This is a genomic window from Streptomyces sp. DG2A-72, from assembly GCF_030499575.1.
In the GTDB taxonomy this organism is placed as follows: Bacteria; Actinomycetota; Actinomycetes; order Streptomycetales; family Streptomycetaceae; genus Streptomyces.
Window position 1 is genome coordinate 3,721,909 of record NZ_JASTLC010000001.1, and the last position, 114,588, is coordinate 3,836,496.

The 114,588-nt window shown below is 68.8% G+C and carries 97 protein-coding genes, 2 tRNA genes and 9 pseudogenes (2 of these 108 cut by a window edge); 47 read left to right on the forward strand and 61 right to left on the reverse strand.

Translation table 11 applies throughout. The annotated features are described in order from the left end of the window. A protein-coding gene (locus QQY66_RS17560) for an amidase (RefSeq protein ID WP_301981302.1) crosses the window boundary here: on the forward strand, nt 1-1,010 show its 3' portion. 385 nt of this gene lie to the left of the window's left edge; 1,010 of the gene's 1,395 nt are visible here — the last part of the coding sequence; its start codon lies off the left edge, out of view; the stop codon is at nt 1,008-1,010. Nucleotides 1,011-1,101: 91 nt separating this feature from the next. On the opposite strand, the gene QQY66_RS17565 is transcribed toward QQY66_RS17560, so the two are convergent. The 5 genes and pseudogenes from QQY66_RS17565 to QQY66_RS17585 form a co-directional block, all read right to left on the reverse strand. Continuing rightward, on the reverse strand, nt 1,102-1,317 hold the full coding sequence (locus QQY66_RS17565) for a hypothetical protein (protein ID WP_301981304.1): 216 nt from the start codon (nt 1,315-1,317) through the stop codon (nt 1,102-1,104). Further along, nucleotides 1,314-1,898, reverse strand: a complete 585-nt coding sequence (locus tag QQY66_RS17570; protein WP_367667083.1) for a winged helix-turn-helix domain-containing protein — start codon at nt 1,896-1,898, stop codon at nt 1,314-1,316. The genes QQY66_RS17565 and QQY66_RS17570 overlap by 4 nt, the downstream gene beginning before the upstream one ends. A 237-nt stretch (nt 1,899-2,135) precedes the next feature. Then, on the reverse strand, nt 2,136-2,483 hold the full coding sequence (locus QQY66_RS17575; protein WP_301981305.1) for a hypothetical protein: 348 nt from the start codon (nt 2,481-2,483) through the stop codon (nt 2,136-2,138). Nucleotides 2,484-2,550: 67 nt separating this feature from the next. Next, nucleotides 2,551-3,397: pseudogene (locus QQY66_RS17580) on the reverse strand (helix-turn-helix domain-containing protein). A gap of 203 nt (nt 3,398-3,600) precedes the next feature. Continuing rightward, complete coding sequence (locus QQY66_RS17585) at nt 3,601-4,074, reverse strand: ATP-binding protein (protein ID WP_301981306.1); 474 nt, start codon at nt 4,072-4,074, stop codon at nt 3,601-3,603. Nucleotides 4,075-4,229: 155 nt separating this feature from the next. Here QQY66_RS17585 and QQY66_RS17590 point away from each other — a divergent pair, with 155 nt between their 5' ends. Both QQY66_RS17590 and QQY66_RS17595 read left to right on the forward strand, forming a co-directional pair. Next, the gene (locus tag QQY66_RS17590) at nt 4,230-5,105 is read left to right on the forward strand and encodes a helix-turn-helix transcriptional regulator (RefSeq protein WP_301981307.1); all 876 of its coding nucleotides are present in this window, start codon (nt 4,230-4,232) and stop codon (nt 5,103-5,105) included. Continuing rightward, complete coding sequence (locus tag QQY66_RS17595; protein WP_301981308.1) at nt 5,102-5,305, forward strand: DUF397 domain-containing protein; 204 nt, start codon at nt 5,102-5,104, stop codon at nt 5,303-5,305. Before QQY66_RS17590 ends, QQY66_RS17595 begins: the two co-directional genes overlap by 4 nt. Nucleotides 5,306-5,310: 5 nt before the next feature. On the opposite strand, the gene QQY66_RS17600 is transcribed toward QQY66_RS17595, so the two are convergent. Beyond that, complete coding sequence (locus QQY66_RS17600) at nt 5,311-5,805, reverse strand: DUF3830 family protein (protein ID WP_301981309.1); 495 nt, start codon at nt 5,803-5,805, stop codon at nt 5,311-5,313. A 96-nt stretch (nt 5,806-5,901) separates the two neighbouring features. Here QQY66_RS17600 and ehuB point away from each other — a divergent pair, with 96 nt between their 5' ends. The 6 genes from ehuB to QQY66_RS17630 all read left to right on the forward strand — a co-directional run bounded on the left by ehuB (nt 5,902) and on the right by QQY66_RS17630 (nt 10,063). Next, the gene (gene ehuB, locus QQY66_RS17605; protein WP_301981310.1) at nt 5,902-6,807 is read left to right on the forward strand and encodes an ectoine/hydroxyectoine ABC transporter substrate-binding protein EhuB; all 906 of its coding nucleotides are present in this window, start codon (nt 5,902-5,904) and stop codon (nt 6,805-6,807) included. Then, nucleotides 6,804-7,505, forward strand: coding sequence for an ectoine/hydroxyectoine ABC transporter permease subunit EhuC (gene ehuC, locus QQY66_RS17610; RefSeq protein ID WP_301981311.1), 702 nt, complete (start codon nt 6,804-6,806; stop codon nt 7,503-7,505). The genes ehuB and ehuC overlap by 4 nt, the downstream gene beginning before the upstream one ends. Further along, nucleotides 7,502-8,152, forward strand: a complete 651-nt coding sequence (gene ehuD, locus QQY66_RS17615; RefSeq protein ID WP_301981312.1) for an ectoine/hydroxyectoine ABC transporter permease subunit EhuD — start codon at nt 7,502-7,504, stop codon at nt 8,150-8,152. Before ehuC ends, ehuD begins: the two co-directional genes overlap by 4 nt. Next, on the forward strand, nt 8,142-8,924 hold the full coding sequence (gene ehuA / locus QQY66_RS17620; RefSeq protein ID WP_301981313.1) for an ectoine/hydroxyectoine ABC transporter ATP-binding protein EhuA: 783 nt from the start codon (nt 8,142-8,144) through the stop codon (nt 8,922-8,924). The genes ehuD and ehuA overlap by 11 nt, the downstream gene beginning before the upstream one ends. 207 nt (nt 8,925-9,131) lie before the next feature. Beyond that, nucleotides 9,132-9,890, forward strand: a complete 759-nt coding sequence (locus tag QQY66_RS17625) for an IclR family transcriptional regulator (RefSeq protein WP_301981314.1) — start codon at nt 9,132-9,134, stop codon at nt 9,888-9,890. Nucleotides 9,891-9,989: 99 nt separating this feature from the next. Then, nucleotides 9,990-10,063 (forward strand) — tRNA-Lys (locus QQY66_RS17630). Nucleotides 10,064-10,256: 193 nt separating this feature from the next. Here the strand turns inward: QQY66_RS17630 and QQY66_RS17635 are convergent. From QQY66_RS17635 to QQY66_RS17655, 5 genes are all read right to left on the reverse strand, one after another. After that, nucleotides 10,257-11,930 (reverse strand): long-chain-fatty-acid--CoA ligase, encoded by a 1,674-nt coding sequence (locus QQY66_RS17635; RefSeq protein WP_301981315.1) that lies wholly within the window; start codon nt 11,928-11,930, stop codon nt 10,257-10,259. Nucleotides 11,931-11,956: 26 nt separating this feature from the next. After that, nucleotides 11,957-12,436 (reverse strand): DUF3592 domain-containing protein, encoded by a 480-nt coding sequence (locus tag QQY66_RS17640; RefSeq protein WP_301981316.1) that lies wholly within the window; start codon nt 12,434-12,436, stop codon nt 11,957-11,959. A gap of 103 nt (nt 12,437-12,539) precedes the next feature. Continuing rightward, nucleotides 12,540-13,145: a lytic polysaccharide monooxygenase gene (locus tag QQY66_RS17645; RefSeq protein ID WP_301981317.1), complete on the reverse strand. Its 606-nt coding sequence runs from the start codon at nt 13,143-13,145 to the stop codon at nt 12,540-12,542. Between the two features lie 126 nt (nt 13,146-13,271). Continuing rightward, nucleotides 13,272-14,393, reverse strand: coding sequence for an SPFH domain-containing protein (locus QQY66_RS17650; RefSeq protein WP_301981319.1), 1,122 nt, complete (start codon nt 14,391-14,393; stop codon nt 13,272-13,274). Between the two features lie 75 nt (nt 14,394-14,468). Then, a complete protein-coding gene (locus tag QQY66_RS17655) occupies nt 14,469-15,779 on the reverse strand; it encodes a peptidoglycan-binding protein (RefSeq protein ID WP_301981320.1) in 1,311 nt (436 codons plus the stop codon). A gap of 187 nt (nt 15,780-15,966) precedes the next feature. On the opposite strand from QQY66_RS17655, the gene QQY66_RS17660 reads away from it, so the two are divergent. The 3 genes from QQY66_RS17660 (at nt 15,967) to QQY66_RS17670 (ending at nt 20,417) form a co-directional block, all read left to right on the forward strand. Beyond that, nucleotides 15,967-16,040: transfer RNA gene (locus QQY66_RS17660), tRNA-Lys, on the forward strand. A 448-nt stretch (nt 16,041-16,488) separates the two neighbouring features. Then, nucleotides 16,489-18,483 (forward strand): glycosyltransferase family 2 protein, encoded by a 1,995-nt coding sequence (locus QQY66_RS17665; protein WP_301981321.1) that lies wholly within the window; start codon nt 16,489-16,491, stop codon nt 18,481-18,483. Then, nucleotides 18,480-20,417, forward strand: coding sequence for a kelch motif-containing protein (locus tag QQY66_RS17670; RefSeq protein ID WP_301981322.1), 1,938 nt, complete (start codon nt 18,480-18,482; stop codon nt 20,415-20,417). The genes QQY66_RS17665 and QQY66_RS17670 overlap by 4 nt, the downstream gene beginning before the upstream one ends. Before the next feature lie 54 nt (nt 20,418-20,471). Here QQY66_RS17670 and QQY66_RS17675 read toward each other — a convergent pair whose 3' ends face one another. From QQY66_RS17675 to QQY66_RS17735, 13 genes are all read right to left on the reverse strand, one after another. Beyond that, complete coding sequence (locus QQY66_RS17675) at nt 20,472-21,515, reverse strand: glycoside hydrolase family 6 protein (protein ID WP_301981323.1); 1,044 nt, start codon at nt 21,513-21,515, stop codon at nt 20,472-20,474. Nucleotides 21,516-21,979: 464 nt separating this feature from the next. Next, nucleotides 21,980-22,639: a class F sortase gene (locus tag QQY66_RS17680; protein ID WP_301981324.1), complete on the reverse strand. Its 660-nt coding sequence runs from the start codon at nt 22,637-22,639 to the stop codon at nt 21,980-21,982. 5 nt (nt 22,640-22,644) lie between these two features. Next, nucleotides 22,645-23,277 (reverse strand): hypothetical protein, encoded by a 633-nt coding sequence (locus QQY66_RS17685; RefSeq protein WP_301987366.1) that lies wholly within the window; start codon nt 23,275-23,277, stop codon nt 22,645-22,647. Between the two features lie 103 nt (nt 23,278-23,380). Then, nucleotides 23,381-24,160 (reverse strand): HAD-IIA family hydrolase, encoded by a 780-nt coding sequence (locus tag QQY66_RS17690; protein WP_301981325.1) that lies wholly within the window; start codon nt 24,158-24,160, stop codon nt 23,381-23,383. 138 nt (nt 24,161-24,298) lie between these two features. Beyond that, nucleotides 24,299-25,333, reverse strand: coding sequence for a 2-aminoethylphosphonate ABC transporter substrate-binding protein (locus QQY66_RS17695; RefSeq protein WP_301981326.1), 1,035 nt, complete (start codon nt 25,331-25,333; stop codon nt 24,299-24,301). 42 nt (nt 25,334-25,375) lie between these two features. Beyond that, nucleotides 25,376-26,173, reverse strand: coding sequence for an ABC transporter permease (locus QQY66_RS17700; RefSeq protein WP_301981327.1), 798 nt, complete (start codon nt 26,171-26,173; stop codon nt 25,376-25,378). Continuing rightward, nucleotides 26,160-26,921: a 2-aminoethylphosphonate ABC transporter permease subunit gene (locus tag QQY66_RS17705; protein WP_301981328.1), complete on the reverse strand. Its 762-nt coding sequence runs from the start codon at nt 26,919-26,921 to the stop codon at nt 26,160-26,162. Before QQY66_RS17705 ends, QQY66_RS17700 begins: the two co-directional genes overlap by 14 nt. Then, a complete protein-coding gene (locus QQY66_RS17710; RefSeq protein ID WP_301981329.1) occupies nt 26,911-27,969 on the reverse strand; it encodes an ABC transporter ATP-binding protein in 1,059 nt (352 codons plus the stop codon). The genes QQY66_RS17705 and QQY66_RS17710 overlap by 11 nt, the downstream gene beginning before the upstream one ends. Further along, nucleotides 27,966-28,640 carry a phosphonatase-like hydrolase gene (locus QQY66_RS17715; protein WP_301981330.1) on the reverse strand — a complete coding sequence of 225 codons (675 nt, stop codon included), beginning with the start codon at nt 28,638-28,640 and terminating at the stop codon, nt 27,966-27,968. The genes QQY66_RS17710 and QQY66_RS17715 overlap by 4 nt, the downstream gene beginning before the upstream one ends. After that, nucleotides 28,634-29,758, reverse strand: coding sequence for a TIGR03364 family FAD-dependent oxidoreductase (locus tag QQY66_RS17720; protein ID WP_301981331.1), 1,125 nt, complete (start codon nt 29,756-29,758; stop codon nt 28,634-28,636). Before QQY66_RS17720 ends, QQY66_RS17715 begins: the two co-directional genes overlap by 7 nt. Nucleotides 29,759-29,890: 132 nt before the next feature. Next, nucleotides 29,891-30,646: a GntR family transcriptional regulator gene (locus QQY66_RS17725; RefSeq protein ID WP_301981332.1), complete on the reverse strand. Its 756-nt coding sequence runs from the start codon at nt 30,644-30,646 to the stop codon at nt 29,891-29,893. Nucleotides 30,647-30,677: 31 nt separating this feature from the next. Further along, a complete protein-coding gene (locus tag QQY66_RS17730) occupies nt 30,678-31,415 on the reverse strand; it encodes a hypothetical protein (RefSeq protein ID WP_301981333.1) in 738 nt (245 codons plus the stop codon). 401 nt (nt 31,416-31,816) lie between these two features. Beyond that, nucleotides 31,817-32,947 (reverse strand): ROK family transcriptional regulator, encoded by a 1,131-nt coding sequence (locus QQY66_RS17735; RefSeq protein ID WP_301981334.1) that lies wholly within the window; start codon nt 32,945-32,947, stop codon nt 31,817-31,819. Nucleotides 32,948-32,995: 48 nt separating this feature from the next. Here QQY66_RS17735 and QQY66_RS17740 point away from each other — a divergent pair, with 48 nt between their 5' ends. Further along, nucleotides 32,996-34,069, forward strand: a complete 1,074-nt coding sequence (locus tag QQY66_RS17740; protein ID WP_301981335.1) for a Gfo/Idh/MocA family oxidoreductase — start codon at nt 32,996-32,998, stop codon at nt 34,067-34,069. After that, on the forward strand, nt 34,066-34,572 hold the full coding sequence (locus QQY66_RS17745) for a heme-degrading domain-containing protein (protein WP_301981336.1): 507 nt from the start codon (nt 34,066-34,068) through the stop codon (nt 34,570-34,572). The genes QQY66_RS17740 and QQY66_RS17745 overlap by 4 nt, the downstream gene beginning before the upstream one ends. A gap of 84 nt (nt 34,573-34,656) precedes the next feature. Here the strand turns inward: QQY66_RS17745 and QQY66_RS17750 are convergent, their stop codons facing one another. Next, a complete protein-coding gene (locus tag QQY66_RS17750) occupies nt 34,657-35,514 on the reverse strand; it encodes a fumarylacetoacetate hydrolase family protein (RefSeq protein ID WP_301981337.1) in 858 nt (285 codons plus the stop codon). A 200-nt stretch (nt 35,515-35,714) separates the two neighbouring features. Here QQY66_RS17750 and QQY66_RS17755 point away from each other — a divergent pair, with 200 nt between their 5' ends. Further along, on the forward strand, nt 35,715-36,500 hold the full coding sequence (locus QQY66_RS17755; RefSeq protein WP_301981338.1) for an SAM-dependent methyltransferase: 786 nt from the start codon (nt 35,715-35,717) through the stop codon (nt 36,498-36,500). Between the two features lie 19 nt (nt 36,501-36,519). On the opposite strand, the gene QQY66_RS17760 is transcribed toward QQY66_RS17755, so the two are convergent. Next, the gene (locus QQY66_RS17760) at nt 36,520-37,233 is read right to left on the reverse strand and encodes a YidC/Oxa1 family membrane protein insertase (RefSeq protein ID WP_301981339.1); all 714 of its coding nucleotides are present in this window, start codon (nt 37,231-37,233) and stop codon (nt 36,520-36,522) included. A 96-nt stretch (nt 37,234-37,329) separates the two neighbouring features. Next, nucleotides 37,330-37,644 carry a DUF6412 domain-containing protein gene (locus QQY66_RS17765; protein WP_301981340.1) on the reverse strand — a complete coding sequence of 105 codons (315 nt, stop codon included), beginning with the start codon at nt 37,642-37,644 and terminating at the stop codon, nt 37,330-37,332. 217 nt (nt 37,645-37,861) lie between these two features. Here QQY66_RS17765 and QQY66_RS17770 point away from each other — a divergent pair, with 217 nt between their 5' ends. Further along, entirely contained in the window at nt 37,862-38,701 is an 840-nt protein-coding gene (locus QQY66_RS17770) for an alpha/beta fold hydrolase (RefSeq protein WP_301981341.1), read from the forward strand. Nucleotides 38,702-38,791: 90 nt separating this feature from the next. Here the strand turns inward: QQY66_RS17770 and QQY66_RS17775 are convergent, their stop codons facing one another. Further along, complete coding sequence (locus QQY66_RS17775; RefSeq protein WP_301987368.1) at nt 38,792-39,559, reverse strand: class E sortase; 768 nt, start codon at nt 39,557-39,559, stop codon at nt 38,792-38,794. Between the two features lie 230 nt (nt 39,560-39,789). On the opposite strand from QQY66_RS17775, the gene QQY66_RS17780 reads away from it, so the two are divergent. Then, nucleotides 39,790-41,262, forward strand: a complete 1,473-nt coding sequence (locus tag QQY66_RS17780; protein WP_301981342.1) for a beta-1,6-galactanase — start codon at nt 39,790-39,792, stop codon at nt 41,260-41,262. Nucleotides 41,263-43,049: 1,787 nt separating this feature from the next. After that, the gene (locus QQY66_RS17785) at nt 43,050-44,057 is read left to right on the forward strand and encodes an SEC-C domain-containing protein (RefSeq protein WP_301981343.1); all 1,008 of its coding nucleotides are present in this window, start codon (nt 43,050-43,052) and stop codon (nt 44,055-44,057) included. Between the two features lie 1,098 nt (nt 44,058-45,155). On the opposite strand, the gene QQY66_RS17790 is transcribed toward QQY66_RS17785, so the two are convergent. Next, nucleotides 45,156-46,628, reverse strand: a complete 1,473-nt coding sequence (locus QQY66_RS17790; protein ID WP_301981344.1) for a DHA2 family efflux MFS transporter permease subunit — start codon at nt 46,626-46,628, stop codon at nt 45,156-45,158. Nucleotides 46,629-46,640: 12 nt separating this feature from the next. Then, on the reverse strand, nt 46,641-47,333 hold the full coding sequence (locus tag QQY66_RS17795) for an NADPH-dependent FMN reductase (protein ID WP_301981345.1): 693 nt from the start codon (nt 47,331-47,333) through the stop codon (nt 46,641-46,643). On the opposite strand from QQY66_RS17795, the gene QQY66_RS17800 reads away from it, so the two are divergent. The 5 genes and pseudogenes from QQY66_RS17800 to QQY66_RS17820 all read left to right on the forward strand — a co-directional run bounded on the left by QQY66_RS17800 (nt 47,320) and on the right by QQY66_RS17820 (nt 51,578). Continuing rightward, nucleotides 47,320-47,733 (forward strand): MerR family DNA-binding transcriptional regulator, encoded by a 414-nt coding sequence (locus QQY66_RS17800; protein WP_301981346.1) that lies wholly within the window; start codon nt 47,320-47,322, stop codon nt 47,731-47,733. The genes QQY66_RS17795 and QQY66_RS17800 overlap by 14 nt on opposite strands. A gap of 174 nt (nt 47,734-47,907) precedes the next feature. Then, nucleotides 47,908-48,617: pseudogene (locus QQY66_RS17805) on the forward strand (transposase family protein). A 244-nt stretch (nt 48,618-48,861) separates the two neighbouring features. After that, on the forward strand, nt 48,862-49,245 hold the full coding sequence (locus tag QQY66_RS17810) for a very short patch repair endonuclease (RefSeq protein ID WP_301987370.1): 384 nt from the start codon (nt 48,862-48,864) through the stop codon (nt 49,243-49,245). A 104-nt stretch (nt 49,246-49,349) separates the two neighbouring features. Next, complete coding sequence (locus QQY66_RS17815; RefSeq protein WP_301987372.1) at nt 49,350-50,339, forward strand: DNA cytosine methyltransferase; 990 nt, start codon at nt 49,350-49,352, stop codon at nt 50,337-50,339. Between the two features lie 78 nt (nt 50,340-50,417). Then, a complete protein-coding gene (locus QQY66_RS17820; RefSeq protein WP_301981347.1) occupies nt 50,418-51,578 on the forward strand; it encodes a DNA cytosine methyltransferase in 1,161 nt (386 codons plus the stop codon). Here the strand turns inward: QQY66_RS17820 and QQY66_RS17825 are convergent. Genes QQY66_RS17825 through QQY66_RS17835 form a run of 3 tightly spaced genes read right to left on the reverse strand, consistent with a single transcriptional unit; the run spans nt 51,575 to nt 55,568 of the window. Next, nucleotides 51,575-52,465, reverse strand: coding sequence for a DUF6339 family protein (locus QQY66_RS17825; RefSeq protein ID WP_301981348.1), 891 nt, complete (start codon nt 52,463-52,465; stop codon nt 51,575-51,577). The genes QQY66_RS17820 and QQY66_RS17825 overlap by 4 nt on opposite strands. A gap of 2 nt (nt 52,466-52,467) precedes the next feature. Next, nucleotides 52,468-53,451 (reverse strand): hypothetical protein, encoded by a 984-nt coding sequence (locus QQY66_RS17830; protein WP_301981349.1) that lies wholly within the window; start codon nt 53,449-53,451, stop codon nt 52,468-52,470. Further along, nucleotides 53,448-55,568, reverse strand: a complete 2,121-nt coding sequence (locus QQY66_RS17835; protein WP_301981350.1) for a helix-turn-helix transcriptional regulator — start codon at nt 55,566-55,568, stop codon at nt 53,448-53,450. The genes QQY66_RS17830 and QQY66_RS17835 overlap by 4 nt, the downstream gene beginning before the upstream one ends. A gap of 971 nt (nt 55,569-56,539) precedes the next feature. Here QQY66_RS17835 and QQY66_RS17840 point away from each other — a divergent pair. The 4 genes from QQY66_RS17840 to drmB are packed head-to-tail and all read left to right on the forward strand — an operon-like array spanning nt 56,540 to nt 68,272. Beyond that, on the forward strand, nt 56,540-61,282 hold the full coding sequence (locus tag QQY66_RS17840; RefSeq protein ID WP_301981351.1) for a DEAD/DEAH box helicase: 4,743 nt from the start codon (nt 56,540-56,542) through the stop codon (nt 61,280-61,282). Next, a complete protein-coding gene (locus tag QQY66_RS17845; protein WP_301981352.1) occupies nt 61,279-63,189 on the forward strand; it encodes a UvrD-helicase domain-containing protein in 1,911 nt (636 codons plus the stop codon). Before QQY66_RS17840 ends, QQY66_RS17845 begins: the two co-directional genes overlap by 4 nt. Next, nucleotides 63,186-66,440: a helicase-related protein gene (locus tag QQY66_RS17850; RefSeq protein WP_301981353.1), complete on the forward strand. Its 3,255-nt coding sequence runs from the start codon at nt 63,186-63,188 to the stop codon at nt 66,438-66,440. Before QQY66_RS17845 ends, QQY66_RS17850 begins: the two co-directional genes overlap by 4 nt. Beyond that, entirely contained in the window at nt 66,437-68,272 is a 1,836-nt protein-coding gene (gene drmB / locus QQY66_RS17855) for a DUF1998 domain-containing protein (protein WP_301981354.1), read from the forward strand. Before QQY66_RS17850 ends, drmB begins: the two co-directional genes overlap by 4 nt. Nucleotides 68,273-68,299: 27 nt before the next feature. Here drmB and QQY66_RS17860 read toward each other — a convergent pair. Continuing rightward, nucleotides 68,300-68,917, reverse strand: a pseudogene (locus tag QQY66_RS17860) (ATP-binding protein); the annotation flags it as partial. A gap of 233 nt (nt 68,918-69,150) precedes the next feature. On the opposite strand from QQY66_RS17860, the gene QQY66_RS17865 reads away from it, so the two are divergent. From QQY66_RS17865 to QQY66_RS17880, 4 genes and pseudogenes are all read left to right on the forward strand, one after another. Then, nucleotides 69,151-69,999 carry a helix-turn-helix transcriptional regulator gene (locus QQY66_RS17865; protein ID WP_301987374.1) on the forward strand — a complete coding sequence of 283 codons (849 nt, stop codon included), beginning with the start codon at nt 69,151-69,153 and terminating at the stop codon, nt 69,997-69,999. 32 nt (nt 70,000-70,031) lie between these two features. After that, the gene (locus QQY66_RS17870; protein WP_301987376.1) at nt 70,032-70,208 is read left to right on the forward strand and encodes a DUF397 domain-containing protein; all 177 of its coding nucleotides are present in this window, start codon (nt 70,032-70,034) and stop codon (nt 70,206-70,208) included. Nucleotides 70,209-70,655: 447 nt separating this feature from the next. Further along, nucleotides 70,656-71,741, forward strand: a pseudogene (locus tag QQY66_RS50410) (ATP-binding protein); the annotation flags it as partial. Nucleotides 71,742-71,796: 55 nt separating this feature from the next. Further along, nucleotides 71,797-74,025 (forward strand): WD40 repeat domain-containing protein, encoded by a 2,229-nt coding sequence (locus QQY66_RS17880; protein WP_301981356.1) that lies wholly within the window; start codon nt 71,797-71,799, stop codon nt 74,023-74,025. Here the strand turns inward: QQY66_RS17880 and QQY66_RS17885 are convergent, their stop codons facing one another. The 3 genes from QQY66_RS17885 to QQY66_RS17895 all read right to left on the reverse strand — a co-directional run bounded on the left by QQY66_RS17885 (nt 74,026) and on the right by QQY66_RS17895 (nt 76,323). Next, nucleotides 74,026-74,325, reverse strand: coding sequence for an NIPSNAP family protein (locus tag QQY66_RS17885; RefSeq protein WP_301981357.1), 300 nt, complete (start codon nt 74,323-74,325; stop codon nt 74,026-74,028). 152 nt (nt 74,326-74,477) lie between these two features. After that, nucleotides 74,478-75,050, reverse strand: coding sequence for a GNAT family N-acetyltransferase (locus tag QQY66_RS17890; protein ID WP_301981358.1), 573 nt, complete (start codon nt 75,048-75,050; stop codon nt 74,478-74,480). Between the two features lies 1 nt (nt 75,051). Beyond that, entirely contained in the window at nt 75,052-76,323 is a 1,272-nt protein-coding gene (locus QQY66_RS17895) for a hypothetical protein (RefSeq protein WP_301981359.1), read from the reverse strand. 171 nt (nt 76,324-76,494) lie between these two features. Here QQY66_RS17895 and QQY66_RS17900 point away from each other — a divergent pair, with 171 nt between their 5' ends. The 3 genes from QQY66_RS17900 to QQY66_RS17910 all read left to right on the forward strand — a co-directional run bounded on the left by QQY66_RS17900 (nt 76,495) and on the right by QQY66_RS17910 (nt 77,883). Then, nucleotides 76,495-76,992, forward strand: coding sequence for a hypothetical protein (locus tag QQY66_RS17900; RefSeq protein ID WP_301981360.1), 498 nt, complete (start codon nt 76,495-76,497; stop codon nt 76,990-76,992). 89 nt (nt 76,993-77,081) lie between these two features. Beyond that, a complete protein-coding gene (locus QQY66_RS17905; protein WP_301981361.1) occupies nt 77,082-77,306 on the forward strand; it encodes a DUF397 domain-containing protein in 225 nt (74 codons plus the stop codon). 109 nt (nt 77,307-77,415) lie between these two features. Beyond that, nucleotides 77,416-77,883, forward strand: coding sequence for a hypothetical protein (locus tag QQY66_RS17910; RefSeq protein ID WP_301981362.1), 468 nt, complete (start codon nt 77,416-77,418; stop codon nt 77,881-77,883). Nucleotides 77,884-78,067: 184 nt separating this feature from the next. Here QQY66_RS17910 and QQY66_RS17915 read toward each other — a convergent pair whose 3' ends face one another. Beyond that, nucleotides 78,068-78,538: a hypothetical protein gene (locus tag QQY66_RS17915; RefSeq protein WP_301981363.1), complete on the reverse strand. Its 471-nt coding sequence runs from the start codon at nt 78,536-78,538 to the stop codon at nt 78,068-78,070. A 186-nt stretch (nt 78,539-78,724) separates the two neighbouring features. Here QQY66_RS17915 and QQY66_RS17920 point away from each other — a divergent pair, with 186 nt between their 5' ends. Then, nucleotides 78,725-79,069, forward strand: coding sequence for a class I SAM-dependent methyltransferase (locus QQY66_RS17920; protein ID WP_301981364.1), 345 nt, complete (start codon nt 78,725-78,727; stop codon nt 79,067-79,069). Here the strand turns inward: QQY66_RS17920 and QQY66_RS17925 are convergent. Then, the gene (locus tag QQY66_RS17925) at nt 79,062-79,658 is read right to left on the reverse strand and encodes a transketolase (RefSeq protein ID WP_301981365.1); all 597 of its coding nucleotides are present in this window, start codon (nt 79,656-79,658) and stop codon (nt 79,062-79,064) included. The two genes, QQY66_RS17920 and QQY66_RS17925, sit on opposite strands and share 8 nt — an antisense overlap. Before the next feature lie 396 nt (nt 79,659-80,054). On the opposite strand from QQY66_RS17925, the gene QQY66_RS17930 reads away from it, so the two are divergent. The 4 genes from QQY66_RS17930 to QQY66_RS17945 all read left to right on the forward strand — a co-directional run bounded on the left by QQY66_RS17930 (nt 80,055) and on the right by QQY66_RS17945 (nt 84,337). Next, nucleotides 80,055-80,384: a helix-turn-helix domain-containing protein gene (locus QQY66_RS17930; protein WP_301981366.1), complete on the forward strand. Its 330-nt coding sequence runs from the start codon at nt 80,055-80,057 to the stop codon at nt 80,382-80,384. Nucleotides 80,385-80,652: 268 nt separating this feature from the next. Further along, nucleotides 80,653-81,432, forward strand: coding sequence for an isopentenyl transferase family protein (locus tag QQY66_RS17935; protein ID WP_301981367.1), 780 nt, complete (start codon nt 80,653-80,655; stop codon nt 81,430-81,432). Next, the gene (locus tag QQY66_RS17940; RefSeq protein WP_301981368.1) at nt 81,429-82,775 is read left to right on the forward strand and encodes an FAD-binding protein; all 1,347 of its coding nucleotides are present in this window, start codon (nt 81,429-81,431) and stop codon (nt 82,773-82,775) included. Before QQY66_RS17935 ends, QQY66_RS17940 begins: the two co-directional genes overlap by 4 nt. Next, nucleotides 82,772-84,337: a TIGR00730 family Rossman fold protein gene (locus QQY66_RS17945; RefSeq protein WP_301981369.1), complete on the forward strand. Its 1,566-nt coding sequence runs from the start codon at nt 82,772-82,774 to the stop codon at nt 84,335-84,337. The genes QQY66_RS17940 and QQY66_RS17945 overlap by 4 nt, the downstream gene beginning before the upstream one ends. A 152-nt stretch (nt 84,338-84,489) precedes the next feature. Here QQY66_RS17945 and QQY66_RS17950 read toward each other — a convergent pair whose 3' ends face one another. From QQY66_RS17950 to QQY66_RS17960, 3 genes are all read right to left on the reverse strand, one after another. Continuing rightward, nucleotides 84,490-84,984 carry a hypothetical protein gene (locus tag QQY66_RS17950; RefSeq protein ID WP_301981370.1) on the reverse strand — a complete coding sequence of 165 codons (495 nt, stop codon included), beginning with the start codon at nt 84,982-84,984 and terminating at the stop codon, nt 84,490-84,492. A gap of 99 nt (nt 84,985-85,083) precedes the next feature. Further along, on the reverse strand, nt 85,084-85,518 hold the full coding sequence (locus tag QQY66_RS17955; RefSeq protein WP_301981371.1) for a VOC family protein: 435 nt from the start codon (nt 85,516-85,518) through the stop codon (nt 85,084-85,086). Between the two features lie 42 nt (nt 85,519-85,560). Then, nucleotides 85,561-86,133, reverse strand: a complete 573-nt coding sequence (locus QQY66_RS17960) for a dihydrofolate reductase family protein (RefSeq protein ID WP_301981372.1) — start codon at nt 86,131-86,133, stop codon at nt 85,561-85,563. 320 nt (nt 86,134-86,453) lie between these two features. On the opposite strand from QQY66_RS17960, the gene QQY66_RS17965 reads away from it, so the two are divergent. The 3 genes from QQY66_RS17965 to QQY66_RS17975 are packed head-to-tail and all read left to right on the forward strand — an operon-like array spanning nt 86,454 to nt 92,863. Next, entirely contained in the window at nt 86,454-91,010 is a 4,557-nt protein-coding gene (locus QQY66_RS17965) for a CHAT domain-containing protein (RefSeq protein ID WP_301981373.1), read from the forward strand. A gap of 47 nt (nt 91,011-91,057) precedes the next feature. Continuing rightward, on the forward strand, nt 91,058-91,831 hold the full coding sequence (locus tag QQY66_RS17970; protein ID WP_301981374.1) for a hypothetical protein: 774 nt from the start codon (nt 91,058-91,060) through the stop codon (nt 91,829-91,831). A gap of 51 nt (nt 91,832-91,882) precedes the next feature. After that, nucleotides 91,883-92,863 carry a tetratricopeptide repeat protein gene (locus tag QQY66_RS17975; RefSeq protein WP_301981375.1) on the forward strand — a complete coding sequence of 327 codons (981 nt, stop codon included), beginning with the start codon at nt 91,883-91,885 and terminating at the stop codon, nt 92,861-92,863. Nucleotides 92,864-93,186: 323 nt separating this feature from the next. On the opposite strand, the pseudogene QQY66_RS17980 reads toward QQY66_RS17975, so the two are convergent. The 3 genes and pseudogenes from QQY66_RS17980 to QQY66_RS17990 form a co-directional block, all read right to left on the reverse strand. Further along, nucleotides 93,187-94,353: pseudogene (locus QQY66_RS17980) on the reverse strand (acyltransferase family protein); the annotation flags it as partial. Between the two features lie 232 nt (nt 94,354-94,585). Beyond that, nucleotides 94,586-94,840 carry a hypothetical protein gene (locus QQY66_RS17985; protein WP_301981376.1) on the reverse strand — a complete coding sequence of 85 codons (255 nt, stop codon included), beginning with the start codon at nt 94,838-94,840 and terminating at the stop codon, nt 94,586-94,588. Between the two features lie 201 nt (nt 94,841-95,041). Then, complete coding sequence (locus tag QQY66_RS17990) at nt 95,042-96,148, reverse strand: DUF4037 domain-containing protein (protein ID WP_301981377.1); 1,107 nt, start codon at nt 96,146-96,148, stop codon at nt 95,042-95,044. 128 nt (nt 96,149-96,276) lie between these two features. Between QQY66_RS17990 and QQY66_RS17995 the strand changes: the two genes are divergently transcribed. Further along, nucleotides 96,277-98,133, forward strand: a complete 1,857-nt coding sequence (locus tag QQY66_RS17995; RefSeq protein WP_301981378.1) for a leucine-rich repeat domain-containing protein — start codon at nt 96,277-96,279, stop codon at nt 98,131-98,133. A 6-nt stretch (nt 98,134-98,139) separates the two neighbouring features. Here the strand turns inward: QQY66_RS17995 and QQY66_RS18000 are convergent, their stop codons facing one another. Beyond that, nucleotides 98,140-98,460, reverse strand: a complete 321-nt coding sequence (locus tag QQY66_RS18000; protein WP_301981379.1) for an SCO4225 family membrane protein — start codon at nt 98,458-98,460, stop codon at nt 98,140-98,142. Between the two features lie 562 nt (nt 98,461-99,022). On the opposite strand from QQY66_RS18000, the gene QQY66_RS18005 reads away from it, so the two are divergent. After that, nucleotides 99,023-99,448 carry a hypothetical protein gene (locus QQY66_RS18005; protein WP_301981380.1) on the forward strand — a complete coding sequence of 142 codons (426 nt, stop codon included), beginning with the start codon at nt 99,023-99,025 and terminating at the stop codon, nt 99,446-99,448. Between the two features lie 18 nt (nt 99,449-99,466). Here QQY66_RS18005 and QQY66_RS18010 read toward each other — a convergent pair whose 3' ends face one another. The 7 genes and pseudogenes from QQY66_RS18010 to QQY66_RS18040 form a co-directional block, all read right to left on the reverse strand. After that, nucleotides 99,467-99,892 carry a hypothetical protein gene (locus QQY66_RS18010; protein WP_301981381.1) on the reverse strand — a complete coding sequence of 142 codons (426 nt, stop codon included), beginning with the start codon at nt 99,890-99,892 and terminating at the stop codon, nt 99,467-99,469. A 157-nt stretch (nt 99,893-100,049) separates the two neighbouring features. Further along, nucleotides 100,050-100,730, reverse strand: a pseudogene (locus QQY66_RS18015) (pectate lyase); the annotation flags it as partial. Nucleotides 100,731-100,943: 213 nt separating this feature from the next. Then, nucleotides 100,944-101,528, reverse strand: a pseudogene (locus QQY66_RS18020) (RICIN domain-containing protein); the annotation flags it as partial. Between the two features lie 180 nt (nt 101,529-101,708). After that, complete coding sequence (locus tag QQY66_RS18025) at nt 101,709-102,506, reverse strand: inositol monophosphatase family protein (RefSeq protein ID WP_301981382.1); 798 nt, start codon at nt 102,504-102,506, stop codon at nt 101,709-101,711. Nucleotides 102,507-102,523: 17 nt separating this feature from the next. Beyond that, nucleotides 102,524-103,312, reverse strand: a complete 789-nt coding sequence (locus tag QQY66_RS18030; RefSeq protein WP_301981383.1) for an alpha/beta fold hydrolase — start codon at nt 103,310-103,312, stop codon at nt 102,524-102,526. A gap of 33 nt (nt 103,313-103,345) precedes the next feature. Further along, nucleotides 103,346-103,849: a DUF2267 domain-containing protein gene (locus tag QQY66_RS18035; RefSeq protein WP_301981384.1), complete on the reverse strand. Its 504-nt coding sequence runs from the start codon at nt 103,847-103,849 to the stop codon at nt 103,346-103,348. 30 nt (nt 103,850-103,879) lie between these two features. Then, on the reverse strand, nt 103,880-104,197 hold the full coding sequence (locus tag QQY66_RS18040) for an Hsp20/alpha crystallin family protein (protein WP_301987377.1): 318 nt from the start codon (nt 104,195-104,197) through the stop codon (nt 103,880-103,882). A gap of 161 nt (nt 104,198-104,358) precedes the next feature. On the opposite strand from QQY66_RS18040, the gene QQY66_RS18045 reads away from it, so the two are divergent. After that, nucleotides 104,359-104,661, forward strand: a complete 303-nt coding sequence (locus tag QQY66_RS18045) for a hypothetical protein (RefSeq protein WP_301981385.1) — start codon at nt 104,359-104,361, stop codon at nt 104,659-104,661. Between the two features lie 530 nt (nt 104,662-105,191). Here the strand turns inward: QQY66_RS18045 and QQY66_RS18050 are convergent. Both QQY66_RS18050 and QQY66_RS18055 read right to left on the reverse strand, forming a co-directional pair. After that, entirely contained in the window at nt 105,192-105,635 is a 444-nt protein-coding gene (locus QQY66_RS18050; protein ID WP_301981386.1) for a hypothetical protein, read from the reverse strand. A 91-nt stretch (nt 105,636-105,726) separates the two neighbouring features. Continuing rightward, complete coding sequence (locus tag QQY66_RS18055) at nt 105,727-106,092, reverse strand: VOC family protein (protein ID WP_301981387.1); 366 nt, start codon at nt 106,090-106,092, stop codon at nt 105,727-105,729. Between the two features lie 127 nt (nt 106,093-106,219). Here QQY66_RS18055 and QQY66_RS18060 point away from each other — a divergent pair, with 127 nt between their 5' ends. Continuing rightward, nucleotides 106,220-107,659 (forward strand): alginate lyase family protein, encoded by a 1,440-nt coding sequence (locus QQY66_RS18060; RefSeq protein WP_367667084.1) that lies wholly within the window; start codon nt 106,220-106,222, stop codon nt 107,657-107,659. Nucleotides 107,660-108,053: 394 nt separating this feature from the next. On the opposite strand, the gene QQY66_RS18065 is transcribed toward QQY66_RS18060, so the two are convergent. Both QQY66_RS18065 and QQY66_RS18070 read right to left on the reverse strand, forming a co-directional pair. Continuing rightward, the gene (locus tag QQY66_RS18065; protein WP_301981389.1) at nt 108,054-108,542 is read right to left on the reverse strand and encodes a hypothetical protein; all 489 of its coding nucleotides are present in this window, start codon (nt 108,540-108,542) and stop codon (nt 108,054-108,056) included. 197 nt (nt 108,543-108,739) lie between these two features. Next, nucleotides 108,740-110,116, reverse strand: coding sequence for a DUF445 domain-containing protein (locus tag QQY66_RS18070; RefSeq protein ID WP_301981390.1), 1,377 nt, complete (start codon nt 110,114-110,116; stop codon nt 108,740-108,742). Nucleotides 110,117-110,343: 227 nt separating this feature from the next. Here QQY66_RS18070 and QQY66_RS18075 point away from each other — a divergent pair, with 227 nt between their 5' ends. Next, nucleotides 110,344-111,681, forward strand: a complete 1,338-nt coding sequence (locus QQY66_RS18075) for an SGNH/GDSL hydrolase family protein (protein ID WP_301981391.1) — start codon at nt 110,344-110,346, stop codon at nt 111,679-111,681. A 164-nt stretch (nt 111,682-111,845) separates the two neighbouring features. Here QQY66_RS18075 and QQY66_RS18080 read toward each other — a convergent pair whose 3' ends face one another. The 4 genes and pseudogenes from QQY66_RS18080 to QQY66_RS18095 form a co-directional block, all read right to left on the reverse strand. Further along, the gene (locus QQY66_RS18080; protein WP_301981392.1) at nt 111,846-112,670 is read right to left on the reverse strand and encodes a DUF1707 domain-containing protein; all 825 of its coding nucleotides are present in this window, start codon (nt 112,668-112,670) and stop codon (nt 111,846-111,848) included. A gap of 33 nt (nt 112,671-112,703) precedes the next feature. Next, nucleotides 112,704-113,668 (reverse strand): annotated as a pseudogene (locus QQY66_RS18085) (ATP-binding cassette domain-containing protein). 5 nt (nt 113,669-113,673) lie between these two features. Then, nucleotides 113,674-114,437: pseudogene (locus QQY66_RS18090) on the reverse strand (ABC transporter permease). Between the two features lie 73 nt (nt 114,438-114,510). Beyond that, nucleotides 114,511-114,588 carry the 3' portion of an ABC-2 family transporter protein gene (locus QQY66_RS18095; protein ID WP_301981393.1) on the reverse strand. The gene runs 729 nt beyond the window's last position, so the window shows 78 of its 807 coding nt (coding positions 730-807); its start codon lies beyond the right edge, outside the window; the stop codon is at nt 114,511-114,513.

The window sequence follows — 114,588 nt, forward strand, 5'->3', positions numbered from 1 at the left end:
TCGGCTGGAAGGGCGTCACGGACTCACCCCTGTCCGGGGTGACCCGCAATCCGCACGACACCTCACGCACCGCGGGCGGTTCGAGCGGCGGAAGCGCAGCTGCCGTGGCGCTGGGCGCGGGGCCGTTGTCCCTCGGCACGGACGGCGGCGGCAGTGTCCGTATCCCGGCCGCCTTCTGCGGGATCTTCGCGCTGAAGCCGACGTACGGGCGGGTGGCGCTGTATCCGGCGAGCGCCTTCGGGACGCTGGCGCACGTCGGGCCGATGACGCGGGACGCGGCGGACGCGGCGCTGCTGATGGACGTGATCGGCGGTCCTGACGCCCGGGACTGGTCCGCGCTCGCACCGACGGCCTCCTTCGTCCAGGCCCTCGCGGGCGGCGTCCGCGGGCTGCGGGTCGCGTATTCGCCCGTGCTGGGCGGTCAGGTGGCGGTCCGTCCCGCGGTCGCCGCGGCCGTACGGCGGGCCGTGGAACGCCTGGCCGGGCTCGGCGCATACGTCGAGGAGACCGACCCCGACTTCACCGACCCGGTGGACGCCTTCCACACCCTGTGGTTCAGCGGCGCGGCCCGGGTGACCCAGCACTTCGGGCCGCACCAGCGGGAGTTGCTCGATCCGGGACTCCGGGAGATCTGCGCGCTCGGCTCCCGCTACAGCGCGCTGGACTATCTGGCCGCGGTCGACGTCCGCATGGAACTCGGGCGCCGGATGGGGCAGTTCCACGAGTCGTACGACCTGCTGGTCACGCCGACCCTGCCGATCACCGCGTTCGAGGCGGGCGCCGAGGTACCGAAGGGGTCGGGGCACCGGCGGTGGACGGGGTGGACGCCGTTCACCTACCCGTTCAACATGACCCAGCAGCCGGCGGCGACGGTGCCGGTGGGGACGGACGCGGAGGGGCTGCCGATCGGGATGCAGATCGTGGGGGCGCGGCACCGGGACGATGTGGTGCTGCGGGCGGCGCATGCGTTGTATGAGGCCGAGGCGGGCGGGAGTGGTACCCACCTCTGAGCGCAGAACGTGTGTCGGGCGGTCCGAGTCTTCCCCATCGTTGATGGGGGCGGGAGTTTTGCGGGCGGGCGTGTAGTGGGAGTTGGGACCGTCAGCCCTTTGCCGGGCGCGGCAACGTCGGCGGGCGTACGAGCCGCAGGCCGACCTCGATCAGCAGCCACCCGAGGCGGGCCCTGGCAGGCATGACGCTCTGGTCCGAACGGTCGGAGCCGACGGTCCGGCGCAGCTCCCAGGCGCGGGCCTGTGCACGCGGATCGGCGGCGCGAGCGGCGTGGATGTAGTGGTGGATGTCCGGGTGGTGGTTCATGACGCCGTCTCTCCCCGGCGGATGCGGAACGCGATGCGCAGCACGTTCACCGGTTCCGCCCCGGCCGGGCGCTGTGCAGGGTCGTCGATCCGCGCGCCGTAGGACTCCAGCAGCGCCGAGAACCGCTCCCCCAACTCGGCGAGTTCGGCCGCGGTCAGGTAGACGATGTCGTCGCCGAACTGCTCCGCCTCGCGCCACTCGCGCGGTAGCAGCCGCCGGCTCTCGATCGCATGCGTCATCAGCTCGAAGTACCGCTCTGCCACGGCCGCACTGAGAGCCTCCGCCGCCTCGCTGTCGACGTGCCGCCAGTCGGTGTAGCGGGCCGTGGCCCGCCAGGGCTTCTCCCGACCCTGGCCGCCCTCGGCTTCCTCAACCAGGCCGTACTTGGCGAGCATGCGCAGGTGGTAAGAGCAACTGGCGACGGACTCGCCGGTGAGTTCCGCGGCGCGGGTCGCCGTGAACGGGCCCTCGACCCGTAGCAGCCCGACCAGCTTCATCCGGGTCGGATGGGCGTAGGCACGCAGGGCACGGGGATCGTCGAGGTGGACGGAGCGCTTCGGCTGGTTCAGAAGCCCGGGTATGTGATCTGGACGACGTAGACCCGCTCGCTGCGCACGACGACCTGATACATGAACCAGCCGCCGGAGACGATGATGTGGCCCCCCTCGGGTCGAGGCCCTCATGGGCTCGGCCGTGGACATGAAGAGCCTCAGCTGCCCTGACCAGTTCGTCGGCCGCGTGCTCGACAGCGGCCAGGAAGGCTGACGGAAGGGAACGGGCGGCCTCTTCGGCTCCGAAGGTGTACTCCCATTTCCAACTCACTCGCGAACTGCCTTCATCGCCTCGTCCACAACGGCGCTCAGCTCGCGAAGTGCTTCCCAGGCGATGGCCGGATCCTCGTGTTCCAGATTGCTCTGCGCCTGGGCGTAGCGAGTGGACAGGTCCGGCCGACGGGCGATCTCGATCTCCTTGGCCCAGATCAGGACCCAGCTCTGGACAGGGCTCAGAGACTGCCACTCGACTGCCTTGGCGAAGGCCTCGTCCTTCATGGCCTGCATCTCGTCCAGGCGCCCTGGAGCAATGACGGCAAGGGCTGCACGCAGGGCATCAGGAGTCAGCTCGGGACGAGGGATCAGTTCGTTTCCGTGGTCGGCCTGAGTGCTCATGGTGTCCTCCGGAGGGTGCCCCGGCCAGAGTATCCGCCCGGCGGGCGGGGAACAGGACGGAACGGGCTCAGGCGGCAGTGGCAAGGGGAGTGCGGCAGTCACGGCAGAGTCCTTGGGTGGGTGAGCGGAAGGCGCGGTCGCAGCCGTCGCAGGTCTGGAGCGGGTGGCGGACGGTCGGCGGTGGCGCGAACGGGGTGGTGAGGGCAGTTGTGTGGTGAGGCGGTGGGCCAGGAGGGGGCGGCCGGGCGACACAAGGGTTCGGGTGGCAGGTCGGTGGTCAGGGCGTGGCGTACGGCGGTGGGGGTGACGTCGCGTTCCAGCCAGGCGGCGACGCCGGGGGCGAGGTGAGCGGTGTCGCAGGCCGAGAGGAGGAGGCGGGGGTCGTGGCGGCGGAGGTCGGAGAGGAGGTCGACGGCCGTCTGGACGAGGGTGGGGGCTGGGCAGGACGGCTGCGGTACGGCGGGGAGGGGCTTGCGGGGTGCGCGTGCTCGCTTCTCCGGGGACGCGGGCGTCGGCCGTACGGGACCGTGGTCGGTACGGCGGTGGCCGGGCTGGTTGCACGAGACTGTGCGGGTGACGATCCGACCGCCGGGGATGCGTTCACGTTCGCGGCGCAGGTAGCCGTGAGCCTCCAGCTCACGCAGGGCGGCGGCGATACGGGTCGCGCCTTCGGGGAAGCGGGCGGCGAGGGTCTTGATGTCGACACGGGCGCCTGCGGGGAGGGACTGGACGTAGACGGCCAGGCCGATCGCGAGACCTGACAGCTCCGGGTGCTGGGCGAGGTGGTTGCCGATCACCGTGAAGCGGGTGGTGTGGCGGGTGTTGTCGTGGACCAAGCCGCCGCCGGTTCGGGTGTTGTTGGCGGCAAGGCGGGACTGGGCGTGCGAGGGCACGCTAGGGTCTTGCGTATCCATCAGGAAGGTCCGATCTTCCTCGGTGGTCAGGCCCTCGCACTGGGATTGCCGTCCCGGCGGGGGCCGTCGCATGTCTGCGGTTGTGTTGCGCCGAGCGTAAGGCAGGCAACGGCTCCCGAATCCAGCCGAGTTGGTGATGTTCACCCGCTTGGGTGAGTTTGCTTCGTGGGCCGGAGGGAGGGGTGGGGTTTGGTCGGGTTCTTTCACCCTCGTGGTTCTTGGGAAAGGCCGCCCGTGGCACCGGAGCACGGGTTCCTGCAGTCCGGTGGGAGGGCGACTTCGGCCCACACGGTCTTGCGCGGGGGCGGTCCCGGTGCGCAGCCCCAGCGGTCGGCGAGCGCGTCCACGAGGAGCAGTCCACGCCCTGACTCGGCCTCGGGAGCGGGAAGTTGGGTGCATGGCATGCGGTCACCACGTGTATCCGTGACCTCGATGCGGAGGGTGTCGCCCACGACGTAGAGCAGGAGTCGGAAGTCGCGGCCCTGGACCCGACCGTGGGTTGCCGCGTTGGTCGCGAGTTCGGCCACGATCTGGCGTGCCGGGTCCAACGGCAGGCCCCAGGCGCGCAGTTGCTCGGTGGCGAGCAGGCGGGCGAGGCGGGCCCCGCGTGGCGTGGAGGACAACTGCACGCTGAAGTTACGGACGGGAGTGGCGGGTTCGGCGGTTTCCTGGATCACGTCACCCAGAGTGGCCGCGCATGCATACCGTGAACAGTGACGATGCCGATGCGTACGGTGACTGTCCAGATGTTGTCCGGTCGTGTCCGGGCTGTCGAGAGCGACCGTACGGGTAGGGAGCGTCGCGGCACGGTCGTACGGCGGAGGGGTGCGGGATGTCGGTGGAAGCTGAAGCAGGACGGCTCAAGACCGAGGCGGACGAGCCGGGTTGGGAGGTGGACCCGGACGACGAGTGGGGAGTTGCGGTCATCGCGACCGTCGGGCGGCAGTTGAAGCTGCGGCGGGAAGCCGTGGGAATGCGGGCCGCCGACTTCGGGACGGCGGTCGGGTACGGCGAGGACATGGTCTACAAGATCGAGGCCGGGAAGCGGATTCCCCGGCAGGAGTACCTGAACGAGGCCGACGAGGTGTTGCAGGCGGGTGGGCTCATCGCTGCGACGTGGGAGGACGTCAAGAAGGTCCGGTACCCGAAGAAGGTTCGGGAGCTGGGGGACCTGGAGGCCAAGGCGGTCGAGCTTCAGCTCTACGATCCCCTCAACATCCACGGCTTGCTGCAGACACCGGAGTACGCACGCGGGCTTCTCCTGATGCGGCGCCCCGCGTACACCGAGGACGAGGTGGAGCGGTTCATCGCCGCGCGCGTGGCCCGCAAGGCCGTCTTCGAGCGGGATCCCGCGCCTGAACTCAGCTTCGTCCTGGAGGAGTGGACGCTTCGTCGTCCGCTCGGCGGAAGGGCGGTGTTGCGTCGCCAGCTCGAACATCTGCTGGAGACGGGGCAGTTGCGGAACGTCGAGCTTCAGGTGATGCCGATGGATCGCGAGGAGCATGCCGGGGTGGACGGCAGGATCGAGGTGCTGAAGTTCGCGGACGGCTCGGCGGTGGGACGCTCACCGGTGGTGGCCAACGGCCGACCGCTGTCCGAACCCAGGCAGCTCCGTATCCTTGAACTGCGCTATGGCATCATCCGGGCTCAGGCGCTCACGCCACGTGAGTCGATGGCCTTCATCGAGCAACTGCTGGGGGAAACATGATCCGCAACACCTCGGCCGGGGACGCCTCCGAGCTGGCGTGGTTCAAGAGCAGCTACAGCAGCGGCAGCGAAGGCGACTCCTGCGTCGAGATCGCCATCACCCCCGCCACCATCCACGTCCGTGACTCCAAGCACACCGAAGGCCCCCGCCTCGGGCTCACCCCCGAGGCCTGGAAGAACTTCGTGTCGTACGTGTCGTAGACGCCTCACAGCCTCCGGAAGGCCAGCGTCTCCCCCGCCGCCCCCGTCCGCCACAGGTCGTTGCAGCCCTCCGCCATCTCCGTGAGGCCCTCGACCACCTGCCCCCACACGATCCCCGGCACCCACCCCACGTCTCCGTTGAGCAGCAGGTTGTTGCGCTCATAGAAGAGGGCGAGGTCCACCAGCGTCGTCCCGGCGCGGACCTCGCGGTCGTAGCCGTACGCCTTCGTGCCCAGTTCCGCTCCCGCGAAGGAGAAATAGCAGAGATCGCCGGGAATGGGGGTGACTGTCGGGTTTTCCAGGGGCGGTTCCGATGGAGCGAAGGGCGGGAAAAGGGCGTAGATCTCGTTGCGTGCGTATTTCGCGTGGTAGACGTCGCCGGAAAGCGGCAGGGAATCCCAGACGGCGGCGCAGGTGATCGGTGCCCGGTCGTCGAGCAGCCGGGCCTGGCAGGTGATTCCGCGCTTGACCAGCGATACCTCGATGTAGCGATCAGCCATGCAGTCCATGGTGCCCCGCCGGTCAAGAGGGCGTGGCCAGGAACGGGGCTCAAATCGGCCCGCATAACTCGCATGAGGTCGGGTAGCCGCGCCGCCATGGCTCCATCACTGGAACATGGCTCATATATATCCGGGCCCACGCGCCGGTCGCTGCTCGCGGGGGTGGCGGCGGTCGGCGCGCTGGGCGCCGCGGGCTGCTCACGCGTGGCCGCGGTCTCGTCCACGGAGGGCGGTGATCTGCTCGACCGGCTGAAGGCGCAGGGTGTCGTACGGCTCGGGATCGCGGGCGAGATCCCCTTCGGATACATCGACACGAACGGCGAACTCACCGGTGAGGCACCGGAGTTGGCGAAAGTGATCTTCAAACGGCTCGGCGTGGACCGCGTGCAGGCCGTGCCGACGGAGTTCGGGTCGCTCATTCCGGGGCTGAAGGTGCAGCAGTTCGACGTCGTGGCGGCGGGGATGTACGTCAATCCCGAGCGCTGCGCGGAGGTGATCTTCGCCGATCCGGACTACCAGATGCTCGATGCCTTCATCGTGCGCAAGGGGAATCCGAAAGGCCTGCACACCTACAAGGACGTCGTCGAGAAGAAGGCGAAGTTCGCGACCGGAACCGGTTACGCGGAGATCCAGTACGCCGTCGAGGCGGGGTACAAGGAGAGCGACATCATGATCGTCCAGGATCAGGTCGCCGGGCTGAACGCGGTGGAGGCGGGGCGCGTCGACGTCTTCGCCGGGACCGCGCTCACCACCCGTGAGGTGGTGAAGAAGTCCGCCAAGGCCGAGGCGACCGCGCCGTTCAAGCCACTCGTCGGCGGGAAGCCGCATGTCGACGGGGGCGCCTTCGCGTTCCGCCCGACGGAGACGAACCTCCGCGACGCCTTCAATGTGGAACTGCGGAAGCTCAAGAAGAGCGGAGAGCTGCTCCGCATCCTCCGGCCCTTCGGCTTCACCAAGGCCGAGATGACCGACCTCACCGCGAAGGAGCTGTGCGGCGGATGACCTCGGGACTGTGGGAACTGGTACTCAAGGGCCTCTGGGTCACGATCCAGCTGCTCGTCTTCAGCGCGCTGCTCGCGACGGCCGTGTCGTTCATCGTCGGCACCGCCCGCGTCCACCGGCTGCGGGTCGTCCGCTTCCTCGCGGGCTTCTACACCGAGGTGTTCCGCGGGACCTCGGCGCTCGTCATGATCTTCTGGGTGTACTTCGTGCTGCCGCCCGCCTTCGGCTGGCAGCTGGTGCCGATGTGGGCGGGCACGCTGGCGCTCGGACTGACCTATGGGGCGTACGGCTCCGAGATCGTGCGCGGCGCGCTGGCCGCCGTCGACCCGGCGCAGAAGGAGGGCGGGATCGCGCTCAGCTTCACGCCCTGGCAGCGGATGCGGCTGATCCTGCTGCCGCAGGCGGTGCCGGAGATGATCCCGCCGTTCTCCAATCTGCTGATCGAGCTGCTCAAGGGCACCGCGCTGGTGTCGATCATGGGCATGGGCGATCTGGCGTTCAGCGGCAGCCTGGTGCGGCTCGCCCTGCAGGAGAGCGCGGAGATCTACACGTACATCCTGCTGATCTACTTCGTGATCGCCTTCCTGCTGACGCGTGTGATGCGCGGACTGGAGAAGAAGTTGAAGGCCGGGGTCGGCAAGAAGCCGGAGAAGAAGGTGTCCGCGGTGCGCGTGCCTGAGGGGAGTGGTGTCGCGTGAACTGGGACTGGGGAGCGGTCGCCGACTTCATGCCGCACTTCTGGGACGGCCTGCTGGTCACCCTGCAGGCGCTGGTACTCGGCTCGCTGATCTCGTTCGCGCTGGGCCTGGTGTGGGCGCTGCTGATGCGCGTGCCCACGCGCTGGGTGACCTGGCCCGTCGGGGTCGTCACGGAGTTCGTACGCAACACCCCGCTGCTGGTGCAGCTGTTCTTCCTCTTCTACGTCCTGCCCGAGTGGAACATCACCTTCTCCGCGCTGACCACCGGCGTCTTCGCGATCGGCCTGCACTACTCGACGTACACGATGCAGGTCTACCGGGCCGGTATCGAAGCGGTGCCCGTCGGCCAGTGGGAGGCGGCGACCGCGCTGAACCTGCCGCTCAGGCGGACGTGGACCGTGGTGATCCTGCCGCAGGCGATCCGCCGGGTCGTGCCGGCGCTCGGCAACTACGTGATCGCGATGCTGAAGGACACGCCGATGCTGATGGCCATCACCGTGCTGGACATGATGGGCGAGGCACGGCTGTTCTCCCAGCAGACCTTCCGCTTCACCGAGCCGCTGACCGTGATCGGCGTGGCCTTCATCCTCATCTCCTATCTCGCCTCCGTCCTGCTGCGCACCCTGGAGCGACGCCTTGTCCGTTGACACCGAAAAGAACCCGACCGACGTGCCCGCCTCCTCGTCCGAGCTGATCCGCCTGGAGAACGTGTCCAAGCGGTTCGGCGAGAACACGGTCCTCGACCATCTCGACTTCTCCGTGAGCGCGGGCAAGCACGTCACCCTGATCGGCCCGTCCGGCTCCGGCAAGACCACGATCCTGCGGCTGCTGATGACGCTGACCAAGCCCGACGAGGGCACCATCACCGTGGACGGGGAGCAGCTGTTCCCCGCGCCGGAGAAGCAGATCCGCGAGGTCCGCAAGAAGATCGGGATGGTCTTCCAGCAGTTCAACCTGTTCCCGAACATGACGGCCCTCAGGAACATCACCGAGGCCCCGGTCACCGTGCTCGGCATGGCCAAGGACGAGGCGGAGGAGCGGGCGCGCGGGCTGCTGGACCTGGTGGGGCTCAGCGACAAGTGCGACGCGCACCCCTCCCAGCTCTCCGGCGGCCAGCAGCAGCGCGTCGCGATCGCGCGGGCGCTGGCGATGCGGCCGCAGGTGCTGCTGCTCGACGAGGTGACGTCCGCGCTCGACCCGGAGCTGGTCGCCGGTGTCCTCGACGTCCTCCGGGACATCGCCCGTTCCACGGACATCACGATGCTCTGTGTGACCCACGAGATGAACTTCGCCCGGGACATCTCGGACCAGGTCCTGATGTTCGATTCCGGCCGGGTCATCGAGGCCGGGCCGCCGGAGAAAATCTTCAGCGACCCGGAGCAGGACCGAACGCGGGAGTTCCTCAGCGCGGTGCTGTGATTACAGGAGGTGAAGGCGGGCGGGTACCGGAGCGCAAACGGGGAGCTCTTGCCTATGGCATATGCCAGGGTGTCAGTCCCCCTGCTGAGAGGGCCGGAATCTCGTCAACAACCGCTCACTACAAGCCTCTTGCCGGTTATCGTGGAGAGGATCCGCTGACCGGATTGCGGCCCAAGAGCGAGCCAAGAGCGAGCGCAGGGGGAAACCGTGGCGCTGATGAACGAGCCGACCGCGCCGTACCACTCGGCCCAGGACGCCCTGCGCGTCCTGGAGACGGTGGCGCGGCACTCCGCCGGAGTCACCGACGCCGAGCTCGCCCGGCACACCGGCCTCGGCGCCGAGCGGCTGACCGCGCTGCTGCGGATGCTGCGCCGTGAGGGGTACGTCGAGCAGGGCGCCGACGACGCCTATGTCACCGGCGCCGCCCTCACCCGCCTCACCTCCACCCACGGCCGCGAGGAGGCCCTGCGCGAGAAGCTCCAGGGCGCCCTCGACCGGCTGCGCGACTCGGTGGGCGCCGCCGTCTACATCAGCCGGTACGTCGACGGCGAGATCAACGTCACGCAGTACGCCGACGGCCCCACCACCCCCGCGGTCAACGAGTGGGTGGACTTCCGCTACTCCGCCCACGCCACCGCGATCGGCAAGAGCCTGCTCGGCCAGCTCGACCACAACGGCCGCCGGGACCATCTCTCCCGGCACAAGATGGCCCGGCTCACCTCGCGCACCATCACCAGCGACAAGCTGCTGCTCTCCCGCCTGGAGGCCCAGCCGCCGACCGTGCCCCACCTCGACCTCCAGGAGTACGCGATCGGCACGGTCTGCGCCGCCGTCCCGATCACGGCCGGCGCCTCGGTGGGCTGCCTCGCCCTCTCCCTCCCGGTCGAGCACGCGCACCGGCTCAAGCAGGCGGCCGACGCGCTGAACCGCAATGCCGCCCCGGTGCTGCTCTCGCTGGCCATCTGAGCGTCACCCGGCATTGGTCAGGAGCACCCCTGAGGACCGGGTAATATTTTCTGTGCCGCCGCCGCGCGAAGCACATAACGCGTGGTCGGCGAGGGTCATGCGCCGCTAGCTCAGTTGGTTAGAGCAGCTGACTCTTAATCAGCGGGTCCGGGGTTCGAGTCCCTGGCGGCGCACAAACGCAGGCCTCTCGCACAGCGGGGGGCCTGCGGCCTCTGCTGGGGGTCCGGGGGCACGCGGCGGAGCCGCTGATGTCACAGCCCCCGGGAGATGCAGCATCAGCGAGTCCGGGGTTCGAGTCCCTGGCGGCGCACGATGTCGATGGCGAGGAGTGTTCGCGGAAAGCGCGAACCGGCCTCGCCATCGTCGTTACTGCGCGGCTGCCCCGCGCGTTGTGGGGGCTCCGCCACCCACACCCCCTGAAGCTGGGCCTCTCGTGGGAGCGAGGGGCCCTTCTTCGATGTCCGCGTGCGTCAGCCTCCGGTACATGTCCTCCCCCGCCGGCCGCCACCACACGGGATCGGCGCAGCGGACCCCCTCCTTCCGCAGCTGCGCCCGGTGGATCTTGTTCGTCGCCGTGACCGGCATCCGCTCCACCACCCGCACGAACCGGGGCGCCATCTTGGTCCCGAGGTCGGGCTGAGCTGCCAAAAAGCGCACGAAGCCGTCAGGCTCGAAGGCCCCGGAGACCGCCGCCATCACCTGGTCCCCGGTCACCGGATCCGGCACCGCGTACACGGCGACGGCATCGGCACCCTCGTACCGGGCCAGGATGTTCTCGATCATCGCGGCGGCGAGATTCTCGCTGTCGACGCGGATCCGGTCGTCCGCGCGCCCGGCGAAGTACAGGAACCCGTCGGCGTCCCGGCAGAAGAGGTCACCGGTCCAGTACGCGCCGTCCCGCAGCCGTGCCGCGTCCGCCTCCGGGTTGCGCCAGTAGCCCTCGAAGGGATTCGGCCCCCGGTTCACCAGCTCGCCGAGCGCCTCCTCCCCGTTGAGCAGCCGCCCCGTGGAGTCGAAGAGAGCCGCCGGGCACTCCTGTCCCGTCTCCGGATCGAGTACGACCAGCCCGGGCGTCGCGGGCCCGACCGCCCCCGCCGGCGTCCCCGGCGTCCACTGCACCGCCGCCCCGCCCTCCGACGACCCGTATCCCTCCACCAGCCGCACCCCGAACCGCCGCTCGAACGCCGCCGCGTCCACCGCCCCCGCCTCCGTGCCGAAGCCGAGCCGCAGCGGATTGTCGCGGTCGTCGGTCCGTTCCTCGGTGGCGAGGATGTACTGCACGGCCCGCCCGACGTACGTGAAGTACGTCGCCCCGTATCGCCGTACGTCCGTCAGGAACCCCGACGCCGAGAACCGCCGCCGCAGCGCCACCCCCGCCCCGGCCGCCAGCGCGGGCGCCCAGTCGGCGATCACCGCGTTGCCGTGGAACATCGGCATGCAGATGTAGTGCACGTCGTCCCGGCCCACCCCGAAGTGGCCGGCGAGGGAGTGCCCGGCGGCGGCAAGGCGGCCCTGTGTGCAGAGGGCGGCCTTGGGGGCGCCGGTCGAGCCGGAGGTGAAGTACAGCAGGAGACGGTGGGACGGGGTGGCCCGGGTGGCGTCCGGGCGGGCGTCGGCGTAGGGCGCGAGCAGGTCGTCGTACTCCTGGGTGTCGGTGGACAGCAGGCGTACGCCGGGCAGGTCGAGGCCGGTGAGGAGCGGGAGGCGGGTGCGGTCGGTGAGGACGATCCGGCAGTCGGTGTGCAGGATGTCGCGGGCGAGTTCGGGGCCGCGGCGGGTGGGGTTGATCCCGGCGACGGCCGCGCCGGCGAGGGCGGCGGCGCCCAACCACAGCGGGTATTCCGGGGTGTTGTCGAGCAGCACCCCGATGTGCGGCTCGGCGCCCGGCGGCAGCAGATCGGCCAGCAGCGCGGCACGGGCCGCTGCTCCGGCCGCCATCTCGTGGTGGGTGAGCGTCCGTTCCTCGCACCACAGCCCCGGGCGGTGGTCGCCCCACCGCGCGGCGACGAGTTCCGCGACCGTGCGTGCACTGGATTCCATGGGCACGTACGGTAATTGACGTACCGTCAGATGTGGAGCCCCAGGAGAGCCCCAGGGACCTGGAACCCGAAGCCGTCCAGCACCGAGAAGAGCGTGTGGGCGATGAGCATGAACGCGATGCAGAAGGCGATGAAGACGCCGAGGAACAGCAGCGCACAGCCCGAGCCCGCCGCGAGCACTCCGGGAGACGGGGCGTGGGCCGTGGCGCGCTCGGGGCGTTCCGCCAGGTAGTGCACGGTGACGATGTCACCTTCCACGGTCATCGCCGGTCCGTACGCCTCCTCGAACCGGATGTAACGCCCGTCGTGCGTGGTGAACTCGTAGACGTGGTGCTGCGTCGTGGAGTCATTGCTCGTCGTCGTGAACGCTCGCAGACACCGCGCCTCGGCCGTGAGCCCGTTGTTCCAGGCGTTGCGGATGTCGCGGGCGCGCCGCATCAGCCTCGTCGCGGCGTAGCCCGCAAGGCCGATCATGAACAACGGTATGACGTAGAACAGCGCTTCCATGAGGTCCCCCGAGGTCAGGTACGGCTTCCCGCACGCCGGAACGGTCTTGATCGGCGTGCGGGAAACCTACCCGCGGGGGGTGGCGCACGGACTCAAGGGATGCTCAGAACCTGACGTCGGAGCAGGCGTAGAACGCGTTGCCCGTGTCCGCGATGGTCCACACGGCGAGGATGACGTGGTGACCGCTCAGGCCGGAGGGCAGCGTGCCGCTGTGGGAGAGGGTCTGCGGCGGGCGCTGGCCGTTGTAGGGGACGGTGAAGAACGGGGTGAGGTTGAGGTCCGAGCGGGCCAGGTTGTGGTTCTGGTTCCAGCCCGGCTTGGTGACGTAGTACTTGAAGTCGGTCGTGGCGTGCATGGCGGTGAACTGCCAGCGGAACGTGTAGCTCTGACCGCCCGTCACCTTGGTGGTCGGCCAGTTGGCGCCTGACGGCGTCTTCGCTGCGCTGAGCTGGGCGAACTGGCCCTGGCCCGCGTTGCATATCTGCCCGTCCGCCGGGCCGGACGCCGGGAAGCCCTTCGGGCCCTCGACGCTCTGCGGCTCCCACTGGATGGAGCCGCAGTTGGTGACGGTGCCGTTCTGGCAGAGCTTCTGCCTGCTGATGGGGAGGTCGGTGTAGCCGTGGCCGCTGGCGCCGCCGGAGGAGAGCACAAGGGCTCCGGTCGTGGCGAGGCCCACGGCGACGGCGGACAACGTGGTCTTGGTGCGCATGCTGCCGCTCCTGGAGAACGTGGGGGAAGTTCAGTGAGCTTGCAGGTCTAGACCAAGTTTCAGATTATTGCGGCTACTTGGCTGTGTCCATATCAAAGACGTGTCCATACCAATCGAGGAACTCATTCAGGGTCCTGCTTCTCCGCGCCCCGAACAGAACGCCACCGTCAAGTCCTTGACGAGCACCTTGCGTTCGTAGTCGTCGAGCTCCACCAGCCCCCGCATGGTCAGCCGCGTCACCGTGTCCTCCACCGAGTCCACGACCGACGTCAGCACGCTCGCCCGGTGCTGGGCGTCCAGCGCGGCGATCCGGCGGCGGTGCATGGCGGCGGCGACTTCGGGGGCGTACTCGACACGCACCGGCCGCACCGAGAACACCTCAAGGCCGACCGGCGTCGCGTCCGCCGCGACCAGCCGGGTCAGCGCGTCGGTGGCCACGTCCATCGACGGCCGCACGCCGCCCGGCATCTCCACCGGCACCCGGGCGAGCGCCGCCTCCACGCACTCGCGCAGATAGGTCTCGTGGTCCTCGACGCCCAGCGTGGCCCGCGCGGTGTCGCGCACCCGCCACACCACGAGGACGACGACCCGCAGCGCGACCCCGCTGCCCTCGGCCGCGGGCATCGGCTCGCTGCGCCAGTGCCGCAGCCGTACGTCGACCCGGCGGCGCAGCAGCAGCGGGTTGACCCACATCAGGCCGGTCCGCCGCACGGTCCCCCGGTAGCGCCCGAACAGCCCGAGCACCCACGCTCGCCCGGTCCGCCCCCGGGCCAGCCCGCCGAACCCGAACAGACCCAAGGAAACGGCGCCGGCGTACGCCGCCCACTGCACGGGCCCGAGCCCGGCCCCGCCGGTCACCGGCAGACCCAGCTCGGCAACGACTGGGGCCGGCAACGCGCCCGCCCACCAAGAGGTGAGGAGAGTTCCGGCCACCCCGGTCCCCCCGGCGAGCACTCCCACCACACCGGGCAGCACCCGTGCCGGGCGCTCGGCCAGGGCGGGATCCACCTCCGGCACCGGGCGGGCCTTCGCCGGGACAGGGCGGCGCAGCCGCGGCTGCTCTCCCGTCCCGTGACGACGGCCGACGACGGCGGGCTTGAGGGGGACGGAGACCGGGTTGGGGTCGTCGCGGAACAGCAGATGGACGGGGATCTCGGTGGTCGCCTCGTTCTGGATCAGCCGGGCGGGCCGGGGCGCACTCTCTGCCGGGCCGTCGGACTCGGGCGTGTGGGAAGTGGTCGTGGTCATCGGGTGCCTCCAGCCTCCGCGCCAGATGCGTCAGATGCGTCAGATGCTCAGAACGGTGGGATGCGCGGCCTCGCGTCACGCGAACAGCCGCCGCCAGGTCTCCGGCCCCGGATAGCCGTCGGCCGCGCCGCCCCGCCAGCCCTGGGAGCGCTGGAAGGCCTCGACGCCGCGCCGGTCCGCCTCGCTCCAGCGCGGACCCGGACCGGTCGTGTAGTGGTTGCCGAACCCCTTCTTCACCAGCTGCCGGCGGAGCTGTGTGACGTACTCGTTGTCCGCGCCCGGACGGAACATCGCCCGCCCCGGATAGCCGGGCACCCCGTGCGAGGCGGGGGCGGCCGGTGCGGCAGCCCCCGTGGTGATGTCCTTGCCCTCGCCGGCGACCAGCAGCGTCCAGGTCCGCGGCCCGGGCAGCCCGTCCGCGTCGTCGCCGGTCCAGCCCTGGGCGCGCTGGAAGGCCTGGGTCGCCCTGCGGTCGGCGTCCGTCCAGCGGGGGCCCGGACCCGAGGCGTAGAACTGGCCGGCGCCGCGAGCGACGAGCATCCGGCCCAGCTCGGCGACGTACTTGTTGTTGGCGCCGGGACCGAAGTAGGCCGCTCCCGGGTACGGCTGCGCGGCGGGCGCGCTCGACTTCGCGCCCGCCGCGCCCGCCGCGCCCGCCGTGCCTGCCGCGAGCCCCTTGTAGCGGTAGGCGAGATAGCGGTCGGAGTGGGTCCAGTAGGCGTAGGGGGTGGCCTGCTTGCGGGCGTGCGGGCGGGTGGACTCGTAGGCGATGTAGGAGGTGTGCGTGTAGTCGGTCCAGCCGCCGAAGATGACGACGTGTGAGCCGTTCTGCGGGTTCTCCGGATTGTGGAACAGCAGAATGTCGCCGGGCAGCAGATCGTCCTTGGACACCCGCACCCCGTACTGGCCGAGGCTGCCCGTCCATTCGTTTCCGGGCAGCTTCCAGGCCATCGAGACGAAGCCCGAGCAGTCCTGCCGGTATCCGTCGGACCAGAACCGGCTCATGTTGTACGGCACCTTCGCCTCGACCCATTTCTTGGCCCGCCTGATGATCTCCGCCCGGGTGGTCGTGGGCACCTTGGTCCCGGGCGCGGGCTTGGTCGGCAGGCCGGCCGGACCGTGCAGCGGGGCCTGGCCGCCCTGTGGGCTCGCGGGCTCGTCATCTGGGGGGATGTCCGGCCGCTGGGCTGCGTGCGGGGCGGCGAGCGCCGGTGCCGCCTGCCCTGCGGCGAGCGCCGCGGCGGCGACGACCAGCACCCGCCGGGCCGCCGGGTGACAGCTTCCGTGGCCGGTCGCGGAATGCGGCAGGACCCGCCGCCAGTGAACACATCCCGGGCAGTCGCAGTCGCTCGCGGGATCGACTTCCTCGAATGCCGGAGTCGGCATTCGATTCCCCTCACACTCCAGCTGGAAATGTCCACGTCTGTGCATGTTGATCAGTTTCACAACTGTGTTCCGGACGCGCATGTTGACGGTCCGAATGATGTACGGCGGCCAGGGCGGGCCCCGGCCGGCGGGGCGCCCGTGGTCCGGAGCACTCTCCGGGGTCGGGTAAGGTTGTGCAGGTCAGCAGGCGCCGCTAGCTCAGTTGGTTAGAGCAGCTGACTCTTAATCAGCGGGTCCGGGGTTCGAGTCCCTGGCGGCGCACCGACAGCTAGGCCCCTCGCTCCGGCGGGGGGCCTTCTGCTTGCCCGCACCCCACCGTCGAACAGTCGTGCCCGCCACTCACCCACACCGGGTCCACAAGACCCCCACAGCTGCCACAATGAACGCGTATGACCGGTAAACACCGCGTTTCGCATCTTGCGATCATGCTGAACGCCGTAGAACTCTGTTTTTTCAAGATGCTGCGGATTCGCGGCACTTGGGGGGCAAGGAGCCGGTTGCCGGTTTGTCTCGGGGAGAGGGGGCCCCGCTCATGAGGCGATGCCGAGGGGGGCATCATGCAACCGGAAGGTCGCTGTTTCATGTCTAGTGGTGTGGACGATGTGGTGACAGCGGTCCATCACTGATCCGCCTGTGAAGGTCGAGGGGGACCTGCGCAGGTGTAAGGAACCGACAGACACGCGCTGATCCGCGTGTGGGGGGATGACTCATGACGTCGACGCCGACGGGCGCCCGGCAGAACTACGACCCGTCACAGACGACCCAGCTCAGGGTGCCATCGCATCGGACCGGCGCGTTCCGCCGGATCAAGAAGACGCTGCCGAAGTACGACTACGAGCACTACAGCCGACTGGCGGGTCCCCTCACACAACCCGATCCGAACAAGCCCTACAGAGTGCAGTACCGCTCCTTGATCTCACAGGAGCCGCACCGGCTCAGAGTGGCCCTGATGCTGGCCGCCGCGCCGCTGCTCTCGATCGTGCTGCTCGCCTGGCTGCTCCAGCCCGTGCACTGGACCGAGCGCGACTACCCGGCGTACGACTTCCTGCCGGCCCTCGACATGGTGATGCTCGTCTCGATCGGCCTGATCGAGTTCTTCCGCTGCATGAACGTGCTGTCGAACGCGCACGCCACGCTGGTCGCCCGCGACCCGGTCCCGGTGGTGCCCGAGACCGGCACGAGAGTCGCCTTCCTGACCTCCTTCGTGCCCGGCAAGGAGCCGCTGGAGATGGTGACCAAGACCCTGGAGGCGGCCGTCAAGCTGCGCCACCGGGGCCTGCTGCATGTCTGGCTGCTCGACGAGGGCGACGACCCGGCGGTCAAGGAGGTCTGCGCCCGGCTCGGCGTGCACCACTTCAGCCGCAAGGGCGTCGCCAAGTGGAACCAGGCCAAGGGCCCGCACCGCGCCAAGACCAAGCACGGCAACTACAACGCCTGGCTGGACGCGCACGGCGACCACTACGACTTCTTCGCCTCCGTCGACACCGACCATGTGCCGCTGCCCAACTACCTGGAGCGGATGCTCGGCTTCTTCCGCGACCCGGACGTCGGCTTCGTCATCGGCCCGCAGGTCTACGGCAACTACGACAACTTCGTCACCAAGGCAGCCGAGTCCCAGCAGTTCCTCTTCCACGCCCTGATCCAGCGCGCCGGCAACCGCTACGGCTCGCCGATGTTCGTGGGCACCTCCAACGCCGTACGCATCAGGGCGCTGAAGCAGATCGGCGGGCTGTACGACTCGATCACCGAGGACATGGCGACCGGCTTCGAGATCCACCGGCACAAGAACCCCGTCACGGGCAGGAAGTGGCGCTCGGTCTACACGCCGGACGTGCTGGCGGTCGGTGAGGGCCCGAGCGCCTGGACGGACTTCTTCACCCAGCAGATGCGCTGGTCGCGCGGGACGTACGAGACGATCCTCAAGCAGTACTGGAAGGGCTTCTACTCGCTGCCGCCGAGCAAGCTCTTCAACTACACGATGATGATCATCTTTTACCCGATGTCGGCCCTGAACTGGATCCTCGCGGCGATCAGTTGTGCCCTGTTCCTGGGCCTGGGCGCCTCGGGTGTGAACATCGACCCGACGATCTGGCTGATGCTCTACGGCAACGCCTCCGCCCTGCAGATCGGCCTCTACGTCTGGAACCGCCGCCACAACGTCTCGCCGCACGAGCCGGAGGGCTCCGGCGGTGTGGCCGGCATGGTGATGTCCGCGCTGTCGGCGCCGCTCTACGCGAAGGCGCTGATCGACTCGGTACTCCGCAAGAAGAGCAAGTTCGTGGTCACGCCCAAGGGCGACTCGGCCAGCCCGGACCGCTGGTTCGGGACCTTCCGGTACCACTGGTACTTCATCCTGATCTTCGCCGGCTCGATCACCGCGGGCTTCGTGTACGGCCACTCCCACCCCGCGATGATCATCTGGGCCTGCTTCGCCCTGCTGATCACCGCCACGCCCATCTTCGCCTGGCGCCACATGGTGCGGCAGGAGAAGAAGAAGCCCGCCGCGCCCGACCGGCCCGAGCCGCAGGACGCGGGCGGGGTCGTGCCGCACCAGCCCCCGCACCAGCACCGTCCGCAGCCACTGCCGGCGCCGCACGCCCCGCAGCAGAAGCCGAGTTGGGCCGCCTCACAGCAGCAGGGGGGCGACGGCAACGACCAGACCATGCAGATCGCCCTTGGTGGACTTGGGGGACGTAAGGAATGAAAGACCAGGCCGGCCGCCGCCGTGTCCGTCGACTCGCGATCGGCACGGCGGTGGTTCTCGCGCTGGCCGGGATGAACGGGCCGTGGCTCTACCGCGTCGGGACCGAGAAATATCACGAGTACCAGATCAACAGACCCGAGTACAAAGCCGACAACGGCCACTGGGAGATCGTCGAGTTCCCTGAGAAGTACCGGCAGAACACCATCCACGCGGCGCTGCTGCGCACCGGCAAGGTGCTGCTCGTCGCCGGGTCGGGCAACAACCAGGACAACTTCGACGCGAAGAAGTTCGACACCCGGATCTGGGATCCCGTCAAGGGCACCATCAAGAAGGTGCCGACGCCCAACGACCTGTTCTGCACGGGCCACACCCAGCTCGCCAACGGCAATCTGCTGATCGCGGGCGGCACCAAGCGGTACGAGAAGCTCAAGGGTGACGTCACCAAGGCCGGCGGCCTGATGATCGTCCACAACGAGAACCCGGACAAGCCGATCACCCTGCCCGCGGGCACCAAGTTCACCGGCAAGGAGAACGGCAAGACGTTCGTCTCCAAGGACCCGGTGCTCGTGCCGCGCGCGAAGAAGGTCTTCGACGAGGCGACCGGCAAGTTCCTGCGCAACGACCCCGGTCTCGGCCGTATCTACGTCGAGGCGCAGCGCAAGGGCGCCAAGTACGAGACGGGCACCCAGGACAACTACCGCGTCCAGGGCCTGAGCGGCGCCGACGCCCGCAACACCTACGGCATCGCGCAGAAGCTCGCGCTCGACAAGAAGGACTTCCAGGGCATCCGGGACGCCTTCGAGTTCGACCCGGTCGCCGAGAAGTACATCAAGGTCGACCCCATGAAGGAGGCCCGCTGGTACCCGACGCTCACCACCCTGAGCGACGGCAGGATCCTCAGCGTCTCCGGCCTCGACGACATCGGCCAGCTGGTCCCGGGCAAGAACGAGATCTTCGACCCGGCGACCAAGAAGTGGACGTACACGAAGAGGATTCGGCAGTTCCCGACGTATCCGGCGCTGTTCCTGATGCAGAGCGGCGAGATCTTCTACTCGGGCGCGAACGCGGGATACGGGCCGGACGACGTGGGGCGTGACCCCGGAATCTGGGACCTGGACACCAACAAGTTCACCAAGGTGCCCGGGCTGAGCGACGCGAACATGCTGGAGACTGCGGGCACCGTGCTGCTGCCGCCGGCGCAGGACGAGAAGTACATGGTGATCGGCGGCGGCGGAGTCGGTGAGTCCAAGCTGTCGAGCGAGAAGACCCGGCTGATCGATCTGAAGGACGCGAACCCCGCGTTCACGGACGGGCCTTCACTCGGGAAGGGCACACGGTATCCGCAGGCGTCCGTGCTGCCGGACGACACCGTGCTGATCTCCGGCGGCTCCGAGGACTACCGAGGGCGCAGCGACTCCAACATCCTCCAGGCGCGGATGTACGACGCCGAGACCGGCGAGATGCGGCGCGTCGCCGACCCGCTGGTGGGCCGGAACTACCACTCCGGCTCGATTCTGCTGCCCGACGGCCGGGTGATGTTCTTCGGCTCCGACTCGCTGTACGGCGACAAGGCCAACACCAAGCCGGGCAAGTTCGAGCAGCGGATCGAGATCTACACGCCGCCGTATCTGTACCAGGACGCACAGCCGTCGCTGTCCGGCGGTCCGCAGACGATCGAGCGCGGCGGGACGGGGACGTTCACCTCGCAGCATGCGTCGACGGTCAAGAAGGTGCGGCTGATCCGGCCCAGCGCGTCGACGCACGTCACGGACGTCGACCAGCGGTCCATCGCGCTGGACCACAAGGTGTCCGGGGGCAAGATCACGGTGACTGTGCCGAAGAACAGGAATCTGGTGCAGTCGGGGTGGTACATGCTGTTCGTCACGGATGACCAGGGGACGCCCAGTAAGGCGCAGTGGGTTCGAGTGCCGTAACCGCCATATGACTCGGGGCGCCCTCTTCTGTGGAAGGCGCCCCGAGTCATACGGTCACTCGCTGGCCTTGGCCAAGCTCAGCGCGTACTCCGGCCACCACTCGCCCGCCTTCGGGCCGCCCTTGCACTCGCCGTCCGATTCGCCGGGGCGCTTGGCCCAGACGTAGGCGTCGACCAGGGGGTCCGCCGTCTTGGTGGTCGGGGTTTCGCCGAGGGCACGGCCGGGTGGGTTGCACCAGCGTTCGTCGGGGTTGCCCTCGGTGTAGGGGCCGTTGCCGTTGCGGCTGGTGTCGATGATGAAGGGCTTGTTGCCGACCTTCGCGGAGAGCTCCTTGCCGTAGGCGACGGAGTCCTCGGTGGTGTAGAAGTTCGAGACGTTGACGGAGAAGCCGTCGGCCTTGTCGATACCCGCCCACTGGAGGGGCTCGAAGATCTGGTTGGGGTGGCCCCAGCCGGCGTTGCCCGCGTCCAGGTAGACCTTGGTGTTCTTGTTGGCCTTGAGCTTCTCGACGGCGCCCTTGAGGAGGTCGTAGCGCTCCTCGTGGAACTCGTCCTGGGTGCAGCCGTCGACCAGGTGCAGGATCGCGTCCGGTTCGAGGATCACCGTCGCGGAGCGGTCGCCGATGCCCTTGGCGACCTGGTCGATGAACTCCCGGTACGCGTTGCCGTCCGCGGCGCCGCCGCCGGAGAACTGGCCGCAGTCGCGGTGCGGAATGTTGTAGACGACGAGCAGCGCGTCCCGGTCGGCCTTCTCGGCGGCCTCGGTGAAGCCGCGTGCCTCCTGCTCGGCGCTCTCCGGAGTGATCCACTCGCCCGTCGGCTGCTGAGCTATCTTGCGGATCTGCGCGGCTTCGTCCTGCTTGCCGGCCTTCTCGTACGTCGCGACCTGCTCGGCCGCGTTCCCCTCCGGGTTGACCCAGAACGGGTCGGTTTCCTTGGGCTGTTGGGAGATCTTCGCACCGGCGTCGCCGGTCTCCTCCCCACCGTCCCCGTCCCCGTCCCCGGATGAGCACCCCGCGATCAGCAGCGCCGCCCCCAGCACCACTGCGGACGCCCGCGTTCCGGCCGACAAAGACCTCACCCCCCTCTTGCTGTACATCCAACCCCCCTTGGGTGCACCGTTCGAGGCTCAATCCTGACATACGTCACGCTGCGCCCACGAGGCCGCTCGAGCCTTGTCGGAGAGCTGTTACAGCCCCGATGGTCTGGGTAGGCGCGCGCCCGAGCGGAGGGCGCGGGGGCACGCGAAGGGGAGTGCGCGGGCATGCGTCACACCGGCCGGGAGATCCAGCTCGCTCAGGCTCTGGTGGAGGCGGCGGGCCCTGCCTGGACAGCTACAGCTCCGGGCAGCCGGTGCCGCCGGTGTCCATCCGGCTCGCCCACGCCGACGCCCGTTCCCCGAGCACGACGGGCGTGCCGGTGAGGCGGAGCTGGCGCTGGCCCAGACGCTGGCCGCAAGCGCTGTCCTCGAACGGGTCGCGGATGACGCCGAGTTGCGAGGGGAGGCCGCGGGGACCGTCGCGCCCGCGCGGCGGAGCCGCATATCGATACAGCCCCGCGCCCCTAACGGGGCGTTCCGGTGAGGTACGTCGAGACGATCACGTTTGCTGTATAGCTGCGGCTCTGTCGGTCGAAGGTGCCACCGCAGGTGATCAGGCGGAGTTCGGGGCGGCCGGAATGGCGGGGGCCGTAGGCCTGGTGGGCGTCGAAGAGGTCGCGGGTCACTACCTGGATGTCGTCGACGGTGAACTCGGCGATCTTGCCGTCGTCGCGGGCGACGCGGACCTTCGCGCCGGGCTGCAGGGAGCTGATCTTGTGGAAGACGGCGGGGCGGGTCTCGGTGTCGGCGTGTCCCACCATGAGCGCGGTGCCCGCGGCGCCGGGTTTCGCTCCGCCCGCGTACCAGCCGACCACTCCGGGCTGGTCGAGGGGCGGCGCGTCGACGGCGCCGTGCGCGTCGAGCCCGCGGGCCACGACGGGTGCCTGCACGCCCAGGTCGGGGATGTCGATGCGCTGTGGCAGCGCGGCCTTCAACGGCCGGGCGGCGGGCGGCAGTTCGGCGTCCGGCGGGCGGCCGACCGCCGCCATGTCGCCGGTGGTGGGTGTGGCTGTCCCGTGCCGTACGCCGGTGACCTCCCGCCCCCACAGCCACAGCGCGAGCAGCAGCACCGCCCAGACCACCCCCATCGTGAGGCGGCCGGTACTCGAGGAGCGCTCGGACATCGCCGTCAGTCCGTTCCGCGGCTCCGGCGGGCGCTGCGCAGCGCCACGGCGACCGCGGCGACACCCGCCAGCACCAGCCCGGTCACCGCGTGCCCCGTGCCGGGCCCGGCCGCGTCGGCCTCGGCATCCGCCTCGGCTTCGGCACCGAGCCGGGCCGCACCGCCGCCGCCCGCCTGGACCGGGGCCACCGGTGAGGAGGCGGGGGCGGTGGGCTGGTGCGGGGCCGACGGCTGCGTCTCCGATTGCGTATGCGGCTGCGCCTTCGGTTGCGTCTCCGATGGCATCTTCGGTTGCGCCTTCGGTGGCGTCTTCTCTACGACGGTGAGGGCGCCCTTCGTCTGCGCACCCGCGCAGGTGACCCGCACGTCGTACGTGCCCGCCCTGATCGAGGAGCTGACGCGGGTCTCCCCGACGAGCGTGCCGCCGGAGCCGGTGAGGCGGGCGTCGGCGACGAAGGCCGCCGAGGTCGCGGTGCCGGTGGTGGTGGCGCAGCCGGTGGTCCTGAGGGCGATGTCGGTACCTGGGGCGGGGGACGCCGGGGTCACCGAGAGGCCCCCTCCGTCCGCCGCGTGGGCGGCCGGGGTGAGCGCCGCGAAGATCGCCGCGCCCGCACAGAGAGTGACTTTCAGTGGACCCATCATGAACCTCCCGTAGTCAGGAGGCTCCCCCGCGGGGCCCGGCCGCGCATCCTCAGCCGGGCCGCGCTGCTCCGTACGAGTTGGATTTCGTGGGAGCCGGGTTTCAGACCCGGTCGACGAGGTCGGCGATGGAGTCGACGACCCTCGACGGACGGTACGGGAAGTCCTCGACCTGCTCGGGCCGGGTCAGCCCGGTGAGCACCAGGAAGGTCTGCATCCCGGCCTCCATGCCGGCCAGCACATCCGTGTCCATGCGGTTGCCGATCATCGCGCTGGTCTCGGAGTGCGCGCCGATCGCGTTCAGCCCGGTGCGCATCATCAGCGGGTTCGGCTTGCCCGCGAAGTACGGCTTCTTGCCGGTCGCCTGGGTGATCAGCGCGGCCACGGCGCCGGTGGCGGGCAGCGGGCCCTCGGTGGAGGGGCCCGTCTCGTCGGGGTTGGTGCAGATGAAGCGGGCGCCGCCCAGGATCAGCCGTACCGCCTTGGTCATGGCCTCGAAGGAGTACGTGCGGGTCTCGCCGAGGACGACGTAGTCCGGCTCGTGGTCGGTGAGGATGTAGCCGATGTCGTGCAGCGCGGTGGTCAGGCCGGCCTCGCCGATGACGTACGCGGAGCCGCCGGGCCGCTGGTCGTCCAGGAACTGGGCGGTGGCCAGCGCCGAGGTCCAGATGGACTCGATCGGCACCTCCAGCCCCATGCGCCGCAGCCGGGCGTGCAGGTCGCGCGGGGTGTACATCGAGTTGTTGGTGAGGACCAGGAAGGGCTTCCCGGACTCACGCAGCTTCTTCAGGAACGCGTCGGCACCGGGGATCGGAACGCCCTCGTGGATGAGCACACCGTCCATGTCGGTGAGCCATGACTCGATGGGCTTGCGGTCTGCCATGTGCGGGTTCTCCTGCCGTACGTGCGTGCATGTGCGGGGGCGCCGGAACCACGGCGTACCGACGACCCCAGCGTAGTCAGGAAGCGGTGATCTCGACCCCGTCGATCACCCGGTACCGGTTGTCGGCAGGGGGGCGGCTCAGCTGCCGGTCGCGGACTTCCAGGAGTCGACGTACTTGGTGAGGTTCTTGTCGATGTCGTTCCAGTCGGGCTCGAAGATCTCGACGCCCGCCATGAGCTCGGTGAGCGCGATCGCGGTCTGGTCGGTGGCCTTGACGTCCTTGCGGGCGCTGAAGCCGCCGCCGATCTCGCTGACCTGCTGCTGTGCCTTCTGGGTGAGCATGTAGTCGAGGAGCTTCTTGCCGTTCTCGGTGTGCGGGGCGCCGGTGACCAGGCCGGCCGCGTAGGGCAGGGCGAACGTGGTGGGCTTGCCTTTGGAGGTCGCCGGGAACCAGATACCGAGGTTCGGCATGGACTTGGACTGGGCGAAGTTCATCTGGACGTCGCCGTTCGCGACGAGCAGCTCACTCTTGTCGACCTTGGGCGCGAGCTTGCCGGTGGAGGAGGACGGGCCGACGTTGTTGGACTGGAGCTTGCCGAGGTAGTCCATGGCCGGCTTCTCTCCGCCGAAGTCGTGCATCGCCTTGATGACGACGGCCGTGCCGTCACCGGCGACGCCCGGCGTGGAGTACTGGAGCTTACCCTTGTACTTGGTGTCGAGCAGCTCCTCCCATGTGGTGGGCGCCTGCTTCAGCGCCTTCTTGTCGTAGATGAACGAGAAGTAGTTGTTGACGACCGAGGTCCAGGTCCCGTCGGTGGCCTTGTCGGCCCCGCTGACCTGGTCGGAGCCGGTGGGCGCGTACTTCTGGAGCAGGCCCTTGCCGTCGGCCTGCTGGATGAAGGGCGGGAGCGTCACGAGCACGTCGGCCTGCGGGTTGCTCCTCTCGCGGACGGCGCGCTGCACCATCTCGCCGGAGCCGCCCTCGACGTACTCGACCTTGATCCCGGTCTCCTTCGTGAAGTCCTTGAAGATCCGGTCGTACCAGCCGTCACCGCTCTCGCCCTTGAGGCCGTCGGCGCTGTAGACGGTGACGACCTTCTCGTCGGCGGCGGACGAGGAGCCGCCGCAGGCGGTGAGCGGGGCGGCGATCGGGACGATCCGGTTGCGGGGCATGGCGAGGTGAACTCCTTGCGCAGGTAAGGGATTTATACGGATCTATCGGTACGAGGCTCTGGTGCGGACGCGGGACACGGCGAGCAGGACGAGCAGCGTCGTCGCCATCAGGACCACCGCGACGGCGGAGCCGACGAACAGGGCGCCGCGGTCGGTGGCCGCGTAGATCAGGACCGGAAGCGGGGTCCAGTCGGGCGGGTAGAGCATCATCGTGGCGCTCAACTCGCCCATGGACAGGGCGAAACAGAGGCCGGCGGCGGCGGTGAGCGAGGGCAGCAGCAGGGGCAGCTTGACCCGCCACAGGACGTAGGCGGGCCGGGCGCCGAGCGAGGCGGCGGCCTGCTCGTACGCCGGGTCGAGTCGGGTGAGGGCGGCGGACACCGACTGGTAGGCGAACGCGGTGACCAGGACGGTGTGGGCGAGGATCACGATCTGGCGGGTGCCGTTGAGCAGGAACGGCGGCTGGGAGAAGGCCACCAGGATCGCGAGGCCGACGACCACCGAGGGCACGGCGACCGGCAGCACGAACAGGGCGTCCACGATCCTGCGGTACCGCTGCTTCAGCGCCGCCGCCGCGAGTGCCGCCCAGGTGCCGGCGGCGAGTGCCAGCAGGCTCGCGGCAAGTGCGGTGAGCAGGCTGGTGGTGAGCGCCTGGCGGGCCTCGCCGCGGGTGGCGGCACGGTAGTTGGCGAGGGTGAAGTCCGACGGCAGCGCGCTCGACCAGTGGGTGGCGAAGGACGCGCCGAGGACGACCAGCAGCGGCAGGGCGAACAGGGGGAGGAAGAGAAGGAAGAAGACCGCCCATACGGTCCACTTCGCCTTGCGGCTATGCACCAGCACGTCGGCTCACCACCCGGTAGAGGCCGTAGAGCCCCACGGAGATCAGGACGTTGACCACGGCGACCACGCAGGCGCCCGGGTAGTCGGACTCCAGGATCGCCTTGCTGTAGACGAGCATCGGCAGGGTCGTGACGCCCTTCGCCCCGGTGAACAGGACGATGCCGAACTCGTTGAGACACAGGACGAGGACGAGGCTGCCGCCGGCGGCGAGTGCGGGCAGCGCCTCCGGCAGGGTGATCCGCCGGATGATCCGCGGCGCGCGGGCGCCCAGCGAACTGGCCGACTCCAGTTGGGCGGTGTCCAGCTGGGAGAAGGCCGCGAGCAGGGGTCGTACGACGAAGGGCGTGAAGTAGGTGATCTCCGCGAGGAGTACGCCCCACGGTGTGGTGAGGAACTGGAAGGGGCCCTCTGCCGCGCCCGTGACGTCCGTCCACACTCCGTTGGCCATGCCTACCGAGCCGTAGATGAACAGCAGGGCGAGCGTGATCAGGAAGGAGGGGAAGGAGAGGAAGACGTCGATGAGCTTCGATACGGCCCTTGCCCCTGGGAACGGCACGAACGCGATGATCAGCGCGAGTACGAGGGGGTAGAGAAAGACGAGAGCCAGGAGGGCGATGGGGGGCAGGGCCCAGAGGTGTCGCCACCGCCGTGGGCAGTCGTTCCGCAGGGCGATGGGGGTCCCCCCGCTCGAACGAAGTTGAGAGTGGGGGAGGGTGGGCACGGCCTGCAGCGCCGGGTTACTCGCCATCGGAGTTCACCCCTGCGGGCAGCAGTACGGCGTCCTCCGCAGCGAAATGCAGCGTGACCGTCTCCCCGTGCCCCGGCGGAGCCTTGAGTTCGCGCAGGTCCGCCATGATCTGTTGGCCGTCGACGTCGACGTGCAGGCGATGGGTGGCGCCGCGCCACTGGATCTCGCCCACCGTGCCGGTCAGCCGGTTGGGGCCGTCGCCCAGGCCGACGAGGTGAGGTCGTACGCACAGGGTCGCCCGGGCGCCGTGTGCCGCGCCCGCCGTGTCGACCTTCAGTTCCGCTTCCCCGAAGGTGACGCCGCCTGAACTCACCGTCACCGGCAGGAGGTTGGCGTTGCCGACGAAGGACGCGGTGAACTCGTTCGCGGGGGCGCGGTACAGCTGCTGCGGGGTGCCGCAGGACTGGAGCCGGGCCTTGTCCATCACGGCGATCCGGTCGGCGAGGGTGAGTGCCTCGACCTGGTCGTGGGTGACGTACAGGATGGAGACGTCGGGCAACTCGCGGTGCAGCCGGGCGAGTTCGGCGAGCATTCCGGAGCGCAGCTGGGCGTCGAGGGCGGAGAGCGGCTCGTCGAGCAGGAGCACGCCGGGCCGGATCGCCAACGCGCGGGCGATGGCGACGCGTTGCTGCTGGCCGCCGGACAGCTCACGCGGGTAGCGGCGGGCGTAGGCCGCCATGCCGGTCATCTCCAGCGCCTCGGCCACCCGCCCCCGTATCTCGGACTTCGCGACCTTGCGCGCCCTGAGCCCGAAGGCGACGTTGTCCTCGACCCGCATGTGCGGGAACAGCGCGTACTGCTGGACGACCATCCCGATCCCCCGCCGGTGCGGCGGCAGGTCGGTCACCTCGCGCTCGCCCAGGTACACCCGCCCGGCCACGGGCCGTACGAACCCGGCGACGGCTCGCAGCGCGGTGGTCTTGCCGGACCCGGACGGCCCGAGCAGTGCCATCACCTCACCCGGCTCGACGGCGAGGTCGAGCGAGTCAAGGACGACATTGCCGTCGTAGGCGATCGTGACGGAGTCGAAGCGGATGCCGCCGCTCATGTCAGCACTCCCGGCAACTCCGAGACGGAGCCGAGGACATGGGTCGCCCCGGCCGCCCGCAGCGCGTCCGTGTCGTGTGCGCCGGTCAGCACGCCGGCGACGAGGCCCGCTCCCGCGCGGACCCCGCTGAGCATGTCGTACGAGGTGTCGCCGACGACCGCGATCTGCCGGACGTCGTCCGCCGCGGCCGTACGGAGGAAGGCGGTGAGGACCATGTCGGGGTACGGCCGTCCCCGGCCTCCGGCGTCGGCGGGGCACAGCGTCAGCGGCACCAGGCCCTGCCAGCCGAGCGCGGCCAGGATCGCGTCCTGCGTGGTGCGGGCGAACCCGGTGGTCAGCACGACCGTACGACCCTGGGAGGTGAGCTGCTCGATGGTCTCGCGTGCACCGGGCAGGGCCGCGACCCGGCCGCCGTCGACGAGTTCCGCGTACGCCTCCTCGAAGGCCTTGTTGGCCTCCTGGGCCTTTGTCTCCTCCCCGAACAGATGCCGGAAGACGGAGATCTTGGACTCGCCCATGGTGGCGCGGACGTAGTCCAGCATCGAGCCGGGATCCGCGCCGAGGCGCCGTGCCGCCGCCGCGAAGGCCTGCTCGACGAGACCGCCGTCGGCGACGGTCGTCCCGGCCATGTCGAGCACGACAAGCCGTATGTCCTTGAGGTTGCTCACCATCCCAGCTCCTTGGCGGTCGTCTCGGCGATCGCGGGCGAGCAGGTCATACCGCGCCCGCCGGGCCCGGTGACCAGCCACACCCCGTCGCGCACCTGCTGCCGGTGCACCACCCGCCCCGGGTCGGTGCACTGCGCGTACACCCCGGCCCAGCGGCGCCGGATCTTCGGCAGCGGGCGGCCGAGGAAGGACTCGACGACCTCGGTGAGGTGGTCGTAGGGGTCTTCGAGGGTGTCGAAGGCGAAGGGGTGCTCGTACTCGTGGGTGTCGCCGATGGTCAGCCCGCCGTCGGCGCGCTGGACCATGAGCAGTTGCATACGGTGGTCCGCGGCCGTCTCCGGCTGCGGTTGCCGGGCGTTGAGTTCGTCGAGCGCCGGGCTTCGGTACGCCGGGTAGTAGCGGAAGCTGTCCGCGTCGGCGACCGAGGTGGTGAGCGGCTCGCCGAGCGGGTCGGTCTGCATCATCTGCAGGCGGACGCGGCGCACGGGCAGCTCGGGCCCGGCCACCTCACGGACCAGGCCGCCGAGCCAGGCGCCGGTGCAGAGGAGGACGACATCGCCGCAGTGCACGTCGCCGTGATCGTCCCGGACGGCGTTGCCGCCGATGACCTCGCGTATCTCGCGGCCGGGCTTGAAGGTGTAGTGGGGTGACTTCAACAGCTCGGCGCGCAGGGCGAGTTGGGCGGTGCGCGGTTCGACGGCCGCGTCCCGCTCGCAGTACAGGGCGGCGCTGAACCGCCCACGCAGGGCGGGGTTCAGGGCGCGCGCCTCGTCGGGGGTCAGCAGCTTGTAGCCGCGGGCGGGAGCGTCCTCGCGCGCTACGGCGGCCTCGGCGACGGCGAGTTCGAGGTCGCCGCGGACGGGGGTCAGGGAGCCGTTCGCCCGGAAGCCGAGCCCCGGCACGCGCGCGCCGATCTCCTCCCACAGCTCCCGCGCCCGCAGCGCGGTCTCCAGCTCCTCGCCACCCGCACGGCCGCTCACCCAGATCTGGCCGAAATTACGCAACGAGGCACCGCGAGCCTCCGCCTCGCGCTCGATCTGTACGACCTCATGGCCGCGTTCCACTGCCTGCCAGGCGTGCATGGTGCCCACCACGCCGGCTCCGACGACTATCACTCTCACGACGGCCACGCTCCTCGGGATCGGGGAACCGGAAGGGTCCGGCTGCCAACGAGAGCGTGAACTGGCCATCACGTTTGGGCTAGACCCGTTATCTATTCGTGACAGTAAAAGACGGGATGCATAGGGCGTTTTTCAGCCGCGCAGATGAGTCGTGAACGAGAACCGGTCCCCCCGGAACAGCGTCCGCACCCGCTCCAGCGGCTGCCCGTCGGTGTCCCGTGAGACACGGTGGATCAGCAGCATGGGAAGGGCGGGCGGAGTGCCGATGAGAAGGGCCTCGCGCGGGGTGGCGAGCACGGTCTCGATGCGTTCGTCGGCGCCTCCGAAGGCGATGCCCTGCTGGTGGAGGTAGGCGTAGAAGGAGGAGTCGGGCTCGAAGTCGCTGTCGAGCCGGGGGACCCTGTCGACGGCGACGTAGGTGCTCTCCAGGCCGACCCGCTCGTCGTCGGCGAGCAGCACGCGCTCCAGATGCCAGACGGGTTCGCCGCGGGTGAGGCCGGTCTCGGCGGCGAGCGCGTCGGGACAGGGGAAGCGGTCGAGGGTGACGAGGTTCCGGCCGGGGGTGCGCCCCTGACGTCGTACGCCTTCGGTGTAACTGGCAAGGGACAGCGGCTGCTCCAGCTTCGGGCCCGCGACCACCGTGCCGCGCCCCTGCCGCCGCAGCCGCCCTTCCAGCACCAGCTCACGGATCGCCTGCCGCACGGTCTCCCGGGCGACCTCGTACCGCTCGGAGAGATCCCGCTCGGTGGGGAGCAGCCCGCCCTCTCCGAGTTCGTCGACGAGTACGGAGATCTGCGCCTTCACCGCGTAGTACTTCGGGATGCGGCCGTGCTCGGGGATGCCGGAGCGGACGGGGGCGGCAGGGTGCTGGTCGTTCGGATAATCCACGCAGGGATCGTCGCAGACCGGCGCGGTGCGCTCAGCGGCGCCTCCGTACGAGGAACAGCGCGCCGCCCGTGGTGAGCAGGAAGACGACGGTGGCGGCGAGGGCGCCGGGCGGTGTGCTGAGACCGGTGCGGGCGAGCTCGTCGGCGAAGGGCAGGGGGCGGGCGGGGGCCGGGGCGGAGGCGTCGGTGTGCGGCGGGGTGGGTTCCGGGTCGGTGTCGATGCCGAAGCGGTAGTCGTTGGACTGGCCGACCCAGTCGCCGTCGTCCTCATGGCGCTGTACGACGGCCGCGTTCGCGGTCACCCGGTTCGGCACCGCGTCCGACGTCACCGCCAGCCTCACCTTCACGGTGACCGTCCCGCCCGGGCCGACGGTGAAACCGGGAAAGCCGTCGTGGTCGCCCCCGAAGGCCCCCACCAGTTCATCGGCATCGGTCGCCTCGAAGCGCACCGGACGGGGACGCGGACCGTCGTAGAACTCGAGTCGGGGCTGCGAGGGCTTCAGCGTGTGCCGTTCGTCGACGAGAACGACGACCGGGTGGATGCCGGAGCAGGCCCTGTCGGTGGTGTTGGTGAGATCGAGAGACCAGGTCCCATAGCCACCGCCGGCCTCATAGGACGCGGGGCCGCCGTGGATGCGGGTGGTGAGGGGAAAGGCGCCGTCGTCGGAGGCGGTACAGGCGGCTTCGGTGTCCGCATGCGCCGCGGCGGGGAGAAGGGCGGCTGCCACCGCTAGGCAGAGGGAGGCGGGCGTGAACAGTCGCATGAGCACATGAGCGTGGTGGGTGGGGGTGGGGGAGGGGGCGAGCCATGCCGGGGATGCCGACGATCGAGGCAATAGGTGCCCCCGATTGGCGGTGGGTGCGCGCTACGGCACCGGTGGGCGCGCTCTGCGGCGCCGGAGGGTGCGCTCTACAGCACCGGAGGGTGCGCTCTATAGGGGCGCCCGGTGGGTGCGCCCTGGAGCGGCACGGGGAACTGCTCGATCGGCGGCGCGGACAGCGCTCCTTCAGGGACGCGGGGAACTGCCCGACCGGCGGCGGCAGATACGCCCTGAGCGGCACGGGGAACTGCTCGATCGACGGCGCCCCGTACGCCCCAAGGGGCGCGGGGAACTGCGCGACCAGCCACGAACCACCCGCAGCCGCCCCACGACCAGCAGCCCCCTCACACCTACCCGTCCCCCCGCCCGAACACCGGCGCCAACAACAACTGCGCCGCCCCCTCCGCAACCCCACGCACCCCACCCGGCGCAACCCTCACCGGCACCACCCCCTCTCCCTCCCCCGCCCCCTCCAGCACCGCACCCACCCCCCGCACGAACACCTCCGGCGCCGCAGCCACCGTCCGACCCCCCAGCAGCACCACATCGATGTCCAGCAGCCCCACCAGATTCGCGGCCCCCGCCCCCAGCACCCGCGCCGCCTCGTCGATCTCGCCGCGTGCCACGGCGCCCAGGCACAGTGCCTCGATGCAGCCGCGGTTGCCGCAGGTGCAGGGCGGTCCGTCGAGCTGGATGACCTGGTGCCCGAACTCGCCCGCCCCGGTCCGCGCCCCCCGATGCACGTTCCCGCCGATCACGAGTCCGGCCCCGAGCCCCGTACCGAGATGGAGATACGCGAAGGACCCGCCCCCGCCGCCACGGCCGACGGCGAGCCCGAGCGCGGCGGCGTTGGTGTCCTTGTCGACGACGACCGGCACCCCCAGCCGCCCCTCCAGCGCAGCCCGCAGCGGATACCCGTCCCACTCCGGAAACCCGGTGACGCGATGCAGCACTCCTCGCGCATGATCGAGCGGCCCGGGCAGCGCAACCCCGACACCGGTGAGCCCGGGCACCGCATCCGCCCCCAGCACAGCGGCAACCGCCCCCTCCACCTCCCCCAACACGGCCTCGGCCCCCGCCCCCAGGTCCAGCGGCGTACACCGCTCCCCCACCACGCTCCCCTTGAGGTCGACGAGGACCGCCCGCAGCTCATCCCGGTCGAGATGCACCCCCACCGCATGCCCCGCCTCCGGCACAAGCCGAAGCACGGTGCGCGGCTTGCCGCCCGTGGACGCGCGCCGCCCCGCCTCGGCCACGAGCCCCGCATCCCGCAGCCGAGCCGTGATCTTGCTGACGGCCTGCGGGGTGAGCCCGGTGCGCTCGGCGAGTTCGAGCCGGCTGATCCCGTCGGCGTCGGCCGCACGCAGCAGATCGAGCACGAGCGCGGTGTTGTGGCTGCGCAGAGCGAGCAGATTCGCACCACCGGGCACGCGCCCCGCCACCCCCCGCATGCCACCCGTCGTTCCGTTCACCCCACCCATTCTCCCCACCGCTTGCACTTTGGCAACAGCGTTGCGAAAGTGGGAGCCATGAGTGCTCCCCCTCTCCGCGTCGGCCTGGTCGGCTACGGCCTCGCAGGCTCCGTCTTCCACGCCCCGCTGATCGCCGCCACCGAGGCCCTGACCCTCGACACGGTGGTCACCTCGAACTCCGAGCGCACGGAGCAGGCCCGCGCCGAGTTTCCGGACGTCCGCGTCGCCGCCACCCCGGACGAGCTGTTCGACCGGGCCGACGAGCTGGACCTGATCGTCGTCGCGTCCCCGAACAAGACGCACGTCCCGCTCGCCACCACGGCGCTCAAGGCGGGCCTTCCCGTGGTCGTCGACAAGCCGATCGCGGGCACGGCGGCCGAGGCGCGTGAGCTCGCGGCGTTGGCGGACGAGCGCGGACTGCTGCTCTCCGTCTTCCAGAACCGCCGCTGGGACAACGACTTCCTGACCCTGCGCAAGCTGCTGGCCGAGGGCGAGCTGGGCGACGTATGGCGCTTCGAGTCCCGTTTCGAGCGGTGGCGCCCGCAGCTCAAGGGCGGCTGGAGGGAGTCCGGCGACCCCGCAGAGATCGGAGGTCTCCTCTACGATCTCGGCAGCCACGTCGTCGACCAGGCGCTGGTCCTCTTCGGCCCCGCGACGTCCGTGTACGCCGAGTCGGACATCCGTCGCCCCGGCGCCGAGACGGACGACGACACGTTCATCGCCATCACCCACGCGGGCGGAGTCCGCTCGCATCTCTATGTCTCCGCGACGACCGCCCACCTCGGCCCCCGCTTCCGGGTGCTGGGCTCGCAGGCGGGCTATGTGAAGCACGGCCTGGACCCGCAGGAGGCGGCACTGAAGGACGGGCAGCGGCCCTCCACGACCGCCGGCTGGGGCACGGAACCCGAGTCCCTGTGGGGCCGCGTCGGCTCCGGCGAGTCCCCGCTGACCGGAGGAGGCCGCGCCGAGCCGACCCTCCCCGGCGACTACCCCGCCTACTATGCGGCCGTGGCGAAGGCCCTGCTGGACGGCGGTCCCAACCCGGTGACCGCGCTGGAGGCGGCCGCCGCCCTCGACGTACTGGAGGCGGCCCGCCGTTCCGCCCGCGACCAAGTGACGGTGACGCTGTGACGCACAACCCCGAGCTGACCCCGAAGTTCCACCCCGAACTCACCCCGCCGCTGGAGGAGTTGGAGGCCCAGGAACGCCGCCTGGTCTTCCGCCAGTTCACCTACGACGACGCCTGGGCCCTGGGCTCCCTGCTGGTCGAGATGGCCCGCGAACGCCAGGCCCCGGTCGCCATCGACATCCACCGCGCCGGCCAGCAGCTCTTCCACGCGGCCCTCCCCGGCTCCACCCCCGACAACGACGCCTGGATCAACCGCAAACGCCGAGTGGTCGAGCGTTACGGCTCAGCGTCCTACCTGGTGGGCGCCCACTTCCGAGCCAAGGGCACCTCCTTCGAGGACTCCTCCCGCCTGAACCCCGACGAGTACGCAGCCCACGGCGGCTCCTTCCCGATCACAGTGGAGGGCGCAGGCGTGATCGGTTCGGTGACGGTGAGCGGACTGCCGCAGTTGCAGGACCACAAATTCGTAGTGGAAGCACTGGAGCACTACTTGGAAAAGCAGTAGCCAAACGCCCTATAGGGGCGCGGGGAACTGCGCGACAAGCCACACACAACCCGCAGCCGCCAACAAGCACAGTCCCCCCGCCCCTTAGGCGTCTTTGAACTCCTGCCGCTGCCGACCAAGCCCCTCGATCTCCAGCTCCACCACATCCCCAGAACGCAAATACGGCTTGGGCTCAGGCTGCCCCAGCGCAACCCCCGCCGGCGTCCCCGTATTGATCACGTCCCCGGGATACAGCGTCATGAACTGACTGACGTACCGCACAACCTCCCCCACGGGAAAGATCTGCTCAGCCGTAGTCCCGTCCTGCTTCAACTCCCCATTGACCCACAGCTTCAGGGAAAGCCCCTGCGGATCCGCCACCTCATCCGCCGTCACCAGCCACGGCCCCAGCGGATTGAACGTCTCGCAGTTCTTCCCCTTGTCCCACGTCCCGCCCCGCTCGATCTGGAACTCCCGCTCGGACACGTCATGCGACACCGCATACCCGGCGACATGAGCGAGCGCCTCCTCGGTCGAGTCCAGATACCGGGCCGTACGCCCGATGACGACCGCCAGCTCGACCTCCCAGTCGGTCTTCACGGACCGACGAGGAACCAGCACCGTGTCGTGCGGCCCGACCACCGTGTCCGCGGCCTTGAAGAAGATCACCGGCTCGGGGGGCGGCTCGGCCCCCGTCTCGCGGGCGTGGTCGTGATAGTTGAGCCCGATGCACACGATCTTGCCGATCCGCCCCAGCGGCGGCCCGATCCGCAGCCCGGCCGCGTCCAGCTCGGGCAGTTCCCCGGCGCCGGCGGCCGACCGGATCCGGCCGAGCGCGGCGTCATCGGCGAGCAGTGGCCCGTCGATGTCCGGGACGAGGCCGGAGAGGTCCCGCAGGATCCCCTGGTCGTCGAGCAGCGCGGGCCGCTCCGATCCCGCCGTACCGACTCGCAGCAGCTTCATGTTCACAATCTCCCTCGATCGCGGGCGCCCGGCCGACGGCCACGGCCGGTGTGCGGCCCGCACGCAGCCATCGGAGGACTGGTCGATCCTCCAAGGTCACCGACCACTCCGCAAGACCCGGTTCACGGACTGGACCGGAGTACCCCCCGGAAATCCAACTACGCTCCTGCGCACCGAAGTTGATATGCGAAGCTATGGCCATGAGCGCCGAGGAGATCGACACCAGCCGGCCGCACCCCGCGCGGATCTACGACTATCTGCTGGGCGGCAAGGACAACTACGAGGTGGACCAGGTCGCCGGTGACGCCCTCGCCGCCAAGGCGCCCGAGGTGCGGATCAGCGTGCAGGCCAACCGCGCGTTCCTGCGGCGCGCCGTCCGGTATGTCGTCGACACCGGTGTCCGTCAGATCCTCGACATCGGCACCGGGCTGCCCACCTCGCCGAACGTGCACGAGATCGCCCACGAGGCGGCGTCCGACGTACGCGTGGCCTACATCGACAACGACCCGATCGTGAAGGCGCACGCCGACGCGCTGCTCAGTCAGTCCGGCGCGACCAGCATCGCGCTCGGGGACCTGCGCGACCCGCAGGCGATCATCGAGCACCCCGATGTGCGCCGGATCATCGACTTCGACGAGCCGGTCGCACTGCTCCTCGTCGCCATCCTCCACTTCATCACCGACGCGGAGAAGCCCGCGCAGATCGTCGCCACCCTGCGCGACGCGCTCCCGGCCGGCAGCTACCTGGTGCTCTCGCACGCGACCGGCAACCTCGCGGACCGCCGCGACGCCCAGGCCGTCTACAACAACGCCACCGCCACCATGAACCTGCGCACCCGCGCCGAGGTCGAGCGGCTCTTCGACGGCTTCGAGCTGGTCGAGCCCGGCGTGACCCAGGTCCCGTTCTGGCGCCCGGACACGCCGCCGCCGGCCCGCGCCGCCGAGATCGGCTTCTACGGCGGAGTGGCCCGCAAGACCACCGGCTGACCGGCTGACCGGCTGCTGCTCAGCGGTACAGCGCTGCCCGCTCCACCGCACTCCACGTCGTACTGGTCACCACATACAGCGCGGCGGCGAGCGGCACCACCGCCACCGTGATCAGCGTGAAGAAGGACATGAACGGCATGACCTTTCTCATCGCCCCCATCCCGGGGACCTGTCCACCGTCGGCCACCGGTACCGGGGCGCCCGCGGCCATCATCCGCTTCGTCCGGCGGTAGTTGAACACGGCGACGGCGGCGACCAGCCCGAACAGCCCGACGTACACCAGCCCCGCCGCCCCGAACGCCCCGCCGTCAGCGAGGGCGTCCGCCCAGCGATGGCCGAGGGGCGCGGACAGCAGCTCATGGCCCAGCAGTTGGTTCGCCTCGCCGCCGATCGTCGGGTTGGAGAACAGGTGGTAGAGCAGAAAGAACGCGGGCAACTGGAACAGCCCGGGCAGACACCCGGCCAGCGGTGACACCTTCTCCTCGGCATGCAGGTCCAGCACGGCCCGCTGGAGCCGCTCCGGGTTCTTCCCGTGCTTCTTCCGCAGCTCGGCGATCTTCGGCTGCAACTCCGTACGCGCCTTCTGCCCGCGCGCCGCCGCCCGGGACAGCGGATGTACCAGCAGCCGTACGAACGCGGTGAACAGGACGATCGCGGCGGCGGCCGCGGAGGCGTGGAAGAGCGGTTCGAGCAGCTGCGCCAGCTGCTCGACCAGGTTGGCGAAAACGGACATGGCTGAGCCCTCCGTGGGGTCTCGTCGTGCCGGTCAGGGATGGCGGCATGACGACCCGCGCGGGGTCACGAACTGGAGAGAAAAGGGGTGCGTGCCCTACGCGACGGCCGTCGGGAGGGCCTGTCCGGGCGCCCGGGGCCGGGTGCGCCCCCTGGCGTCGGGATCGCGTTGCGGCAGGAACGCCGTACGAAGGTCGCGGTCGCGGATGGCCGTACGCACCCGGGTGGGCGGCACGGCGGGTGCGCAGCGCGCGACGAGGAGCGAGCACGCGGCGAAGGCGGACCCGGCGGCGGCGGTCGCGGCGAGGGCGACGGTGGCGGAGAGGCTGCCCGTGTCGAGCAACGCGACCTGGACGAGCAGAAGCAGCAGGACGAGGGCGGGACGCAGGCCGGTCCGACTGCTGCGGATCACTGCGGCTCCCCCTCTCGCTCACGTGCTCGCACTACTCGCGCTACTGGTCTCGTTCGTTATACAGGATCCGTCTCGAGCGGCTGCAGCAGCCTCTACGTCCGGGAGGGGTGCTTCGGGAGAGGACGTGAGGGGCCGCCGGGAAGGTGCGGACGTGCGTACGGCGTTGGTCCGAGGGAACGGATGTCTGGATCCACGCCCACCGAGAGGAACCACACCGTTGACTGAATGGCAGTTGCCCCAGACCTTCCGCAGCAGCTCCGGGAGCGTCCGCTGGGACAGCCTCGGACCACCCGGCCAGAACCCGGTCGTCCTCCTCCACGGCACCCCCTTCTCCTCCTACGTCTGGCGCGCGGTCGCCCGCGGACTCGCCCGCCGGCACCAGGTGTTCGTATGGGACATGCCCGGTTACGGGGAGTCGGAGATGTTCGCCGGACAGGACGTCTCCCTGGCCGCCCAGGGCCGGGTCTTCACCGAACTCCTGGCGCACTGGGGCCTGACGGAACCTCTGGTGGTCGCCCATGACTTCGGCGGCGCCGTCTCCTTGCGGGCCCATCTGCTGCACGGCGCCCGCTACCGTGCGCTCGCCCTGGTCGACCCGGTCGCGCTGGCGCCCTGGGGTTCCCCGTCCTTCCGGCTGCTCGGCGAACACGCCGAGGTCTTCGAGCAGTTGCCGCCCGCCCTGCACCGCGCCCTGGTGCGCGAGTACGTGAACTCGGCCAGCAGCCCCGGCCTGCACCCGGCCACCCTCGACCGCCTCGTCCGGCCCTGGCTCGGCGACCCCGGCCAGGCGGCCTTCTACCGGCAGATCGCCCAGGCCGACCAACTCCACACCGACGAGGTCCAGCACCGGTACGCCGAGATCGACATCCCGACCCTGGTCTGCTGGGGCCAGGACGACACCTGGATCCCCCCGGCAAAGGGCCAGGAACTCACCACCCTCATCCCGGGCGCACGGCTGGAGCCCATCGCGAGTGCGGGCCACCTCGTACAGGAAGACGCACCCGCGGAACTAACAGCGGCCCTGCTCCTCCATCTCCAGCATCACGCGGCCCCGTGAGCGCCCCGTGAGGGGCGCGGGGAACTGCGCGACCAGCCACAACGGCGCCGCAGCCAACCGACGACCCATCCCGGCACTGACAGCGGAGCGTCACCGTGGCCGCATCGACAGCAGCTTCCCCCACACCACCAACCGGTACTTGGACGTGTACTCGGGAGTGCAGGTGGTGAGGGTGAGGTAGTAGCCGGGGTCGGTGTAGCCGTGGCCGGGGCGAACCGTGCTGCTCGGCACGGGCCGGATGACGCCGGTGTCCCGGGCGGAGGTCTGCGCGAGGGTCCGGTCGACGGCGTACGTGTAGACGGCGTCCTCCGTCTCCACCTGAACCTCGTCGCCCCGGCCGAGCCGGTTGACGTACCGGAAGGGCTCGCCGTGGGTGTTGCGGTGCCCGGCGAGCGCGAAGTTCCCGGCCCGGCCCGGCTGTTGGGTGCCGGAGTAGTGGCCGACGTATCCCTTGTTGAGGACGTTCTGCTTGCTGGTGCCCTCGGCGACGGGGACGCGGAGGTGGAGGCGGGGGATGGTGAGGATGGCGTAGGCCTGGGACCAGTCCGGGGCGGCGGACGGCGCACGTCGTGCGGCGGGCTGCCGCCGGGGCACGTCGGTCTTCTCAGCCCCGGCTGACGACGTACCGGAATCGTCCGGAGCGCCACCGCCCTCCGGCGCCCCCCACTCCCGCTCCAGCGCCTCCACCTTCCGCTCGGCGCCGACCTTGGCCTGCCGATTGGTCCACCACAGCTGATGGACGACCAGCAGCAGGAGTACGACGCCCACGGTGACGAGGGCCTCGCCGCCCGCCCACACTCCGCGCCGCAGCAAGACACGCCGCCGCCGGCTGCTGTGCTGCACGACGAGAACCCGCATCATCCATGACCTCCTTCGCCGGGGCCGCCCGCACGATAAGGGCCGGGGCGCGAGGTCTCCAGACGTATGCGCGTCCGGTACGCCGAACACTTCCTCCACAGGTTTGAGAAAGGGCTGTCGGAACCCTCGACAACCTCACGCGCCACACCCGATGCTTCCTGTCGGCATGCATGGGACAAGCCACGACGCCGGTTCGACGACGACCGGCCGTTGAGCGAAGCGGAGAAGTCATGATCCGACGCAGAACTCTGCTGGCGGCGACAGGCGGCGCACTCGTCGGCAGCGCCCTGGCGACCGGCACCGCCCACGCGGACGCCACCATCGCCGTCAACCCAGGTACCAGCTACGGCACTTGGGAGGGCTGGGGCACCTCGCTCGCCTGGTGGGCCAACGTCTTCGGCGCCCGGGACGACTTCGCCAACCTCTTCTTCACCACCAAGTCGGTGACGTACAACGGGACTTCACTCCCCGGCCTGGGCCTCAACATCGCCCGCTACAACCTCGGCGCGTGCAGTTGGAACAGCGTCGGCGGCGAGTCGATGGTGAAGTCGCCCAACATCCCCGCCTTCAAGCAGATCGAGGGCTTCTGGCAGGACTGGAACAACGAGAACCCCACGTCCTCCGCCTGGGACTGGACGGCGGACGCCAAGCAGCGCGCGATGCTGGTGAAGGCGACGCAGCGGGGTGCGGTGAGCGAGCTGTTCGCCAACTCCCCCATGTGGTGGATGTGCAAGAACCACAACCCGTCGGGAGCAGCGGGCGGCGCCAACAACCTCCAGACCTGGAACTACCGGCAGCACGCCTCGCACCTGGCGGCCACAGCCCTGTACGCCCGCAACAACTGGGGCGTGAACTTCGCGACGGTCGACCCCTTCAACGAGCCCGCCTCCACCTGGTGGACCGACACCGGCACCCAGGAGGGCTGCCACATGGACCCGGCGGTCCAGGCGGCCGTACTCCCGTACATGCGAAGCGAACTCGACGCGCGCGGCCTGACGGGCATCAGGATCTCCGCCTCCGACGAGACCAACTACGACACCGCCCGCTCGACCTGGTCCTCCTTCAACTCGTCGACCAAGGCCTTGGTGAGCCAGGTCAACGTCCACGGCTACCAGGGCTCGGGCGGCCGCCGGGACCTCCTCTACACGGACGTCGTCACGACCTCCCGCAAGAAGCTGTGGAACTCCGAGACCGGCGACAAAGACGCGACCGGCCTGACCATGGCCTCGAACCTCTGCTACGACTTCCGCTGGCTGCACCCGACGGCCTGGTGCTACTGGCAGGTGATGGACCCGAGCACGGGCTGGGCGATGATCGCGTACGACGCGAACACGCTCCAGCCGACCACCATCCAGACGAAGTACTACGTCATGGCCCAGTTCAGCCGCCACATCCGCCCCGGCATGACGATCATCGACACCGGCGTGAGCTACGCGGCAGCGGCGTACGACGCGTCCGCGCGCCGCCTGGTGATCGTGGCGGTGAACACGTCATCGGCCGCCCAGACCCTCACCTTCGACCTCTCCCGCTTCTCCACGGTGTCGGGCGGCTCCGGCGGCCTGGTCCCCCGCTGGAACACGGCAACCGCGGGCAGCGACCGCTACCGCGCCTACTCGGACACCCGCCTCAGCGGAAAGTCGGTGAGCGTGCCGTTCGCGGCGGGCGCGGTGCAGACGTTGCAGGTGGACGGGGTGACCTTGTAGCGACGCCGGCGCCCTCCTCCGAGATCACCGAGGAGGGCCATGGCCGGCGACGGCTGTGAGGGGCATGTCGCCGGGGCGGGGCGGGGGCGTCGCCCGGGCCGACCGTGCCGGGAACCCTCGGGCGCGGGTGGCCGCAGGTCACCGGCGTGCTGTCGGCGTCGCTGGAGGACCGCGCCCGGCAATCGAAGATCAAGCGGCTGCATCGCCGGCGACGGTGCCCCCGCTCCCCGCTGACGGCCGACCTCCTGCCACCGCGTGGCGCCCCCACACGACTCGGGCCAACTGGCGGCGCGGGGTACACCGTCCGGTGGCTTATGACTGCCACCACGTTAGTCATATAACCCGATTCCCTATGAATTCCACTATCCAGCCCTTGGTGCTGACCAGCCGTCACAAGGCCCTGAACCAAGTCGAGGAGAGTGGATCACATGACGACATCGCCACGATGGCGATCTGTCCTGGCATCAGCCGCCACAGCCGCCGCGCTCGCCGCAGCCACCCTGGCGACCGCGGCACCAGCCAACGCCCAAACCAGCACCCCACAGCCGCCCCACCCGGCGAAGCCCGCGTACCCGGCCAAGCCGGTCCACCCGGCCAAGCCGGTCCACCCGGCCAAGCCGGACCATCCGGCGAAGCCCGCCCACCCGGTTAAGCCCGCGTATCCGGCGAAGCCCGACCACCCGGTTAAGCCCGCGTACCCGGCGAAGCCCGACCACCCCGCTAAACCCGCCCACCCGGCCAAGCCCGCATACCCGGCCAAGCCCGTCCACCCGGCCAAGCCCGCATACCCGGCCAAGCCCGACCACCCCGCCAAGCCCGCATACCCGGCTCACCCCGCGAAGCCGGCCCATCCAGATCACCCCGCAAAACCTGCCTACCCGGCCCACCCCTCCAAGCCCGCCTATCCAGACCACCCGGCAAAGCCCACCAAGCCGGAGCACCCGACGAAACCTGCCTACCCGGCCCACCCCAGCAAGCCCGATCACCCAGCAAAGCCCGCTTACCCAGCTCACCCGGCAAAGCCCGCCTACCCGCAGCACCCCGCCAAGCCGGCACATCCCAGGAAGCCTGACCACCCAGACCACCCGGCAAAGCCCGCTTACCCGGAGCACCCGACCAAGCCCGCCTACCCCGCAAAGCCAGCTCATCCGGAGCACCCGGCGAAGCCTGCGTACCCGGAACACCCGGCGAAGCCCGCTTACCCAGAGCACCCCACCAAGCCAGCCTACCCCGCAAAGCCCGCCCACCCGGAGCACCCGGCGAAGCCTGCGTACCCGGAACACCCGGCGAAGCCCGCTTACCCAGAGCACCCCACCAAGCCGGCCCATCCGGAACACCCCACGAAGCCCGCGTACCCGGAGCACCCCACCAAGCCCGCACACCCGGCCCACCCCACCAAGCCGGCCCATCCGGAACACCCGACCAAGCCGGCGTACCCGGAGCACCCCACCAAGCCCGCACACCCTGAGCACCCGACCAAACCGTCCCACCCGACGCATCCCACAAAGCCCTCCCACCCCACGAAGCCGGAACACCCGCACCACGCGAAGTCGGAGCACGGGGAGGAGCACGACTGACCGCTGCCGCGACGCCAGTGGCAGCCAGGCCTGCGCCTGCCCATCCGGCCACGGGCCACGGGCCACGGGCACCCAGCCCTCGCCCCCCGGCCAAAGCGCAGCCGAAGCCGATGTCACCGATCGCCCGCAGTGCCGGGCCCGGACCCCCGGGCCCGGCGCCGGCCTGCCCACAGCTCACCTTCGTCACCGACCGGCGCTACGGTGTCCCCCATGCGCCCCGACACGCCTGCCGAAAACGTCGACCACGCCGCCGAAGCGGCCCGCCTCGAGCGGACCGCCGGCCTGTACCCCGAGGACGCCGAGGCCCTGCTCCTGCAGGCCGCGGCCCATCTGGAACTGTCCGGCGACCGACCCGCCGCGACGACGCTCTACGACCGCCTGCTGTCCTCGTCCGCCGGGCTGGAAAACCCGTACCTGGTACGAGCACTCAAGGCATCGAACCTCTGGGAGTACGGCCACGAGGCCGAAGCCAGGGCCATCATCGAGGGAGTCCGCACAGCGTCCCCCCGCGACCCGGCCCCCTGGGTCATCGTCGCGGAGGCCCTGGAATCACACGACGAGCTGGAGCAGGCGCAGGAGACGTTCACGGAGGGCGTACGCCTCCTCCTCACGGACGTACCGGAGCCCCCGTACGCCACACACCCCCTCCTCTTCGGCCGCCACCGCGTACGACGCATGCTGGGCGCCGGCCACGACGAGTGGGACGCCCTCGCGGAAAGCGTCCACACATCACCGGTCTCCCTGGACGAACTCCACGACCCGAAGCGGGTGTGGTCCCTGGGCTCGGACGACCCGGCAGAACTGCGCGCGGAGATCTCGCGGCTGCAGGCGGAACTGGGCACATACAGGGCGGCCCTGTCCCGCCCCTTCCCGGTGGCCGTACTGCACTGGCCGGCGACCGAGCTGGCGGAACTGATCGCCGCCTACCCCACCCTGGCCACGGAGTACCCCTCCCACGAGGAGCACCTGGCGACGATAGAGGCCTCCCTCCGCGAACTCGCCTCCTCAGGCACCCCGAACCTGGGAATCGTGACGGGAACGGTCCCGTCGTACGAAGCATTCGCGGCATCGGAAGGCGCCTCCCCCGCAGACCCAACGCTCCTCCCGCAGTACGCGACCACCCTCGCAGCCCGGGGCCGCGCGGTGGAGTGGCCACCGCAGGGAGGCGTCTGCTGGTGCGGTTCAGGTCAGACCTACGGGGACTGCCACGGGTCGTAGACCCGACACCGCGCGGCACAAGATTCTTCGGCCGTAGCCTTCCGGCGGCCCAAGTCAGCGCATCCTCGTCTTGGGCCCTGGGTAGCCAGCGTGGTGACACAGACCGGTGACGAGGTCGACGCCCTCGCCCGCCCAGACCGGCGGGGGTGAAATCACGGCGTGATCACCACGGCGTGATCACCCCCTCGCGGCTGATCCCTCCAGGCGGGCGAAGGCGAGGATGTCTGGGAGTGCGTCATGAGATGACCTACGGGACGACCCGCCCCCACCCACGAACCGATCGCCGCTAAGCCGCCCCGGCGTGCAGGCGAGACGCAATCGCGCCCCCAACCCCGGCCCAGCCCACAGCCGACCCCACCGCAAACCCACCTAGGCCACCCGCCTTTCCGGGCCGCCCGCTCGCTTCCAACCCGTGCTGGAGCGGCCCGTGTCCAGGGTGGCCCGGAGGGCCATCGGCGCAGCCGACGCGGAACGCAGCGCAGCGGAGTGAAGTGCCCTTGACGCGGGCCGCGGAAGCACGACACTGCCAAGAAGCGGGCGGCCAACGGCAACCACAACGACGCTGCAGTGCCTCAATCCTCCGCAATGCCTAGGTTCCGCGACCGGGACGGTCGGCCAGGTTTCCTTGCGATGTTGGCTGACCACCCAGTCGGGAGGGTGTAGTGCCAGCCTTCCTGCCATTGGAACGGCGCGTCGACCAGGTCTTCAATCAGGGCGCCTGCCAGAAGGCAATCAAGGACTCACCTATTGGCCGAGTGGGCAATGATCAGGACACGCTGACCGCTCCAGCCGACGCCTAGATCTCCGAGGAAGTAGACAAGCACGTGAAGCTCCGGGCGGACAGGTTGATCTTGGTCGACAACCCATCTACCAGGAGCTTCACCCATCTCTCCACCCAGCCCCCCCCCGCCTCAACACCGCAGGCCACGAACGAGATTGCAAAAGGCCTCACTGTCAACTCGTCTGGGATCAGCCCCGGCATCTGTCCCTACGCCCTTATCAGGCACCTCCTTCAGCACTCCAACATGCCGGGCACTTCGAAGAGCGCTGGGTTCAACGCGGGCAAGATGATCTGCCTGGGAAGGGGTAGCCACAAGCTCACCGGACCAATGGGCGGCTCGTGCGTTCGGGTGCCGGGGTTCGCATGCCCCAGATGGTGGCCACGAAGGCGACGAGGATGAGTGTGGCGGGGGTGGCGTAGCTCAGGCCGATGGTGCTGGCGAGCTGGTGGGCCAGCGGTGCGCGTTCGGCCGGTTCGAGCGCGACGATGGCTGCCAGACCACCATGCCCGTCGGGGTCGAGGCCGTCGACGCGGGCGGTGATGAGCAGCGTGATGGTCGATGCGACCAGGGCGGTGCCCAAGGCGTTGCCGAGTTGGGAGAACAAAGCAAGCACGGTGGAGGCCTGGGGCAGTTCGGGTCCGTCGAGACTGCGGGTCGCCGCGACCATGGTGGGCATCAGGGTGGCACCTGAGCCAACGCCGACCAGAATGCTCAGCGCACCGATCACCAGGTAAGGAGCGTCGAGGCTGAGCGCGATGCCCAGAGTGACGGCGCCGGTAAGGGCGGTGCCGGTGCCGAGCATGATGACGCGGCCGGGATGGATGCGGTCGATGATACGGGTGGCGATTTGCAGGGTGAGCCCGACGGCCAGGCCGGCGGGAACGGCGAGGATGCCGGCGACTGAGACCGGGTCTCCGCGGACTCCCTGGACGAAGGCGGGGAGGATGGAGCTGGCTCCGAAGTAGCCGCCCGCGAAGCACAACGTGATCACGGCCCCCGCGGCGATCTCGCGGCGGGCCAGCAGCCGGACGTGCACGAGTGGGTGTGCGATGCGCAGACTGCGGCGGGCGAACCCGGCCAGCAGCGCGAGCCCGGCCAGGACCGAGACGCCCGTTGTCAGGGTGACGCGCCCCGAGTCGCCGATGGAGGTGCAGGCCAGCACCAGCCCGACGCATCCGGTGGTGACCATGAGCAGGCCGGGCCAGTCCACGCGGGCGTGGTCTTCGCTGCGCTGAGAGGCGGGCAGGTGGCGCAGGCACAGGATGAGGGTGAGGACACCGAGGGGTAGGTTGATCCAGAACAGCCACCGCCAGGAGGCTGCATCGACCAGCAGACCGGTCAAGGGTGCGCCGAGGGCCGGGCCGATGAGGATCGGCAGCCCGACCAGGCTCATGATCCGCCCTCGATAGTCCTTGGGCACTGAGCGCATCGCGATCGCTGTTCCGAGGGGGTTCAGCACACCGCCGCCCAGCCCCTGGAGCACCCGCAAGGCGATCATGGTTTCCACGTTTGGGGAGAACCCGGCAGTGACCGAGGTGAGAACGAACATCGTCAGGCCGGCGAGGTAGACGCGGCGATCTCCGAACCGGCCGGCGAGCCACCCGGTCAGCGGGATGACCGCGATCAGCCCGAGGATGTACCCGGTGGTCATCCAGGCGCCTCGGGACAGTGTGGTTTCTAGGTCGGTGACGATCGCCGGCAGGGCGACGATCGTCACGGTTGTGTCGATGATGACCAGCAGTCCGGCGAAGGCCAGGACCAGTCCGACGCTGCGTGCGCGCGTATCCATGCCGAGTTTCTCTCAGGCGGGGAAGGGACGGTTGGTACGGGCGTCGGTGAGCACATCGGACCACCAGCTCAGCTCTGCCAGGGCGCTGGTCAGGGCCTTGGTCACACTGTCGGCGGGCACGTAACGCTCGGTGTCGTCCAGGCTCTCCCACGGGGCGGGCAAGCCCATGCATCGGCGGGTGGTGATCATGTTCAGCTCGGCCAGCACCCCGCGCAGGTGGTCGATCGCGGCGTGCCCGCCCTGGACGCCGTAGGCGACGATCGTGGCGGGTTTGAGCTTCCACTCCTGGTAGTGCCAGTCGATCAGCCGCTTCAGCGAGGCAGGGTAGGAGTGGTTGTACTCAGGGGTGATGAAGACGAACGCCTCGGCGGCCTCGATACGTTCGCCCACCGCGGTTTCCGGCCCGCCGCCAGGGTAGAGCTGACTGTCGTCAGGCAGAGAAATCTCGATCAGGTCGATCAGGTCGACCTCGACGCCGCCGGTCTGGTCGAGGGCGGCGACGACCCAGTCGGCGATGGTCGGGCTCATCCGTCCGTCACGGACGCTGGAGGAGATCACCGCGATCCGCTTCCGCGCCGGCGCCGAGGTGGTGGATGGGCTGCTTGGGTGCTGTGTCTGTGTGGTCACGTCCATCACCCTGAGGGTTAAACATATGTTGAAGTCAAACCGGACCGGGTATACCGTGATATCCATGGCGATCACCACACCGCGACCTGCCCCTCCTGCGGCCGTTCCTGCGGGCGGGGAGTTCACGGTCAGCGACGTCGCCGCTGAGAGCGGCGTGGCGCCCTCGGCCGTTCGGTTCTACGAGAAGTACGGCGTGATCACCGCGGTGCGCACCTCGGGCAACCAGCGCCGTTTTGACGAGTCCGCGGCCTGCCGCATCCAGATCGCCAAGCTCGCCCAAGGCGTCGGTCTGACCGTGCGGGAGATCGCCGATCTGTTCGCCGATCTTCCCGCCAACCCCGAGATTGACGACTGGGATCGGATTGCCGATCAGCTGATCGCCGAAGCGGAGGGTCGCGTGGCGCAGCTCAAGGCCTTCCTCGCAGAGATCAGAACCGGTGACAAGCTCTGCGATATTGGGGCGAACCTCAACACCTGATCGCCCGGACTGACCCTGGCCTGGGCGACTCCGCCCTCGTTCAGACTCAGTGAGGCCTTTTGCAACCTCGTTCGTGGCCTGCGGTGTTGAGGCGGGGGGCTGGGTGGAGAGATGGGTGAAGCTCCTGGTAGATGGGTTGTCGACCAAGATCAACCTGTCCGCCCGGAGCTTCACGTGCTTGTCTGCCCATCGGGGATCGATCTTTCCAGTTCGGCTCTTCGTCGTCTCTCCGGGCTGCTGGCTGCTCGGCGCTTGGAAAGGGGGACCCGGTGGCGGCGTCTTCCCGTCGGCCGGCAGGCTCTCCTGGTCATGGCCCATCTGCGGTGCGGTCACACATACGCACAGCTCGCAGCCGGTTTCGGCGTCGGCATCACCACGGTGTACCGGTACATCACCGAGGCCGTGGAGATCCTCGCGGCCCTCGCCCCGGACGTGACCGCGGCGGTCGACTCGGCGGCCGGCAAGGCATTCGTGATCCTGGACGGGACACTGCTGCCGATCGACCGGATCGCCGCCGACCGGCCGTACTACTCCGGCAAGCACCACCAGCCCTGCCCGGAGCCGTCCACGACATACGCGCCGCCCGCACCCACGGGATCATCGACGCCCTGACCAGCGCGAACATCCCCTGCTGGGCCGACAAGGCCTATCGCGGAGCCGGCGGCACCGTCCGCGTGCCCTACTAGGGACGGTGGGAGACGCTCTCAGCCGGCCAGAAGGCCCACAACCGCTCCCACGCGAAGATCCGCGCCCTCGGAGAACAAGCCGTCGCCACCCTGAAGTCCTGGCAGCTGCTGCGGAAACTACGCTGCAGCACCACCCGCATCACCGACCTGGTCAAAGCCGTCCTCACCCTCCACATGACCAGCTCGAACCGAAGTTGAAAAGGCTCATTGTCCTCGGTGATCGAATGAGCCTCATAGACAATGTCGACGGCCATAGCGGCTCCGTTCCGGTCGTGATGTAGGCCGCGTACGCGCGCGGCGGGCTCCGACCAGCGGCTACAGGACGGCCTTCGGCTCCTCGCGGATGCCCGGGGATGGTCTCCACTCACGCAATGCCTGGGCACGCCGGCACAATGCTCACGTGTCAGATGCCATCCCGTCCTCCCCCTCCGTTTCCGCCCGCATGAGCAGACAAGGCTCACGCAACACGGCGCCCGAGGTGGCGGTACGAAAGCTCCTGCATGCCGCCGGTCTCCGTTACCGGGTGAACGTGCCGGTGCCCGGCATACCTCGCCGCACGATCGACATTGTCTTCCCCAAAGCCAAGATCGCAATCTTCCTGGACGGATGCTTCTGGCATGGGTGCCCGCAGCACGCGACGCACCCCAAGTCGAACGCGGAGTGGTGGCGTACCAAGCTGGGCAAGAATATGGCTCGTGATCAAGAGACCACCAAGCACCTAACCACCGCGGGGTGGACGGTGCTGCGCTTCTGGGAGCACGAGGTGCCAGCCGAAGTAGCAGAGGAGGTCAAGGCTTCCGTTCTGCGACGCATGGGCGAGAAATGAGCCACAGCGCGATGTCGAGTCACGTGCACTCGCCATCGACATCGCCGATGATCACGCCTATCGTCTTGGCATATTCGTTGATCCACTGGAACGGGGAGGCCTTGATGGGGCGGTTGACGTCTGTCGACGTTTGTTCAGGGGCGGGGGGACTGGCCTTGGGCCTGGAACGCGCCGGCTTCGATCCGGTTCTCCTCCTGGACAACAAGCCGATTGCCTGTGAAACTCTGCGCCGCAATCGGCCGAAATGGAACGTCGCCGAGATGGACCTGCTGCAGTTCGACCCGATCGAGAACCCGGAGCCATATGATCCGGATGCCTTCGACATCGACCTGCTCTCCGCCGGGTTGCCGCGCGTCAAGTCGTCAGCGACGACAAAGCGCGTGGAAACCGGTCTCGAATTGCACCTGCTGCGAGCCACGGTCCTGCTGGCGGCCCACGTAGTCCAACCAAGGGCCCTGTTGATCGAAAACGTACCGGACCTCGTGACGGCCCCGGAATTCGAAGAGGTCCGCGACTTCATACAAAGTGAACTCGTACACCTCAAGTACAGATTTAACTGGTTCGTCCTGAATGCTGCCGACTTCGGTGTTCCGCAGGATCGGAAGCAAGGCGTGCTCGTCGCCCTGAAGGATCGCTTCTTCGATCAGTTCCGCCCACCGACCCCCACCGTGACTCGTCACATGACGGCCGGGGAGGCCCTACTGCCCTCCATGTCGGCACGTGGCTGGCACGGCGCCGAAGAATGGGCGACACAAGCCAACCGTGTGGCTCCCACTCTCGTGGGCGGATCCGACAAGCGCGGGGGCGCCGACCTCGGGCTGACGGGCACGAAGAAGGCTTGGGCCCAGATGGGCATCAACGGCGGGGCATTGAGCGACGAGGTACCGGGGTCGGACGGCACCCAGGAGTCGGACACCTCTGGATCTCCGCTGAAGAAACTGACCGTGGAGCAGACGGCCGTGCTCCAGTCCTTCCCCGACGACTGGGTCTTCGCGGGCAAGAAGACGGCCCGATACCGCCAGATCGGCCACGCCTCCCCACCTCCCGTCGGCGAGGCTCTGGGCAGGGCAATCGCCGACGCGCTTCGGAGCTGAGCACCCGACGAAAGCCGCTCTCGGCCCCGGCTCCGAGGTATGGCCCGAAGATCATCCTCCGCCGGCTACACTTCCGCCATGACCCCCGCGCAGCCTCAATCACCCCAGCATGCACGCTTCCACATCGTGGACTTGTTCGCGGGGCCCGGAGGGCTGGACATCGCGGCGGAGGCTCTCGGACTCTCGAGCATCGGGGTCGAATGGGACGCGGGCGCGTGCGCGACGCGCAGGCGGGCCGACCTTCTCACCGTTCACAAGGACGTTCGTGAGTGCAAGCCCACCGACTCCGACTTCGAAGGCGCCAACGTTCTGGCAGGGGGCCCGCCCTGCCAAACGTTCACCGTTGCCGGCCACGGTGCGGGACGTCGAGCCTTGGACACCGTCCTGGAATTCGTCCAGCGTCTCGTCGATCGTGACAAATGGTCAAATATCGCGACAGATCTGGATAAATTGAAGGACGAGCGCACCGGATTGGTTCTGCAACCTCTCCATTGGGCTCTGGAAGCCATCGACAATGACGACCTCGATCCTTATCACGCCATTGTCCTGGAACAAGTCCCGGCGGTTCTTCCGGTATGGGAGGCCTACGCCAAAGCGCTCAACGACGAGTACGAAACCGACTGGGGTGTCCTGCGGACCGAGGAATTCGGAGTGCCGCAAACGCGCCGACGGGCCGTTTTCATCGCGCGGCGTCGTGTCACCAGTCAGGCGTCTCATGACCAGCAGCCGCTCAAGCTACCCAAACCGACGCACGAGCACTACCGCGGCGGAAAGAGTCGGCCGGACCGGACGGACGATGGTCTCGCCATGGGCGATGCGGTGCCGAAGAAGTGGGTGAGCATGGCAGAAGCGCTGCCGGAGCGTCCTGCGCCGTTCACCGTGATCTCCAACTACGGCACCGGAGGCGACCCCAAGGCTCGAGGCCAGCGTCGCTCCGATCAACCCGCAGCGACGGTCACGGGCAAGATCTCACGCAATCGCGTGGTAGGGCCGAACGGCACTGATGACCGCTTCACGTTCTCCGAGGCAGGTCGTCTCCAGACGTTTCCTGCCGAATATCCGTGGCGGGGCAAGGACATCTCCCAGCAGATCGGCAACGCCGTACCGCCACGACTCGGGATGCACATCCTCAGCGCGGCGCTCGGCCTCGGCCGCCCCTCGGAGGACGCCCTGAACAGGCTCGCCACGTGGCAGCCACCGCTGAAGGAGGAGGGGGACTCACTGCCCTCGGAGTCCTAGTCCCCGTCGGCTCCGGAACTCCCCCGCACTCTCGCGTATTCGTCGAAGAGTTCCTCGAAACAGCTGACGAGAGCGTCGATCGCGTCCGAGGGCACCGGGCCGTCGTCGGGCCCCTTCGGAAGAACCTTCCGGGGCACCGGAGGGGCGGAGTCAGCCTCCCGGATCCACTCCCCCAAGAGGCTGCCGTCCCACGTGTCGTCCTCGGCGAGGACGTCGTACATCAAAGTGCTCGCGGCGCTGTTCGCCGCCCTTGCCAAGGCGTTCACCTCGCGCCCGGTGTTCACCTTCTTCTTGGCAATGAGCCGTATGAACGCTTGGGCAGTGGGCCGGTGATCGATGATGTCCAACCGGAGGACCGTGTTGAGGATGTCCTGGTTCCCGCAGGCCACCTCCACTGGGCCGTAGTCGCTCCCGTCCCGGAACAACTCGGCGGCCCACCACAGGCGGGAGAACGTCTGGGTGTAGTGCGCCCCGCGGAACCGGCTCGCCGCGACCATGGAGGGAAGGCCTTCCTTGCCCTTCGGCGGCTGGTGCCGCCACACCACGTAGTCAGGGGCCACAGCGAGCGCAAGGAAGTTCCATAGCCTGCTGTCGGCCGCCTCTCTCCGTGTGAGGCGAAGCGCCGCGTGCAGACGAGGAGCGAGCCAGGCGTCCGCCCTGGTCGAAACATCGTGCCGATAGAGGTGCATCACGTCGTCGATGAGATCCCGTATCGGAACGACCTCCGATCGTGCCGTCATGTCGTCCATCGGCTCGGTCAGCTTGTTCAGGGCGATGTAGGGCGGAGACTCATGGCCGGAGAGAACTCCCATGCTCAGGTACTTCGCCGCGTTGATGTCGGAGAGCAGCGCCAGTCTCTCGGGCAGGTGCTCGGGTTTGTCGGTCATGCTCAGCTCTCCCGCTGGGACACATCGAGGGTCCGAATCGCCGTCCCCAGGTTTCTGGCCACCTTCGCACGGCGAACGGCCGCGTAATTGATGCGTGGCTGAAGCTCGTTCCAGGCCGCGGACTCGGCGCGACGGAGGTGGATCTCACGCAGTGCGTCGGGTTCGGAGTGGTCGGGAAGGACATCGGCGAGCATTCTTCGCAACACACCGTCCCGCCAGCCCCCGGGCCATTGCGGCCCGCCCTGCTCATCCACTTCCAGATCGCTGACGAGGGAGTGGAAGACCGCCGTCCACACATCGGCGGCGATCTGCGCAGCGAGCATGTCACGTACCGCTCTCTCCAGTGGACTGCCCGCCGAGTTGATGAGTTCGGAGATCCCCTCGAAGCCCGTGTTCAAGTGAACGGTGGGAAGGTCGCCCGAGGTCTCCACAATCCAGGGGGCGTCCTTGAAGGGGCGCAGCCATTCGGGACCGGTAATGAAGTCGACCTCGTTGACGACCATTTCACGCTGACGCATGGGCGTACTGGCCGTCAGATCGACGATCCAAGAGGCATCGGACTCACCGATCACTCGTCCCCGCACCCCGTCCACCGTTGCCACAGCCGCGACGGACAGCTCGGCCCTGCTCCGGTATGCCGACCGCCAGAAGCGCAGATGCCCGGTCCAGGTGTCTCCTCCCCCCGCACCCTGCTCAAGCCGGGCCGTCGTACGGGAGTTGGTCGCCTTCTCCGTCAGTACGGCGATGACCGAAATCTCGGTCCACGGGCCCTCTGCGAGTTCCTTGACGGGCAGGGTCGCCGAGAGCCCGAGCCGGACGCTCTCCCAGTCGTGCCGTTCCGCCTGGTGCAACGCCACGACCTGTTCCTGAGTGGAGAAGCTTCGTGTGTCCAGGTCGTGTTGATAGCGTCCTTCGAGTTCCTGCCGAACTCCCGTTACGGCAAGGGAGAGTTCACCGGTCAGTCTCCGGTACGGATAGACCTTCACGCGGAGATCTCCCTCGACTTCTGCAGTTCGACGATCAAGCCGGCCAGTTCCGCGCGAACGGGGTGCGTGGACACATCGGTGAGCGCGCTGAAAGACGCAGTGCGGGCGCCTGCCTTGAACCGGAGCCTGCCCTCCACCAGTTCACAGTTCTGTCCCGCGACGATCTCCGCCCACCCGACGGAAGGACGACCGCCTGACCGTACGTCGAACTTCGCAACAGGCAGCAGGAGCCAAGGGTCCTGACTCACTGGCAGTTTGACCTCTGCCCTCACCCGCCACGCACCCGAGGCGTCGAGCTCCGCGTCGAGGCCACGGATCGCCGGGACTTTTCCGCCACGAGCGGCTGTGGGAACCGTCGTCCCCGTTTCGAGCCCCAGCAGATCACGCAACACATGGGAACCGCCCTTGCTCTTCTCCCTGGAGCGTCCGACCAGATCCCGCACGGCTGTATTGGCAGCTCGCGTGAACTCGCTGATCCGGCGATGCGCGGTGGCCGAGTAGAGCGCGCGCAGCTCGTCGGTCTGCCCCCACTTGTTGTGTTCCGGCGGCTCGGACGCCCGTAGGAACGCCTCGGCACGATCCGCGTTGTCGGCGTCGTCCCCAGCTGCGTGGCCTGTGAGCAGCACGGCTTGGAAAGGGTTGGTGCCCAAGGGTAGATCGGGCACCCTGGCCGACCTGATCACCATGCGGTTGCCCCGCATGGCGACCATCTGGTTCGGTTTGCCGTCGAGGTCCTCGGCCGACGTGATCAGCAGGACCGCTTCGTGCTCGACCGCTCCCCCGCTCTGACCTCGTCTCGGAGGCACCTTCAACGGCACGCGCATCTCGGCCACCTGCCCCGTCTCCGTCAGACGGTCGACCGTTTCGCCGTCGAGATACGCCTTGAGCGCACGGGTCCGGGACGGCTGCTCCTTCCGCGGCTCGACACGTTCCTCGTCGATGACCACCTTTCCGTTGCGCACAGTCCGTACGGACGCCTCCAGCAACGGTGCCTTGTCCCTACCGGCGGTCATGGCGGCCCAGAAGTTGCGGCCGAGGGCCTGCACCAGGCGCTCGTGCATCGACTGGACCGTCTCCTCGTCGGCCGCGTCCTCACCGCTCGGTGAGTCGTCCGCCAGGCTCGCCACGTCGTGCGCACCGACGATCAAGAAGGAGGTGCCCGGGGCGGAACTCTCTCGTGTGAGGTGCAGCCTCTCCACTGTCTCTTCGTCCGCCCACCACGAGCGGGCCACTTCTTCGCTTCCGGGCGCGGTGTCGGGTTCGCCGAACCAGGCGGGACCCGCCCAGGGGGAGTCGTCTACAACACGCCACGGCAGTTCCAGCCGCCCGATGAGACGCCGCTCCGTCCGTCCCTCGTGGGGCACGGAGAGGGTGGAGTTAATGAGGACCATCCCGAGCCGGCTCGCTGCCCAGAGCGTGGCCTTGCCCAGTCCGTACGACCCACCGGCGCTCGCATCGGATTTGCGACTGTCGAGTTGCCGTCGAACAACGGCGGCGAATCTGCCGTCCTCGTAGTCGTCACCGGTGAGGCCCGACGCGTTGTAGTCGTCGACCCGTAGCAGGATCAGTCGATCACGCTCGTACATGTCGCGGAGTCCCTCGGCGATGACTCGCCCGACCTTCTGCTCCTGGGCGGCTGCCGCCTCGTAGTGGGGAAAGAGGTCGTCCCAGGCGACAGCCTCACGGAAGCGGGCGAGGGATTCGCCGGTCAGCTCGTGCAGTGTGTAACGGACGCGTACGGGCTTGGTGCGGTCGAGCCGTTCGTCCAGGCTGTTCTGCGTGGCCTCGCGGGCCAGAATCTCGACGTCGGCCTCGAAGGCGAAGGTGGCGGCGTTTCCGAAATCCCGACCGCCGTCGGCATAGGCGGGGCGGTGGTACCAGGAGACCGGGCGGCTGCTCACCACGTCGGTAGTCCGTGTGTGCACGCTGACGTGATCGATACGGAACACCTCGGCGATGGCCCGCATTGTCTCTTCACGAGGAGTCGCTCGACCGGTGATCCACGCCGAGACCGCGGCTCGGGTCAGACCGAGCTGCTCCGCGAGGTCGGCCTGGTTCATCTCCGACCGGCGCAGCTGCCGTGCGAGCCACGGACCGAAGTCCTCTCCGGTGTCCACGTAGGACTCCCCCCTTTTGGTCGACCGCAGGTCGCCGTCAGCCTAGCACGAGCCATTTGACACTCCGAGATCGCGACAATCTTTGTTGACACACGTAGGTGGTCACCCTTGAAAGGTCGCTACACAGATTCGTGCATAAAAGTCCACTTTTTCACCCTTTGATCCTGATTCGATAGGCCTCCGACTTCACGATCGGACGCCCGAATCCCGCTTGTGGAGCAAGGAGAAACGGTCTTGCATCCCCTTGTCGAACCTCCTAGGGTTTCCAGCAGCACCAGTGGCCCCAGCAAAAACGGAAAACATCCACGGGGAGGGTCTGGTTCCGCATGCCTACACACTTCGACATGCCAGCAGGAGCTCAATTCCGTACCACCTGACACAAAGACCTGACCCACACAAATAAGGGGCCATTCATGCCGAACGACACCGGCGACTCATCCGGACCGAATTCCGACACGCCCGAAATCGCAAGAATGCGGCAAATCGTCACCGAATATGACTCCTGTGAGGACCCGTGGCTTAAGTCTGAATTGCTCGGAGCATACGGTTTAACTCATGACGTCATCATGAACTACCGGAGGATTATCGCTCGCGCCGACCTCCGCGCCTCCACCTCGCCCACCATCTCCAACGAGCGGACCCGCGCGCCTCGTCGAATCCGGGTTCGACGCGCCCCGTCCGCGCCTTCTTCCCGAGCGTACGACACGACTCGGCCCGGCGAATCGCGCCGGAACCGCGGCATCCGTAACGGCGTCACTGAGTTCATCATCATCCGTATCCCCCGTTCCCCGGACGCTCCCTAAGACCTTGCTTCACCTTCGTCCGTACCTTCATCAACCCACCCGACACGCGTGACGGGGCCGGCCGTGCATGTGCACGGATCGCACTGCCGGCCCACTCCTCGGACCGCACACAGAAACGGACTCCTTGTGACCCAGCAGCCGTTGTCCAACACTTCGTCTGCGACTCCCATGATCGCCAAGATTCTTGAGCAGTCGGCGCGCGTGCTGGAAACCTATCGCGTGGATCCTGGCCTGATCCAGGAGCACGCCAATGGGGAGCGACGCATCACCCAGGGCGGATACGGTGATCGACAGCTCTTCGAACTGGTCCAGAACGCCGCCGACGAAATCGCGAGCGATCCCGGTGGAACAGTTCACGTGGTCCTCAACGAATCGCATCTGTACTGCGCGAATACGGGATCAGAGGTCACTCCGGAAGGCGCCGAAACTATCCTCCGGATGAGCGTCTCGCGAAAGCGCGGGGGTCAGATCGGCCGGTTCGGTGTCGGTGTGAAGTCGGTCCTCGTCGTGACGGACACACCTCAGTTCTTCAGCAGCTCGGGAAGCTTCGGTTTCGACCGCGACTGGTCCCGCGCGGAGATCTGCCAGGCCATCGGGGCTTCGCCCGATCCCGGCTTCGAGGCTCCCGTGCTCCGTATGGCCCGTCCCCTGGACGAGGCGGCAGAGCGGCGGGCGGACCCCGTACTCGATGAGCTCCTTGAGTGGGCGACCACGGTAGTGCGGCTCCCCCTCCTGAAAGGAGCGGCAGAGCGCCTCGGCAAGGACATTCATCTTCCCAAGCCTGACCTCCAGCAGGAGGAATTCCCCGCCCTCTTCCAGCTCTTCTCGCCGCACGTGGGCACCGTGACTCTGGAAGACCGCCGTGTCGGAAACGCCCGCCCCAAGGTCCGACGCGTAATCACAGTGGAACAGGACGGCTTCCACCGCACGATCCACGAGCGCCGGACCGGCAAGCAGGCTGCCACCAGCAAGTGGAACGTCTTCACCCACAGGCATAAGCCGACCGAGAAGGCCCGGGCCAGCGCCGGCGAGATGCACGACCGCGGCACGATCGATGTTGCCTGGGCCGTCCCGGAGTACACAGGTGAGGCTCCGTTCACGATCCCCAGGGGGCGTGGCAAGTTCTGGTCCTTCTTCCCTACCAAGTACGAGATGAGCCTGAGCGGCGCGCTCAACGGTGCGTGGAAGACCAACGAGGACCGCCAGAACCTGCTCGACTCCACAGCTTTCAACAGGGAGTTGATCCAGGTCGCGGCCCGCCTTGTTGTGGAGTCGCTGCCACACCTCGCGCCACCGAGCGACCCTGCTGCGTATCTGCCGCTCCTACCGGGTCGTCCTCGTGAATCGGAAACGGTCAGTTGGGCCGACCTGTTGCTCACCCAGCAGATCTGGGAGCTGGCCACCCACCTCCCGTCCCTGCCTGACCAGGACGGTGTTCTCCGCACACCCCGGGAGCTGCGATTCCACCCCGACGAAGGCAAGGCCAAGAGAAGGGTCCTCAAGCCCGAGTGGCTTCGGATGTGGAGTGCCTACCCGGGGCGCCCCTCCGACTGGGTCCACCCGTCGGTCGAAGCAATGGAGATCCGGTCCGGCAAGGTCGAGCACATCCTGCACGAGGCCAAACACTCGCGTGCCACCGTTCGAGAGTGGCTGGAGGCTCTCGTCGGTGACGGAACCGCCGAGGCCTCGGCCACCGCGATCCGTATCTTCGCCGAGATGGTGGCAGCCGACTCACCCTTCGTCGAGGAGGCCCGCACGGCGCGCTTCGTCCTGACCGAGGACCACGGCATGGTGGCGCCCGTGGCCGGCCGGGTCTGGCGCCGTATCGTGCAGGACGGTCTCAAGGACGACTTGGTGTATGTCGACCCGAAGCTCTCCGACGACCCCTCGCTCCAGAGCGCCCTCAGCGCCATCGGGATCCGCGAGGCGGACGACCGAGGTCGCTTCGCTGGTGTCCTGGACCAGGGATTCGACGCGTACGGCCCGCGCGACTGGACGCGCTTCTGGGAACTCTTCCGCAGCGCGGGAGGCAGGCACGTCACCGCCGAAGTACGCGCCCGTGTCGCCGAGCCGCTCAGGACCCTGCGTGTGCAGACGGTCGATGGCCGCTTCCACCCGATGCGGGACTGCCTGCTGCCGGGCCCGATCGTTCCGGGCGACGGGTCCCGCGACGCCTCGATCGCCGTGAACGAGACGTTCCACTCGGACGACCTGTTGGTGTTCCGCGAGTTCGGCCTGCACGAGCGCCCGATCGAGGGGCACCGGCCGGAGGACGAGCCCTGGTTCGAGGAGTACCGGAACGAACTGTACGAGGGCTACGTAACGTCTCTCGCGCCCCGGGACAGCCGCCCCCAGATCTCACGTCTGAACCTGAACGGCGCCGCCGTCGCGAAATCGCTGCATCTACTGCGTCACCTCTCCGACGAAGGAAAGGCGGCATTCGTCAAAGCCCTTCCGGACGCGCACGTGGTCGACGTCTGGACCATGCAGTTCGGTGCCCAGACGAGCACCCATCGAACGGTGCCCTCGCCCCTGCGCTGGATGGTGCGGAAATATGGGTTGGTCCCCACGTCGCAGGGTGTGAAGCGGCTCGCCGAAGCTGTCGGCCCACAGCTCGCCGCGTACGCAGACGTCCTGCCCGTGGCCGACATCAGCCCCGAGAAGGCACGCAAGTTCCACCTTCCCCTGACCGTGGACACCGTGCCCGACAGCCAGTGGGAGAAGCTTTTGGAGCAGCTCCTGCACAGCGAGGACGACGCCTTCGTCGGCAACACCTACGTCCTACTGACCCGTCTGGACGTTCCATTCCCCGAGGACTCGCTTACCCGCTGCCGCATCGGCAACGAGTGGAGCACTCGGGAAGACGGTGAGATCGCTGTCGCCGCGACACCCGACGAATACCGGGCGCTCCGGGCCGAGCAGTTGCCCGCGCTGCTCACCGGGAGCACGGCGGACGCGGAACTCCTCATCGACAAGTGGGGGATGCTCCGCTACACGGACGTCATCACCAAGGAGATTCGGTTCGTACCAGGGGGCGAGCCGATCCCCCTGCGCGACGCGTTCCCCACTCTCCGGCAGCGCCTCGGCAACAGGATCAACAACTACGACCTGCTGCACTGCTCTGAGCTGGAACAGGTCACCCGCACACCCAACGGCATCAACCCCACGCCACTGAAGAGTGCGCTGCAAGGCACCACCGTGCTTGTCCTCAACCCGAAATCACCGCTGGATGCGTTGATCGCCGCTGATCGTGAACTCCGGTGGAATCTGGGCGAGTCCGGCTGCCGGGCCGTCCTGGAGGCTCAGCGCCAGCAGGAGCAGGACCGCCAGGTCCAGGCATCCCTGAAGGCGGTACGGGACGCAGACACTGTGGTGGAGAAGTTGGCGCTCCTGCTAGGTGCAGAGACCCTGCGCGACAGGCTCCCCGCCGGTCTGCTTGCCAGTGAGCAGGCGGAGTTGGGCGGCGAGGACCCGGCTCCCGAGCGCATCGCACAGATGGCGTACAACGCGCATGGCGACGGTGTGCTCCAGGTCCATGTGAAGGATCTACAGGCCGCCTATCCGACTCACGCCCCGTCCTCCTTCACCGGGATGACCCCGGCGGTGAAGTTCGTCTCCGACCTAGGCTTTCCCGACTCCTTCGCCGGTCACCGTGCGCCGTCCCTGGAACCGCGCATAGACGTGGACGGGCCGACCGAATTCCCGCGTCTGCACGATTATCAGGACCGCCTGGCCGCCAATGTCTTCGCCATGCTGGACCGGGTCCAACCCCAGCGCGGAATGCTGTCGTTGCCCACCGGTGCGGGAAAGACACGGGTGGCGTCGGAAGCTGTCATCCGCTGGATCAAGCAGGACGGGGACATCGGCGGCCCCGTCCTGTGGATTGCCCAGACCGAGGAACTGTGCGAACAGGCTGTCCAGAGCTGGAAGTTCGTGTGGTCCAAGGTCGGCGCGGAGAACCCGCTGGCGATCAGTCGACTCTGGTCGTCGAACGAGGCCGGACCGGTGACCGGTCGCCCCCATCTCGTGGTCGCCACCGACGCCAAACTGCGAGTCTGCCTCGACACCGACAGCTATGGCTGGCTGCGCGAGGCCTCGCTGGTGATCGTGGACGAGGCGCACGTCGCCATCTCGCCGCAGTACACGGAGATTCTCTCCACGATGGGTATCACCGCCTCGCGCATCGACCGCCATCTGCTCGGGCTCACTGCCACCCCGTTCCGCAACACCAACGTGGAGGAGACCCAACGTCTGATCAGGCGGTTCGGCGGCCGACGGCTCGACGAAGGCATCTTCGCCTCCGGCGACGCGTACGCCGAGCTCCAGGAACTCGGTATGTTGGCCCGCGTCGAGCATCGCGAACTGACCGGTGGAACAATCGAGTTGACCGAGGACGAAGTCGTACGCGCCAACCAGTTGAGCGTGCTGTCCAAGGCCGCCGAGCAGCGCCTTGCCGAGGACCACGACCGGAATCGGCGCATCATCCACGAGATCACCGAGAAAATGGACTCCGACTGGCCCGTCCTGGTCTTCGCCACGTCCGTCGCACACGCCAAGTTCCTCGCCGCCAAGCTCAACGACCGTGGAATCCGCGCGGCGTCGGTCGATTCGGCGACCAGTACCGCCGACCGCACCAAGCGCGTCACGGACTTCCGGCAGGGTCGACTCCGCGTCCTGACCAATTACGGCGTGCTCACCCAGGGCTTCGACGCTCCGGCGACCCGAGCCGTGGTGGTGGCCCGGCCCACGTACAGCCCGAACGTCTACCAGCAGATGATCGGTCGTGGCCTGCGCGGTCCCCGCAACGGCGGCAAGGACACGTGCCTGATCCTCAACGTCCGCGACAACATCAGCAACTACGGCAAGGCACTTGCCTTCACGCAGTTCGAGCACCTGTGGAGCGTCAAGTGATCAGCACGTACGCCGACAGCCCGCCGCTCACCGCGGAGCAGCAGGCTGTCGTCGACCAGCCGTGGGACGCGCGGGTTCTGGTGACCGCGAGGGCCGGGGCGGGCAAGACGCACACCCTGGTTCGTCGACTCGACGCGTTGATGAGCCGGGAGGACGACGCACTGGAAGCCCGGGAGATCCTCGTCCTGAGCTTCTCCCGTGCCGCCGTGCGCGAACTCAAGGACCGGATCCGCAGGCATGCCGGACAGGCCAGGAGGGTGCGTGCACAGACCTTCGACTCCTGGGCGTACGGCCTGTTGGCCAGCGCGTATCCAGACGAGGAGTGGGGTCAGTACACCTTTGACGAGCGTATCCGCAAGGCGGCGGATGCCATCGTCAAGGGCGCTGTCGAATCCGGCGAGAGCGGCGTACCGGCTCATGTGGTGATCGACGAGGTACAGGACCTCGTCGGCGACCGACGCGACATGGTCGAGACGCTGTTGGACCACTTCCAGGACTCCTGCGGCTTCACCCTTGTCGGGGACGCCGCCCAGGCGATCTACGGGTTTCAGGTGTCCGACCCGGATGCGCGTGCCGCCGAGACCAACGAGTTCTTCAAGTGGCTGCGCCTCTCGTACTTCGACGATCTGGTCGAACTCCATCTGTCGAAGAACTTTCGTGCTTCGACAGAGGAGGCCGAGGTCGCCCTGCCCGTCGGTGTACCCCTGCAAAGTCTCCCCTCCGGGACGTCCGAGGCCGAGACGGCTGGCGAGGGGCTGTACCAGGACCTTCGGTCCCGTCTGCTGACCATGTCTTCCTTCGGAGACCTCACCGCATCCTTCACCGTCGAATCGCTCCGGGACTTCCCCGACACCTGTGCCGTCCTGTGCCGGGACAACCGCCAGGCGCTCGTGCTCTCCCAGACGTTGTTCGAGCAGGGCGTACCGCACCGGTTGCAGCGCCCGTCGAGCGACCGACCGGTCCCAGACTGGGTCGCCGGGGTGCTGCGCCGCACCGGAACGGCGGCACTGGGCGAGGATCGTTTTCGCGAACTCGTCGCCGGGGTCGGCGTGCCCGCCGGTACCGACGTCGACTTCCTGTGGCGCTCGCTCCGCGGCGTCGCGCGCGACCGCCGAGGCCTGGTGGATCTCGCCAAGGTGCACCGGATGATTGCCGAGGGAAGGTTTCCCGACGAGCTCTCCGCCGGGGAGCCGACCCGCCTTGTGGTATCCACCGTGCACCGGGCCAAGGGCCTGGAGTTCGATCGGGTCCTCGTCGTCGAGCCGCCCACCATGGCGGAGCTGCGCAAGAAGCACACCCACGTCGACCCCGCCGCCGAGGCACGCGCTCTATACGTGGCCATGACCCGCCCTCGATATGACCTTTATCGACTCGCCGCTCCCGACGTCTCGCGCCTGCGCCGCCACCGTGCCATCAACCGTTGGTACGTGGGTGGTTGGAAGCCCTATGACAGGTACGGCATCGAGGCATCGGGGCGGGACGTCTGTGCGGAGCACCCTCCGGGTACCGACGGTTTTCAGGACGACCCTGTTGCCCTGCAAGCCCATCTGGCGGACGTGGTCCGTCCTGGAGACGCCGTGGTCCTGCGTCGCGAGCACGATCTGCCGCTCGGCGCGGAACAGAGCCCCCCGTACCTCGTCCTCCACGACGATCGTCCCGTCGCGGTGGTGTCGGAGCAGTTCCGTCGTGACCTGTACACCTCTCTCAAGGTCAACAGGACATGGGGCATCCGGTGGCCGGACGAGATCCACGGTCTGCGGGTCGATGCCCTCGAAAGCGTTGCGGGCAGTTCCGCGTCCGCGGTCCGCGCTGGCCTCGGTGACCACGGAGTCTGGCTCGTGCCGCGGCTGGTGGGGCTGGGACGCTACAGGTCGAGTGGAAGTACCCAGGAGGAAGACGGTCGATGACGAACACCGAGGAACGACACTCCGCGCACTACGCTGCCCGGAAGAGTCTCGTCGACCAGCTCCGCAGGGACCTGCTCGGGCCCGGTACCGAGGACGAGATCCTCACGCAGGACCCGCCGATCACGACGTATCCGATCGGTGTGCTGTTCCCCCGCGCTGCCGACGACGTTGCAGCGGACGAGCAGACCGCGGATCTGGCGGAGGAGGACGGGCTCGACGACGCCCCCGTGACGAAGTTCAGGGATGGTGAGGACACCGGCTACGAGCTGGGCGTGTCTCTGGCCAACGATCGCCGGCCCTCCTCCATGGGGCTCACCTTCGCCGTCGACCCGTCCGTCTCCCCCGTGGTGGTCGTCCGAGCCGAGGCCGCGATGTACGACCCGATAGACGTCCAAGGGCGCGTTGTCTCGGCCAAGCGGGCCCAGGCACGCAGTACGTCCGATCAGGCCGAGCACTGGCGGCGCCGTTGCCTGTCCCTGCCCCCCACGACCGTCGACGTGACCACGCCCGGCATGCAGAAGCCCGAGCCCTTGGCCGACGGAGTGCTGCTGCGCGCTCTCGTGCGCAAGCCGTCCGAGCCCTCTGGGACTGTCACCGTGACCGTCACACTCGTCAACGACAAGCGTGTAAGCGACCGCGAACTGCAGGACGCGTTCAGCCTCTTCCAGCCCCGCCTCACCGTGACCGCTCAGGCCGGAGAGAAAGCATTCGTCGAGCGCCCGGCGCCCTCGGGCGGAGTCGACGGCGAGCAGGACACAGGCCGCCTTCTCCACCGTCACGCCCCCACGTTCGCCGTAGGGCACGGATGTGCCGCTCACTGGGAGTGGACTCCGCGCCCCGTCGGGGCCCCGAACGCCGCGCCTGCCGCAGTCTCCATGGTGCGCACAGAGCTCGTCCCCACTCACGAGGTTCTGCTCACGGACTCCAACCCGGAGATCAACAGCGATGCCCTCGTCATGCAGGACTTGGCGACGCTGCCCGACGCCCGCGTCCTCAGTGCTCTTGAGGAACTGGCGACTGGATACTCGCGTTGGATCGACGCCAGGCGCTCTGAGGGGGAGCAACTGGCGGGCACCAGCTTCGAAAAGGCCGCACGCGAACAGCTCCAAGCCTGCGACACGGCTCTCGGGCGTATCCAGCGGGGCATCCAGATTCTGCGGAACAACCCTGACGCCATGCACGCCTTCAAGCTCGCCAACGAAGCCATGGCACAGCAGCGGGCCCGCAGCGCCTGGGTGAAGGACGAACGCAAAGGCGCACCGGACCCGGCATCCGGTCGTTGGCGCCCGTTCCAGATCTCCTTCATGCTGCTGTGCCTCGAAGGGATCGTTGACCCCGACCACCCGGACCGGGAACTCGCCGATCTCCTCTGGTTTCCGACCGGCGGTGGCAAGACCGAGGCCTACCTCGGACTGATCGCTTTCACCACCTTCCTGCGCCGGATCCGTCGAAAGGAACATGGCGCCGGCGTGACCGTCCTCATGCGTTACACGCTGAGGTTGCTCACACTGCAGCAGTTCGAGCGTGCCGCGATCCTGATCTGTGCTATGGAACGCATGCGTCTGGCGGACGAGGATCTGCTCGGGTTCGAGCAGATCTCGATCGGCATGTGGGTCGGCCAGTCCGCGACGCCGAACAAGCTCACTGTCGCGGAGGACAGCCTCGCGGATCTGCGCAAGGGGAAGACTCTTCAGGAGAAGAACCCCGTGCAGCTGCACGCCTGTCCGTGGTGCGGCACCCGTCTCGACGCCCACCAGTACGAGGTGGATCTTCACGCCAGGCGCATGCACGTCCGCTGCCCCGACCCGACGTGCGACTTCACCGGCGGGCTTCCCGTGCACTTGGTGGACGATGCCGTGTACGACGCCCGACCCACTCTGGTCATCGCCACCGTCGACAAGTTCGCGTCCATGCCGTGGCGCGAGCGAACCGCCGCGCTCTTCAACCGCGACCGCGCCGACGACACGCCTCCGCCCGAGCTGATCGTCCAGGACGAACTCCACCTCATCTCGGGCCCCCTCGGCACCCTCACCGGCCTGTACGAAACCGCGGTGGACGCGCTCGCCGACCGACCGAAGGTCATCGCCTCCACCGCGACCATCCGCCGCGCCACAGAGCAGGGCCGGGCGCTGTTCGACCGCGAGGTCCGTCAGTTCCCGCCCGCGGGACTGGACGCCCGCGACTCCTGGTTCGCGGTCGAGACCCCGCGGGAGAAGAAGGCCAGCCGCCAGTACGTGGGGCTGCTCACCCCGAGCACGAGTCAGTCGACGCTGCTGATCCGCACCTACGCGGCGCTGCTGCACCAGGCGCTGCGAGTGGAAACGCCCAAGGTCCGTGACGCGTACTGGACCCTCGTTGGCTACTTCAACAGCCTGCGTCTGCTCGCCGCCGCCGAACTCCAGGTCCACGACGACGTCGAAGCGTACCTGGAGTACCTAGCGGAACGGGACAGCGTCCCCAAGCGGAAGATCCTGGAACTCACCGAGCTGACCAGCCGTGCCAACTCCAGCGAGATCCCGAGTCGGCTCAAGCAGATCGAGCGCGGGCTGCCGCACGAGGAGACAGTCGACGTCCTGCTGGCCACGAACATGATCTCTGTCGGGGTCGACGTCGACCGACTGGGCCTCATGGCCGTGATGGGCCAGCCCCAAACAACGGCCGAGTACATCCAGGCGACCAGCCGAGTGGGACGAAACCATCCAGGGCTCGTCACCGTCATGCTCAACTCGACTCGTTCCAGGGACCGTTCGCACTACGAGAACTTCCAACACTTCCACTCCGCGCTGTACCGCGAGGTCGAGTCGACGTCCGTCACCCCGTTCTCCGCGCGTGCTCGTGATCGCGGCCTGCACGCCGTGGTTGTCGCCCTCGCACGCATCCTCATCCCTGCGGCACGTCCGAACGACGGGGCCGGGCGCATCGACGAGTTCCGTGAGGAACTGCACAAGGTCATCCGCCCAATCCTCCTCAACCGGGTCGAGGGCACTCGCATCGAGCCGAGCGAGAAAGACGAGGACAACGACAACAGGGAGTACGAGGCAACGGCCGCCGCGTTCGACGAGTTCGTCGACTGGTGGGCGGACGAGGCCGCGGCACACGGCGGTCTCTACTACGAACCCGTACGTGGCAAGAAGGCGCCTTCCCTGCTCTGTGCATTCGACGACGACGCCAACGACGAATCCTGGCCGACCCTGTGGAGTCTGCGCGACGTCGACGCCGAGTCCGCCCTGTTCATGGAGGCATCCCGATGACCCCGCCCCCCGCCCGCCGTCGGCGAGGCTCCGGCGCTCCCGAACGCAGCTATCCGCGCAAGGGATCCGTCCGTCGCGCACAGATGATCACGACGTATGGTGTCGGCTCGATGATCGCGGTCGACAGCGAGTCGTTCATCGTGGCAGGCACGGATTCCTGGAACATCACCGAGGCTCCTCGCATCCAGGAGCACCGACTCGAACGCGTCTTGGGCGTGAAGACCTTCCGCCTTCCGCCCGCCTCCGACGACACGAGCAAGGACGGAGTGCACGTCCGCCGCTTCCCGCTCTGGCACTCCTGCCCCAACTGCAATTCCCTCCAACACGTCCGCGGCTTCAACTCCCCTCCGGGGAAGAACGAATGTGGTGACTGCCAGGAAGATCTGGTGCCCTCCCGCTTCGTGATCGCCTGCCCGCACGGGCACCTCGACGACTTCCCCTACTGGAAGTGGGCACACCGCGACAACAGGCAGGAGGGCGAGTCCGGACTGTGCGGCGGCGAAATGCGACTGCGCACCACCGGCCGTACCGCCTCCCTGCGTTCCGTGCTGATCTCGTGCACCTGCGGGATCCCGGAGGTCTCCATGGAAGGAGCCTTCAGGAGCAACGCCCTGGCGAGACTGCATGTCCATTGCTCGGGAAAGCGCCCCTGGCTGAAGGATGCCCCATTGGAGTCCTGCGCCGAGGCCCCCCGAACCCTCCAGCGTGGTTCCTCGATGGCCTGGCAGCCCATCGTGAGATCCGCACTGTCCATTCCGCCGTGGAGCGACGGACTCGCCGCCCGCCTCGCCGATCACTGGGCCGACCTGCGCACCCTCGACCGGGCCGCACTCGAGATATACCTCAAGGCGCTCACGCTGAGAGAAGGGGAAGAAATCCCCGTCGAAGCAGTGCTCGCCCTGCTGGAGGCCGAGCAGCACGAGGAGTCGGAGCTCGACGAGGGAGCCGACCACAACAGCAGGTACGTCGCCCTGCGCAAACAGGAGTACGAGCGGTTGCGGGCAGGCAACGCCGAGCGCGACAGCGCGCGTGAGGAACAGTTCATCTGTGAGCCTCCGACGTCGTCGTCCGCGTCGCTCGCGACGTTCGGGCTGACAACTCCCATGCTGGTGAAACGACTTCGCGAAGTCCGAGCCCTCAAGTCCTTCTCGCGCATTCACACCCCGGACTCCAATGTCGAAGTCCACGAGGCACCGATCTCCTTGATGGAACAGGACTGGCTGCCTGCCATGGAAGTGCAGGGTGAAGGCGTGTTCCTGCGGCTGGACACGGGGCGTCTCGACGCATGGTCCGACGCCGTCACCGTAGCCGCGAGGGTGGAGCGCATCCGGACCAACCACAACCGCCTGCTCCGCGAACGCGCCTCCGACCCCCAGTCCGTGCCGGAATCACCGGCGACCCCCCGCTTGGTGCTGCTGCACACGTTGGCGCACATACTGATCAACGAATGGAGCCTGGAAGCCGGTTACCCGGCCGCGTCGCTGCGTGAGCGCTTGTATTCCGACGACACCATGGCCGGAATCTTGATCTATACGGCGACTAGCGACTCGGCGGGAAGCCTCGGCGGGCTCGTCGCCCAGGGCGAACCCCGCCACCTGGCAAGAACCCTGAGGTCCGCACTACACCGCGCCGAATGGTGCAGCGCCGACCCGTTGTGCATCGAGTCCGAGTCCAGCGGGACCGGCAGTATCAATCTCGCGGCCTGTCACGCCTGCGTGCTGCTTCCCGAGACCAGCTGCGAACTGAACAACGGACTGCTGGATCGGGCTCTGCTGGTTGGCACTCCGGAGAAGCCCCCTCTGGGGTTCTTCCGGGAGGTACTCACCCTCTGATCCGGCTTCACAACTCACGCCGGACAGCTCTGCCTCGAAGTGGATCTGGGCGCGGTCAAGGACCTCGTCCACGTCGCGGCCGTGCGCTCGAAGCCAGTGGAGGAAGTCTGCGATGAAATCGATCACCGCTTCCTCAGCCACAGCCGTGCTCAGTCTGCCCAGGCTGGTACCGCAAGGCCGTTTCGACGCCGCGACGAGCTCTAGGAACGCCTGAGCCCGCGTCACACTGGGACCTTCGACGTGGCCGGTCGGTGACGTGAGCCCCGTTGCCAGCTCACACCAGATCACCTTCCGGTCAGGACGGAGTTGGACACCCCAACGGTCGGCCAGAGCGTCGACGAGGGCCATGCCGCGTCCACCCTCCGAGTCGGAATCCGCGGCCATCAGCGTGGGGAGGGCGCGTGTGTCGGGGTCGTGGACTTCAATGCGCAGGTACGTGCCGTTCATGGAGACCGCGAGTGTGGCCGGCGTGCCGTTGCCGACGTGCGTGATGACGTTGGACACGAGCTCGCTGACGCAGAGCTGGGCTGCGTCCGTCACTTCGTGCAGCCCCCAGAGCCCCAGATGAAGTCGCATGACGCGCCGCAGGGCGGCTACTTCCTCGGGTTCGGCCGAGAAGGCCAGGTCCCATGGCTTTCGTGACATACACGCTTCCTGGATCACAAGGACCTCTCTCGTCGCATGTCGCTCTGCACTGATCTCACATGATCGGCAGCGTTACGCGCACTCACGGTGAGTGGCGTCGCAGCTAGAATGACTTCCGCTCATCCCGTTTTGCAATGTGCACCTCGGGATTCCCACTTCCGAGTGATTGGCAAGCACGCCCCTTGGCGTGAGACTGAACACGCGCTATTCCACAGATGGTTGAGAGGTTTGAGATGGCCGGTTCACCGACGGCACGCCGCCGCCGTCTCTCGATCGAGCTGAAGAAGCTCCGGGAGAAGAGCGCGCTCACCTGCGCTCAGGTCGGCGAGGCGCTGGACTGGAGCGGCTCCAAGGTCAACCGGATGGAGACGGGCAGCGGCCGGGTCCAACCGTCGGACATCGATGCCCTGTGCCGGTTCTACGGCAGCACTGACGAGCTGCGCGAGTTCCTCAAGTCATTGGCCCGGGAGGCCAAGACGCGTGGTTGGTGGCAGGTGCACGGCTCCGGCGTCCCCGAGTGGTTCAACATCTACATCGGTCTGGAGCGGGAAGCCTCCACGTTCCGCCAGTACCAATGCGAGCTGATCCCAGGCCTCATGCAGACCGAGTCGTACACCTGCGAGCTTCACAAAACGGGGGCTCACATGTCGGCCGAGGACATCGACAAAGCCGTGCGTGTACGCATGGAGCGCCAGACGATGCTGATGGGAGCCGACGCCCCCGACGCCTGGTTCATCGTTCACGAGTGCGCTCTGCGCAACGTCATCGGGGATCGAGCACTCATGGGCGAGCAGCTTGAACGCGTCCTGGACATGGGCGAGTTGCCGAGCGTGACCTTGCAGGTGCTTCCCTTCGACTCAGGCACCTATCCGGCCACGGGTTCGTTCACGATGCTCGGCTTCCCCGACCCGGAAGATCAGGACCTGGTGTACCGGGACGGCATCACTGATGCCGTGTACTTGGAAGGCGAGCATCATGTTCGTGAGTACACGAGGGCATTCGACGGCTTGCGAGCCGCGGCCCTCAGTCCTCAGCGTTCGGCCCAACTGATCAACTCCGTTCTGAAGGAACACACAAGGTGAGCACTGCAAAGCCCGGGGACGACGGCCGCCTGATGTGGTTCACGTCGACGTACAGCAACGGCGCGGGAGGCGAGTGCGTCGAGTGCGCTTTGACCGATGCGCGTGCGCTTGTACGCGACTCCAAGAACGCGAAAGGTCCGGTGGTCATGGTTCGAAGTGGTTCTTGGTGTTCCTTCGTGCGGGCCTTGAAGTACGGGGAGTTGGCATAGTCCCTCGACGTCTTCGGGAACAGGGCGCGCGCGTCTGTTCCACAGACGTCCAGGCCCTCGCGGTCCCTCAGGCGATGCTGCCCCGGGCCCGCCGCCCGGGCTGAAACGAGGCTGTCTGCATCTGTGACCGGTTTTCTAGGGCACTGTTGAGATCCCCTCCCACCCCGCAGATGATGTCCACGAGCGTCGGTAACCCGATGTCCAATGACTGACGGCGGCAGAGCGGGGACACGGAGTGCTGCGGCAGCGTAACGGTGTACTGACGGCCAGTCCGTCATGAGGAACCGTCTGCAACTGTTGCTCCAGGCCATGCTGGTGCTCGTCGCAAGCCTGCTGGGGATCGTCACCAACTACGCCACCAGCGAGAACGAAGCCCCGTGGCTCCTGACTCTGCTCCAGCAGGTTGCCATACCGGCCATCGGCTTGCTGATCGTCACGATGGTGGTGATGCAGATCGTCATCCATCGGCTGGAGAACCCTGCCCCTCCGCCGACGGACTGGCCCCACTACCGGGTCCCGTACCCCGGGCTGGACGCCTTCGTGGAGGACGAGGCCGCGGTCTTCTTCGGCAGGGAGACCCAGTCCGAGGATCTGACGCGGCGGCTGCACGCACCACAGAACCAGCCCGTCGACAGGTTTCTCGTGCTCGTCGGGGCCTCGGGGAGCGGGAAATCGTCGCTGGTGAGAGCAGGGGTGCTGCCGCGGCTGCGCGTCCGGCGGTGGTCGATCCTGCCCGCCTTCTCGCCGGGCCCCAATCCGCTTGCGGCGTTGGCCTCCGCCATCTCCACGGCTGGTGGGGAGCACGAATCAGCCGGCGCGGTGTTACGACGCCTGCGGCAGGACCCTGCCTCCCTGCCTGCGGAGCTGTCGCGGCTGCGCGGAAGCAGGTTCCGCCACATGTTCGTCGTAGTCGACCAGTTCGAAGAGATCATTACCCTCGCCGGGGAGCGGGAGCGTGCCCAGTTCCTGGAGGCGCTGCATGCCTGCGTGACCCAGGATGCGCGGATCCGGGTGCTCGCCACGCTTCGGGTGGAGTTCCTGGGACAGCTCCTCGGTACGCGTCACGCCGAGCTCTTCCAGCACCCGGTCGCCATCGGCGCGCTGGGCAGGAACCAACTCGCCCAGGTGGTGGAGCGACCCGGCGCCCTCGTTGGTCTGTCCTTCGCGCCTGGCGTTGTGGAGGCCATCGTCAACGACGTGGGCACGGACGACGCGCTGCCGCTGCTCGCGTATCTGTTGCAGGAGCTGTACTTCGCCTCCGGTCCCGGTGAGACGGTGTCGGAGGAGCTCTATCACAGCCTCGGCGGCGTCGCCGGCGCCCTCGCGCGTCAGGCTGACGACACTGTGTCGGAACTCGGCTGCGGAGACGAAGGCATCGACTTCGTGCTGAAGGTGCTGCTCAGATTCGTCACCGTGCGGGGGCAGGAAGTGGCCCGGCGCCGCGTACCGCTCACCGAGCTGACGGCGCAGGAACGACGCGTGGTGGACGCCTTCGTCGACGCGCGCCTGCTGATGTCCGACGTACGCGCGGGTCAAGAGCCGTACGCCCAGGTGACGCACGAGGCTCTGTTCCGTCAGTGGGGCCCCCTTGCGGCAGGAGGTCGAGGCACACGCCGAGCAACTGCGTCAGCGCGCGGAGCTCGAACGATGGGCAGAGGACTGGGACCGCTCCGGACGCAGCCCCGACTACCTGCTCACTGGCGAGCGGCTCACCCTGGCCCGGCGATGGCTGCACGCGTTGCAAGAGACCGGGCAGGCCTCGGGGACCGCTCAGTCTCTCGTCGAGTCCTCACAGCGACGCGATCTCGCCTTTCTGCGCCGCGTCTCGGACAGCATCGGGCAGTACGCGCTCGGCGCCGCGGAACAGCAGCCGGAGCACTCCATGTTGCTGACACTGGCAGCGCTGGGCGAATGCACCCCGACCCCGGCTGCCAGACGCGGACTGATGACGGCTCTGGCATCCAGTCACCTGCGCACCCAACTGGACGGACACACCGACGTAGTCCGGCACATCGCATGGTCGCCGGACGGCCGCCTACTGGCCACCGCGTCGAGAGACGGCACAGCTCGCGTATACGACGCGAGGTCGGGTCGCTCGCTGCACGTCCTCCCGTCCGGCGGCACGATGGTCGAGGGCGTGGCCTGGTCGCCGGACTCGGCCCGGGTCGCCACCGTGGGCCGCGAACAGGTCGTACGAATCTGGAACGCCGCGTCGGGAGAGCCACTGCGGTTGCTCACCGGCGCCACCGACACCGGGCGACAGGTCGCCTGGTCACCCGACGGGCGCTGGATTGCCGCTACCGCACGCGACCAGGCGACGCGCGTGTGGGACGCCGAAACCGGGGACCTCGTCCACGAGCTGCGGGGACATCAGGACGACGTGTGGGGACTCGCATGGGCGCCGGACAGCACACGCCTGGCCTCCGCCTCGCACGACCAGACCGCCCTGGTATGGGACCTGTCCACCGGCACATCGGTGACAACACTGAGCGGTCACACCGACTTCGTGGAAGGCATCGCTTGGTCCCCGGACGGACGCCTCATCGCCACCGGCTCCGGTGACCACACGGTACGGATCTGCGATGTCGAGACCGGTGAACTGCGGCTCCTGGTACGCGGCCACACCGACTACGTCTGGAACGTCGCCTGGTCGCCCAACGGGCGGATGCTCGCCTCAGCCTCCTCCGACCGGACCGTACGCATTGTCGACGCACACGATGCGAAGGTGATCGCGGTCCTGCGAGGACACACCGACACTGTCTGGGGCGTGGCGTGGTCCCCGTCGGGCGACCAGATCGCCACCAGCTCCACCGACGGCACCGGACGCGTATGGGACCTGAGGCCGCGCGGTACCGAAAGCCTGCTCCTCGACGGACACCGTGGGCCCGTGAACCAGGCGGCCTGGTCGCACGACGACACCCGGATCGCCACCGCGTCGGACGACGGGGCGGTCCGGGTATGGGACGCCACCCCGGGCGCCCCTGCCACTCACGTGATCGAACAGACGGACCGCGTATGGAGCATCGCGTGGTCACCGATCGACGACCGCATGGCCATCAGCACCAACGACGGTCTCTTCCGCATCGTCCGCCCGGGTCAGGAGAGCGAGTTCGACCACCGGGGAGCTGTGGTCGAGTGTGTCAGCTGGTCTCCGGACGGCAACCGCGTCGCCACCGGAGACCACGACGGCGCAGTGAGGATATGGGCGGCCCAAGGTTGCGTAGAACTCACTTGCCTGACGGGACATCAGGACTGGATCAGCCGAATCGCCTGGTCGTCCAGCGGCCGCTTCTTGGCCAGCGCCTCAGATGACCGCACATGCCGGCTCTGGGACGTGGCCGAATCCCGGCAGCTCACAGTGTTACGCGGCCACGACAACTATGTCGACGATGTCGCCTGGTCCCCGGACGAAGAGCGCGTCGCCACCGCCTCCGGTGACTGGACAGCGGCCGTCTGGGACACCACAACAGGCCGCCGCATCGAGGTCCTCAAGGGCCACGAGGGCCGCGTCCGCGCCGTCGCCTGGTCGCCGGACGGCCGCCTCATCGCCACCGGATCCGACGACCGCACCGTACGCATCTGGTCGTCCGCCACCCTCGATGAGATCGCCATCGTCGGGGTGCACCAGGACAAGGTGACCTCGGTCGCCTGGTCCCAGGACAGCACACGTCTGCTCACCGCGTCCTACGACGGCACTGCCCGCATATGGCTCGCCACCCCCGACTTCGACCGCCTGGAAGCAGAAGCCCGCGGCCGGGTCTTCCGCGTTCTCAGCGACGAGGAGCGACGACACCACATGCTGCCACTGAACCCGTGATCACAACTGCGGCTCGACCGTCCGGTCATCGGTGTGCACCAGGTACTCGTCCGGGTCCAGGTTCATCGCCTTCCGCTCCGGCGAAGCCCAGTAGACCGCGTTGCGTTCGGCGAACGTCTCCGGGCCGTCGTACGAGATGAGCCACACGAACTGATTGCGCTCGCGGTCCACCCAGGCACCATCGATGGCGAACCCCAACTCCAAGCGCAGCGGCACGATTTCCGTACGCCACCGCTCCACCCACTCGTCGAGCATTCCCTCCCGGACGGTGTAGGTGCGCAGTTGAGTAGTCCTGGGCATGCGGTCTCTCCCTGGCTCGAAGCTCTCGGACCGCAGGCTATGGGTCGGAGAGCGGTCAGCGACAGGAGGCGAGATCACTCGCGTCAGGCGCCGACAGCCGACTCCGCGAGAGAAGAGATCGCTGCGGCAACTCCCATAGCAGCACACCGCCCTCACGGACTCGACATGGGCTGGCCTGTTCGTCCAGTTCCGCGTCGGAGGATCAAAGCGTCGTACAAAGGCGCGTCGGGGAAGGGCAGCACTTCTCCAAACCACTCGTACCCCCAAGACTCGTAGAGCGCCCGGACCTTGGGATGATCCCGCTCGACCAGGAGCGTCACGCGTTCCTCCGGCCGGTCTCGTAGCAACTCATCGTGGATGTGTCGGGCGACGCCCGTTCCACGGACCTTCTCGACAACCATGAGTTCCGAGAGAGCGAAGGTGCGGGAGCCGGTCTCCCTGGTGGCGTCTGCAGGGGCCGGCGTTTGGATGCCGTTCCACCATCGCGTTGTCTCCTGGAGCGTGCAGCCATACGCATAGCCGATCGGGGTGTCGTCGAGGTAGCCGACGACCGCGGCGAACCCGGGCACTTCGGTGTTCCAGCCGAGCCGTTCGTTGAACCTCTCGACGCTGTGGAAGTCCTCGCTCAACCGGTCCGCGTAGATCTCCGCGTACACGTCCAGAAGTTGCTGTCGGATGTCGTCCAGACCGGCCGCGTCCCTGCGTTCCAGTCGAAGCCCGTCCATTTCACGCTCCCGTCTCTCGTGTCTGCTCCAGGAAGTCCGCTGCCGCCGGAACGTGCGCGTATCGCTGAAGATGCTGTCGCAGGTCGGCGAGCTTGTCTCGGATACGTTCGCTCTGAACTCGTCCCGCCAGGGCGACGGCTTCACCGGCTTGGGCTGCAGCGCGCTCAACATCTCCATCGCTGATGAGAGCTTGAGCGTGCTGCGCCGTGTAGTAGACCCGATTCCGCTCGAAGCGCGGTTCAAGCATCTCGAGGGCGGACGCGGTGAGTTGTTCGGCCCGTCGGTGCTGTCCGAGGGCCTGATGCGCGGCGCCCGCCAGGCCTGTCAGCTCTGCTGGGGTAAGGAAGGAGAGCCATGCCACGGGCTGGCCTTGGGTTCGATCGTAGGCCGTCTCAGCGCGGGAAAGGGATCGCTGGGCGCGGGTGCGGTCTCCGGTGCGCGCATGTCCGACGGCCTGACGGCAGTGGAGCAGTGCCATCAGCCATGGGTCGCTCTTCGCCCGGCGCGTTTCGACGGCGGCACGACCGATTCGTAGGGCCTCCCTGTCGCGGTTGAGGAGGCGAGCCTGCATCGCAAGGTTGGACCAGACACGGGCCTGCAGCATTCCGTCCCCAGAGAGCATGCCGGCCTGGAGGGCTTCGTTGTACAGACCGGTCGCGGCTTCCTGCCGTCCGGCGTCGTACGCGAACCATCCGGCGGAAGCGGCCAGATCTCCCATCGCGGAGTACAGGAGCCGCTCGATGCGCTCGCCGTAGGTGCAGTGGTTGACAGCGTTCTGAACGCGGCGCAGGGCTTCGGTAGCGACCTCGTGCAGGGCGCCACCGCCCAAGGAGTGGTCGTACTTGTACAGAGCCGGAACGATGGCTCGAATGCGCTCAATGTCGCTGGTGCCAAGGCGGCCGACCGAGGAAATGGCGTCCAATCCAAGTGCCGCGACAAGGCCAACGGCGATGAACTCCCGTCGTCGTACGGTGTGTCGATCCTTCGCGGGATCCGGCCGCCGAGACACAGACGGGATGTGTGACGAAGTGCGCGGGATGAATCCCATGGCCTCGGGGCTGCGGCCGAAGATGTGCTGGAGCGGGAGAAGGTAGCGCGGCCAGGGCCACTGCACGTCGCCTGCAATCCAGCGGCGCACATGGCGGTCAGAACAGTTGGCAGGCTTGCCGAACAGGTCCTCCGCCGCGCTGTTCACCGCATCCGCAAGCTGCTGATGGGTGTAGCCAAACTCGGTTAACAGGGCTTCGAGCCTGGTGTTTCTCGTGCTGCCCACTTCTGCCCCCTCGCGCACGTGGTCCCTCGACGGTAGTCCTACCGGCCTCCGGCACTTGGTGAAACTGTCCGGTCGGCTGCGAGTAACTCCCCAGGATCTGTCCTGATGGCCGACAGGCCACTTCGGGTTTGCTCATAGGCGTGACCGGCACACTCGACCGAGGGGGCTACGGTGCTGACGCCAGCCGACATGGACAGACTGATTACTGAGTGGCTTGCCCGCGCTCATCCGGTACCGCAGCAGGCACACGCAGAGTGGTCGCACCAGGGCGTGGCGCTCCTCCCACTCGGCGGTCTCTTTGCAGCAGTCCGATTGCCCGGTGAACTTGTGCAGGCCGCCGTCGGATATGAGGAACCCGCCCCCATCGCCGCCGCCATTCAGGAATGGCTGAGTGGTCCGGTCATCCACGACCATCGCACCGCAGGTGCCACCTACTACGCCCTCATCAACTGGGGCGCAGGCGTGATCCAGCAATTGGAGCAGGACGAGGATGCGCCGTGCCTCGGCAAAGGCACGTATCTCGGCGTCCCACGGATCGACCGCCGGAAACCGCCCGGAACCTACTGGGTGGTGCCACCGCGACGTGATGGCGATCTGTGCCGCCCGGCGGCCGTGCGCTCGCTCGTCGCCGCAGGCCGACACGAACTCGCGCAACGCGCCAACGCCTGATTTGGGTCGCCACCGAAATCAAACTCCCGCCCACCAAGGGCGGCGGCGGTCACCCACGGCCGCGACAGCTGAACCGGAAGGTGCAGAGAATGCTGAACGGAACCAACCTGTACGGGCTCGACATCAACGGTGCCTCCTTCGTGAAGGCATGCGGAGGCCCGTGCACAGAAGGCTGCGTGACCCTGGCCCGGATCGGGGACAACGCCTGGGCCCTGGGTGACAGCAAGCGGCCGGACACAGAGCCCTTGCGGTTCACCACGGAGGAATTGACGGCGGCCGGGATCGACCCGGCGCGGTTCGGCCTGTCCGTCTGACCCTCCCCCTCTTCGGCCGGCCCCGCCCGACTCCTCCGTCGGATCGGGGCCGGCTGGTCCTTGGACCTTCGAGACTCATTCGACTTTCGACACCGAACGGGTACGAGCGGTGCACCATCACGGCTACCTCTGGACCGGCCCGAAGGAGCGCTTCGACGACGAAGCCCTACGGCGGCCCCCACACCCTGAGCCGCCACCGGCCGGAAGCAGGCCTGAGCTGATCCAGCGGTACCGGGAGGTGGGAGCGGAGTTCCGGACCACGGACCTTCCGCCGCTGGAAACGGCGTACTGGCTCGTCAAGCCGCCTGCCCTGGTTCGGGGCACATGGGATCAGGCCAAGGAAGCCGCGGCCTGGCTCGGGGAACAACTGGCTGAGTACGCGCCTCGGTTCGCCTCGGAGATGGATCACGACATCACCCACCTGGCACAGCTGGTCAACTCCGCTGCCGAGAGGCTGGATGCGGGGGATGACGTATCACTCGGCTTCTATCTCGAACGCCCCTCGTATCTGTCGCTGGCGGTAGTGACGTGCTCTCCGAACCGTTCGAAGACCGAGCTGGGGTGTCCAGTCCAGTAGTTGGCACGATGAGATGACGCCGCCGCGGGCGGGGACTACCTCAGGGACGCAACGTTCGGTGTCGGGATTCGGTCCCGACAGGGGGCATCTCGCCGCCGCCGACGCCAACGAGCGCCTCCGCGCTGAGGGAAAGGTTCCAGAGCCCGAAGCTCAACTACAAAGCCACGGGGCATGAGTCTGCGCGTCACTGCTCATCGAGGGACGCCTGCCGGCCAAGGAACTCCTCGAACGCCGCCTTCTGCTTCGGATCCATGAAACCTTGGCGGACATTGCGGGCCTTCTCCTGGAGCCAGTGCGCCTCGTCGGGGTCCAGGAGTTCGGCGACCACTACGCCTTTGCGAGCAACCGCCGTGCGCCCTCCGACGCGACGGCGAAAGAGCGTGAACGCGCCGAATTCCGCTGGGTGGGCCAGTTCTGGCTCCTCCGTCACAGCCCGGTTCTCGTCCCCGGCGCCACTCGTCGGGTAGGCGGTGGGGGCCCAGTGCTCCCAGAGCGCCAGCGTGGCCGCGGGCACCAGCACCGCGCGTTCCGCCTCGTCACGCCCTTCCCACATGAACGTGACAGTGACGGGCTCGCCGACCGCCTCGGCCAACCCGAGCACCCTCTCCACCTCATCGCCCGGGTGACTCACCACAACATCGATCTGAATGCTCATGGTGCCTGAGGCTACTGGCCACTTCCGATGTGCTCGGCAGTGAGCGGCCCGAGGTCTGCCACATCGGACGTAAGGGCTGTCACCCGGCTTCACCCGGCCGGGATGCTGCATGACGGTCGCGCACAGCGTGGCATGGCGCCGCCCGGGCGGCCGGCCTCCTCACCGGGCCGGTGCGGTTCACCCCCGGTGACGCCCGGGCAACTGCCGCACCCGGACGGCGCATTCGACGCGGTGGTTCGCGAGTGCGCCCTGTGCGCCTTCCCCGCGCGGATCCGGGCCGCTGCCGGGTTCGCCCGCGTCCTGAAACCCGGCGGCCGACTCGGCATCACCGACGTCATGGTCACCCCGAGCGGCTGCCGCGCGAGCTCACCGGCCTCGGCGCCCGGATCGCCGGCGTCCGGCCATTCCAGGAATTCGTCGAGGGACCGGCTGGTCGACACGGTTCGGGGCTGCCGTAGGGCAGTGGTCCCTGACGAAGTCCCGTACGACAGTGGCCACCTGACGAAGCCCCGTACAGCAGTGGTCACCTGACGAAGTCCCGTACGGCACGGGCGATTTCCTCCTCGCCCATGCTCTCCGCACCGCCGAGGGCGAGCAGCCTGTGCGGCACGTGCACCAACGTCTGGGCCACGTATGAAGCCGAGGCGCCGGGCCGGCAGGGTTCGACCAGCACCACGTCGGCATGGTGGGCGGCCAGTACGGCAGTGCGCAGCCCGACCTCGTCGAAGGGGCGGATGGTCGCCGTATAGAGGACGGCAAGGTCTGTGCCGACCGTGGCGCGCAGCACGGGGTCGAGCGTGGGGCCCACGGCGATCACCACGCCGTCGAGTCCTTCCCGCACCAGTTCGAACCCGCCGGTCAGGGCGTGCGCTGCGGAGTTGGCCCGCGCGGACACGTGGACGTAGGCGCGGCCCTCGCGTGCCATGGCGTCCGCGACCACCTGGCGCACTTCGCCGGGGTGGCCGGGGACGTGCACGGCCCAACCCGGAGTCACGGCGTACCGGATCAGTTCCTCCTCGGTCCCGTAGCCGACGAGGACCGTGCCGGAGGGGGTTTGGGGAAGGGGCGCGGCAAGGGCTTCCGCCGCGGCGATCAGCATGTCGGTGGGCTCGGTGGGCACGGGACGTTCCTCCTGGGGCAGGCACCTTCGGCAGACCAAGATCCGTTGGGACATGCGGGATTGCGTCCGGAGCCGGAGAACGGGCGTCGCAAGGCAGCACCGGCTGGTTCTCCGGTCCCAGAATCTATGAGTTCCATAAAATTCCCACAAAGCGAGGGAAAGAACTCGCGTGAATTTTTCCACAGCTTTCCTGACCACAGCTCAATGGTGTAGAAAACTGCAATCAGTGTGACCGCCGGGGCGAATCCATACCGCTCACCAAATTATCCCGCCACTCCCGCGGCCGCAAGGACGGACATCGATGTGCCCAGGGAACAAGAAGGTAACCACCACAGGCCGAAAACCCGCCGAGCCGGGCGACAGCAGCGCGCAAGACTTCATGCGCTGTTCCGCAGAATGGGAGACAAGTGGTCACTGCCCGTCCTGTCGTCCATCGACCCGGACGGAGCACGCTTCGCCGAGCTGCGGCGGAACGTGGACGGCATCAGCGGCCGCATGCTGACCGCCACGCTCCGCAACCTCGAACAGGACGGCCTGGTCACCCGTGTCGTCCGCCCGACCGCGCCGCCACAGGTGGACTACCGACTCACATCGAACGGCCGGGCTCTGCTCAGCGCCATCGACTGCCTCGCCGTCCGGTACGCCGATCACTACGAGGGGTCACCCGCCGTCGAGCCCGCCATCGAACCCGGCGTGGAATCCGAGCCGGACCCCACAGGCCCGTAGCCACCCGAAACCACATTGCCCGACCGCTCACTCAAAATTAACCCTGTCCCTCAATTTTTCACAACTACTTTCCCATACTTTCCCAGCCGAGAAGATCCGTCGGCTGGACAAGCGAGTGGAACTCTCCATACGATTTCCGAGGTGGCATCCCCCTTGCCGCTCCTGGTGTGCCGAGCATTACTCAATCAGTTCAGGCACGCTCGACGGGAGACCGCTTCCCCTTGCCCCGGACCGGCATGAATTACCGGCCCTGAAAGCAGGAATTCTCATGTCCGATACCAGGAATCCCACTTCTGAGACACATCCTGTCGTCCATGTGATCGCGGGGCCGACCGGCGTCGGCAAGAGTGCGGCCGCCACCGCCATGGCCCAGGTCACCGGCGCGCCGATCGTCGTCGCCGACCGGCTGCAGTGCTTCGTGGACATGGCCACCACAAGCGCCCGGGCGGGGGCCGACGTGCCGAGCGTGCGCCGGCACTGGCTCGGCGACCGCACCGTCGCGGACGGCGACCTCTCCGCGAGCGAGGCGGCGGACGCGCTGGTCACGCTGGTCCAGCAGCAGGCCACACAGCACCAGCACCGTTTCGTGATCGTCGAGGGCGGATCCATCTCGCTGCTGCGGGAGCTGTCCGCCCGCACGGCCGAGTTGCCCTGGCGCGTGAGCGTACGTCTGCTGTCTCTGCCCGATCACGACGACTACCTCGCCACTCTCACCCGCCGCGCACGCGTCATGCTCACCGCGTCACCCCCGGACAGGAGCCTGATCGACGAACTGGCCACGCTCTGGCACGATCCCCGGCAGCGGCTGTTCGTGGCCTCCGTGAACGGTTTCGAAGCAGTTCTCGAATGCTGTGCCAAGTACTCACTCGACGTGGAGTCCCTGGGCAAGCAGCAGCTTCCCGAACAACTGCTGACGCGGATGGCCGAGTTGATCGCCGTACGCCACGCGGAGCACGGTCGCCTGCAGCACCGGGTGTTCTCCGAGATCTTCGAGGACCTCATCCACGAACCCGGGCCGGACCTCGACATGATGCAGGTCGCCGTATGAGGCCGGCCTCCCTGCGTGTGCCCCCACCGGGCACGGCCCACAGCGATGCCACCTGCCCCACGCCCGATTTCGGCCACATCGTGGCATCCCGCCCCCTGGATGTCCGCACGCCCCACACCGGCGACGAGCTCCGCGACATCGTTGCCTTCGCCGGCCCGCGGGGGATACCGGTCTCCGCGCGGGGCGGCGGGTACTCGATGTACGGCCAGGGACGGGCCGAGGGCGGATACCTCATCGACATGCGCGCGTTGAACGCGGTGCAGCGCACGGCGGACGAACGGACCCTGGTCGCCGAGGCGGGCGCGAGATGGCGCGACGTCGTACAGGCCGCCCTCGCCGAGGGCTTCGCCCCGCCGGTGCTCCCCGACCATCTCGGTGCCAGTGTCGGCGGGACACTGAGCACCGGTGGCTTCGGTGCGTCCAGCCACCGGTACGGCCTCGTCGCCGACGCGGTGAGCGAAGTGGAGGTCGTCACCGGCACCGGCGAGCAGGTGACCTGCTCGCGCCGGCGCCGGCCCGACCTGTTCGACACGGTCCTGGCCGGCCTCGGCCAGTGCGCGCTGATCGTCCGGGCCACCCTCCGCCTGGTGCCCGCGCCTGCTCTCGTACGCCGCTACCGCCTCCACTACTCGCTCCCCGGGCCGTACTTCGCCGATCAGCGCCGACTCGCTCACCACGACCACTTCACCCATGTCTCCGGTCAGGCGCGGCCCGCACTCGACGGAGCCTGGGACTACGTGATCGACGCCGTCACCCCGCACACCGGTCAGCGTCCCCCGGACGACGCCGCGCTGACCGACGGTCTCCGTCACGACCGTGACGTCGAGGAGATCGAGGACCTCTCCTACGCGGAGTTCCTGTACCGCATGGACCGCGACGAGCGCATCCTGCGCGTCACCGGCGAATGGGAACGCCCGCATCCGTGGCTGACACTCCTGCTCCCGGAGGCGGCCGCCGTCTCCTTCGTCCCGGCGATCCTGGCCGACAGCGGCCAGCAGGGACTGCGCACGTGCGGAACGGTCCAGCTGCGCCCCCTCGGCTCCGACCGGCTGCGTGCCCCCATGCTGCGCAAACCGATGGGGGAAGACCTGTGTCTGGTCTCCCTGATGCGCACGGCACCACCCGCCGACGCGGACGCGGTGCGGCAGGCACTCGCCGCCAACCGGGAGCTGTACGAGCGGGCACGGGAGCTGGGTGGGACCCTCCACGCGGTCAGCGCCGTGCAGATGACTCCGCGGGACTGGCAGGCCCACTTCGGGCCGGCCTGGGAGGGCTTCGCCCGGGCCAAAACACAGTACGACCCGCACCAGATCCTCACCCGGGGGTACGACCTGTGGCCGTGACCGGAGTAACCATCTTCTGCGGCTCCGCGCCCGGGTCGCGCCCCGGCTATGTGCGTACGGCCGCCCAGTTCGGGCATGCCCTGGCCGAGGCCGGTCTGCGCCTCGTCTACGGCGGTGCACGCTCGGGGCTCATGGGCGCGGTCGCCGACGCGGCCCTGGCCGCCGGGGGCACGGTGACCGGAGTCGTGCCACGCCGCATGCTGCCGTACGAGATCGCGCACACGGGGCTGACGGAGCTGGAGGTGGTGGCGGACATCCACGTGCGCAAGGCACGTATGGCCGAGCTGGGTGACGCCTTCGTGGCGCTGCCGGGCGGCCTGGGCACGGCGGAGGAACTGCTGGAAGTGATTTCCTGGGCCCAGCTGCACATCCACCGCAAGCCCTGCCTCCTGCTGGACCCGGACGGCTTCTACCGTCCGCTGCTGGCCTTCCTGGAACATGCCCGGGACGAGGGCTTCCTCAGGACCGGGGACCTGGAGCGGATCACGGTGTGCACTTCGGCCCGGGAAGTGGTGGAACTGCTGGCGGGCACCTCCGGCGAGACATCCGCGGGCACTCGCGCCGAGCGGTCCGGTGCTTCGACTCCGGCTCCGGCTCCGGCTCCGGCTCCGATACGGCTGCCACGGGGCCGGACGGCGTTCCTGTTCTCGGGCGCCGGATCCCAGCAGCCGGGCATGGGCCGCGAACTCCACGCGGAGTTCCCGGTGTTCGCGGCTGCCCTCGACGAAGTCTGCGCGCTCCTCGACCCGTACCTCGATCTGCCTCTGCGGGACGTGATGTTCGCCGAGCCGGGCACCCGGACCTCGGCGCTGCTCGACCGGATCGCGTTCGGGAATCCGGCCATCTTCGCGCTCCAAGTCGCGCAGTACCGGCTGCTGGAGAGCTGGGGGCTGGAACCGGACGTGGTGTTCGGATACTCGGCGGGGCGCATGGCCGCGGCGCACGTCACCGGTGTCTTCTCCCTGGCGGACGCCTGTCGCGCGGTAGGTGCCCTGTGCCGGCTGATGGACGCGCTGCCGGGCCAGGGAGCCATGGCCGCGCTGGAGGCCGCGCCGCAGGAGCTGCCACCGACGCCCGGGATGGTGGTCGCGGCGGTCAACGGCCCCAGAGCCGTGGTCGTCTCGGGCGACCGGGACGCGGTGACGGCCCTGCACGAGGAGTGGACGGTCCGCGGCCACCGGAGTCGGCTGCTTCGCGTGAGCGTGGCCGCGCACTCTCCGCAGCTCGACCCGATCCTGGACGACTTCCTCAGGACGCTGAGGACGTTGCGCCTCGCAGTACCGCACACAGCGCTGATCTCCGACATCACGGCGGAGCCGGTCGGGGCCGAGGCGACCACACCGGAGTTCTGGGTACGAGAGCTGCGCGAACCCGTCCGGTTCGCGGACGCGGTCGGCCGGCTGCACAAGGACGGTGTGACGACCTGTCTCGAACTGGGCCCGGGCGACGTGCTGACCGACATGCTCGGCGGCTGCCTCCCCGATACCGGCCAGCCCCTGACCGCACTGGCGATGTACCGGGACTGGCAGGCCCTGCGCACGGGGGCCGGCATGCCCCACTGATCGCCACCTTCACCTGACTTCGCACACCCCGTTGACTCGTTGGACGGGGAGGCACCTCAGACGACGCCGTGGACGTTGTGCCCGGTCGGATCGGGACGGCACCCCCATCACGCGCACGTTTGATTCTCGTCACCCGCTCCATGACAAACCCCTCAGCCCTCCGTGCGGGGCCGCAGGGTCACGTGGAAGTTCTCTCCGCCGTAGAGGGACTCGTAGCGGATCTCCAGGTGCAGGCGCCGAGTTATGAGGTCTATGAACTCGGCGTGAGCGTGTGGCTCGTACGGGTCCACGCTCAGCAAGAACTCCTCGTAGTCGGTGGCGATGGTCTGCGACTCGGTGAACGTCACGGCGTAGGGCCATGCGACGAGGCCTTCACGTGCCCTGTCCGCGCCGGCCTTGTTCCACACGCCGATCACTTCGCCGTCCACCGTCAGGGATGTGCTGAGGACGACGGCCGGGCCGAGACCGGCGTTGATGAGCCTGATCCCGGCCTTTTGCCCCTTGGACATCCTTCGTTGCAACTGGAGTATGGGCCGCACCGAGTGGCGGTTGTGCTGCCGTGTCGCGCGGACTTCGTAGACCGAGACGGCGAACGATGCCACGGCGATCGCGACGGCACACGCCGCGATGACCGTCTCCCCGTCCATTCCGGGCCGCCCCCTCCTTCGACTCATCCCGCTTGGAATGCCCGAAGAAGGAAGAACCCATGCGCCCCGGTGCCGGAGAGCTTGGATGGTCGTCAACCCTCAGTCGAGACAGAACTCGTTGCCCTCGACGTCCTGCATCGCGATGCACGACTCGTTCTCGTCATCGGCAGGCAGCAGTTGCACGCGTACCGCGCCGAGCGCGACCAGTCGTGCGCACTCGGCTTCGAGCACGGCGAGGCGTTCTTCACCCACGAGCCCGGTGCCTACCCGCACGTCGAGGTGCACCCGATTCTTGACGACCTTGCCTTCGGGAACGCGCTGAAAGTACAGTCGCGGGCCCACACCCGAGGGATCACTGCAGGCGAACCATGAACCCTGATCCTCAGGCGGCAGGGAACGGTTGAAGTCGTCCCACGTGGCGAACCCTGACGGTGGCGGCGGTACGACGTACCCCAACACCTCGCACCAAAAACGAGCGACGCGCTCAGGTTCTGCGCAGTCGAAGGTGACCTGGAACTGCTTGATCGACGCCATCGGCACACCATAACGAGACCCTGGATGCCATCGCCGCACGGGTCAGCGGACGACGTCGAAGACGTTCCACTGCAGACCGTTGGCGTAGACCCCGTGCTCGACGAGCTTCAGCTTCTGGGTGTCCTTGTCCGTGGCGCTGAAGAGCCGCTTGCCCGCGCCGAGCAGGAGCGGGAAGACGAGCAGGTGGTAGCGGTCGATCAGGCCGGCGTCCGACAGGGCCTGGTTCAGGGTGGCGCTGCCGTGGACGATGATCGGGCCGCCTTCGGTCTCCTTCAGCGTGGCGACTTCGTCGAGCGAGCGCAGGATCGTGGTCTCGCCCCAGTTCGACACCAGGTCGTCCCCGGTGAGGGTGGTGGAGACGACGTACTTCGGCATCACCTTGTAGCCGGGGAAGTCCTCCATGTCGGGCCACACCGGGCTGAACGCCTCGTAGCTGGTCCGGCCCAGCAGCATCGCGGTGGCTTCCTTCTGCTCCCGGCCCTTGATCTCGTATGCCTCGGGGAGGAACTCGATGTCCTTGAAGGTCCACCCCGTGTTGCGGTAGCCGGGCTCGCCGCCGGGGGCCTCCACGACGCCGTCGAGCGAGATGAAAGCGGTGCTGATCAAAGTACGCATCAGGGTTCCTCGGTGTCTCGTGTCCGGGGTGTCTCGTGCCCGGTTCTCAGCAGGTTCGGTGGCGTGGGCGCACGCTACGCCCACACTCGCGGCTGCGGCGCACCAACCACGAACTCTGACTGCGGATCACGCAGAGACTCATCGGTCGCCTCCCGCGCATCACCGCGGCCTTCCGCAGTCGTACGCAGCCGTAGGGACTGTGACGTCGGCCGCTTACCCCCGAGTTCGCCCCGGTTCCCGCTCCCGGCCTCAGCCTTGCGTGGCATCATGCGCGGAACGTCGTACGACGGCGTGGACGGACGCACAGCCACGGGGTACGCATGTTGTGCAGAGCACTGGCGAAGGCATGGGCGGACACGGTCCGGATTCCCGGAGTCGCCGAAGACGGTCTACCCGACGCCCGCACCTGGGTCGCCGAGCTGACGCTGCTGGGCAATCCACAGGCGGTGTACGACAAGGTAAGCCGCAGCCACCCCAGTTGGCGCGCGGCCGGCACGCTCGCGCTGCTGCTCAGTGCGCGGGACGCGATGGCCCGGGGCGAGGAGCCCACCCCGCCGGTCGAGGGGGCGGGGGAACTGCTCCTCCTCGTCCTCGCCTCGCCCGACGCCTCGGAGAAGTCCGTGTGGACCAGCGCCGTCCGGGGGATCATCCTGGGCTACGACCTTTTCATGGGCCACGGTTACTTCCTCATCGGCGCCACTCACCACCTCGAACGGGAGCGGGAAGCCCACCGCACCTATCAACTGGCGGCCCGCGAGTACGCCACCGGCAGGTCCCAGGGCGCCGTGATCCTGGCCGCCCTCGCCCGGCTGGCCGCCGCGATCACCCGGCCCGACCTCGACACGGGGGCCCGCGACCCCGGGGTCCGCACCGCCCTCACCGAACTGGCGAACCTGGATGCCTCGGTGGTGGCCGGGCTGGAGCGGGCCTGGGAGAGCCACCTGGCGGAGCGAGGAGCGGCCGTACCGCGCATACCCGTGCGGGACCGGGCTCAGCCGTCGGCTCAACTCCCGTCTCCCGCAAGGCCGGTACGACCTTCGACGCCGTCCCCGGCCGCCGCGGAGGAAGTCCAGCGCGGGGCCGAGTTGCACAAGGCCGACCAGCTCGGGAAAGACGCGCTGGCCTCGCTCCGGAACGTCCCGCGCGCCCTGGAGCTCGCCAGGGAGGCTGACCGCATCGCGGCCGAGCACGGCCGGAAACCCACCGTGCTGGCCGCACTTGGCGACGAGTTGGTGCGTCGACGTGCCTGGGCGGAGGCCTACACCGTGCTGGAGGAGCGGCGGCGCGTCCAGCCGGCGGACCGGAAGGTCGTCCACCTGATGGCCCGTTGCCGCTTCGAGCGCGGGCTGTACTTCGCGGGCCGGAAGTTGCTGACCGATCTGCTCGGGCAACCGCCGGGGCCGGAGGACGTGGAGACGCTCACGTTCCTGTGCACCATCGCGGTCGGGCTCGGTGGTGATCCTGAACTCGGCCGCTGGAAAGAGGAGTTGAAGCGGCTCGACCCCCTCCAGGAACCCCTCCCGGACAGGCTGACCACGCCCCGCACACCCCGGACGAAGATCCACGTCGACCGGGGTGCCGACGCCGACAACAGGAACCGGCCCGCGCGCCGGGGCGGCTTCGACCCGACCGGCATGTCCCAGGACGAGTTCCAGGCCAACTTCCTCGCGTCGTTCGTCGAATGGCTCCCCGAAGAGCAGCGCGCCGAGGCGACGCGGGACCTCACCAGGGACGATCCCGAGCTGACGGCCGAGGTGGGGCGGCTGCGGGACCGCAGTCGGGCCGAGGAACACTTCAAGGCGGGCGAAAGGTACTTCGGCACGGGCCGGTTGGACGACGCCGAGCGTGAGTACGAGGCGGCGATCGCGCTCGACCCCGACCACGGTTACGCCTGGCACTGCCTCGGAGACGTCTGGTACCTGCGCCGGAAGTACGACCTGGCCCAGGCGTACTGCGAGGAGTCCGTCGCCATCCAGCCCAGCGCGCAGGGGCTGTGGCTGATCGGCGAGTGCCTGCGCAACGGCGGGGCAGGGGCTCACCGCGCTCGCGCGTACTACCAGAAGGCCCTCGAACTGGACCCGGACTACGGGGCCGCGCGCAAGGCCCTCGCCGAACTCGACAGGACGAACCCGCCCCGACCGTTCGGCAGGCAGGGACGGCTGGAGGGCTCCCTGGACGCCGAGGGCGTCCTCCGCGCCCTGGGAATCATCAGCGGACCCCGCAAGTCGGGCCGGGCGAAAGGCAGTTCACGCCCTGTCAGCTCTGGTGATCCCGGCAGCGGCCACGGCGGCAGACTCGTCTCGGCCGCACAGGACAACGATCCTGACGGCTTCGCCCAGGTCGCCGAGGACAACGACCGCACCGCCGCCTGGATCGCCGCCGCGTCGCCCGACGCACTGTTCCAGGCCATCTTGCAGGCGATGACCATCGGTTACCACTACCAGATCAAGGACCGGGACCACACCCGCTGGACCCTGTGGGCCGAACGGCAGCTCCAGCTCGCCCGAGCCCTGCCCAGGGATCTCGCCCCGGCCCCGCGTCGCCTCGGCCTCGGCCGTGACCGCCTGCTAGCCGACGCCTACGCGGTGGTCGCGGCCGTACGGACCGCCGAGCACCGGCTGCCGGAAGCCAAGGCCTGTCTCCTCCAGGCCCGGGAACTGCTCCTCGCGGACGAGGCCGCGATGCGGGCCGCCGGGATCACCGAGAGCGAGTACGACCGGCTGTTCTCGCAGACCAGCCCGCACGCCTCGACCCTGCACAGCCTCGCCACCGTGTGCGACCGGCTCGGCGATCGGGCCGCCTGCCTGACGTACACCCGCGAGGCGCGTGCGGCGGAGGCGGCGCACCCCACCACCGGCACCCAGGTCGACACCCTCGCCGCCGTCAGTCATATCGCCCTAGAACGGGGCATGACGGACGATGGTATCGGCGCGATCCAGGAGGCCGTCTACCTCGCCGAGGACGAGAATCCCCGGCTCGTGCTGCCGTACACGCTGATCAGGGCGCTCACCATGCTCGGCCGGACCAGGCACCGGCTCGGTTTCCACCGCAGCGCCCTCGCCTGCTTCGTGCGTGCCCGGGAGCTCGATCGGACCGGCAACTCCGCCCGGCTGTCGGCAAACCACTTCGACATCGCCCGGGTGCTGCGGGCCCGCCCCGACATCGGCGAGGCCCTGGGCGGCGACGCCCGCCACCATCTGGAACAGGCCGTCATCCACGCGAGTGTCCCGCAGGAGGGGAGCACCGCCACCCCGCTCGACTGGACCGCCTCCGACGGCACCCGCCACCGTGTCATCGACACCGCGGACGCCACCCCCGCACTCCTCGAACTCGCCGGTCTGCTCCAGGAATCGGGGGAATACGACACCGCCGTACACCTTCTGACCATGGTTACCGATGCCGCCGTACAACTGCGCGCGAAAGCCGCCGACCCCGAGCAGCGCATCGCCGTACAGAACGAGCAGATGGCCGCCTTCACCCAGCTGACCCGGCTGCACTTCCGGCGTGCCGCCGAGGGCGATCCCGGCTCGCACGCGCGCGCCGCCTGGGCCGCCCACGAGTCCATGCGGGCCCGCACCTTCCTCGACACCCTCGGCGAGGGCGACCTGCCCGCACCGGCCGGCGTCCCGCGCGAACTCGTGGCGCGCGAGGCGACCCTGCTGGCCCGGCGGCGCAGGCTGCGCGGCCTGCCGGGGGACCGCAGCCCGGCGTTCTGGGACTCCTACCGCGAGATCGAGGGCGAACTGGACGACCTGTGGGCCCAGGTGCTCCGTCGGGCCCCGTCCGCCGCGGACTACGTCCAGGTACGGCAGGGCAGTCCGGCCGACCCCGCCGACATCGCCCGCCGCCTGGCGACGGGCGCGGACGACGGTCGTACGGTCGTCCTGGCGAGCCTTGTCCTCCTCGACGACCACACGCTGGGCGTGATCGCGCTGCGCTCCGACGGCACGGGGCCGGTGCTGCGCAGCCGGGCAGCCGACGTCCGCGAACTGGGCGGGTTCGTACGGCAGAACTTCGGCGCCGCCGACCGGGTGCGGCTGCTCGCCACCGACGCGGAAGATCTCTTCCAAGCCCAACTCGCCCCGGTCCGCGAGCTGTTGACGAGCGTCTGTGACCCCGGTGAGCGGCTGCTCGTCTGCCCCACGGGTTTTCTGCACCACGTCCCGCTCGGCGCCGTCCGCACCGGAGGGCGGGGCGGCGAAGTCCTGCTGGAGCGCAACCCCTTGGGCGTCCTGCCCAGCGGCTCCTTCCTGCGCGGCCGGGACGGGAGCGGTCACGACCGGACGGGCCTCCGGGGGCCCCACGGCATACAGATCTTCGGCGATCCCACCGGAGACCTCCCCGGCGCCCGGAAGGAAGCCCAACTCCTCGCCCGGACACCGGGATCCCGGCTCACCCTGGGGTCCGGGGCCACCGTCGACGTCGTCCGCCGCGCGCTCACCGGGTCCTCGGTGCTGCATCTCGCCGCGCACGCCCGCTTCGATCCCGACGATCCGCTCGGCTCGGGCGTCCTGCTGGCCGGGGGCGGCGTCCTCACCGCGCGGGACGTGATCCGCTTGCGTGCCCCGGACCTCTCCCTGGTGACGCTGTCCGCCTGCGAGACCGGCGTGAGCGCGACCGATGCCGCCGACGAACTCATGGGTCTGCCCAGGGCGTTGCTGTTCGCCGGGGCGGACTCGGTGGTCGCCGGGCTGTGGAAGGTGCCGGACGATGCCACGGTGACGATCATGCGGGCGTTCTACGACGGGATCGGCCGCCAGGGTCTCGCCAGGATCGACGCCCTGCGCGCCGCCGCCCTGGAGGCGAGGGAGCAGGAGCGCGACCCGGCGCGGTTCGACCGCTGGGCCGGATTCCAACTGGTCGGCGCCTGGCAGTGACCTGCGCAGGCCACGCACACGCACAACAAGGTATGGAGCGGACCGAAGTGACAGTGACCGAGCACGAGTTCACCTACAGCGTGGAACTCGACCTCGATGCCGACCACGAGGAAATGGGGATGTTACGGGAGGCTGCGCCGACCCCGGGGACGGGATCCTTGTCCCGCGTGGCCGCCCCTGAGCAGTCCCTCTGGGGCGTCGACCAGCCCCCCGTGGTCGTGAGCGACGAGGACCTCAGATTCCTGCGCCGCGAGAACCGGATGGCCGTCGCCCGCGCCGCTCCCACCAAGGTGGAGAGCACCGACCTGCCGCCCGGCACCGCCGCCTACCACGTACCGCTGCTCTTCGTCCTGCACGCGCACCCTGAGTGCGCGTTCACCTACGCCCGACTCCAGGTGGACCTCACGCCGACCCCGGGCAGCACCGTCATCGACATGTCGCCGCGCGAGGTGCAGGAGCTGCCGATGGAGATCGAGAGCCGACGGGTCGTCGGGCTGTCCTTCAAGGCCGTGCCGAGCGTCTTCGACCTCAGCACCTCGCACGAGCAGGCGCTGACGCAGACCATGTACGTGCCCACGCTGACGACCTCCGGCGTCGGCTTCACCAAGGCCTGCTGGGACTTCTACCCCAGGTCCGGCTATCTCCACGCCGACCAGGAACTCCACATCCTGCTGCGCGCCCCGGCCGACACCCCCGTCCTCGCCGGTCTCACCGTCCGCGCCAAGGTCACCCGGCGCGGCCGTAAGGGCGGATTCCCCCTGCTCGCCAGAGTCCGGGACCTGCACAGGCCCGTTCACCTGGCCGGGCCCGAACCAGTCTGAGAGCCGGACGTGTTCGACGAGTACGTACACGATCCCGCGGCCCTGCGCGCCATGGACCGACTTATCGTCCGGATGGACAGCCGGCGCCTCGACTTCGACCGTGGTCTGGCGTTCGACCAGCAGGCCCTGCGCGATGCCGACCTGGTCCTGCGGGCGGCGCGTGGCACGCCGGTCGAGGGGCCGACCGCGGTCATGGTCGCCGGAATCCACTATCTGCGGTTCATCGATCTGCCCCAGGCGGAGGGCCAGGCATCCCTGGAGGCGGCGGTCGCGCTGACCGTGCCCTACGCCCGCCACGATCCACGGATCCGGAGTCTCCTCAAGGGGTTCGCCCAGACCGCCCCGGAGCTGCTTCCCCCTGATCTGCGCGCACAACTGCACACCCCGGGGATGACCTTCGGCAAGTTCAAGACCAACTCCGCGGCGGACATCCTTAAGCGGGCCAAGCCCACGTCCGCCGGCGACCCGGGACTGCGGTACGCCATCACGCTGTTCCGGCACGCCCTCGACGACCTCTCCGCGACTCCGGCCGATCGCGCCGACACGCTCAACCAGCTGGCCATGGCCTACGAGAAGCGGCAGGAACTGTCCGGTGCCGTCACCGACATGGAGCCGGTGATCCGCACCTGGCGGGAGGCGGTGGCGACCGTGCCCACCGGGACGCAGGAGCACGCCATCTACCTCCACCGGTTGAGCGCCGCCCTGGAGAAACGCTTCGAACTGCGCTCGGACCCGGCCGACCTGGACGAGTCGGTGACGACCGCCCGCGCGGCCTGCGAGGCCGTAGCCCGAAGTCACTGGCTCGTCCCGATGTTCCGGAACAACCTCAGTCTCGCGCTGTGCCGCCGGGGGAACGCCGCAGACCTGGACGAGGCCGTGACCGCCGCCCGTACCGCGCTCAGCGCGGCAGGCCCCGACCACAAGGCGATCACCCTGTTCCGCACCACTCTGACCAAGGCCTTGCACGCCCGTTTCAGGAACACCGGAGACTGGCGCGACCTGCGGGAGGCGATGCGCCTGGACGGAGCGTGATCCGTAAGCGCATTCATCACCGCCCTGGAGGATCACCGCGCACCACGCCCAGAACGTGTCGTACGCAACCCACCGCAAGGGCAACTGCGGCGACCGCAGATACGAGGATGGCCCCAAGCGCCACCGTCACACCGGCTGAAATCATTGTTGCAATCACGATGACGGTCCACCACGGCGCGTCGGACTCCATAGCGCACCCCCCAGCCGATCATGAGTACCAGGCAGGACGCCGGGCTGTGGACGATGGTTCCGCGGGCTCGATCACTGGGCGATGTGCATCGTGAAGTCGCAGGGCGGTGGGGTGTGAGGGGCGGCAGGGAAGATCGGGCCAGTCTCCGGCCCCATCTCTGCCCCGGCGCCTCGACATAGCGGTACGTCAGCACGCACAGCGGCAACAGCACGACGTAGAAGGCCACTTCGAGTACGAGGTCGTCGTGCGGCCGGCGTCCGATCGTGCCGTCGCTCACCGCCAGCAGCAGTGGATGGACGAGGTAGACCGAGTAGCTGATCGTGCCGAGTCCCGTCAGGAGGCGGGGGATGTGTCGGTGGCGCAGCGTCAGGCCTGCCGCGAAGGTGAACACGGCCAGGAGGAGGGCCAGGGTCCAGCCGCGGGGTGTGAAGTTGTCCCCGCCCATGTCCCCGCCCGTGTCCCCGTCGCCGTACGCACTTCCGACCGCGCAGGCGACCACCACGACGGCCGCGCACGCCACGTATGACCACTTGCTCTGGCCGGTGTCGGCCCGGTACACCGCCGTACCGAGGAACATCACGGCGAGGATCACCAGGCCTTCCCACACCGGGACCGTGCCGTTGAAGGCGACCAGGAGCAGTGTGAGGACGCCGCCCAGCACGCCCCCGAACATCCGCAGCGCCGCCGATCCGGTGCTCGCGCAGCAGATGGCGATCGCCATCACGACCGAGGCGAGCGCGATCAGCGGGCCGGTGCCGAGTGCGTCGGAGAGGAAAGAGACCGGCAGCGCGAGCCCTGCCGTCACGCTCAGGGCGGCGACCGCCGCCAGGGTGACGGCCACCGCGACGGAACGCCGGTGCAGGCGGACCGTGAAGAGAGCGACGACCAAGAGGTAGAAGGCCATCTCGTACGAGAGCGTCCACAGGACGAGCAGGAGATTGGGTGTGCCCAACAGCTCCTGGAACAGCGTGAGATGGGCCGCGGCCACCGAGGTGACGCTCTGTCCGCCGAAGTCCCGGATCTCCGCCACGCCCAGCGCCCCGGCTGCCAGTGCGCCGGTGACGACGGCCGCCCACAGGGGGTAGATGCGGAAGACGCGGCCGGTCCAGAACGTCCGTACGCAGCCTCGGCGTTCCAGCGATGCGGGGATGATGTAGCCGCTCACCAGGAAGAACACCAGGATGCCGTAGCGGCTGGTGTTGAACTCCGGCATCAACTCCCGTCGGAACTCCGCCATGAAGGAGTACGACGAGTGGTCGAACACCACGACCAGCGCCGCGATGCCGCGCAACGCGTCCAGCCAGCCGAGCCGCGACGGACTGGGCGGACGAGACAAACCGGGCAGTCCTGACGTGGGTAATCGGGGCGACTCGGAGAGTGAGGGCTTCATCACCCTTCTCACGAGCCGCCCTTCTTCCGTGTTCAGCTGGAGTCTTCCCTGTTCAGCCGGAGACAGAAGCAGGGCCCCGGCCCCGGGCTTGTGGCCCGGGTGCCGAGACCCGTTGCGGTGAGCTACCAGTGTCGGATCGCCGCTAGTGGCCGTGGCCGCAGCTGGAGCCGACGTGCTGGTGTTGCCCGCCCGCGTTGCCTTCGCCGTTGATCGCGTTGCCCAGGAGGCCGTTGAGGAGGCCAACCTGGCCAAGGAGGCCGACGTTCAAGTCGTGAGACTTGCAGCCTCCACCGCCGTACATGACGGGCGCGCTCTGGGCGGTCGCGGTGCCGGTGGCTATGCAGCTGAACGTACCCATCATGGCGGCCGCAACAGCGGCCTTCTGAAGCTTGCGCATGTCTCCTCCTTGCGTGAGTAGAGCGCACCATCAAAAGATCCACTTTGCGCTCGTATCGGAGGCTAATCCGATATCTCCCACGGCGCTCTTCGGAGCTGCCATACGGGGCGCGGAGCTGCCATACGGGGCACGGGACACGCCCGAACCGGCTACATCGGCCCCTTCCAGGGCCCTGGCTGATAACCCCTCACCCTTCACCGCTCACCGCGGCTTTCTCATCACGTCGCTCATGGCCCGCGTCAGTTCCGGTCGCGTCAGGACGTCCGTGCTGTCCATGAACTGGTCCGCCGACCCGACGGCCGGCAGGTCCCGGAGGGTGGGGTCGGTGATGCGGGCGCTCAGGGCGCGGGCGAAGCGTTCGGCGTGCAGGACGCGGAAGGGCCTGGAGTGGTACGGGCGGGTGGTCGGGTCCACGCGGTGGGTGAGGTCGAGCTGGTTGTGGATGCCGGCGACGATCTCGTAAGCCTGCGCGAGGTGCCGTTCGCGGGTGTGCCAGTCCGTGGCCGCGAGGGCGGCGGTCAGGACGGGGGTGAGGCGGGGGGCCGCGTGGGTGCGGGCGAAGGCGCTGCCGAGCCATTTGGCGTACGGCGGGTAGCGGCGGTCCATGAGGAGGCACAGCCGCATCAGGTCACGGACGAGGCGGGCGGCGACGACGGCGGAGCCGAGTTCGTCGCCGACTTCGCCGCAGCGGCCGACGAAGGCCTCTTCCTGGGAGATGCGCTGCCATTGGCAGGCCAGGACGTGGAGCCAGACGTCGTGCGGGTACCAGCGGAGGGTGTGGCGTAAGGGGCCGAGTTCATGGAGGCCGTCGTGGAACACGGCGCCGGCGGTGACCTCGGCGAGGAGCTGGGTGGGGGTGGCCAGCCAGTCCGTGGGGGTGACGCCCTGCCACGGGTCGAAGCCGAGTTCGTCGGTGAACCAGGCGGCGCGATGGGTGACCTCGATGCGGTGGTGGACCGGTCCGTCGGTTTCCTGCATGACGCGGGTGTCGCCGTCGCCGGTGGGGGCGAAGTGGGTGGGGTAGCCCTCGAAGGTCTTCGGAAGGTGTTCGGTCAGTACGTGTCTGATGCGGCCGCCGTGCCGGGAGACGTCGCTTCTGCGGAGGAAGAGCTGCAGACGTGGGCCCCATTCGTGGTCCGCCGAGCGGGGGGTGTCGAAGCCGAGGACTTCCGATCCGCTTCCGATACGGGCGGCGGAGTGCGGGATTCCGGGGGCGGCTTCCTCAAGGAGGGGGCGTACGGCATCTGTGTAGAAGCGGCGGGAGAGTTCAAGGCCCGGTATGAAAGGTGGCATATTCGTGAAGCTCATGCCGGAGCACCTTCCCCGTCCGCACATGATCGTGCGGAAAAGTTTCACACCCGCCGCGCGATCGTCGTACGGCATCAAGTCGCCTTGCCCGAAGGGGCGTTGTCAGACCCGTCCGCTAACGTCCCTTCATGACTTCAGGCAACGGGAACACCGCAGGTCGGCTGGACGAGTTACGCGCGGGCGTGGGGACGGCCACGCCGGTTCAGGCGCGTAAGGCGGTACGGGAACTGGTCCTCGTCGTCGACGACGGGGAGGCGCTCGAACTCGCCGTCCGGTACGCCCCTACGGCGGACCTGTCCTCCGAGATGCTGCTGCGGCTGTGGGAGGGGGCCGCCGATCCGGACGCGTTCTGTGCCGCCCTGCTCGCGCCCGCGTTCCGCCGCGAAGGACGGACCGAACTGCGGTTGCAGCGGCGCAGTTCGCTGCTGGGCCTGCGGCATCTGACCATGCTTCGTACGCTCCACGTCTTGCGGTGCAAGGAGATCACGGACCTCACCGAGGTCGGCGCGCTGAGCGGGCTGACCGAGCTCGATCTGAACGGCTGTTCGGGCATCGAGGATCTGACGCCGCTCGGCCGGCTCACCGAGCTGGTCCGGCTCAACCTGCACCGGTGCCGGGCCGTGACGGACTTCGCGCCGCTGCTGACGCTCGGGCGGCTGCGTGAGCTGGACCTGAGCGTGACCAAGGTGTCCCGGCTGTCCTCCGCCGACGGCTTCGGCCCGGCGTTCCCCGTGCTGGAGAGCCTGTCGCTGCGAGCGTGCCGTGCCTTCAAGGACGCACGGCAGCTGTCCGGGCTGCAGCGGCTCACCCGTCTCGACCTGGGCCATACGGGTGTCCGCGACCTGGCGGGCGTACGGGATCTCCCCGCCCTCACCCACCTGGACCTGCGGGACTGCGCACAACTGCGCAGCCTGACCGGCATCGACGCCCTGACGGCGCTGACCGACCTGGTCCTCGACAACTGCTCCCGCCTCAGCACCCTGCAGGGCCTCGGCGCCCACCCCCGGCTGACCCGGCTCACCATCGCGAAGTGCCCCGAACTGCGGGACCTGGTCGGGCTGTCGCCGCCGGCCGGCCTGACCGAGCTGACGATCAAGCAATGCGAGCGGCTGACGTCCGTGCGCGGCGTCGGAACGCTGCGCACCCTGACGACGTTCAGTGTCACCCTCTGCCCCGCGCTGGAGGACTACGCCGAGCTGAGTTCCCTTCCGTTGCTCAGCCACCTGAAACTGCACGGACTTGAGCAGCTCCGGGATCTCTCACCGTTCGACGCCGTCCCGGGACTGCGGCAGCTGGACATATGGCACTGCCCGGGACTGACCGACCTCGAAACACTGGGAGACCATGGCCAGTTGACCAAGTTGACGGTCGGTGTGTGCGAGAACCTGCGGACACCGGGCAGCCTCACCGGCCTGCCCGCCCTGCGGGAGCTGGAGTTCAACTGCCGGGCCATGACCGGCCTCGGATGCCTCGGCAATCTCCCCTCACTGAGGAAACTCGAGGTGATCAGCGGCACGTTGGAGAGCATCGACCCCGTGGCCGGGACCCCGCTGGTCGAAGTGGCACTCTACGGAGTGGAAGGACTGACGTCCCTCCGCGCCCTGGAGCAGTGCTCCGACCTGCGCGAGCTGACGGTCCACCGGTGCGACCATGTCGAGGAACTCCCCGTCGGCCCGCACGGCACGCTCTCCCTCGCCTTCCTGGACTGGAAGGACCTGTCACCCCTCACCGGACGTGACAGCATCCGCACGCTCCACCTCAACTCCATGAACACACTTCAGGACTTGAGCGCCCTGACCACCCTCCCCGCCCTCGCCCACCTCAGCTTCAACACCGTCTCCGCCCAGGAGAACTTCGAGACGCTGCTCGAACTGCCGGCCCTGGAGCGGCTCACGATGCCGGGAGGACTGTTCAGGAGGAGAGGGGTGTACGACGCCGTCGTGGACGAACTCGCCGCGCGCGGGGTGGCCGTATCGCACGGGTGAAGTTCTTCAGGACGCCGGGTCCGTGCTGCCGCCGCGGCGCAGGGCGCGGGCGCAGCAGCCGATGATCGTGGCGTTGACGATCGCCCCGATCACGACGGCGAGGACGAGCATCGCGCCGTTGTCCGGCAGCGCGAGCAGCACCACGCTGACCGGGGCGGTGGCGAGCAGCGGTATGACACCTGCCATGGACTCGTCCGAGCGGTCGGCGACGGTCACCGCGAGCGCCCCCACGAGCAGGACGGCACAGACGGCGAGGTAGACGCGGGCGACGACGTCGCTGAGCGCGAGACGCAGGATGCGGGGAAGGGATCGGCCGGAAGCTGTCACGGTGGTGGACTCCTCGGTGGGGTCGCGTGCTGTGCGGCGGTTCGCTCTCTTCGCCTTGGACCACACCACGGTTGACCGGCAACTCGCTTTCCATGCGTGGGCGGAGGAGTTCGCCGTTGTGGGCTGGAGAGGTATCGGATGAAGACGCCGCAGTCACCGCCTGACGCCGACTCGGCTTACCTCGCACTCGACGACCCGTGTACGGCACCCGCAGGCGATCGCCTGGCGTGGGACGAACTGCGCATCGACGACTACGACAACCAGCTGCACCGCGTTCCGATCCCTCTTGAACGTGCGCACGGCCACATATGGGCGACCAAGGCCACTGTGTGGGTTCCTGCTGGGGGTGACCAACTGGTCCTTCTGGGGGAACCCCGGAGCGGGCAGAACCATGCTCGACCAGGCGGTGAACCGCCTCATTCGGCAAGGGTGGCGCGACGCGTACCCGCAGTGACTTCGTGACCTCAAGGCCGAGCGGCTCGCTTTTCGGGACGGGTCCCCGGACCCAGACGGTATCCATGGCCTGAGCTTCGGCAGGTCGGCGGCGAGGGGGTGGGTGGCGATGTTGTTGCTCAGCGAGATCGGGATGCGACTGGGGACGGCCGCAGCCGGTGTGGGTTCGGCAATTCTGGCGGTGACCTTCGGTGATCTTGTCATGCGCTTGGTGGCTGTCTGGCTCGCCGTGATCTTCTTGAGCCTGTTCACGGTGATGGTGGTCGCGGATATCCGGGAGCGGCGGGGCCTTCCGCCGCCGAAGATCCATGGGACCGGCCGGCCCGGAGCCGCCGAATGGGTCTTCGTCGTGGTCTTCGACGCCCTCATGGCTCTCTTCGTCTACGCGGGAGTCCTCGACGTGCAGCGGGGCGGTGAAGGCGAGTTGCTGGTCGCCGGCGTGATAGCCGTCGGGATGGTGCTGCTTCTCACCGGCGGCGTCGTGCGCCGTTGGTGGCGGCATCGCCGCGCCGGGACGACCGGTGGGAGGCGTTGAACGCCTCGTTGGGCGGCGTCAACGTCCGTCGCCGGGTGGTCGGGTCCATGGATCGGCTCTGCGGACGAGTGTCGTGACGCGGTGGCCCAGGGGCGGCGGGAGGTGGTGGAGGAAGGTGTGGGCCCTGCGGCGGAGGGCGGGGGACGTGGTGGTCCGCAGGAGGGCGCGGTGGGCGACGGTGGTCTTGCCCGGCCGGCCCACGGACAGGCGGAGTTGGGACTCCCGAGGCGTCCAGTTGGGGATGACCAGGCGGGGTGGGGTGCCCACGGTCATCGTGGGCAGGTGCGGGCCGGCTCCCGCGTCGGGGTGCAGGGCCGTCACCCGCAGGTGGCGGCCCACGCCGAGGAGTTGGGCGTAGACCCAGACGTTGTGGGCGCCGGGAGGCAGGGGCCGGCCGCCGGTCAGCGTCAAGGCCTCCAGGGCGGTCGTGCCCGAGACGACCACCCGGTGCCGGCACCACAATGCTGACCTTGAGCATCGCGACCCCTCTGTACAGATCGGGAGGTACGGATCGGGAGCGGATGGCGCAGTCATCACGTTATGGGAGGATTCAGGCCAGAGCGAGTCATCACGCACGTCGGCGCGTCACTGGCTCACTGGATCACTGGTACGCGACGGCCGACTCGCTGTACTTGCAGTGCGTACCGTCCGCGCCCGTCCCCAACGACGTCGGCTCGTCACCGGAGTCGTTGCCCTTGAAGCGCTCGCAGACGGTGATGTCCTTGTCGCCGACGATCGTCACGCCCGAAAGGGTCGCGGTGTCGCCGAAGTTGGCGTTGACGCCGACGAGGACGTTTCCGGGGGCGGTCGCCTTGACGTTGCTGATGACGATGTGGCGCTGGTACTGGGTGGAGCAGTTGCCGCAGGAGCGGACCAGCTTGCCGAAGTCCTCGACCTGGAAGTTCTTGATGGTGAGGGTGCCGGCGCCGTTGAACTGGAGGACCTTGTCGTCCGCCTTGCGCGCACCGCCGCCGTCGACCACGTACGTCGCCGACGCCGACTTGCCCTTGAAGCTGGCCGCGTCCTCGCCGACGTCCTCCCACCACACGTTCTGCAGCGTGCAACTGCCCAGGCAGTGGACGCCGTCGGCGGCCGGTGAGCCGAGGACGACGTTCTTCAGGACCGCGCCGTCGGCGAGTTCGAAGAGCGGGTCCTGGCCCTCGGACTGGCTGTCGCCGCCGAGGCCGCCGAAGCCGTAGAAGCGGGCGAGGCCGCCGTCGTACGTACCGGAGACCGCGATCGTGGCCGTGACCGCCTTGTTGCCGGTGGGGGTCGGCCAGGCGCCCAGGGTGGTGCCGCCGGTGGCGGCCGGGGCGGCGGTGGGGGTCTTGGTCGCGGGGGCGGATGTGGAGGGTGTGGCCGAGGGGGACTTGGTCGCGGAGGCGGACGGCGACGGGGAGGGCGACTTGGTGGCAGAGGCCGAAGGCGTCGCAGGGGTTGTCGGCCTCGCGTCCCCCTCCCCCGCCAGCGTCCAGCTCTTCGTGCGCGCCTTGTCACACGAGTTCTGCTGCAGCAGCCCCGCCTTCACATTGAGGCACTTGGCGCTCTCCGCGTTGACCAGGTGGTACGCGTCCCCGACCGCCGCCGGCTTCCACACCTGCGCGGCACTGCCGTCACACGCCTGCAGCTGTACGGCCTTCCCCGCCGACTTCGACGCGCCCTTCACCCCGGCGCACAGCGCGCCGTCCGACGACTTGACGGTGAATCCCCCGTCGCTGTCGGCCAGTTGCCAGGTCTGGGCAGTCTGCTCGGAGCCGGTGTTCGCGCACGCGGCCGTCGCCAGCTGGGTTCCGGCCGCGGTCGACGGTACGGTCACGCAGGTGCTGTCGGCGGCGTTCACCAGGTGATACGTGTCGGCGCCGGGGCCCGATGCCGACGCCGTCATCAGCACACCGCCGGTGACCGCGCCCGCGCCGAGCGCCATGACCAGGCCGCCGATCAGCACTCCCCTGCGGCGGCTCGTCTTCCTGCGCCGTGGCCTGCGCACAGCTGCTCTCTCGCTCACGTCGTCGCTCTCGTTCGGAGGTTCGGAGGGCGGAAGCGGCCCGCCGAGACAGCCGTGCGCTGCCTTCTGCCGCATCGGATGCCACTCCTGTGCCACTCCTGCCGCATCAGCCGCCTCTCGGACCGCTTCCGCCCCTTCTGTTGCCGCAGGAGGGGGAAGGGTTGCCGCGGGGACGAGATTCTTTTGCGCGCCGATCTTTGCGCGCCGACCCTGCACGCCGACCTTGCGCGCCGCGGTGAGTTCCCGAGCTGCGGATCACTCAGGCCGTACGGTCGCCCGCCACAACTCCGCCGCCTCGCCCGCCACTCCGGGCGCCGTCAGCAGCAACGGCTCGTCGTACGCCGGGAGTCGCGGCAGCGCCACCGCGCCCGCCTCCGTGGCGATGAGGAGGGCCGGAAGGCTGTCCACGGGGTGGAACTCGCCGATCGCGGTGGCGGAGGCGCGGCCCGCGGCGACCTGGGCCAGGGAGAGGGCGGTGGAGCCCATGACGCGGACGGTGCAGTGGCGGGCGGAGAGTTCGGCGAGGAGGGCGTCCATGCCGGGCCAGTGGGCGTGGGCGGCCCATTCGGTGAGGAAGACATGGCCGGTGAGGGTGGTGTGGTCGGCGGCGTAGGTGGGGGCGCCGTTCAGGTGGGCGCCCCTGCCGCGGGCGGCCGTGAAGATCTCGCGGCGCCACGGGTCGGCCACGACGCCCAGGAGGGGGCTGCCGTCGGGGGCGGCCAGGCCCAGGGAGAAGGAGCACCAGCCGATGCCGTGCGCGTAGTTCGTCGTACCGTCGACCGGGTCGATCACCCAGTGCGGGGCGTCGGGCGCGCCCTCGTGGACGCCGTGTTCCTCGCCCTCGATGCCGTACGAGGGGAACTTCGAGCGCAGCAGCGACCGTACGTACGTCTCGATCTCCTCGTCCGTGTCCGTGACGATGTCGGCGGGGCTCGCCTTCTCCCGCACCGGACCGTCCGCCGCGCCACGCGGTCGGCGGATCACCTCCGACGCCCACTCGGCCAGCTCGGTCGCGACGGTCAGGGCGCGGTCGAGGTCATCAGTCACGGTCACGGTTCACTCGCTGTTCTTCAGAGGAAGGAACGCACGGCCGCGTGCAGGCGTTCCGGCTGGTCCAGATGTACGTCGTGAGCCGCGGCCGGGATCACTTCGAGGGCGGTACGGGTCGGGCGGCGGGCCCGCATGTCCCTGTGGTCGCGCGCGGGCATCGTGCCGTCCGCTCCTCGGATCACGAGCGCCGGGCAGGTGATCCTGCTCCAGTCGTCCCAGTAGTCGTGCGCGGCCAGTTCCGTCACGGCCGCGATCATTGTGTCGCGGTCGACCCTCGGGTACCAGCCGCCCTCCCGTTCCTCCACGTTCGCCGCCCACGCCTCATGACCGAAGAAGGCCCGGGCCGCGGCCGGCGAGCGGAACGGCGTCGGCCAGCTCTCCAGCCAGGCCGCGATGCGGGAGGGCAGGTCCGGGGTCGGGCCGCCCGGGCCTGCCTCGATGAGGATCAGGGACTTCACGAGGGTGGGGTGCGCGGCGGCCAGCAGCATGGCCGTGTGGCCGCCCAGGGACTGGCCGATCAGGGTCACGGGGGCCAGGGAGAGCTCCTCGATCAGGGCCACGGCGTCCGCGACGCAGGCCGCCCGGCTGATCGTCGGCGGGCGGCGGGTGCTCGCGCCATGGCCCCGGGCGTCGTACGTCACCACCCGGCGGCCCTCGTCCAGCAGCCGCCGCACCAGGTCGTCCCACTCGCCCATGTGACCCGCGAGGCCGTGCAGGAGGAGTACGGGGTCGGGGGCCTGCGGGTTGGGCGACGGGCTGTGGTCGCGGTAGGCGATGTGGGTGCCGTCCGGGGTGGTGAGCGTCGTCACATGTGTTCCTCTGTTCCTTTCCTTTCAGATCCGTCAGTCCGGCGGCGTCAGATCCGCCCTGCCGAACAACAGGGCGTAGCCGGGCGGTAGGTGGCTGACGATGCGGTCGACCAGGTCCTCGCCGGCCAGCTGCGGCAGCACGCTCAGGACCGAGCTCACGTCCCAGCGGGCCGTCGCCGGGGTCGCTCCCTCTATGCGGGCCGCCACCGACTCCACGAACTCCGCCGCGGTGAGCGGGCGCGTGACCGGGATCTGGGAGGCGACCACCCGGGCGGCTTCTTCGGGGAGGGCCTGGGCGAGGTCGACGCGTTCGTCGCCGATGACACGGCCGCCAAGGGCGGAGAGGACGATGCGGGTGACGCGTTCCGCTTCCGCGGTCGTCGTGTACTGGCCGGCTTCCCGTACCTTGCCGATCAGTTCACGCCATTGGGGGCTGCGGTGCTCTTCCCTGCGGTGTCGGTCGTCTCCCTTCATCGTGGTCGTGGCGGGCAGGGTCGTTCTCGGAATCGTCACGCTGGGTACCGACGTCACGCTCATTGTCGGGGCTCCTCCGGGGGCGGAATACGGTCAGCTCCTCAGCTGCTTCCGATCGCTGCCGCCGCTGATCTGGATACGGCGCGGCTTGGCCTGTTCGGCGATCGGGATGCGCAGGGTGAGCACGCCGGCGTCGTACGAGGCGGCGATGCGTTCCGTGTCGAGGGTGTCACCGAGGAAGAGCTGGCGGCTGAAGGTGCCCGTGGGACGCTCGGCGACCAGCGGGTCGAAGTGGACGATGAAGTCGTCCCCGGAACGGTAGGCGTCCATCGCCATCGCGGGGCGGGTGTCGCCGAAGACCTGCTGCGCGAGGCGATCGAACTCGCGGAAGGGGTCGGTGCGCATGAGCATCACGGGTCACTCCTCTCATCAGGCGCTGCGGATGCGATGCCCTACGGCTTCTTATATAACTCCGAGGAGAAAACTTGACAAGCCTCGACTCAGGTTCACGTGTTCACGCAGCGTGCGGGTTAGCCTCGCCGCATATCGATCGTGAGCGGTTGGAGGCAGGCATGGCGAAGGTTCCCAGCGCGGTGGTCGCCGCGAGCGGGCTCGTCGGCGGGTACGGCGTGGCGCGGTGGACCAAGAAGCGGGAGCTCGGCGGTGCGGTGCTGGCCGTCGCCGGGGCCGCGGCCGCCTTGCAGTGGCGGCAGCAGGCCGGCGGGAAGGCCGCCGGCGCGCTGACGGCCGCGTATGTCGCCGGTTTCGCCGGTTCCCACCCGCTCGCGAAGAAGGTGGGCGCCTGGCCTGCCGTCTTCGGTGTCGCGGGGGCCGTGGCCCTCGCCTCGTGGGCGGTCGCGGACCGGCGGGGCTGAGTCACGGTGGGGTGAGGCGGTACAGGGCGGAGCCATGAGCCGGTAGCTCCGCGTGGAGGCTGTGGCCGTCGTGGGCGATGTCCGTGATTGTCCGCCGGCGAGAACACGGCCGCGTAGCGCGTACGTCCGTCGGTGTCGTCGGCGGTCCACAGCACGAGGTCCCTCTCCCGCAGCACCTCGCGGTTGCCCCTGCTGTGTCTCTGCCGGGCTGGTGGGCAGATCACCGCCCGTCATCAGCGGGGAACGGGAGATCAGCCACAGGCTCAGCAGGCTGATCTGCTCGTCGCGGGTGAGACGGCAGAGGCGGTCCTCGCCCCGCTCGGCCCGGATGCCGATGCGGCCGAGCGGCAGCATGTCGGCGTCGGCCCAGCCACGTTCGTCCTGCCAGGGTGCCCACCTGGCCATCCGGCCGAACTGCGCCTCCACGTCCTCCCACCGGTCCCACAGGTCGTCGCAGACACGCCACATCGTGGCCGTCTCCCGCAGATGGTCGAGGTGGGCGAGGGAGACGTCCGTACCGGAAGACAGGCTCAGCTCGATGGGTCGTCGGCCTTGATGAAGTCGACACCCCAGCGGGCGAATTGGGCGACCTGGCCGTCGTAGTACGCCTGGGCACCCGGGTGGTCATGATCGAGGCCGTAGTTGTCGCTGTTCCACGCGCATACGGAGCCGGTGTCGGCGATCTCGTCGGCGGTGAAGCCGGTGCCCGTGACGGGCAGCCGGGCGGCGACCGCGCGGCGCGGGATGCCGCGCATGATGTGCAGGCCGAAACGCAGGCCCGGTCGATGCACGCGCTCGGCGAGCGGCCCGAATCCGGCGCCGCCGGCCGCGGACGGGAACCGGTTCGGGGCGGGGAGCTGGCGGCCGTGGGCGTCGAGGACGAGCCGGGCGTCGGGGTTGTAGCCGTGGGCGCGGGCTGTGGGCTCGTACCACTGGATGTCCACGACGACGGTGTCCCAGCTGTTCCGGCCCATCGGGGGCGCAGGGCGCGGTCGGGGAGCGGGCGACGTGCGGGGTGGGTCATGGGTGAAGGGCTCCTGAGCGAGTGCGCGCGACGTGACCTGGCTACGACTGGGTCTGGTGGCTCAGCACATTCACCACCCGCCCGTTCGGATCCCGGACGAAGAAGCGTCGTACGCCCCACTCCTCGTCCCGCAGCTCCCGTACGATCTCCGCGCCCGAGGCCGCCACGCGCGCGTACACCGCGTCGACGTCCTCCACCTCCACGCTCAGGTCGGAGACGACGGGTGCGGTGCGCTCCTCGGTGAAGAGGCTGATCTGGGCGGTGGGGTTGGCGGGGGACGCGAGCGTCACCACCCAGCCCATGTTCATGACCTCCTCGAAGCCGAGAAGACCGTAGAAATCACCGCCGGCCTTCATCGCTTCCTCGGACGGGACCTGCACGTTGGGGACGATCCTGCGAATGGTCATCGGACGCGGCTCCTCATCGGCGTCGGTTTTCTGTTATCGCCCACAGTCTCCTCCCGTCTCCTGACCGTCCCCAGCCGCAGGCACCCGAGGAATGAGCCACGTGACACGACAGATCAGCCGCCGGAGCATGCTCAAGGCCACGGGCGCGGCAGCCGGAGCGGCCGGTATCGGTACGGCCGCGATCCCCACGCCCACAGCGGCGGCCGGCGCCTACGCGCACCCCGGCCTCCTGCACACCCGTACCGACCTGGCCCGTATGGCGGCCAAGGTGAAGGCGGGTGCCGCGCCCTACACCGCCGGGTTCGCCAAGCTGACCGCCAACCGCCATGCGCAGAGCGGCTGGACGGCCAACCCGCAGGCCACCGTCGTCCGGGGCGGCGACGGCCAGAACTACGCGACCCTCTACAACGACATCCACGCCGCCTACCAGAACGCCCTGCGCGGCCACATCAGCGGCGACGACGCCCACCTCGACACCGCCGTGGCGGTCCTGAACGCCTGGTCGGCCAAGCTCACCGCGCTCGCCGGAAACGCCGACCGCTTCCTGGCCGCCGGCCTCTACGGCTACCAGTTCGCCAACGCGGCCGAACTCGTCCGCGACCACCCCGACTTCGAGCTCGCCCGGTCCCAGGAGATGCTGTCCACCGTCTTCGCATCGGTCAGCGACGACTTCCTGGTCCGGCACAACGGCGCCGTCGTCACCAACTACTGGCCCAACTGGGACCTCGCCAACATGGCGTGCGTCCTGGCCACCGGCATCTTCTGCGAGGACAAGGCCCAGGTCGCCCGCGCCGTCGACTACTTCAAGAACGGTGAGGGCCTCGGCGCCGTCAAGAAGGCCATCCCCGTCGTGTACGACGACGGACTCGCGGAGTGGCTGGAGGCGGGCCGCGACCAGGGGCACGCGCTGCTCGGCGTCGGTCTGATGGGCACGTTCTGCGAGATGGCGTGGAACCAGGGGATCGACCTGTACGGCTATGACGACAGCCGGTTCTTCAAGGGCGCGCAGTACGTGGCCAAGTGGAGCATGGGCGGCGACGTTCCCTACACCGCGAACACGCGGGCCAAGGGGGCCATCAACGGCTGGTCGGGCAGCGAGACCGTGACTGACGCCGCGGCCGTCGATCCCGCGTCGACCCGCCCGATCTGGGCGATGATCGCCAACCACTACACCAAGCGGCGGGGCATGTCCGCGTCCTACCTCACCCAGATCGCCGCGAAGTCCGCGCCGGAGGGCGGGGGCGGGGACTACGGCCCCAACAGCGGGGGCTTCGACCAACTGGGCTTCGGTACGTTGGCGTTCACGCGGGACAAGTCCGAGAACCCGTCGGCATCCCCGAGCCCGTCGGCTACGGCGTCCGCTTCCACTTCTGCTCCCGCGGGTGGCTCGGACCCCCGTCCGCAGGGATCGGCCACACCCTCCGCGTCGCCCGCCTCCGACGGGAATCTCGCCGCCACGGGCTCCAACGAGGCCGTCGGCTGGACCGCCGCCGCGGGGGTCGCCGCGGTCGCCGGCGGCGTGCTGTTCATGCGCCGGCGTGACCGGGTCCGGCGCGAGAGCCAGTAGTCACCCGGCACGGTGGCTGGGGTGAGGCGGGTCGCGCAGCCCGGCGCTGACGGGGCGCCGCCTGCGCCCACCCGTGCCGCCCCAGGCGGCACGCATGCCCGCAGCTGGGCGGGACCGGCCCGCCGCCTACTGGGCGGGCGCCGCCCCGCAGCACGCATGCCCGCAAGTCGGCGCGTCGGCCGGCCCGCAGTCGCCCGCGGCGGGACGGGGACGGGGCGGGGGGTGTCCGCCCGCAGCGGCGGGCGTCAACGCGGGGCACCTGCGGACAAAGGGCAACCGCCCGACCGAGGACGGACACCCCCGCCCCGGCCCCGACCCACCCACCGACAGCAGGCGCTACGCGCACCCCCACTTCAGCCGCAGCCCCGCCGGGAGGCATCCCCACCACACGGCCCTACCTCTGCAACACCCCCTCCGCCCAGTCCTCCCCCTCCCTCTCCCCCTCCCGCTCCCGACGGAACGCCCGCCCCACCGTCGCCGCGACCAGCACCCCCGCCGCGATCACCAGACTGAAGAAGGCCCAGGCCAGCGGCCAGGCCCCGGCGAAGCCGTCCGGCGGGCCGGGGTGGGTGCGCAGCGAGATGTACATCAGAGTGACGGGCGGGGCGGCGATCAGGACCAGGGGCCACGCCAAGTGGTCACGATGGCCGAAGTACGCCGCCAGGAGCAGCAGAGCGACAGCCAGGAGGATCACGCCCACGCCCGTCACAGGCGTCGTCTCATGGACAGAGCCCGGGGTTTCGACGCGGTTGCGCAGGTCCCAGGGGATGCAGACCAGGTACGCCGCCGCAGCGAGCACGGCGCCGAGTGCGCGGGTCAGCCAGCGTTCCGGCCAGGAGCGCGTCCGCAGAGGGCTCAGCAGCTTCTCGGTCTTCTCGGTCATGCATACGAGGGTTCTCCTCCGGACCGGCGTTCGACAGAGTACGCGTACTCAGACGTACGTAGTCGGCAGCGCCCCAGAGGGGCGCGGGGCTGTATCAATTTGCGGCTCCGCCGCGTGGGCGCGACCAGCCACGACGGCACCGCAGACGACCGACGGCACCGCAGACGACCGACGGCACCGCACACCCAGCGGAGCGCTCACGCCCCGACCACCCGCGTCAGCGTATAGATCAGCAGCCCCGCCAACGACCCCACCACCGTCCCGTTGATCCGGATGAACTGCAGATCACGCCCGATGTGCGCCTCGATCTTCCGCGTCGTGTGCTCCGCGTCCCACCCGGCGACCGTGTCGGTGATCAGGGAGGTGATCTCCTTGCGATACGTGGAGACCACATACACCGCGGCCCCCTCCACCCAGCTGTCGACCTTGCCCTGCAACCGGGAGTCGTCCGCCATCCGCGCCCCGAGGGACAGCAGCGAGGCCCGCACCCGAAGCCGCAGCTCACTGCGCTCGTCCTCGGCCGCCGAGACGATCATCGAGCGTACGGCGGTCCACGCGGACGCGATCAGATCCTGGACCTCGCCCCGCCCCAGCACCTCCCCCTTCAGCCGCTCGACACGCGCGCGCGTGTCCGTGTCGGACTGGAGGTCGGAAGCGAAATCAGTCAGAAACCGGTCGAGCGCACCCCGAGCCGGATGCGACGGCATGTCCCGCATCTCGGTCACGAACCGCAGCAGCTCCTTGTAGACCCGCTCACCGACCTTCCGGTCGACGAACCGCGGCGTCCATCCCGGAGCCCCGCCCTGCACGGCGTCCATGACCTGCTCGTCATGCAGCACGAGCCAGTCGTGCGCACGCGAGACGACAAGATCGACGACCCGCTTGTGCCCCCCGTCGGCGACGACCTTCTCCAGCATCTTCCCGATACCGGGCGCGATCTCCTGCGCATCGGCCCGCCGCGTGATCGCCTCCCCCACCACGGCCTGCACATCGGAGTCCCGCAACACGGTCAACGCACCCCGCAGAGCGGCGGACAACTCGGCCGTCACCCGGTCGGCATGCTCCGGCTCCGCAAGCCACGCGCCCAGCCGGCTCCCGATCCCGACGGCCCGCAACCGCTGCCGTACGACGTCCTGAGAGAGGAAGTTCTCGCCGACGAACTCGCCCAGGGAGACGCCCAGCTGGTCCTTCTTGGTCGGGATGATCGCGGTGTGCGGAATGGGCAGCCCGAGCGGGCGCCGGAAGAGAGCGGTCACAGCGAACCAGTCGGCGAGCGCGCCGACCATGCCCGCCTCGGCAGCCGCGGCGACATACCCCGCCCAAGGACCGGCACCCTCGCCCGCGGCCCACTTGGCCAGGACGTACACCACCGCCACGAACAGCAGCAGCCCGGCAGCGGTGAGCTTCATACGGCGCACCCCGCGCTGCTTCTCCTCGTCCGCGGCGCTGAACGTCGTCATCGCGCGCGCGGCAGCGGCGGGGACGCCCCGGTTACCGGCGGCCCCGGGACGGGCATGCTGCTCTACATCAGCCGCACCCGTTCCACCCGGTTCATCAGGTTTGGTACGTTCCATCCACTCCACCCGTTCGCGGCCCCTCGTACTCCTCATTGTCCCTTCCTGACCGACTCCCGGAACGGAACAAGAGTTCCCGGCGTCTGTACGGACGGGGGAACCTCAGGGAGAAATCAGGGTGGCGAAACGGGGGGCCTGTTCAACTACCCCCATACCCATGCCTCATCATGGGTGATGATCGCATCGGAGCCTCGGGCTCCCAATCCACCCGAGGAGTCACGCACCGCATGACCAGGAAAGCCGGTTATGCCCTGCTTGCCGCGATCGTCGCCCTGATCGTGGCACTGTCCGCTGCCATATACGTCGGCGTCGCCGCCGGTGACGGCAGCGGCGGCAGCAGGGAGAACCTCGCCGGATCCCGTACCCCGCGCAATCCCGCCGAGCCCGCCTCCACCGGCACCTGGGTCGGCACCTGGTCCGCGTCCCCGGTCGGCGCCGAGCCCGGCACCGAGATCACGGGCCTGGCGAACCGTTCGGTACGCAACGTCGTGCACACGAGCGCGGGCGGCACCTTCGCCCGGATCACCCTCTCCAACCTCTACGGCCAGTCCCCGCTGACGATCACACACGCGTCCATCGCCATCGCGGCCGGCGACGACACGGCCGCGGCGGCTCCCGGGACGATGCGCAGGCTGACCTTCAACGCCAGCACCACCGTCGTCGTACCGGCCGGCCAGCAGACGATGAGCGACGCCGTCCGCATCACCGTCCCCAACGACAGCGACGTACTGGTCACCACGTACTCCCCCACCGCGACCGGGCCGGTCACCTACCACCCGCGCTCACGGCAGATCTCGTACGCCGCCCAGGGCGACCTCACCGAGGACGTGACCGGTACCCCGTACACCCAGCAGGTCGAGTACTGGCGCTATCTGACCGCCCTCGACGTGCTGAGCAACGAGTCCAACGGCACCGTCGTCGCGTTCGGCGACTCGCTCACCGACGGCGTCGGCTCCTCCACGGGCGCCAACAACCGCTGGCCCGACCTCCTTTCGGACCGGCTGCGCGAGGCCGTCGAGAACGGCGACGACGTGCCGCGCTACAGCTTCGTCAACCAGGGCATCGGCGGGAACCAGGTCCTCGCCAACGGGTTCGGCCGCCCCGCCGAGAACGAGGCCGGCCTCGGCCGCTTCGGCCGGGACGTCCTCAGCCGCACGAACGTCAAGGTCGTCATCATCGACCTCGGCGTGAACGACATCCTCCGCAACCCCGGCCACGCCGACCCCGACGCGATCCTGGGCGGCCTGCGCACCCTCGTCCAGCAGGCCCACGCGCGCGGGCTGAAGGTCATCGGGGCGACGCTGATGCCGTTCGGCGGGCACAACGGCTACTCCGCCGAGCGGGAGGGCGTACGCCAGGCCGTCAACGCCGGGATCCGCGCGGGCAAGGTCTTCGACGCGGTCGTCGACTTCGACGAGGCGGTACGAGACCCGTACGACCCCCGCAAGTTCCGCCCCGACTACGACTCCGGGGACCATCTGCACCCCAGCGACAAGGGGTATGAGCGGATAGCGGAGGAGTTCAACCTGGACGACTTGAAGGGCGGAGCACCGGCGAAGCTGTAGTTGCCGTGCGCCAGAGGCTGAGCGGCGCTCGGCCGGAAGGGGCGTCGCGCAGCCCGGCGCTAAACGGGGTGCCGCCTGCGCCCACCCTCCCCCACTCTCGGCTTCGCTCGAGCGGGGGGACCCCCATCGCCCCAGGCGGCACGCATGCCCGCAGGCTGACGGCTCTAGTCCTCCCCGCGCCGACGCCGCTCCCGCCGTTCCCGCTGCACCTCGCGCCGCTCCTCATGACGGTCGTGCATCAGGCTCCGGTGCCCGTCCAGCATCCGCCGATGAGCGTCGTGCATGTCGTCCCGGACGGACCCCTGCAGCTCCCGCTTCGACGCCTTCCGGTCCAGCTTCTCCTGCCGCCGTTCCTCCCGCAGCCGCTGCTTCTCGGCCCGGGTCAGCTTGCGCTCGACCCCCACGCCGCCCCAGAAGGCGAACCCCGTGACGATCACACGAGGCGCCCCGGGCTCCCCGGGCACGCCCTCCTCACGCTGGTCGAAGCCGCCCATGATGCCGATCCCCCGGACGACGACCTCGACACCGGGCGGCACGATCACACCCATCCCGCCCATGATCGCGATGCAGTTGATCTCGACCTCACGGTCCGCGAAGTTCGCCTCGCGCAGATCGATCTCACCGCCGCCCCAGAAGGCGAAGCAGTTGAACCGCCTGGGCACGGTCCAGCGCCCCTTGCGCTGGAAGCCGGACATCACGGCGACAGCCCACGTGGACGAGCCCTCGCCGCCGACGATCCGCTGGGCCCAACTCCCGTTCTGCTCGGGCTTCTTGGCCATGTCGACGGTCGGCGGGGTCACCCCGGCGGCGGGCAGGTCACGGGTGATCGGCGTCAGTTCGCCGTACGTCCGTGCCTTGTACGTCGCGTCCAGCCGCTCCTCGAACTCCGTCATGTCGAGCCGCCCCTCGGCCAGGGCGTCCCGCAGTACCTCGGCGACTCGTTCACGATCGGCGTCGGAAGCGCGCAGTTCCGGGGCATCGTCCGTCATATCCCTCAGCCTACGAGTTCGACGGCTCGGACACTATGCGGTCGCCTTCTCCTCGTACATTCTGGCGATCACGGCCTCGATGTCCGGCTCCCGCACCGACAGGTCCACCAGCGGATACTCCGCCGCGATCCGCGCCACCAGCGGCGCCGCCGACTCCGACGCCGGGAAGGCGAGCCACTGGCGCGGCCCTTCCACCCGTACGACCCTGGCGGGCGGCGCCTCGATCGGCGGGAGTTCCCGCTCCAGGTCCACCACCAGGGTGCGTTCGCTCTCCCCGCCTCGTGCAGGCCGGCGAGCGGGCCGTCGTACATCAGGCGGCCGTGGTCGATGACCATCACGCGGGAGCACAGCTGCTCGATGTCCTGGAGGTCGTGCGTGGTCAGCAGGACCGTGGTGCCGCGCTCGGTGTTCAACTCCCGCAGGAATTCCCGCACCTTGGCCTTGGAGATGACATCGAGGCCGATCGTCGGCTCGTCGAGATAGAGCACCTCGGGGTCGTGCAGCAGCGCCGCCGCGATGTCGCCGCGCATCCGCTGGCCGAGCGAGAGCTGGCGTACGGGCACATCCAACAGGGCGTCCAGTTCGAGGAGTTCGACGCAGCGGTCGAGGTTCTCGCGGTAACGGGCGTCCGGGATCCGGTACATGCGGTGCATCAGACGGTACGAGTCGATCAGCGGCAGGTCCCACCACAGCGTCGTACGCTGCCCGAACACCACCCCGATCCGGTGGGCGAGACGCGTGCGCTCACGCGACGGGTCGATCCCGGCGACACGCAGCCGACCGCCGCTCGGGGTGAGGATACCGGTGAGCATTTTGATCGTGGTGGACTTTCCGGCGCCGTTCGGGCCGATGTAGCCGACCATCTCGCCACGCGCCACGGAGAAGGTGATCGAGTCGACCGCTCGCACCTCACGCCGCTCACGTTTGAGGAAGCCGGCCTTCTTGCGGACGACGAAGACCTTCTCGACTCCGTCGAGCTCGATGAAACCCTCTGTCACTGGCCCTAACTCCCTGTACTCCGGTACGAACGAAGCCCCACTCGCCACGCCACACCCGCCAGCGCACAGCACACTCCGGCGGCGAGCGGCGACATGAACGTCACCCACGTCGGCAAGTCGAGCGGATACGGCCGCCCCAGCACGTAGGAGGCGGGCAGCCAGTTGACGAAGGCGAGCGGCACCATGAACGTCACCCCGCGCACCAGGTCCTTCCCGAACAGCGTCGGGGGTACTGCAGCATCGTGGTGCCGCCGTACGTGAACGCGTTCTGCACCTGGGCGGCGTCCTGCGCCAGGAACTGGAAGGCCGCGCCCGCGACGAAGATCGCCCCGAAGATCACCGCGCCGCTGACCAGCATCACCGGCACCAGCAGCGCCTTCGGCGCACTCCAGTCGACGTCGACGGCGAACAGCGCCCAGCCCAGCACCAACGACCCCTGTATGACCCGGCCGAACCGGCGCAGCGGGAACTGGTCCGCGGCGACCTGGGCGAGCACCGGAACGGGCCGTACCAGCAGTGTGTCGAACGACCCGTCGCGTATCCGGGCGCCCAGGCCCTCCGACGAGCCGAGCAGCAGGTCGGTGATTCCGAACGCCGTCGCCGACAGCCCGTACAGGAAGGCCACCTCGGGCAGAGTCCAGCCGCCGAGCGAGTCGACCTGCGAGAACATCAGCAGGATGCTGACGAAGTCCATCCCGGACAGCAGCAGGTTGCCGAAGACCGTGACGACGAAGGAGGTGCGGTAGGTCATGCCGGCCCGGATCCACATCCCGGCGATCAGCAGGTAAGCCCGCACACCGTCCGTGATCTTGGAGGAGTCCCTGAGAGCGACCTTCGTGGTCTCACCCACCCTGCACCACCACCCTCCGCGTAGCCGCCGACTGCAACAGCCGCCCCGCCGCCAGCAGTGCCACCGCCCA

Excerpts from the sequence above, each read along its gene's own strand:
- QQY66_RS18045 (WP_301981385.1), top strand. The coding sequence starts at position 104,359 with ATGGCGAAGGTTCCCAGCGCGGTGGTCGCCGCGAGCGGGCTCGTCGGC.
- QQY66_RS17825 (WP_301981348.1), bottom strand. The coding sequence starts at position 52,465 with ATGACCGACAAACCCGAGCACCTGCCCGAGAGACTGGCGCTGCTCTCC.
- QQY66_RS18050 (WP_301981386.1), bottom strand. The coding sequence starts at position 105,635 with ATGGGCCGGAACAGCTGGGACACCGTCGTCGTGGACATCCAGTGGTAC.
- QQY66_RS17930 (WP_301981366.1), top strand. The coding sequence starts at position 80,055 with ATGGGAGACAAGTGGTCACTGCCCGTCCTGTCGTCCATCGACCCGGAC.
- drmB (WP_301981354.1), top strand. The coding sequence starts at position 66,437 with ATGACCCCGCCCCCCGCCCGCCGTCGGCGAGGCTCCGGCGCTCCCGAA.
- QQY66_RS18040 (WP_301987377.1), bottom strand. The coding sequence starts at position 104,197 with ATGCTCATGCGCACCGACCCCTTCCGCGAGTTCGATCGCCTCGCGCAG.
- QQY66_RS17940 (WP_301981368.1), top strand. The coding sequence starts at position 81,429 with ATGAGGCCGGCCTCCCTGCGTGTGCCCCCACCGGGCACGGCCCACAGC.
- QQY66_RS17960 (WP_301981372.1), bottom strand. The coding sequence starts at position 86,133 with ATGCGTACTTTGATCAGCACCGCTTTCATCTCGCTCGACGGCGTCGTG.
- QQY66_RS17565 (WP_301981304.1), bottom strand. The coding sequence starts at position 1,317 with ATGAACCACCACCCGGACATCCACCACTACATCCACGCCGCTCGCGCC.
- QQY66_RS17650 (WP_301981319.1), bottom strand. The coding sequence starts at position 14,393 with ATGACCACGACCACTTCCCACACGCCCGAGTCCGACGGCCCGGCAGAG.
- QQY66_RS17975 (WP_301981375.1), top strand. The coding sequence starts at position 91,883 with ATGGACCGACTTATCGTCCGGATGGACAGCCGGCGCCTCGACTTCGAC.
- QQY66_RS17760 (WP_301981339.1), bottom strand. The coding sequence starts at position 37,233 with ATGTCCGTTTTCGCCAACCTGGTCGAGCAGCTGGCGCAGCTGCTCGAA.
- QQY66_RS17810 (WP_301987370.1), top strand. The coding sequence starts at position 48,862 with ATGAGCAGACAAGGCTCACGCAACACGGCGCCCGAGGTGGCGGTACGA.
- QQY66_RS18035 (WP_301981384.1), bottom strand. The coding sequence starts at position 103,849 with ATGAGCGTGACGTCGGTACCCAGCGTGACGATTCCGAGAACGACCCTG.
- QQY66_RS18080 (WP_301981392.1), bottom strand. The coding sequence starts at position 112,670 with ATGACGGACGATGCCCCGGAACTGCGCGCTTCCGACGCCGATCGTGAA.
- QQY66_RS17640 (WP_301981316.1), bottom strand. The coding sequence starts at position 12,436 with ATGGAAGCGCTGTTCTACGTCATACCGTTGTTCATGATCGGCCTTGCG.
- QQY66_RS17690 (WP_301981325.1), bottom strand. The coding sequence starts at position 24,160 with ATGGCAGACCGCAAGCCCATCGAGTCATGGCTCACCGACATGGACGGT.
- QQY66_RS17955 (WP_301981371.1), bottom strand. The coding sequence starts at position 85,518 with ATGGCGTCGATCAAGCAGTTCCAGGTCACCTTCGACTGCGCAGAACCT.
- QQY66_RS17670 (WP_301981322.1), top strand. The coding sequence starts at position 18,480 with ATGAAAGACCAGGCCGGCCGCCGCCGTGTCCGTCGACTCGCGATCGGC.
- QQY66_RS17965 (WP_301981373.1), top strand. The coding sequence starts at position 86,454 with ATGTTGTGCAGAGCACTGGCGAAGGCATGGGCGGACACGGTCCGGATT.
- QQY66_RS17590 (WP_301981307.1), top strand. The coding sequence starts at position 4,230 with ATGTCGGTGGAAGCTGAAGCAGGACGGCTCAAGACCGAGGCGGACGAG.
- QQY66_RS17710 (WP_301981329.1), bottom strand. The coding sequence starts at position 27,969 with ATGAGCGGCGGCATCCGCTTCGACTCCGTCACGATCGCCTACGACGGC.
- QQY66_RS18070 (WP_301981390.1), bottom strand. The coding sequence starts at position 110,116 with ATGGAACGTACCAAACCTGATGAACCGGGTGGAACGGGTGCGGCTGAT.
- QQY66_RS17780 (WP_301981342.1), top strand. The coding sequence starts at position 39,790 with ATGATCCGACGCAGAACTCTGCTGGCGGCGACAGGCGGCGCACTCGTC.
- QQY66_RS17905 (WP_301981361.1), top strand. The coding sequence starts at position 77,082 with ATGCTGAACGGAACCAACCTGTACGGGCTCGACATCAACGGTGCCTCC.
- QQY66_RS17865 (WP_301987374.1), top strand. The coding sequence starts at position 69,151 with ATGGCCGGTTCACCGACGGCACGCCGCCGCCGTCTCTCGATCGAGCTG.
- QQY66_RS17775 (WP_301987368.1), bottom strand. The coding sequence starts at position 39,559 with ATGCGGGTTCTCGTCGTGCAGCACAGCAGCCGGCGGCGGCGTGTCTTG.
- QQY66_RS17950 (WP_301981370.1), bottom strand. The coding sequence starts at position 84,984 with ATGGACGGGGAGACGGTCATCGCGGCGTGTGCCGTCGCGATCGCCGTG.
- QQY66_RS17595 (WP_301981308.1), top strand. The coding sequence starts at position 5,102 with ATGATCCGCAACACCTCGGCCGGGGACGCCTCCGAGCTGGCGTGGTTC.
- QQY66_RS17635 (WP_301981315.1), bottom strand. The coding sequence starts at position 11,930 with ATGGAATCCAGTGCACGCACGGTCGCGGAACTCGTCGCCGCGCGGTGG.
- QQY66_RS17680 (WP_301981324.1), bottom strand. The coding sequence starts at position 22,639 with ATGTCCGAGCGCTCCTCGAGTACCGGCCGCCTCACGATGGGGGTGGTC.
- QQY66_RS18075 (WP_301981391.1), top strand. The coding sequence starts at position 110,344 with ATGACCAGGAAAGCCGGTTATGCCCTGCTTGCCGCGATCGTCGCCCTG.
- QQY66_RS17685 (WP_301987366.1), bottom strand. The coding sequence starts at position 23,277 with ATGGGTCCACTGAAAGTCACTCTCTGTGCGGGCGCGGCGATCTTCGCG.
- QQY66_RS17675 (WP_301981323.1), bottom strand. The coding sequence starts at position 21,515 with ATGTACAGCAAGAGGGGGGTGAGGTCTTTGTCGGCCGGAACGCGGGCG.
- QQY66_RS17665 (WP_301981321.1), top strand. The coding sequence starts at position 16,489 with ATGACGTCGACGCCGACGGGCGCCCGGCAGAACTACGACCCGTCACAG.
- QQY66_RS17870 (WP_301987376.1), top strand. The coding sequence starts at position 70,032 with ATGTGGTTCACGTCGACGTACAGCAACGGCGCGGGAGGCGAGTGCGTC.
- QQY66_RS17755 (WP_301981338.1), top strand. The coding sequence starts at position 35,715 with ATGAGCGCCGAGGAGATCGACACCAGCCGGCCGCACCCCGCGCGGATC.
- QQY66_RS18005 (WP_301981380.1), top strand. The coding sequence starts at position 99,023 with ATGTTGTTGCTCAGCGAGATCGGGATGCGACTGGGGACGGCCGCAGCC.
- QQY66_RS17600 (WP_301981309.1), bottom strand. The coding sequence starts at position 5,805 with ATGGCTGATCGCTACATCGAGGTATCGCTGGTCAAGCGCGGAATCACC.
- QQY66_RS17735 (WP_301981334.1), bottom strand. The coding sequence starts at position 32,947 with ATGGGTGGGGTGAACGGAACGACGGGTGGCATGCGGGGGGTGGCGGGG.
- QQY66_RS17985 (WP_301981376.1), bottom strand. The coding sequence starts at position 94,840 with ATGCGCAAGCTTCAGAAGGCCGCTGTTGCGGCCGCCATGATGGGTACG.
- QQY66_RS17815 (WP_301987372.1), top strand. The coding sequence starts at position 49,350 with ATGGGGCGGTTGACGTCTGTCGACGTTTGTTCAGGGGCGGGGGGACTG.
- QQY66_RS17885 (WP_301981357.1), bottom strand. The coding sequence starts at position 74,325 with ATGCCCAGGACTACTCAACTGCGCACCTACACCGTCCGGGAGGGAATG.
- QQY66_RS18060 (WP_367667084.1), top strand. The coding sequence starts at position 106,220 with ATGCTCAAGGCCACGGGCGCGGCAGCCGGAGCGGCCGGTATCGGTACG.
- QQY66_RS17790 (WP_301981344.1), bottom strand. The coding sequence starts at position 46,628 with ATGGATACGCGCGCACGCAGCGTCGGACTGGTCCTGGCCTTCGCCGGA.
- QQY66_RS17645 (WP_301981317.1), bottom strand. The coding sequence starts at position 13,145 with ATGCGCACCAAGACCACGTTGTCCGCCGTCGCCGTGGGCCTCGCCACG.
- QQY66_RS17575 (WP_301981305.1), bottom strand. The coding sequence starts at position 2,483 with ATGAGCACTCAGGCCGACCACGGAAACGAACTGATCCCTCGTCCCGAG.
- QQY66_RS17705 (WP_301981328.1), bottom strand. The coding sequence starts at position 26,921 with ATGGCGAGTAACCCGGCGCTGCAGGCCGTGCCCACCCTCCCCCACTCT.
- QQY66_RS17990 (WP_301981377.1), bottom strand. The coding sequence starts at position 96,148 with ATGAGCTTCACGAATATGCCACCTTTCATACCGGGCCTTGAACTCTCC.
- QQY66_RS17750 (WP_301981337.1), bottom strand. The coding sequence starts at position 35,514 with ATGAAGCTGCTGCGAGTCGGTACGGCGGGATCGGAGCGGCCCGCGCTG.
- ehuC (WP_301981311.1), top strand. The coding sequence starts at position 6,804 with ATGACCTCGGGACTGTGGGAACTGGTACTCAAGGGCCTCTGGGTCACG.
- QQY66_RS17785 (WP_301981343.1), top strand. The coding sequence starts at position 43,050 with ATGCGCCCCGACACGCCTGCCGAAAACGTCGACCACGCCGCCGAAGCG.
- QQY66_RS17840 (WP_301981351.1), top strand. The coding sequence starts at position 56,540 with ATGATCGCCAAGATTCTTGAGCAGTCGGCGCGCGTGCTGGAAACCTAT.
- QQY66_RS17715 (WP_301981330.1), bottom strand. The coding sequence starts at position 28,640 with ATGGTGAGCAACCTCAAGGACATACGGCTTGTCGTGCTCGACATGGCC.
- QQY66_RS17820 (WP_301981347.1), top strand. The coding sequence starts at position 50,418 with ATGACCCCCGCGCAGCCTCAATCACCCCAGCATGCACGCTTCCACATC.
- QQY66_RS17655 (WP_301981320.1), bottom strand. The coding sequence starts at position 15,779 with ATGCCGACTCCGGCATTCGAGGAAGTCGATCCCGCGAGCGACTGCGAC.
- QQY66_RS17935 (WP_301981367.1), top strand. The coding sequence starts at position 80,653 with ATGTCCGATACCAGGAATCCCACTTCTGAGACACATCCTGTCGTCCAT.
- ehuB (WP_301981310.1), top strand. The coding sequence starts at position 5,902 with ATGGCTCCATCACTGGAACATGGCTCATATATATCCGGGCCCACGCGC.
- QQY66_RS17850 (WP_301981353.1), top strand. The coding sequence starts at position 63,186 with ATGACGAACACCGAGGAACGACACTCCGCGCACTACGCTGCCCGGAAG.
- QQY66_RS18055 (WP_301981387.1), bottom strand. The coding sequence starts at position 106,092 with ATGACCATTCGCAGGATCGTCCCCAACGTGCAGGTCCCGTCCGAGGAA.
- QQY66_RS17915 (WP_301981363.1), bottom strand. The coding sequence starts at position 78,538 with ATGAGCATTCAGATCGATGTTGTGGTGAGTCACCCGGGCGATGAGGTG.
- QQY66_RS17995 (WP_301981378.1), top strand. The coding sequence starts at position 96,277 with ATGACTTCAGGCAACGGGAACACCGCAGGTCGGCTGGACGAGTTACGC.
- QQY66_RS17800 (WP_301981346.1), top strand. The coding sequence starts at position 47,320 with ATGGCGATCACCACACCGCGACCTGCCCCTCCTGCGGCCGTTCCTGCG.
- QQY66_RS17890 (WP_301981358.1), bottom strand. The coding sequence starts at position 75,050 with ATGGACGGGCTTCGACTGGAACGCAGGGACGCGGCCGGTCTGGACGAC.
- QQY66_RS17740 (WP_301981335.1), top strand. The coding sequence starts at position 32,996 with ATGAGTGCTCCCCCTCTCCGCGTCGGCCTGGTCGGCTACGGCCTCGCA.
- QQY66_RS18065 (WP_301981389.1), bottom strand. The coding sequence starts at position 108,542 with ATGACCGAGAAGACCGAGAAGCTGCTGAGCCCTCTGCGGACGCGCTCC.
- QQY66_RS17695 (WP_301981326.1), bottom strand. The coding sequence starts at position 25,333 with ATGCCCCGCAACCGGATCGTCCCGATCGCCGCCCCGCTCACCGCCTGC.